The following is a 115,343-nucleotide window of genomic DNA, read 5'->3' as shown; positions in this document are numbered from 1 at the left end:
GTGTTGAATCAAGTCACTTTTGTGCCGATTAATCAGGAATCCAACGCCACCAAGCGTTATCTGGCGGGGGATATTGATATCACAGAATCATTCCCGAAAAATATGTACCAGAAGCTGCTGAAGGACATCCCGGGGCAGGTGTACACGCCGGATCAGCTCGGCACCTATTATTACGCCTTCAATACTCAGCGCGCGCCAACTAACGATCTGCGGGTGCGCAAGGCCTTGTCCTATGCCATCGACCGCAAGATCATTGCCGAAAAAGTGCTGGGTACCGGTGAAAAACCGGCTTATCACTTTACGCCGGACGTTACCGCCGGGTTTAAGCCACAGCAAAGCCTGTTGCAGCAACAGTCGCAGGATGAACTGGATGCGCAGGCCAAAGCGCTGATGCAGGCAGCGGGTTACGGTCCAGGCAAGCCGCTAACGTTGACGTTGCTGTATAACACCTCGGAAAGCCATCAGAAGATTGCCATCGCGGTGGCCTCGATGTGGAAGAAGAAGCTCGGCGTAGAGGTGAAATTGCAAAACCAGGAGTGGAAAACCTATATCGACAGCCGCAATACCGGCAACTTCGACGTGGTGCGCGCGTCCTGGGTCGGCGATTACAACGAAGCCTCGACCTTCCTTTCGCTGCTCGGTTCCAGCCATAGCGGCAACATCGCCAAATTCCGCAACGCCGATTACGATCGCGTACTGGAACAGGCCAGCCGCCAGACTCAACCGTCTGCGCTGAATGCCGATTACAACAAGGCAGAGCAGATCATTGCCGACCAGGCGCCGATTGCGCCGATATATCAATACACCAATGGTCGGCTGATCAAACCCTGGGTGAAAGGCTACCCGATCACCAACCCGGAAGACGTGGCTTACAGCCAAACGATGTATATCATCAAACATTGATTGACCACGCGCCAATGCGCAGCTTAACGCGAGTAGAAGACGACGAGAGGACATGCAATGGATGTCATTGCCGGCAATGCGCTGCAAGTTTCTGACGCGGTCTATGCTTTTCAGCTGGACGGCAAAGGCGGTGTAACGCCGATTGAACCCGACGATAATATTACCTGTACCGCGCCGAGCTGGCTGCATCTGGATTATGCGCATCCTGCCAGTGCGCAGTGGTTGGCCACCACGCCGCTGCTACCGGATAGCGTACGCGAAGCGCTGTCTGGGGACAGCACACGACCGCGGGTAACGCGGCAGGGGGACGGCACCATGATAACTTTGCGCGGTATCAACTTTAACGCCAATTCGCGACCCGATCAGTTGGTGACGTTTCGGGTATACATTACCGACAAAATGATTATCTCGACGCGTCATCGCAAGGTGTATTCGATTGATGAAGTGGTCAATGATTTACAGTCCGGCGTAGGGCCGACCAACAGCGGCAGTTGGCTGGTGGAGATTTCCGACGGGCTGACCGACCACGCCAGTGAATTTATTGAAGATCTGCACGACAAGATTATCGATCTGGAAGACGCGTTGCTGGAGCAGCAAATCCCCGAACGCGGCCAACTGGCGTTGATTCGCAAACAATTGATTGTGCTGCGGCGTTATATGGCACCCCAGCGGGATGTGTTTTCGCGCCTGGCCAGCGAGCGTTTGCCGTGGATGAGCGACGACGACCGGCGGCGGATGCAGGACATTGCCGACCGTCTTGGCCGTGGGCTTGACGATCTGGATGGCAGCATTGCACGCACCGCGATCCTGTCGGATGAAATCACTACCGTTATGGCGGATGCCATGAACCGGCGCACCTATACCATGTCATTGCTGGCGATGGTGTTTCTGCCGACAACCTTCCTCACCGGCCTGTTCGGCGTCAACCTTGGCGGCATTCCAGGCGGTAGCGATCCGCTGGGTTTTGCGGCATTTTGCCTGATGCTGGTGGCGCTGGTGCTTGGCGTGGCCTGGTGGCTCAGGCGCAGTCGTTGGCTGTAGCACCAGGTCGTCTGGACAGTTTGTCTGGCAAAAAGCGAGGTAAACCCTGACAACATTGAGCGATATCAACATTTGCCGGGACAAAGTGCGGCATGATCTCTCTCGCAGGTGAATGCAACGTCAAGCGATGGGCGTTGCGCTCCATAATTGTCTTACTTTCTTATTTTAGAATTACTGCATAGCATATTTGATTCATACCATGCCGGTTTAAACACCGGCATTTTTTTGTCTGTCGTGCGGCAAATCAGCCGGCAGATTCATCCCAGAAGCTGGCTTCTATCTTGTGTCCGTCCAGATCGCGCACGAAACAGCCGTAATATTGGGCACCATAATGCGGCCGCGAACCCGGTGCGCCGTCATCTTGTGCGCCGGCCTGCAGCGCCTGTCGATAAAACTCGTCAACCTGCTGTTTGCTGGTGGCGAAGAAACCGACGTGAATGCCGTTGCCGATGGCGGCCGGTTTACCATTGATTGGCGTTTGCAACCAGAACTCCGGGTAATCGCGACCGTAACCGATGGCACCAGGGTGTTCCAATACGCGTCGGCAGCCTAGTGCGCCAAGCACCCGATCGTAAAACTCTGCAGCCTGGTCAAAGGCGTTGGTTCCCAACGAAACGTGGGACAAGCAAGGGGTGATGTTCATCGTCAATCTCCAGTTAACTGTACAAATAAACAGTACACCCGGACGCTGACAATGTCAGATGATTTTTGCTTGAATTGTGAGCGAGCTCGAAAACAGCTCGGCAGGGGGGGAACTCCATCGACGCACCGCCGATGGAGCAGGGTAATTATTTGATTTCCAACACGTTAAGCCGTTGTGGTACCACGCTGGCGTCATCGGACTCTTCCGGCTGCCAGCCGATGGGCTGCATTGGCAGGTCTTCACGATCGAACGCCAGATCGCCGCCGTTGACCACTTCGCTGCCGTGACGAATGCCCTTGAAATCGAACAGTTCGGTATCACACAGGTGTGACGGCACCAGGTTCTGCATGGCGCTGAACATGGTTTCGATGCGGCCAGGATAACGCTTGTCCCAATCGCGCAGCATATCGCCAACCACCTGGCGTTGCAGGTTCGGCTGCGAACCACACAGGTTGCAGGGGATAATCGGATACTCTTTGGCGATGGCGAAACGCTCGATGTCTTTTTCACGGCAATAGGCCAACGGGCGGATCACCACGTGTTTACCGTCGTCGCTCATCAACTTCGGCGGCATGCCTTTCATCTTCCCGCCGTAGAACATGTTGAGGAACAGCGTTTGCAAAATGTCATCGCGGTGGTGGCCAAGCGCGATTTTTGTCGCACCAAGTTCGCTGGCGGTGCGGTACAGAATGCCGCGGCGCAGGCGCGAACACAGTGAACAGGTGGTTTTGCCTTCAGGGATTTTCTCTTTCACGATGCCGTAGGTGTTTTCTTCGACGATTTTATATTCGACGCCCAGGCCGTCCAGATAGGCTGGCAAAATGTGTTCCGGGAACCCTGGCTGTTTCTGATCGAGGTTAACCGCAATCAGCGAGAAATTGATCGGCGCGCTTTGCTGAAGGTTGCGCAGAATTTCCAACATGGTGTAGCTGTCTTTACCGCCGGACAGGCAAACCATGATGCGGTCGCCTTCTTCAATCATATTGTAATCGGCAATCGCTTCGCCGACGTTGCGGCGCAGGCGTTTTTGCAACTTGTTGAGGTTGTACTGCTCTTTTTGACTAACTGATTGTTTATCTGACATTTAAATCGTGCTCGTTCTCATGTTGGGGCTCTATTGGCGCAGCATTTTTTTCGTTGGCAAGTTTAGCATTTATCAGTAACTGGTTCATGATTCATTGCATCAATCAACACGCCATAGAGATGTGGCGTGTATGGTACGGATTGTACGGACGAATGCCAGCCGTTTTAACTGACGTGCTGCTTTATCCTTGTCAGCGATTGCCTTGAAGCGCTCGGTAGCACGCCAAGGCGGCGGTCATTCGGCGGCGGATTTTTCCGCCTTGCCGGCCAGCAGACTGAGAAAGTCGTATTTTTCCTTCAGTTGTTGTTCCGCCTGTTGGTACAACGCATCGGCGACCTCCGGCTGCTGGCTGTTCAGGCGACGGAAGCGCTGCTCCTTAAGCAGGGTAGCGCTCAATTCGCTGTTCGGCGGGCGCGAATCTAGAGCCAGCGCCGCCTTACCTGCATCTGCGCGTCGCGGATCGAACCGATACAGCGGCCAGAAACCGGTGGCGGTCAACTGCTTCATCTGATCGTGACTGAGCGCCAGGTCATAGCCGTGTTCTTCGCATGGACTGTAGGCAATGATCAATGACGGTCCGGGATAGGATTCCGCCTCCTGAATGGCTTTTACCGTTTGGTTGAGCTGCGCGCCGAGCGAGATTTGCGCCACGTAGACATGACCATACATCATCATGCTGATCCCCAGATCTTTGCGTGCCTTGCGTTTGCCGTGCTCGCCGAACTTGGTTACCGCACCGAGTGGCGTGGCTTTCGACTGCTGGCCGCCGGTGTTGGAATAGCATTGGGTATCCAGCACCAGCACATTGACGTTTTCCGTCAGGCTCAGCACGTGGTCCAGGCCACCGAAGCCGATGTCATAAGCCCAACCGTCTCCGCCGATAAGCCAGATGGATTTGTCCACCAGATAATCGGCATCGCAGGCCAACTGCCGCGCGTCTTCGCCCTCGACATCAGCCAGCAGGCTGCGCAAGGTGGCAATTTGCTGACGGCGTGGCTCTGGCGCGACGTCGGTCAGTTGCAAACCGTTGACCAGTTCAACCGGCAACTGCGGCGCCAGCGTTTCCAGCAGCCGCAGCACGCGTTGGCGATGCTGGTCGACCGTCAGGCGGAAGCCCAGACCGAATTCGGCGTTGTCTTCAAATAACGAGTTGGCCCATGCCGGCCCACGCCCTTGTGCATTGGTGGTATATGGCGTGGTCGGCAGATTGCCGCCGTAGATCGATGAGCAGCCGGTGGCGTTGGCAATCAGCAGCCGATCGCCGTACAGCTGGGTCAGCAGTTTGATATAGGGGGTTTCGCCGCAGCCGGAGCAGGCGCCGGAATATTCGAACAGCGGGGTAATCAGCTGCGATGTACGAATGTCGATACGTTCAAGCTGCGCCGGATCGATTTCCGGCAGTTGCAGGAAGAAATCATAATTGGCTTTTTCGACCGCCAGGTTGTCCAGTCGCGAGGCCATATTGATCGCTTTAATCGACGGATCCTGCCGATCCTTGGCCGGGCAGACCTCCACGCACAGGTTACAGCCGGTGCAGTCTTCCGGCGCGACTTGCAAAAGATACTTCTGGCCACGCATGTCGCGCGCCTTGACGTCCAGCGATTGCAGGCCGGCTGGCGCATCGGCGATGGCCTCGGGTGCGACCACTTTGGCGCGAATGGCGGAGTGCGGGCAGGCGGCGACGCAGTGGTTGCACTGGGTGCACAGTTCGGCTTGCCAGATCGGCACCTGTTCGGCAATGTTGCGCTTTTCCCACTGGGTGGTGCCGACCGGCCAGGTACCGTCTGGCGGGAAGGCGGAAACCGGCAGGCTGTCACCCAGCCCGGCCAGCATGGCGGCAGTGACCGTTTTGACAAAGTCTGGTGCGGTGTCGGCAACCACCGGCGGGCGCATCGCGCTGTGTGGGTCGACCGACTGCAGCGGGATTTCCTGCAGCGCCAGACGCGTTGCCGCCAGCGCCTGCCAGTTGCGTTCGACAATATCCGCCCCCTTGCTGGCGTAGCTGTGAGCAATAGCATCCTGCAGTTGCTGCAGCGCGACGTCGTTCGGCAGAATTTGTGTCAGTTGGAAGAACGCCATTTGCATCACGGTATTGATACGGGCGCCGAGTCGGCATTCTCGCGCCAGCCTGGCAGCATTGACAATATAGAAACGCGCCTGACGCTGACACAGCAGCGCCTGTACTTCCTGGGGCAGCCGCGCCCATACCTCATCGGCATCGTAGGGCGTATTCAGCAAGAAAATGCCGCCAGGTTTGAGCCGTTCCACCATCTGGTATTTGTCGATAAATTGCGCCTGATGACAACCGATGAAATCGGCCTGCGCAACCAGATAAGCGGAATTTATTGGCCGTTCGCTGACCCGCAGATGCGACACCGTCAGACCGCCGGCCTTTTTCGAGTCATAGACGAAATAGCCCTGGGCAAACATCGGGGTCGCGTTGCCGATGATTTTGATGTTGTTTTTGGTCGCTGACACGCTACCATCGCTGCCCAGGCCGTAGAACAGCGCTTCCAGCGTGGCGTGCGAGGGCGGCAGTGGATCGCCGATGGGCAGCGACAGGCCGCTGATGTCGTCGAAAATACCGACCGTGAAGCGCGGCCGCGGATCGGTTAGCGCCAATTCGGTAAACACCGCCAGCGCGCAGTCCGGACCAAATTCTTTTGACGATAGGCCATAACGCCCGCCGATGACCCGCGGCAGCGTAGGGCGTTCACCGCGACTGAAGGCCTCGGCCAATGCGGTCATGACGTCCAGATACAGCGGTTCGGCCAGGGCGCCGGGCTCTTTGGTGCGATCCAGTACCGCAATGTTTTGCGCGCTGGCGGGCAGCGCCTCAAGCAGATCGGCGGCGTAGAACGGCCGATACAGCCGTACCTTCACCATGCCGACTTTTTCGCCGCGCGCCAGCAGGGTATCGATCGCTTCTTCGCAGGTGCCGATGGCGGAGCCCATCAACACCACCACGCGCTCGGCCTGCGGATGGCCGTAATAGTCAAACGGCTGGTAGTGGCGGCCGGTCAGTTCGGCGAACTTTTGCATGGCGTCGCCAACGTGTTCGCGAGTTTGGCTGTACCATGGATTGGTGGCTTCACGTGCCTGGAAATAGGTATCCGGGTTGGCGGAGGTGCCGCGCACCACCGGACGTTCCGGCGACAGCGCCCGATGGCGGTGGTCATCAATGGCATTCTGCGGCAGCATCTGGCGCAGCGTATCGTCACTTAACGGCACGATCTTGTTGATTTCGTGAGAGGTGCGGAAACCATCAAAGAAATGAATAAACGGAATGCGGCTATTGAGGGTCGCCGTCTGGGCGATCAGCGCAAAATCCTGCGCTTCCTGCACCGAGCTGGCGCACAACATGGCGCAGCCGGTTTGCCGAACCGCCATCACGTCGGAGTGATCGCCAAAGATCGACAGCGCGTGGGTGGCTACGGTACGGGCTGCCACGTGCAGTACAAACGGCGTGAGTTCACCCGCCAGTTTATACAGCGTGGGGATCATGAGCAGCAACCCCTGCGATGAGGTGAACGACGTCGACAATGCCCCGGTTTGCAAGGCACCGTGTACGGTGGCGATCGCTCCACCTTCGGACTGCATTTCCACCACCCGCGGTACGTCGCCCCAAATGTTTTTGCGCCGATCGCCAGACCAGGCGTCGGCCTGTTCGGCCATGGTGGAGCTGGGGGTGATAGGGTAGATTGCGATAACTTCATTGGTGCGATAAGCCACCGACGCAACGGCATTGTTGCCATCTGTAGTGATCATTTCATTGCCTATATAAATAACGTCGTAGTCATCGGCAAAGTCTAGCAGAGGCTATTTGGCTCACTTTATCACGATTGTGTGACGTGGCTTTTAGTGCTCAGCTGCAGTTGTAAATTTATATTTCTCAGCGTCAGAGGATTATTTTATCGATAAATGTCATCGCCGGTTAACGCCAATATATTTAAACACTGTCATAATAGGCAGACCGCAATTAACGCAAGAGCACAACAATGAACGGATTTATCTACTTAACCATGGCGATTATCGCCGAAGTGATTGCCACCACCATGCTCAAGGCTTCTGAGGGATTTACCCGATTGTGGCCGTCGTTGGTGGTGGTGGTCGGCTATGGCGTGGCTTTCTGGGGCTTGTCGATGGTGGTGAAAACCATGCCATTGGGTATCGTTTATGCCATCTGGTCGGGAATGGGAATTGTGCTGGTGTCGATTGCCGCGGTGTTTGTTTATAACCAGAAATTGGATTGGCCGGCAATTATTGGCATGGGGTTAATAATCGCCGGCGTTTTGGTCATTAATTTGTTATCAAAAACCAGCGCGCATTGAAGATTATTTTCTATTCCAACGGCGTTGAATTAAGTGGGGGCCGTTGGCGCACGGCGGGTTGCCCCTGAAGCTGGTCTGGTGGCGAGCCGAGCGATGCCCGACGGCGAGTGGCGGCGTCGGCCGGTAGCGGGGGGCGGTACCGGCGGTGTGCTCAATGGCCGGATACGCCGTCATGGCCGGTTGCCGTGCGGTGAAAAATTAATCTGATAATTGCCGATTTATATTCTCATTATTTAACCAACAGGCTAGATTAAATAAGTTTGTTGCAACATTTAATATACGTGTCCACCAAGAGGCTCGCAGGTTACCACAGCACAATAACGGATTCAGGAGAAAACAATGGCAATGCATAACGGGTGGCTGGCTGGCGCCGTTCTGGTATTGGCTGCATGCAGCAGCAATAATGATGAACCGCAACAGCAGGGGACTAGCGCCAAAATCAATCATTTACCTACCAGTGCGCACTGCGCGAACGTGGGCGGCACCACCACGATTGCCCATCTGCTCAATGGCGAAACGGTTAGAATGTGTCAAATGCCGGACGGCAAGCAATGCGAGGAGTGGGCACTAGGCCAGGGAGCCTGTTCGGGAGCCGGGTGAGGCTAACCCAGGCTGAATCCAGCCTGGGTGGGTGATCATTGCACCCAGTCTTTCAGGGTATACACCAGCGTATGCGTGCCGTCGCTCAGCGTCAGCTGTTGCTGTTGCAGTGTGACCTGCGCGCCATTGTGCAGCACTTGAGTAATAATGCCGTCCCATTGGTTACGCTGCGCATCGCTGCACAGCATGCGTGTCATCGCCAGGTTTTTGACCGTCAGCACGCCGTGTTGCAATTGCCCGAAGCCGGAAAAACGGTTGCACATGACGCCCGACACATGCAGCCGTTCGCCGAATTCAAGGCTCGGTCCCCGGCCCTGTGTGGCGTTGGCCGTCACACCGTCAACGCTTTGCAACACAAAGTTGTGATGTTGCAGATCGCTGGCGACCACCACCGGCTGCGCTGATTCTGTCGTTTGCATGGCACAACCGCCCAATAACACGCTGGCCAGTGCCAGAGGTAATAACCGGGTCATTCTGCTCTCCTTTCAGGCATTCAACTGGTTGGCGCAGGGTTCACCACGCGCCAGTTGATCGACATTTTTAAGCGTGGTTTCAGAAATGCTGGTCAGCGCTTCTTCTGTCAGGAACGCCTGATGGCCGGTAAACAGCACGTTATGGCAGGCAGAGAGACGGCGGAAAACGTCATCCTGAATCACGTCGTTGGATTTGTCTTCAAAGAACAGATCCCGCTCGTTCTCATACACGTCCATCCCCAGTGCACCAATTTTCTGCTGCTTCAGCGCATCGATGGCCGCCGAGGAGTCAACCAATCCACCGCGGCTGGTATTGATCACCATCACGCCGTCTTTCATCATCGAAAACGCCTCGGCGTCGAGCAAGTGATGGTTTTCCGCCGTCAACGGACAGTGCAGGGTAATGACGTCGGACTGGGCGTACAGCGTTTTCAGATCGACATACTCGGCGCCCAGCTCCAGCGCCTGGGCGCTAGGGTAGGGATCGTAGGCCAGCAGCTTCATGCCGAAGCCTTTCAGGATGCGCATGGTCGCTACGCCGATTTTGCCGGTACCGATCACGCCGGCGGTGCGGTTATGCATATTGAAACCGATCAGGCCTTCCAGCGAGAAGTTGGCGTCTCGGGTGCGCTGGTAGGCGCGATGAATACGGCGATTCAGGCACATCATCAGGCCGACGGCATGTTCGGCCACCGCTTCTGGCGAATAGGCCGGCACGCGCACCACATCGATGCCCAGCGCTTTCGCTGCGTCCAGATCGACATTGTTAAAACCGGCACAGCGCAGTGCAAGGATTTTGACGCCTTGGGCTGCCAGCTCTTCCAGCACTTCGCGGCTGCCATCGTCATTAACGAAGATGCAAACCGCTTTGCAGCCAGTGGCGGTTTTTGCGGTTTTTTTGCTGAGCAGAAAGTCAAAAAATTCCAGCTCGAAACCAAACTGCTGGTTTACCAGCTCAAGATATTTACGGTCATACTGTTTAGTGCTGTATATCGCCAGTTTCATCGTGGTTTCTCCACCGTTGATTTACGCTAAGTTTAAAGGGATTTTCCATTTTTGACAATCACTTAGCGGCATTGTCCGCTGGCGTTGAGCGGCAGCGCGCCCAATGGCGATCGCCTTGGTAATAGTAAGCGTAGCAACGGCCGCGACGGATGGCAGCGTCGGGATGAACCGGATGAAAGGCAAAAAAATCCCCACGTAACCGGTGGGGGAATAGGCTTCTTCACATATACCCGCCGCAGTGAGGTGCGCGAATATACAACTTACTTATAATAATCATTGCAAGACTATTAATCATTGTGCGTAATCACAATAATAAAAGTCTGAAACGACGGTGGCGCAAACGGATAATCTGTAAGAAAAAACCACCAAAGCAGGATAGTCATCGGTCAAATACGCCGAATTCACCGCCGGAGCGGCGGGTTGCCTTCCCGCTACCGCAAATTCATGCCATCATTATCGTCCTTTCTGGCATACACTTAACCGCGGGCGTGCCGTACTCAGGACTGAAACAATCATTTAATGACTAAGCGATTGAAAGTATTCATAGGGATTGTGGCTTGCATGGTGATCCTGCCGTTCACCCTATGGCAAACGCTGCCACACTGGTTGCCACGGGTGGTGGCTCATTGGCTGCCGTCCGGTAGCCAACTAGTAATGAAAGGGCCGTTGCAATGGCAGCAGGGCGGTTTGTCGCTGGCAGGGGCGCAGTTCAAGGCGCAGGACTGCCTGTTGGCCGACATCGGGCCGACACGCCTGCGCTATAGCGCTGGCCGATGGCAACTGGTCAGCGACCAGCTCAGCGTCGATAGCGCCTGCCTGTCCTCGCTGCCTGGCGGCGATGCCAGTGACGCCACGCTGACGCTGGATAAACTGCAGCAGCAATTGCCGCAGTTGGAGATGACCGTTGGCGAACTGAAGCTGCTGCCGTGGCAACGCTACGCTGGCAAACTGCAACTAGGCTCCAGTGCTAATGGCCAGCAGTTGCATTACACCGGCAAAAATCTTAGCGTCGACGCCGTCTTGGATCGGCAACAACGGCTCAGCGTACGTCAACTGATTGTGGTGCCCCCCAATAGCAGTGAACCATTACGCCTTAGCGGGCAAATCGCCATTCCGCTCGATCTGCACAGCATGCCACAGCAAGGGACGCTACAGGGTGAAATGCAGACCGGCTACCTGGATCAGCCGTTGTTGATGGCGGTGCACTGGCAACAGCGTCAGGGTGTGGTAACGCTAACCGAAAAGGGCGACGATCGGCCATTGGCGACGCTGCCGTGGGCGGTTGATGCTCATCAGATCAGCATTTCCAAGGGGGAATGGCGTTGGCCGTATATCGACCAACCGCTGAATGGCGGCATCAGCGTTGCGCTGCACGATTGGAGCAAGGGGTTCGATGAAACCCAGATCAGCGCGCGACTCAACGTCATCACCGCCGGTCACAACGGCAAAGGCAATGCGGTACTGACGCTCGGGCCGGGCACCATTGGTCTGACGCAGAGCGATCTCGGTTTCCAACTGACCGGCCAGGCCAATTTGGCGGATTATTCATTGACTGCATCAATCCCTGGGATCCTCAGCGGCTCGATCCTCAATCCGACGCTGGTGCTGCAACCAGGTTCGCTATTGCGTGCCTGGGGTAACGCTACGCCGGAAATGCGGCTCGAAGAGGCGCGCCTGCCGCTGGCCGGGGTGAAGGTGACCGCCGCCGGCATCACCGGTCGTTTGCAGGCGATTATCCGCGCCAGCGATGACTATTGGGGGCAGGTCAAGCTGCATCTGGACGGTAAGGCGCAGGATTTCTGGCCCGATCACGGTCACTGGCAATGGCGCTACTGGGGCCGCGGCGACATGCCACCGCTGCTGGCGGCGTGGGACGTGGCCGGTAACGGCAGTTGGCATGACAGTACGCTGACCCTTGAGCGCCTTTCTACCGGATTCGACAAGCTGAAATACGGCATGGTCACGGTCAATGCGCCACGTTTGACGCTGAATAAACCGCTACGCTGGCAGCGTGACCAGACGCAGCCGGCATTTGATGGCGATTTGAAACTGGTGGCTGACAGCGTCAGATTCACCGACGGTGGGCATTTACCGCCGTCGACCCTCAACCTGCAACTGCAGGGCAGCGATCCGAATAATTTCCAGTGGCAGGGCAAGCTGGATGCGCAGGAAATAGGGCCAATCGCGCTGCGCGGCCGTTGGGACGGCGAGCGACTGCGTGGCGAAGGCTGGTGGCCAAAGCAGCGCTTGGCGGTGTTCCAACCGCTGATTTCACCGGATCTGAATATTGCTCTGCGTGACGGCGAGTTTTATGCCCAGACGGCGTTTTCTGCTGCACGCGTGCAAGGCTTTGAGGCCGGTGGCCACTGGGTGGTCAGCAATGGCGGTATGTGGCTGAAAGACGGCGAAATGAGCGGACTGGATTTCGTCATGTCCTATCGGCTTAAAAATCATCTGTGGCAGCTTGGCGCCAAACAGCCAGTGACGTTGCGGATTAAATCGCTGAGCAACCTGTTTGAGATGCAGAACATTACCGCCGATCTGCAGGGAACATACCCTTACAGCGAACGGATGCCGCTGACGCTCAGCAACCTTGGCGTTGATATGCTCAATGGCCGTATCAGCCTGTCGGCATTGCGTTTTCCGCAGCATGACGCCGCGGTGCTGAAACTGGACAATGTCGATCTCAGCGCGCTGTTTACGGTATTGAAGCCCAAGCAGTTCGCCATGTCCGGGCGGGTCGACGGCGAACTGCCGTTGTACCTTAACCATCCCAAATGGCTGGTGCGCAACGGTTGGATCGCCAATGCCGGCACTCTGACACTGCGACTGGACAAGGATATGGCGGATGCCATCGCCGGTAACAATCTGGCGACCGGCGCGGCGATCGACTGGTTGCGCTATATGGAAATCAACCGTTCGCAGGCTCGGGTCGATCTGGATAATCTGGGCGAGCTGAGCCTGCACGCGAAAATCGACGGGGTCAATCCGCTGAAAAGTGCCAAACGAGAGGTTATTCTGAACTATAGCCATCAGGAAAACGTGTTTCAGCTGTGGCGCAGCCTGCGCTTTGGCGACAATCTACAGGAGTGGCTGGAGCAGGCACTCGCAGAACCTGGGGAACAACCATGAGAATCATCACCGGGCCAGTATTGGCTGCCGTGGTCAGCGCGTTTTTGCTTAACGGTTGCGTGCCGCGCATTGAAGTGGCGACGCCGAAAGAGCCGATTACCATCAACATGAACGTCAAGATAGAACATGAAATCCACATCAAAGTGGACAAAGACGTGGAAACCATGCTGAAAAACCGCAGCGATCTGTTCTAGGAGCCGACAGAATGAAAAAAAGAGTGTTATGGCTGATGGCTATCGGTGGGTTATTCAGCAGCATGGCGATGGCGTTAACGCTGGATGAAGCCAAAACCCAGGGGCGACTGGGCGAAACGCTGAGCGGTTATGTCGCACCGGTAAAGCAGGACGCGCAAACGCTGGAACTGGTCAGCCGTATCAATAACGGGCGTAGCGAACAGTATCAGCAAGTGGCGCAGGCCAATCACATCACCATTGACCAGGTGGCGCGCATGGCCGGGCAGAAACTGGTGGCGCGCGCGCAGCCAGGGGAATATGTCCGTGGCATCAATGGCCAGTGGCTGAAAAAGTAACCCAATCCGTGCACGCTGCTGCGTAACAGCACAGCGGCAATACCCCACCAGGTGATGCGATAGCGGGTAAAAAAAAGCCGCTCAGGCTTGGCTGAACGGCGGGGATCTGGCGGCAATCTGTGGCGCTGGCGCCCGGGCCAATATTAGGCGGTAACCACTTGCGCCAGTAACGCTTTGGCATCTTCCTGTGCTTTGGTTGCCACGTCCGGGCCGTAGGCGATGCCTTCGGCAAACACGAACTCAACCTCGGTAATGCCGATAAAGCCCAGGAACAGGCGCAGGTATGGCTCAACCAGATCGGTCGGCGTACCTTTGTGAATGCCACCGCGGCTGGTCAGGATGATGGCGCGTTTGCCTTTCACCAGGCCTTCCGGACCGTTTTCGGTGTAACGGAAGGTCACGCCGGCGCGGGCAATCAGGTCAAAATAGTTCTTCAACTGGGTCGGGATGTTGAAATTATACATCGGCGCCGCCATAACGATGGTGTCGTTGGCCTGCAGTTCGGCGATCAGTGCGTCGGACAACGCCAGCGCTTCCTGCTGACGTGGCGTCAACGGGGCATCGGAAGGGCGCAGTGCGCCAACCAGTTCGCCATCCAGCACTGGAATCGGGTTGGCAGCCAGATCACGCACGGTGATGGTGTCGCCGCCGTGGGTTTGGCTCCATTGCTCGATGAAAAAGTCGGCCAGTTGGTTAGACTGAGAGTAGGTCGCCAGGATGCTTGATTTGAGTACCAGTACGTTGCTCATCGGTAATTCCTTAATGACAGTGAAATCAGGACTCGGTGTCCCTCGCATGGATTACACTCTAGGCATCTTTTTCCAACAGGGATAGCGGAATATTTCGAGACCTTTGTTCGATTTTATTGAACAACTTTCCGCGCGCTAAGCAGAGGAATTATGGGCAGAAAACAGCGTGTGATACCCTGTACGTCTATTGCTGAAAAATAGCTAAAATCATTCTATACCGTTACCGGCAGCGCGTCCGGCAGCGTGAAACAAGGAATACCGAACGTGAAATCTTCGCTCGCGGCATTGTCATCGCAATTGGATGATCTGATGCTCCGTGATCAACAGCGTCTCCAGCGTCGGCTGCTTGGCGCACGAAAAGTCAAAAATCCCGAAGCTCTGCAGGCCGTCGCCGCCGAGATCGAACACGACATCGCCGCCGCGTTGCAGAAAGTGCAATCGCGTGCCGCCTCATGTCCAGATATCCGCTATCCGGCGAACCTGCCGGTCAGCCAGAAAAAACAGGAGATCCTCAAGGCGATCCGCGACCATCAGGTGGTGATCGTTGCCGGGGAAACCGGCTCGGGCAAAACCACCCAGTTACCGAAGATGTGCCTGGAACTCGGGCGTGGGGTCAAAGGGTTGATCGGCCATACCCAGCCGCGCCGGCTGGCGGCGCGTACCGTCGCCAACCGCATTGCCGATGAGCTGGACACACCACTCGGTGGCAGCGTCGGCTATAAAGTGCGTTTTAACGATCAGGTAGGTGAGCAGTCGCTGGTCAAACTGATGACAGACGGCATCCTGCTGGCGGAAATCCAGCAGGATCGGCTGCTGATGCAATACGACACGCTGATTATCGATGAAGCGCATGAACGCAGTCTGAATATTGATTTCATTCTTGGTTATCTGCGCGAACTGTTGCCCAATCGCCCGGATTTAAAGGTGATCATAACCTCGGCAACCATCGATCCCCAGCGTTTTTCCCGCCACTTCAACAATGCGCCGATCGTCGAGGTTTCCGGGCGTACCTATCCGGTTGAAGTGCGTTATCGACCGGTAGTTGACGACGCCGATGATGGCGAGCGCGATCAGCTGCAGGCGATTTTCGATGCGGTAGACGAACTGGGGCGCGCCGGGCCGGGAGATATCCTGATCTTTATGAGCGGTGAGCGTGAAATTCGCGACACCGCCGATGCGCTCAGCCGGCTCAATCTGCCGCACACCGAGGTGTTACCGCTGTATGCACGGCTGTCGAACAGTGAGCAGAACCGGGTATTCCAGTCGCACCACGGTCGTCGCATCGTGCTGGCGACCAACGTAGCGGAAACTTCGCTCACCGTACCGGGCATCAAATACGTGATCGATCCCGGCACTGCGCGCATCAGCCGCTACAGCTTCCGCACCAAAGTACAGCGCCTGCCGATAGAACCGATATCCCAGGCGTCGGCCAACCAGCGTAAAGGGCGTTGCGGTCGCGTTTCGGAAGGGATTTGCATTCGTCTGTATTCGGAGCAGGATTTCCTGTCGCGACCGGCGTTTACCGACCCGGAAATCCTGCGAACCAACCTGGCTTCGGTCATTTTGCAGATGACGTCGCTGGGTCTTGGCGATATTGCCGCATTCCCGTTCGTTGAAGCGCCGGATAAGCGCAACATCCAGGATGGCGTCCGGCTGCTGGAAGAGCTCGGTGCGATCAACACGCTGGAAAATGGCCATTACCAACTGACGCCGCAGGGGCGACAGCTGGCGCAGTTGCCGATCGATCCGCGTCTGGCGCGCATGGTGCTGGAGGCGCGTAACAGCGGCAGCGTACGCGAAATAATGATCATCACCGCCGCGCTGTCGATTCAGGATCCGCGTGAACGGCCGATGGACAAACAGCAGGCCTCCGACGAAAAGCACCGGCGCTTTGCCGACAAGGATTCGGATTTCATCGCCTTCGTCAACCTGTGGAACTACCTGCAAGAACAGCAGAAAGCGCTGTCATCCAGCCAGTTCCGCCGGTTGTGTCGTACGGATTATCTCAACTATTTGCGGGTGCGCGAATGGCAGGACATCTATACCCAACTTCGCCAGGTGGTGAAGGAACTGGGTTTGCCGATCAACAGCGAGCCGTCTGATTACCGCAGCGTGCATCTGGCGCTATTGACCGGTTTACTGTCGCATATCGGCCAGAAAGATGCCGACAAACAGGAATACAGCGGGGCGCGCAACGCGCGTTTTGCCATCTTCCCCGGTTCTGGACTGTTCAAGAAGCCGCCGAAATGGGTGATGGTGGCGGAACTGGTGGAAACCAGCAAATTGTGGGGGCGCATTGCCGCTCGCATCGAACCGGAATGGATCGAACCGCTGGCACAGCATCTGGTCAAGCACCACTACAGTGAGCCACACTGGTCGAAATCGCAAGGGGCGGTGATGGCCAGCGAAAAAGTGACGCTATTCGGCCTGCCGATCGTCGCCGCGCGGCAGGTCAATTACAGCAACCTCGATCCATTGCTATGCCGTGAGCTGTTTATCCGCCATGCACTGGTTGAGGGCGATTGGCAGACGCGCCACGCATTCTTCAGCGCCAACCTCAAGCTGCGCGCCGAAGTGGAAGAACTGGAACATAAATCACGCCGGCGTGACATTCTGGTGGATGATGAGACGTTATTCAGCTTCTACGACCGGCGTATTCCGTCGGACGTGGTGTCGGGACGTCACTTTGATCGCTGGTGGAAACAGACGGCACGGCAGCAGCCGGAGCTGCTGAATTTTGAAAAAGAGATGCTGATCAAGCAGGGTGCCAATCAGATCAGCGCGTTGGATTACCCGAACTTCTGGCATCAGGGCAACCTCAAGCTGCGGCTGACCTATCAGTTTGAACCGGGCACCGATGCGGATGGCGTCACGGTGCACATCCCGTTGGCGATCCTCAATCAGGTCGACGACGCGGGCTTTGAATGGCAAATCCCCGGTATTCGGCGCGAGCTGGTGATTGCGTTGATCAAATCGCTGCCCAAGCCGGTTCGCCGTAACTTTGTCCCCGCGCCAAACTATGCCGAAGCCTTCCTCGGCCGTGCCACGCCGCTGGAAATGCCGCTGCTGGACTCTCTGGAGCGTGAGCTGCGGCGCATGACTGGAGTGACGGTGTCACGTGATGATTGGCAATGGGATCAGGTCGCGGATCATTTAAAAATGACCTTCCGCGTGGTGGGTGACAAACACCAGACGCTGCGTGAAGGCAAGGATCTGGCGGCGTTGAAGCTGCAACTGAAAGAAAAAGTGCAGGAAACGCTGTCGGCGGTGGCGGATGACGGGCTGGAGCAAAGCGATCTGCATATCTGGAGCTTTGGCAAACTGCCAGAGTTTTATGAGCAGAAACGCGGCGGTTATTCGGTAAAAGCCTACCCGGCGCTGGTCGATGAAAAAGACAGCGTGGCGATCCGCCTGTTCGACAGTGAACAGGAACAACGGCAGGCCATGTGGCGCGGTACACGCCGCCTGCTGCTGCTTAACGTGCCGTCGCCCATCAAGTATCTGCACGAAAAACTGCCGAACAAGGCCAAGCTGGGGCTGTATTTTAACCCGTATGGTAAAGTGCTGGATTTGATCGACGACTGCATTTCCTGCGGTATCGACAAACTGATCGCCGAAAACGGCGGTCCGGTGTGGCAGGAGCAGGATTTTGCCCGCTTGCAGGAGCGGATCCGTGCCGATTTGAACGAGACGGTGGTTAACGTTGCCAAGCAGGTGGAGCAGATTCTGACCATGGTGTTCAACATCAACAAGCGGCTGAAAGGGCGGGTAGACATGTCGCTGGCCCTGGCGCTGTCGGATATTAAAACCCAGTTGAATGGATTGATCTATCGCGGCTTCGTCACCCAGAACGGCTGGAAGCGTTTGCCGGACACGCTGCGTTATCTGCAGGCCATCGAACGTCGATTGGAGAAGCTGGCGATCGATCCACATCGCGACCGTGCGCAGATGCTGCGGGTTGAGCAGGTACAGCAGGCCTGGCAGCAATGGCTGAACAAACTGCCGCCAAAGCGCCGTGACGATGACGAGGTGAGGGAGGTGCGCTGGATGATTGAGGAACTGCGCGTTAGTCTGTTTGCCCAGCAGCTAGGGACACCGTACCCGATTTCCGACAAGCGTATTTTGCAGACCATCGAACAGCTGTCGGGCTAGCCCGACAGGGCGAGTAGCCCGCCGCCGGGAGCAAATTACCGGCTGCGGGCTATTTTTTTGCCGCCAGGTTGCGTAACTGTTGATAAATGGCGGTGACCGCCAATGCCCGGTTATCGGCGCGGTAGCGGTCTTTCGCCGCCGGTGCCGAGCTTTGGATGGCGATCAGTCGCCAGCCGTCAGCGGTTTTCAGCAATAACGGGGAACCACTGTCGCCCGGCAGCGTGTCGCACTGGTGCGACAACACCCCTTGCTGCGCCCAGCCGGTAACCTTGCAATTCTGATGGCTGTACAAATCGTCCAGATGATCCTCCGGATAACCGGCCTGGGTAATCAGCCGCCTGGCCTGTTTCATCGCTTGCGTCAAGGCTTTGCTGTCACCTTGCCACAGCGGTAGCGGCCTGACCGGCAGCGGTGCGGGATCTTTCAGACGGATAAGAGCAAAATCATAGGCAGCCGCCGAGGGTGGCACAATCCAGCCGTCACCATCCGGTTTGAGTTTTTTGCCCAGTCGAGGGTCAACCAGCGTTTCGATATTTTCGGTTTGATAGGCCCAGCCGTTATGCCGAGCGATAAAGCGTAGCGCTATTGCCTTGTCCAGGGCTCCAGGCGGCGCCAGCACGCAGTGTCCTGCGGTCAACGCCAAATGCGCGGAAATCAGCGTCGCGGTACACAGGTTACCGCTGGCGGTTTCTAGCTGGCCAATGGCCTGCCAGGGCCAACCGTCAGTATCGCTGACTTTGATACGATCATCTTTGCCGAAAAACAGCCGGGTTTGCTCGGCCATTAAGGTATCGGAAGGGCTATCTGGCCACGCAGGCCAGGTCATCACAAGCGGAAATGAGCACAACAACATTAACACGGATCTGCGCATAGATCTTTCGCCTGATAAATACGGGTCATCCATAAACTCATTGAATGTTCACTATAGACTGAAATCATCATTCTGGGGATGGTCGGTAATTGATTTTTCGATAAATTTTTATGCGTTACGCCAGGAAAATCACAGATAAAAAATCGTGGCGATCAGCCCGCAGGCAATCAGGGCGATCAGGATGATTTCGAATAAATAACGACGCAGCATCAATGAGAACCCCCGATAAAAAACACCCGGAGAACCGGGTGTGACACAAGGTGGCTGAGGTTAGGCCGCAATCAGGCTGCCGGTGTGCTGGATGCTTTCTTATGGCTGGCTTTTTTATGCTGCTTTTTGGCCGCCTGGGCTTTCTGAGCTGGCGCTTTTTTAGCGCTGGCCTTCACCTGTTTCTTGGCGGCCTGGGCCTTCTGTTCGGTGGTTTTCTTGGCATGGTGTTTGGTGACGTGCGACGATTTAACCGGTGCGCTATGCGCGGTGGTGGCAGCGTCGGCAGCAAACGCAACCGAAGACAAACCCATTGCCGCAGCAACAACCAGAGCGAATACTTTCTTCATGATTACATCCTCAAATGATGGTTTATCTATCAACCCCACAGCGGGGCCGGTGAAAAAATCATAGAGCAATGCCTCAGTGCGTTCCGTGAGTGATTGGTTTCGGCGTGTAACCTTATGTACGTGCGCTACAATAGTGGCTCGATGACCATGATAAAGGACTGTTTATGCAGCAGATAGCGCTACGAAAAGGGCTGACGGACAACGGCGAACTGCCGATCGCCTATGAAGATTGGGGAGATCCTTCTCATCCGCCGCTACTGTTGATTATGGGGATCGGGGCGCAGATGCTGCTGTGGCCGGATGCGTTTTGCCGCGATCTGGTAGAGAAAGGGTTTCGGGTGATTCGTTTTGATAACCGCGACGTTGGACTTTCCGGTAAAACCCAGCAGCGCCGCCGCCAACCGTTGTGGTGGCTGATGATACGCGCGCAACTGGGCTGGCAAAGCGAAGTGCCTTACTGTCTGGAAGACATGGCGGCCGACGCGGTGTCGCTGCTCGATTACCTGCAGATAGCGCAGGCGCACGTGGTCGGCGGCTCAATGGGAGGGATGATAGCGCAAGTGCTGGCCGCCGAGCATCCAGATCGCATACAGACGCTGACCATTCTGTTTTCCAGCACCAACCAACCGCTGCTGCCTCCGCCGGCGCCGTCGCTGTTGCTCCATCTATTGCGGCGCCCGCCGACCAACGCCACGCCGCCGCAGCAGCATGCGTTTCTCAAGCAGCGTCTGGCGATGTTGGCCAGTAAAAGCTATCCGATGGACGCGCAGGAACTGGATGATTTGGTCACGCGCTTGCTGGAGCGGGGGGTGGATAACGAAGGCTTGCAGCGTCAGCTTTCCGCTTTACTGGGCAGTGGCGATCTGCGGCGTTATAGCCGTCGCATCCAGGCGCCTACGCTGGTGATTCATGGCAGCGCCGATCGCATGGTGCGCAAGGCCGGTGGACTGGCGGTCGCAGGTGCGATACCGGCGGCAAAATTACAGCTGATCCCCGAGATGGGACACGATCTGCCGCAGCCGTTAAGGCCGCTACTGGCAACGCTGATAGCCGAACACGCTACGCCCATCCAGCGTTGATTCACCGATGCGCCAGAGGGATTATCGGCGCTTGTCGGCTATTTTAGTTACAACATACATATGGAGAACACCCCGCCAGCCATCTGTGACTACGGCGAACAAGGTCACCGCCGTGGGTCATGAAACCCTGTCAGCCAAACAGGGGAGAAATGGCGCGGGTTTTCCGCGCCGGAGAACTTACAGGTAACGGTTTTCCAGATGCTGACGGAAATAGTGCGGATTAAGCGATTCACCGGTGGCATTGGCAATCAGCGTTTCCGTCGGGTAACGGCTGCCGTGACGCCAGATATGTTGTTGCAGCCAGTGGAACAGAGCGCTGAGGTCGCCGCGTGCAATGTCATCGCTCAAATTCGGCAACGCATTGCCAATGGTGGCGAACAGCTGTGCGGCGTACATGGCACCCAGCGTATAGGTAGGGAAATAGCCAAACGCACCGTCGGTCCAATGAATATCCTGCATGCAGCCGTTGCGGTAATCGCCAACGGTGTCCAGCCCGAGATACTGCTGCATTTTCTCATTCCACAACGCCGGAATGTCGTTGACCTCGATATCGCCCTCAATCAACGCCTTTTCGATTTCGTAGCGCAGAATCACGTGGGCCGGGTAGCTGACTTCATCCGCATCAACGCGGATCAAGCCTGGTTTTACCCGCTGGTTGAGGCGGATGAAATTGCCTTCTTCCAGCGCCGGCTGATCGCCAAACTGCGCGACAACCAACGGCCGCAGGATCTTCAGGAAGTCGCTACTGCGCGCCAGCTGCATTTCAAACAGCAGGCTCTGCGATTCATGAATCGCGGTGGAACGCGCCTGCGCTATGGGTTGTCCCAGCCAGTCGCGCGGCAGATTTTGTTCATAACGGGCGTGGCCGGTTTCATGAACGATGCCCAGCAGCGCGGTGAGGAATTCCTGGTCGTTGTAGCGGGTCGTGATACGCACGTCTTCAGGTACGCCACCGCAGAAAGGGTGCGCGCTGACGTCGACCCGGCCTGCGTCAAAGTTGAACCCCAGCAATTTCATGACGCTCAGGCTCAGTTTGCGCTGGGTGTCGACGTCGAACGGGCCTTGCGGCATCAGGCACGGTTGCTGCGCCTGTTTGGCGACCACTTTTTGCAGTAAATCCGGCAGCCAGGTTTTCAAGTCGCCAAAAATACGTTCCAGATCGCTGCTGCGCATGCCAGGTTCGAACAGATTGAGCAGCGCATCGTAACGGCTGCTGCCGGCGGCCTGAGCACGAATCTGCGCTTCTTCGCGGCTGAGTTTTACCACCTCGCGCAGATTGTCGGCAAATCCCGGCCAATCATTGGCCGGGCGCTGTGAGCGCCAGGCGTGCTCGCAACGGGCGCCGGCCAGCGACTTGGCTTCGACCAGCCACTCAGGCACCAGCACGGCGTTGTCGTAGTGACGGCGCATTTCCAGCAGGTTGGCGCGGTCGGTATCGTCCAGGGACTCCTGCTGCGCCTGCTCGAGCAACTGGCCGGTTTTTTCAGCGGTCAACAGCTGGTGTTGCAGTACGCTCAGCTCCGCCAGCGCTTGTGAACGCGCCTTGCTGCCACCGGGCGGCATCATGGTTTGCATATCCCAGCCGGCAATGGCCGAGAGATGGCCGAAACGCGACAGACGGCTGAATAGGCTACGTAACTGGTAATAGGCGGATGAAGTATGTGCAGATGTCATGTCTCAGCTCCTGAATAGCGATCCGGTCAGCTTAACTGCGGATCGGCTTTGAGTAATAACGAATATTTGACTGGCCAACAGAAACGGAAGCGGGCGCCGCCGAGCGGGCTGGCGTCTACCTGTACCTGGCCCTGGTAGGCCAACGCAATGGAATGTACAATCGCCAGCCCCAGGCCGCAGCCGCCGGTGGCGCGATCGCGGCTGGGATCGAGGCGAACAAACGGTTCGAATACCCGCAGACGCTCGTCCGGCGGGATCCCAGGGCCGTCATCCTCGACCTGCAGGCAGGCGATATCACCGTCGAACCACAAACCGATGCGTAACCGCTGCTGTGAATAGCGCAGCGCATTGTTGACCAGATTGTCCAGCACGCGCTCCATCAGGCGCAGATCGACGCCGCCAAAGTCGCCGCGATGCGGTATATCCAGCTCGATATCGCGCTGCGGGTGTATCACGCGGATATCCTCGACCTTGTCCTGCAACCAGCCGGGCAGATCCAGTGGCTCGATATTGAGGGCTACCTGCGGGCGATCGAGGCGCGCATAAGTCAGCAATTCGTCAATCAGCGACTCCAGTTGGCCGATATCACGGTTGAGCGCTTGTTGCTCGGCCTCGGCCAGGTTATCGCTCATGGCCAACCGGTAGCGTAAGCGTACCAGCGGGGTGCGCAGTTCATGGGCGATGCCGTCGATCAACTGTTTTTTGCTGGCGATCAGGGTGTTGATGTTGTCCGCCATCTGATTGAACGCCACCCCCAGTCGATTGAGGCTGGATGTAGGATCAAAATGGGTACGCTCATCCAGGTGACCGGCGCCGAGCCGCTGTGCGGCGTTCTCCAATTTGAGTAAATCCTGCCAGTGCGGGCGCATCCACAGGAATACTGGCAGCGCCAGCGACAGGCCGATAAACAGCAGCAATGCCAAATCGAGTAATCGCATCTGGTGCAGGTAGAACAGATAGGGGATCGGGCCGACGACCAAAACATAGTGGCTGCGTGGGATGCGCTGCATGAAGGTGTATTGATCGTCCAGCGCGATGATCTCGCCCAGCCGCAGCCTTTTTTGCATCTCTTCGCTGAGTTTCTGCTTGCCAAGCGGTTCGATGTGCAGTTGGAATGACAGGTTCAAATCCAGCGTATCGATGGTTTTGTTCCAGTCCTTCAGCGGGATCTCACGCAGTTCGCTACGCATCAGATACAGCGAACTTTTCATCAGGTCATCCATCGACTGGCGTCCGGCGCGTTCTGCGGTCACTTTGTATACCAGCCCGACCAGCATCGCCATCACCAGAAAGCAGACGAACAGCAACAGAAAGAACTGAACGAAGAGTTTCCTCATTGTTGCGCCGACTCCCAGGCATTGGGGGCGAACAGATAGCCTTTGTTGCGCACCGTTTTAATCCGAAACGGTTCCAGCGCGTTGTCATAAAGTTTGCGGCGCAGACGGGAGATCGCCACGTCAATGCTGCGATCCATACCGTCATAGCTTACGCCGCGCAGGCTTTTCAGCAACGCTTCGCGATCCATGATTTGCCCGGCGTGGGTTGCCAGTTCCCACAGCAAATCGAAGTCGGAGGTAGACAGGGTGACGCTTTCCTCTGCCAGCGTTACCTGGCGGTTGACCGGGTCGATGCACAGCAGGCCAAAATGCAGCGCGTTATGCTGCGTCAACGGCGGCACGCCGTCCTCTTTGCTCTGCCCGCCATGCTGGCGCAGGTGCAGACGCAAGCGCGCCAACAGCACCGCCGGCGGCGTGGTTTTCAGTATGTAATCATTGGCGCCCATCTCCAGCGATAGAATATGGTTCATGTCGCTGTCGAGCGAGGTGAGCAGCACGATGGGGCCAGGGAAGATTGGCCGCAGATCGCGGCACAGCGTCATGCCGTCTTTGCCGGGTAGCATGATGTCCAGCAGCACCAGATCCGGCTGCTCCTGTTCAATCCGCGCCTGAGCGGTGTCGCCGCGCGGCTCCACCAGCACGTCGATATCATGTTTACCCAGATAGGCGGCAATCAGTTTGCCGACCTCCTCGTCGTCTTCTACAAAAACAATTTTGTGCATTTTTTGCTTATCAACCAGACGGGTACGGCGCCACGCGCCGTGCCGGACCATAGGGATCAACGTAGTGGACGTCCGCCATCCACGCCATGGGTACGGCCGGTGACGTAGCGACTGGCCAGCAGGTAATTGACCAGTTCGACCACTTCACTTTCGCCGGGGGCAACCTTCATCAATGACTTCTGCAGCGCCTGCTGGCGATAGGCTTCATCATCGCCCGGATTGAATATGATCAGCGAGGGGGCGATGGCGTTGACCTTGACTTCAGGTGCCAACTTGCGGGCAAACGAGCGCGTCATATTATCCAGCGCTGCCTTGCTGGCAGCGTAGGCGATGTGTTTATCGCTGCCTTTTTCCACCACGTAATCCGTCAGGTGAATGATATCCGCCCCGGCCTGGCCTTGCCCTCGCAGGCAGGATTCCAGTAACTGATTGAGCAGATAGGGGGTATACACGTGTATTTGCAGCATCGCGGCCATGGTGTGTTCCGGCGGCGTTTGCGGCGATTCGGCCAGCCAGGCGCTGGCGTTGTGGATCACCGCGCGCAATTTTTCCGTGGTTTGCTTCACCCGATCGGCAAACTGATAAATGCCGTCGTGGCTGGAAAAATCGCCCTGAATGCACATCGCTCCCAGCGCCTTCAGTTCTGCCAACGCCGGATAATCGCTACGGTAGGCAATAATCACCGGCACATCGCGTTGCAAAAAGGATTTTGCCAGCGCCAGACCAATCCGGCGGGCGCCGCCCGTGATCAGTACCGGCGCCGAGTGTGTATGTTCCATCGTTTAAAGCTCCTGCACAGGCTGGCAAACAATAGGGGAATTATGCCATTATACGGCAGAAAGTCGTTATAGCTTCGCATCGATTATCCATTTCAGGATGTTATACACTGGCCAACAGAGGAATTGAGGGGATGAGCAACAGCCACCTTGCATCCGTCGCGCACAGTGAGAAAATCTGCTTTGATTACATGGATTTTCTGTCATCATCGTGCAAGAAGCACTGGCGCTTCATAGATGCAATTTATGGTGTGATGCCTATTTTTGGCATGGTATTGAAATCGCGCGTGGCCACCACGCAGACGCGCAAAGAGCATTTGAAAGAGCTGGCTTTACAGGTAGTTTCCACGCAGGTCAGCGATGAAACCAACATCATTCGTCTTATCGATCTGGCGCAACAGCAGGGGTTGGCGGTATTTGATATCCAGCTGCCGTATGCGTTAGACAAAAATCAGCTGGCGGCGATTCAGCAGGAATGCGCCGAACGGGTGGTGGTGACGCAGGTGGGTGAGCGCATTACCATTGCTGCGCAAAAAAAATGACCGGGTATTCACCCGGCCTTTTTTATCTTATTGCATCATAAACCAACCGGCGGGCACCGTGGCTATCAGCAGCAGGAAAATGCTGCTTTTCTCCAGTCTGCTTAACAGCTTGGCGCCGTCATGCCCGCGTCGGGCGTAGATAAACACCAACAGACCCGGCGCATACAGCAATACCGACATCAGCAGATGCATCAACCCCGATGCGTACAGCAACCAGATCCCATAAAGACAGGCACCGCAGGCGGCAAATATCAGTCGTTTGTCATTGCGCTTGAGCGCGACTTTAAACAGAAATGCGCCAACCAGGAAATAGGGGACCAGGATCATTTCGGAGGCGATGGTCAGCAGCGAATTATAATTACTGCCGGTCAGCCAGATCAGCACCAACGCCGCCTGTACCGCACCGTTGGTCAGCCATAATGACGCCGAAGGGGCATGGTTCTTGTTTTGCTTGCAAAAGATTTTTGGAAACGCACCGTGTTGCGCTGCCAGCAGTGGCACTTCCGCCGCCATGATGGTCCAGCTCAGGTAAGCGCCACAAACGGAAATAATCAGGCCGGCGGCGATAATCACGTCACCCCAGGGGCCGATCAGATCGACCATCAGCACTGCCATCGACGGATTGCGCATCTGCGCCAGCTCGCTGCGCGGCACCACGCCGAGCGCCAGCAAGGTTACCAGCAGGTAAACCCCCAACGCCGAAACCACCGCCAGCATGGTGGCGAGGCCAACGTCTTTTTTATGCCGCGCCCGTGCGGAAACTACCACCGCGCCCTCTACGCCAATAAACACCCACAGGGTAATCAGCATGGTGTCCTTGACCTGTTCCCATACCGGTTTACCGAGCGCGATGCCATGGAAGTCGAGGGTGAAGATATCCATTTTGAAAGCCATTGCCGCCAGTACCGCGAATAGCCCCAGCGGTAATAGCTTGGCGAGGGTTGCGGCCAGGTTGATGCTGGCTGCGGTCTGTACCCCACGCAGTACCAGGGCGTGAACCACCCACAGCAATAGCGATTCGCCAATCAGCGCCTGCCAGGTGTTGCCATCGCCGAGAATCACCTCACCGCCGCGATCGGTGAAAATGCTCAATGCGGCAAAGACGATCACCAGATAGGAAACGTTGGCGATGACCGCACACAGCCAATAACCCCAGGCGGAACAGAAGCCCACCAGTTCGCCAAAACCTTCTTTGGCATAGGTAAAAATACCGCCATCAAGATCGGGACGCAGTCGCGTCAGCAGCAGCATGGCGAAAGCCAGGAATAAAATGCCAACGCCGGTGATACCCCAACCAAGCAGCAACGCCGCCGGGCTGGCCACCTCCGCCATATTCTGTGGCAGGCTGAACACGCCGGCGCCAAGCATTGAGCTGAGCACCAGAGCGGTTAACGCGGTTAGACCTAATTTTTTTTCCAATGACGGTTCCCGAATACAGAATAAACAGCTGGCGAGCGCCTATTGAACAGCAAGAACGCAATGAGATTAATTGCGAGCAGAGACAATAGCCCTGAATTTGGCGCGAATTTTACGGATGGAAGCTGCGGGATGCAATGATTGAATATGCGTAATTGGCAAAAAATTATTCAGTCGATTCTGAAAATAGCGCAAAAAAAGCGGGCAGCGCGATGGCTGCCCGTAGTGACTCGATACCGTGCGGATTATTTGAACAAATCGGCGCTGACGGTCAGATTGCCGCCGCTCTTGTTCTGCCATTGGCGCGTGACGTGATAGTACTTGGCGCCTTTGGCCGCTGCGCGTTTGGCGACTTCGGTCGAAACGTCGGTCATGCTGTTGAAGTGGCCGGTAAAGGTCACTGAATCAAACGGCTGCATTTGCGCGGCAGTCACGTTGTTCACTTCCTGAATCTTGGTACCGTCAGGCAGCGTTACAGTGTAGCGTTGACCGGTCGACGACTGGGTTTCAAAGAAACGGCCCACGTCGCGGCTTGGCGAACCGGAAGAGGCGACGCCAGGGATTTCCACCTGCGCAGCAGCGGCACCGCCAGCGGCCAGCGCGGCCTTGCCGGCTTCAGAGTCGGCAGGAATGGCATCCGGGCTCTGTACCACGCGTTTCGGCGCGTCGGCCTTGTAGATATACGCGGTGACGTATTGGTTGCCGCCCTGGTTGGCATCAACCTGGCGTACGATAAAGAAGGACGCAGCGCCTTTTTTGCTGGCTGCTTTTGAAATGGCGTCGTTGACGTCAGGCTGGCTGCGGAAGAAACCGCTAACGCTGACGGTATCATAAGGTTCCAGCAGATAGGCCTGATCTTTCGGCAGTTCTTTAACGCCGTTGAACTCGCGATAATTGGTGTCTTTGCTCACTTCCGGCGCATCTTTATGATAGATGTCTGCGGTGACGCGCCAGTTGCCGCCATTGTTGGCGTTGTTGATGTCTTGAATATAGAAGGCGTCGGCGCCCAGTTTGTCTGCACGGCGGGATACTGCGTCGGCGGCTTCATTGATGGCAATAAAGCGCCCGGTAATCGTGATGCGATCAAACGGCTTGATTGCCGCTGCTTTTTCAGGTGTCAACTCTTGCGCCGCATGAGCAGAGAGCGCAGTGAGTGTAAACAAGGCTGACGCGATGATCGTGGTCTTCAGCTTCATAAAAAATCCTTTCGCCTAGCGCATTAACGTTTATAACGTGCTGAACTGTTGATGTGTCATTCAGCCGTTGATTATTACATGTATTCTTGGCAGGTGTCTCAGCAATTTATGTCATAGCGTGCGACAAATCTGTTTACTCCACCAGGGTCGCTTTGGCAAATAAATTCCATAAGTTTCGATAATAAAGCGTTTAGCGAGATAAGCGTTAATTATTCACAATTCCATAACTTTTATGCGTCGGTGGCGCGTGGCTACCGCAACTCTGCCAGCCGTAGCCAACAGAAATAATGTGATTTTCCACGCTTTCAAGAGCAGTCTCTGACGAAAAATTGCGGTGCGTCATGGTCTGGAGTGAATTTTTATGTAAAAACTGACGGATTGGCCCAAGCAACAATGGATCATCGATTCTATTTTCAGTAGGTTATAGATAGCGCTGTCAATTATTTGCCAACAACGGCGGCTCACGCCCTGTCGGCCGGCGCTATCGCTATGGGGTAGGACGATAAAAAAACATAATTCGGAAGGGAACATTATGCGTATTGGTGTACCAAGAGAACGGTTGGCCAATGAAGCCCGCGTTGCTGCAACGCCGAAAACGGTAGAGCAGTTGCTGAAACTGGGCTTTAGCGTCGCGATTGAACGCGATGCGGGTAAATTGGCAAGCTTTGACGACGTCGCTTATGAAGCGGCTGGGGCGACGATTACCGATAACGCCGACGTCTGGCAATCGGATCTGATTTTGAAGGTCAACGCACCGCAGGATGATGAAATCGTCCTGATGCGCGAAGGCAGCACCCTGGTAAGCTTTATCTGGCCGGCGCAAAATCCGGAGCTGATCGAAAAACTCGCGGCGCGTAACGTGACGGCGCTGGCGATGGATTCCGTGCCGCGTATTTCGCGCGCGCAATCGATGGACGCGCTGAGTTCAATGGCCAACATTGCCGGCTATCGCGCGATTGTCGAAGCGGCACACGAATTTGGCCGCTTCTTTACCGGCCAGATCACCGCCGCCGGCAAGGTACCGCCGGCCAAGGTGATGATCATTGGTGCCGGGGTGGCCGGCCTGGCGGCTATTGGTGCCGCTGGCAGCCTGGGGGCGATCGTGCGCGCCTTCGATACCCGCCCGGAAGTCAAGGAGCAGGTACAGAGCATGGGTGCCGAATTCCTCGAGCTGGATTTCGAAGAGGAAGCCGGCAGCGGCGATGGCTATGCCAAAGTGATGTCCGAGGCGTTTATCAAGGCGGAAATGGCGCTGTTCGCCGCGCAGGCGGAAGAGGTTGATATCATCGTCACCACCGCACTGATCCCTGGCAAACCGGCACCGGTGCTGATCACCAAAGAGATGGTGGCCTCCATGAAGCCCGGTAGCGTAATCGTCGACCTGGCGGCGCAAACCGGCGGCAACTGCGAACTGACCGTGGCCGATCGGGTTACCGTGACCGACAACGGCGTGAAAATCATCGGTTATACCGACTTGCCAAGCCGCTTGCCGACCCAATCCTCGCAGTTGTACGGCACCAACCTGGTTAACCTGCTTAAACTGCTGTCAAAAGAGAAAAACGGCGAAATCGACATCGATTTCGACGATACCGTCATTCGCGGCGTTACCGTGGTGCGCGAAGGCGAAGTGACCTGGCCGGCGCCGCCAATCCAGGTTTCTGCCCAGCCGAAGCAGGCACAGCCGGCGGCGCCGATGGTTAAAGAAGAGAAAAAACCGCTGTCGCCGTGGCTCAAGTACGGCCTGATCGCGCTGGCCATCATCCTGTTCGGCTGGCTGGCGGATGCTGCGCCAAAAGAGTTCCTGTCGCACTTTACGGTGTTTGCGCTGGCCTGCGTGGTTGGCTACTACGTGGTATGGAACGTCAGCCATGCATTACATACCCCTTTGATGTCGGTCACCAACGCGATTTCAGGGATTATCGTCGTCGGTGCGTTATTGCAGATTGGCCATGGCGGCTGGGTGAGCTTCTTCTCCTTTATCGCCGTGCTGATCGCCAGCATCAATATTTTCGGTGGATTCACCGTCACTCAGCGCATGCTGAAGATGTTCCGTAAAAACTAAGGGGTAACACATGTCTGGAGGATTGGTTACAGCTGCATACATTGTTGCCGCTATCCTGTTTATTTTCAGCCTTGCCGGGCTGTCTCGCCATGAAACCTCGAAGCAGGGCAACCTGTTCGGCGTTGCCGGTATGGCGATCGCGCTGATCGCGACCATTCTCGGGCCGGACTCCGGTAACGTTGGCTGGATTATCATTGCGATGATTATCGGCGGCTCGATCGGCATCTATCTGGCGAAAAAGGTAGAAATGACCGAAATGCCAGAACTGGTGGCGATGCTGCACAGCTTCGTCGGTCTGGCGGCGGTGCTGGTTGGCTTCAACAGCTATCTGGATCATGGTACCGCGATGGATCCGGTGATGGAAAATATCCATCTGACCGAGGTGTTCCTCGGTATCTTCATCGGTGCGGTCACCTTTACCGGCTCGATCGTGGCGTTTGGCAAACTGCGCGGCATTATTTCTTCCAAGCCGTTGATGCTGCCGAACCGCCATAAATTGAACCTGGCGGCGCTGGTGATTTCCTTCCTGTTGCTGGTGGTGTTCGTGCGTACCGACAGCCTTGGGCTGGAAGTCATGGCCTTGTTGCTGATGACGGTGATTGCCCTGGCCTTCGGCTGGCATCTGGTGGCGTCTATCGGCGGTGCCGATATGCCGGTGGTGGTGTCAATGCTCAACTCATACTCCGGTTGGGCGGCAGCGGCGGCCGGTTTCATGCTGAGCAACGATCTGCTGATCGTCACCGGCGCGCTGGTCGGTTCCTCCGGCGCCATCCTGTCCTATATCATGTGCAAGGCAATGAACCGTTCGTTTATCAGCGTGATAGCCGGCGGTTTCGGCACTGACGGTTCTTCAACCGGCGATGCCGAAGAAATGGGAGAATACCGTGAAACCACGGCGGAAGAGGTGGCCGAGCTGCTGCGCAATTCCTCTTCGGTGATCATCACGCCAGGGTATGGCATGGCGGTGGCGCAGGCGCAATATCCGGTGGCGGAAATTACCGAAAAACTGCGTGCGCGCGGCATCAAGGTGCGCTTTGGTATCCACCCGGTGGCCGGGCGCTTGCCGGGTCATATGAACGTATTGCTGGCAGAGGCCAAGGTGCCGTATGACGTGGTATTGGAAATGGACGAAATCAACGACGATTTCGCCGATACCGATACCGTGCTGGTGATTGGTGCCAACGACACGGTCAACCCGGCGGCGCTGGAAGATCCTCGCAGTCCGATTGCCGGCATGCCGGTGCTGGAAGTGTGGAAAGCACAGAATGTGATCGCCTTTAAACGCTCGATGAATACCGGCTATGCCGGCGTTCAGAATCCGCTGTTCTTTAAAGAAAACACCCAGATGCTGTTTGGCGATGCCAAGGCTAGCGTCGAGGCAATCAAGAACGCGTTGTAAACACCGCGCTTGCCAACGCGGGTCGCCAATGCCGTTCAGTTAACGCTGAACGGCATTTTTATTTTGCTTTTGGTTGAGTAATTTTAGCGCTGGTGCCTCAACTGCCGGGTAAATTGTGCGGAATATCACGCAAAATAGGCTATAAATTATGCAAGCCAACACATCAGATGACAATTTTGAGCCGTAATGCGGTATCTTATGTCCCGATTTCATCCATTTAACGGATCCTAGACCCACTATGATTATCAAACCTAAGGTTCGCGGTTTTATCTGCACCACCACACATCCGGTGGGCTGTGAAGCCAATGTACGTCGTCAGATTGCCTATACCAAGCAACAGGGCGCCATCGCCAATGGCCCTAAACGCGTGCTGGTTATCGGTGCTTCTACCGGTTATGGCCTGGCCTCCCGTATTGCTGCCGCTTTCGGCAGCGGCGCGGCCACCATCGGCGTATTCTTTGAAAAGGCCGGTACCGAAAGCAAACCGGCTACCGCCGGCTGGTACAATTCCGCCGCGTTTGATAAAGCAGCCAAAGAAGAAGGTCTGTACGCCAAGAGCGTCAATGGTGATGCTTTCTCCAACGAATGTCGCGCCAAGGTTATCGAACTGATCAAGCAGGATCTCGGCCAGATCGATCTGGTGGTGTATTCCCTGGCATCGCCGGTCCGTAAAATGCCGGACACTGGCGAAGTAGTGCGTTCAGCGCTGAAACCGATTGGCGAGGTGTACACCACTACGGCGATCGACACCAATAAAGACCAAATCGTTACCGCAACGGTTGAGCCTGCCAACGAAGAAGAAATTCAGAACACCATTACCGTGATGGGCGGCCAGGACTGGGAATTGTGGATGTCCGCACTGGAAGAAGCCAACGTGCTGTCTGAAGGCGCCAAGTCCGTAGCATATTCCTATATCGGCACCGATTTGACCTGGCCAATCTATTGGCACGGCACGCTGGGGCGCGCCAAAGAAGATCTGGATCGCGCCGCTACCGCCATTCGTGGCGATCTGGCAGCCAAAGGCGGCACTGCACACGTCGCGGTGTTGAAGTCAGTGGTAACTCAGGCTTCTTCTGCAATCCCGGTCATGCCGCTGTATATCTCGATGGCCTTCAAGATCATGAAGGAAAAGGGGATCCACGAAGGTTGCATGGAACAGGTCTACCGCATGATGCGCACCCGCCTGTACGGCGACGACCTGGCGCTGGACGACCACGCCCGTATCCGCATGGATGATTGGGAGCTGCGCGACGACGTGCAACAGGCCTGCAAGGATCTGTGGCCGTTAATCACCTCGGAAAACCTCAGCCAGCTGACCGACTACACCGCCTACAAACAGGAATTCCTGCGTTTGTTCGGTTTCGGCCTGGAAGAGGTGGATTACGACGCGGATGTCAATCCGGACGTGCGTTTCGACGTAGTCGAGCTGTAATTCAGCCGGTCGTAACAGCAATAAAAAAACAGGGCCTTTAACGGCCCTGTTTTTATTGTTATTGGCGAAGCGTGCTATGACTGTCCTGCGGCTCAGTCTTCATCATCGTGCTCGTCGTCTTCATCGGCCTCGATGGGGCAGTTGAAGTCCGCCGGTTTGATCACCAGTAAATCACATTTCAGATGGTCGATCACATGTTCAGCCGTATTGCCGATAAAGGCGGCGGAAATACCGGTGCGCCCAAGGGTACCCAACACCACCACGCCGGCTTGCAGATGCTCGGCCAGGTCCGGGATAACCTCTTCCGGCAGGCCTTTTTCTACGTGGGTAAATTCTTCGTTGATGCCGAATTTCTGTCTGAGGGCTTTCATGGCGATCAGATGTTGACCGCGAATGGCGTCGTTATAGACTCTGGGATCAAAGTCTGGCAGTTCGATTGCGATATTGATGGGAGTGACCGGGTAGGCGCCGACCAGATGAACCTCGGTTTGGTTGACGTTTTGCGCCAGTTCGACCGTTTCCTGTACCAATTTGAGATTAAGTGGGTCGTGGTAGGGTTCTTCACTCGACAGGTTAACCGCCACCACAGCTTTACCGCCCTCCGGCCAGGGCTGGTCTTTCACCATCCACACCGGGCACGGACATTTGCGCAGCAGATGCCAATCGGTCGGGGTAAAAATCACCGACTCCAGCCGATCGTGCTGGTGTGCCATTTTCAGCAGTAAATCATGTTGTCCGCTTAACACTTCCTGAATAATGGCTTCAAACGGCCGGTTATGCCACACCACTTTGACTTCAATAGGAATGCCTTCTTCGAGATAGAAGCGGCATTGCTCATTTATCCACGCGGCACGTTGGCTAATGACGCCTTGCCGCATCGCCGTTCGTTCATCCGGGGAAAGCAGGGTGGTCATTTCGTAAGAGAAATCATAGATTGGCAGGAAGGCTTTAATCCGCCCGCCATTCCGCTTCACCAGATACACCGCGCGGCGTAACGCCGGCTGGTCATCCTGGTTGGGGTCAATAGCCACCAGAAGATTCTGATACTTCGCCATAGGGCCTCCTTACAGCTGCAAATTAACAGTCTGTTAATTTACAGAGTAACCCAACATTGAAAAACAGAACAGCGGCAGTGATGAGCCGGATCAATAATTTCAGTTAATTGTTGATCCGGCGGAGAGATTAGGCGCTAACGCTAACGTTGATTCGTGGCGTACCGGCCAGCACTGAAAGCGCATCGACGTTTTCAATGGTGATGTATTTACCTTTCACGCTAAGGATTTCACTTTTTTGGAAACGCCCCAGCAGGCGACTGATAGTTTCAACCGTCAAACCCAGGTAATTGCCAATGTCGCCGCGCGTCATGGTCAGGCGGAACTCACGGGGGGAAAATCCACGTTCGGCAAAGCGTCGAGAAAGGTTATAGACAAATGCGGCCAGACGTTCTTCGGCGTTTTTCTTCGACAACAGCAAAATCATGTCCTGATCGCCTTTGATCTCGCCGCTCATCAAGCGCATGATTTGTTGACGCAAATTAGGCATTTTGCCTGACAGATCGTCCAGCGTCTCGAACGGGATCTCGCACACCATCGAGGTTTCCAGTGCCTGAGCAAAGCTTGGGTGCTTTAAGCCACCGATGGCATCAAAACCCACCAGATCGCCGGCCAGATGGAAACCGGTAATCTGCTCATCACCTTGCTCGGTGATGGTGTAGCTTTTTATGGTTCCGGAGCGGATGGCGTACAGGGATTTCAATTCATCACCGGCCTTGAACAGCGTTTGGCCTTTTTGAATCGGCTTTTTCCTTTCGATAATGTTGTCGAGCTGATCGAGCTCGTGTGCATTGAGAGTGAAAGGAATACACAGTTGGCTAATGCTACAGTCCTGGCAGTGGATCGCACAGCCACCAGACTGAATACGACGTATCGCGCGTTTTTCCGGGATCATAGAGTACGCTCATCCAGTAATTGATATGCGTCAATTTTAACATCTTTTGCGGCAGGTTATAAGTGTGACAATAGTAAGAATAGGGGTATTGTGTCGCTATTTTAGCGCCAAACAGCGATTTTTATTCTTAGGTAAATAAGAAAAAGCTTATTTATCCGTCATTCAGCCTATTCGCTGCGGCGTTGTGCGGTGGGCATGAATTGCCACAACCTCGACAGAGAGATAAGCGTTCTGCATCAATATCCGCCGTTGTCACGTTTACTCTGGCGACATGGCCGGAGAACTGGCGCCATACCCTCCGGCCATGAGTAAACGGCGGCGGTTTACCGATCTTGGCACCGTCGACGGGTTAGAGCAGCGTCGTCGGCAAATAGCCTTCATGTTGCAACAACCACTGTTTGCGCTGCACACCGCCGGCATAGCCGGTGAGCGCACCTTGTGAACCAATCACCCGGTGACAGGGCACCACGATGCTGATCGGGTTGGATCCATTGGCCATGCCCACGGCACGGGAGGCGGTGGGGCGGCCAATGCGTTTTGCCAGCTCGCCGTAGGTGATGATCTCGCCGCAGGGGATCTGGCGTAGCTGATGCCAGACGGTTCGCTGAAACTCGGTGCCAGCGGTCATCACCGGTACCTGATTAATCGCGTCGAGTTCGCCGTCGAAGTAGCGCTGCATGATATCGGTCAGGCCACCGGGATTGCGCTGGGTTTGCAATTGGAAACGATCGGCGCGGTAATGGGTATTCAACAGTTTCATCAGGCGCGCTTTATGCTCGGTCCAATCAACGGCGCGCAGGCGACCCTGTTCATCGGCTATCAACACCAGCTCACCGACCGGCGTCGCCATATGGTCAATTAAAAATGTTTGCATGTGATCACTCCTTCATGTTGATGCACGGATTATTGCATGAAAAGTGGCGTATGGATGGCGGATTTCGGACATCAAGCTGTCGTGGCGCGGCCGGTCAATGTGCCAACATCAGGCCGTATGCAGCACCTTTAACTATAATCATCGTGTCTTTATGCTTTTGCCCTCCGGCAAACGACGTCATGCAATGAGGTTTAATCTTTCTGTCATCTGATTGACATGTCGCAGTCACGCCGCTGGCTTAAGTTTTCTGCGAATAGGCCAAGGAGAGAACACGATGTTTAGTTTGGACACCTTGTTGCAAGACGCATTTCCACATCGCAATCCCCCCGCCTGGCAGCGTAGCCTGCTGAGAAATCTGCTTTTTGAAAAAGAATTCAAACAATTTGCCGCCGAGTACCCACACCTGAAGGGCTTTGATCTGATTGAGCAAGTGGTGGATTACTTCAAGTTGAGTTGTGAACTGGTCGACGGCGACCTGGAAAATATCCCCAGCCAGGGGCCGGTGGTGCTGGTCGCCAATCATCCGATCGGTTCGCTTGACGGCCTGGTGCTATTGCGTGCGGTGGCGGCCGTGCGCCGTGACGTCAAGGTGGTCGCCAGCCAAATCCTCAGTTATATCGAACCGCTGCGCAGCCTGTTTGTGCCGGTCGACAATGTGGAATACAAAACCAACCGTCGGCAAATCGAAGCCATGCAGGCCCAGTTGGATAATCAAGGCGTCTTGATCGTGTTTCCGGCCGGTGAAGTGTCGCGCATCAGCCCGCAGGGTATCCGCGATGGCCACTGGCATACCGGCTTTGTGCGGCTGGCGGCCAAGGCGCGAGCGCCTATCGTGCCGATTCATATCAGCGCACGTAACAGCAATCTGTTCTATTTTGCCTCACTGGTTTACCGTCCGCTGTCGACGCTGCTGTTGGTGCGCGAAATGTTTCAGCAGCAGGGGGGGCGCATCAAACTACGCATCGGTGGGCGTATTCCGTTTGCCAGTTGGCATGATGGCCATACCAGCGCCCATGAGCTGGCCGAACGTTTCCGCCGTCATGTCTATCGGCTTGGTCAGGGAAAACCGGGGCTGTTTGCCAGCGAATCGCCGATTGCCTTGCCGGAAAATCGTCTGGAGCTGCGCAAAGCGCTGTCGGCCTGTGAGCGACTGGGCAAGACGCCGGACGGTAAAATCATCTTCCTTTATCGCCGTCACGATGAAACCCGCTCGCCGATCCTGCGTGAACTGGGCCGCCTGCGTGAAATTGCCTTTCGTGCCGTGGGTGAAGGTTCTGGCCGGCGGCGCGATCTGGACAGTTATGACGATGACTATTACCACCTGGTGCTGTGGGATGAAGATGAGCTGGACATCGTTGGCGCCTACCGTTTTATTCCCACCGCCGAGCAATTGGCGAACAAGGGACTGGAAGGCATCTACAGCAACAGCCTGTTTCATTACGATCGCGATATGGCGCCGATTCTGGAACAGGGCATCGAACTGGGGCGCAGCTTCATTCAACCCGCCTACTGGGGCAAGCGCGGTCTGGATTACCTATGGCTGGGGATCGGCGCCTATCTGGCGACGTATCCGCAGTATCGCTATCTGTTCGGCCCGGTATCGATCTCTGGCGGTATGCCGGTGGCGGCACGCGATCTGCTGATTGCCTTTTATCGGTTGTATTTCTCTTCCGACAGCGCGTTGGCACAGTCGCGACAACCGTATCCGGCGTCATTGCCGCAGGTGCTGGCGCAATTTTCCGGCGATGATTACCAGGCGGATCTGGTGCGATTGAAAAGCCTGCTGAGCAATATCGGCTGTTCAATTCCGACGCTATACAAACAATATTCCGAATTATGCGAACCGGGCGGCGTGCAGTTTATCGATTTTGGCACCGATCCGGCATTCAACAACTGTATCGACGGTCTGGTATTGGTGGATCTGCTGCGCTTGAAGCCGGCGCGCTACCAGCGATATATCGCGGTGCATCAACCCGATGAATCCACGCGGGCCTGAATGGCTTGTTATATTATTTTGTTATAAGTCGAGATTTGGGGCTAACGGTGGGAAAACGCTACGCTTTATGTTTTGCCACCGTTGGAGATTTGCATGACACAACCGTGTTTTCCCAACATCTTGTCCGCCGATGAACCGCCACCGGCGGCCATCGTCAATCAACAGGGTACGTCGCCGTTTCTATTGCTGTGTGACCATGCCTGCAACTCGCTGCCGCATAGCCTGGGTGACCTGGGGCTGCCGCCCGGCGAAATCGAGCGCCATATTGGCTGGGACATTGGGGCTTTGGGGGTTTCAACCCATCTGAGCGCCGCGCTCGATGCCACACTGGTTCATCAACGTTATTCACGGCTGGTCATTGACTGCAACCGCTCGCCGGCGGTGGAAAGTTCGATTACCCAGATTTCCGAGCTGACGCCGGTACCGGGTAATATGCGTCTCGATCCGATGGCTAGCCTGGCGCGGCAGCAGGCGTTTTTCTTCCCCTATCATCAGGCGATTGAACAGGTTATCGAGAGTCGCCTGGCGCGCCAGCAACCGACGATTGTGATTGCCATGCACAGTTTTACGCCGGTGTATAAAGGCATCCCACGCAAATGGCAAATTGGCCTGCTGTATAATCGCCAGCCGGTGTTTGCCAAACTGTTGGCGGAGGTGCTGCACGACGAGGGCAACCTGCTGGTTGGGTTAAATGAGCCTTATGTCATGACCGATGAAACCGACTATACCTTGCCGGTACACGCCGAACAGCGGGGTTTACCCTATGTTGGCATTGAGATTCGCCAGGATCTGATCGGTGACGCTTACGGCCAGCAAGCATGGGCTGAACGGCTGGGTCGCCTGTTGCCAATTGCGTGCCAACGCCTGGGTATTTGACTTTAAGATTATTCCCAGTGATTATTGCCGTCAGGATATCGTTAACGCCAATGGAACAAGTCAGGAGAGACGAATGGAGCACACTGATAACGGATTGTTTATCAAGCAGGAGCGGTTTGAAGTGCTGGCGATATTGCGCGATATCTATAAACAACGGACCCCGTTGCGCGTCGCCAACCAGCAACAGTGCTTCCACAGCCAGATATTGAGCGTTGGCGCTGACAGCATCGTGTTTGATTGCGCCAATGACAGCCTGTGTGCGTCCGGTGAATATCGCGTAATCATCGAAAGCCAGGACGCAAAAATAGAATTCTTGCTCGACCAGGCGGAAATTACGCAGCACCAGCAGGCGCAGGCTATTTCCGCACGCTTACCCAAAGAGTTGGTTTATATCCAACGACGCCGACAATTCCGCATTACCACGCCTTATTGGCGCCAGTTCCTGTGTAGCGGCAGCTACCCCGATGGTTCACCGTTTCAATTACGCATTCACGATCTGTCCGCTGGGGGCGTTGGGCTGCGGCTGGACGGTCCGGTGCCGCCATGCCTTGAATCCGGCTTCGTGTTCAGTAAGGTGCAGCTGGATTTGGGCGATTACGGCAACTTCAAGGTGAATCTGGAGCTGATCGCCGCCAGTGATGAAAACGTTGAATGTGAGGAGACGGGGGACCTAAAGCACTTTACCCGTCTGTCTTGCCGCTTTGTGGGCATCAGCGTTCTCACCGCGCGCAAGATCCACAGCGCGGTGATCGCCTTTGAGCTGGATTTCAACAAAAAGAAAAAGCGCTGAGGCGCAAGGGCGCCGTTTTAACGCCCGGCTCTGCCTGTCATTACTGCAGCGCGCGCAGGCTGCCGATTTCCTCCCAGCCGTTGAGCGCCGCATCGGTCAGCACTTTGCAGACCTCGGCGCTGGCTGACAACACTGCGGAGCTGATACTCTCGCCGGCCAACAGGTGACTGGTCAATAACGCAGTGAACAGATCGCCGGTGCCTTTGACGCTGGCATTGATCTTGGGGTGGGTAAAACTGCGGGTTTCCTGTGGCGTGACCAGTAGCAAACCCACTTGGCGATCGTGTTGTGCAATGCCCGGCGCGCTGGTCACCAATACCCAGCGGGTATGCTGGTTCAGCAAACCCTGCGCGGCAGCGACGGCGTGTTCGCGGCTGTGCAGCGGCTGACCGCACAGCTGTTCCAGTTCAAAACCGTTGGGTGTAATGCCGTTAGCCAAATGCAGGAACGGCGAGCGATAACAGTCTACCAGTGGTTTATCGACATACACCCCTTCACCATAATCGCCCATCACCGGGTCGATAATCAGCATGATAGCCGGATTAAGTTCGCGGACACGCAGCAGCCAGTTTTCCAGCACCTGGCACTGCATGGCGCTACCCAAATAGCCGACGATCACCGCTCTGGCGCGTTGAGCGACGCCGCGAGCAAGCAAATCGTCCAGAAAGCCGCTGAACCAATCGATGGGGATCGCACCGCCGCTCGGTGCACCGTAATAAGGTGGGCAACCGAAGAGCACGCTGGGCACCTGCAACGCCTCCAGACCTTTTTTCAACAAGGCGCGATAGGCAATCCCGTTGCCGACGCTGCCATAGATCACCTGCGACTGAATGGTGATGACATCAATCAGCGGCGGACGCAGTTTGGAGACGTGTTGCATGCGTTATTTCCTTTTTTCTATGATATCCAACCAACGGGTAAATACCTGTTGGGCGCGCCGTTCGAGTTCGACACCGTATTGTGTGGCCTGATCGCGAATATGCTGCGGCGCGATACCGGCAAGATCCAGTTCACAGGCGTGGCCGATCAGCCAGCGCTCCAGATCGTGGCGGTCAGCTTCCAGATGGAATTGTAAACCAAGCGCGAAATCCTGATAGCTGAATGCCTGGTGGCGACACGCCGCGGTGCTTGCCAGGCATTGCGCCCCCTCAGGGATCATAAACATATCGCCGTGCCAATGCAGCACCGGCGTGTCAGCCAGCGGTGCCAGCAGGTTATCTTCGCCGCTGGCCAGCGACAGTGGGGCATAGCCAATTTCTTTAATACCCAACGACACCACCTCTGCGCCCAGCGCCTTGGCCATGACCTGAGCGCCAAGGCATACGCCCAGCGTCGGCCGCCGTTGTTGCAAACGTTGGCTGGCCAGCGTCAGTTCATGATTAAGAAAATCATGATCGTGCTGGCCGGCAAAGTGGCTGGCGCCGCTAACGGGCCCGCCGAGGATCACCAGCAGATCGGTGGTTTCATTGTCGATGGCCTGCAGATTGTCGCGCCCGGCGTCGTAATAGTCGATCTGATACCCACGCAGCGAAAGCAGATTGCCAAGGATACCGAGATTTTCAAAATGGACATGGCGAATAGCAACGGCTTTTTTCATCAGGGTTGTACCTTACTGGTGGCAACACAGGGTTGCAGGATTAATGATTCGCCAAGCAGAGTGATACCCTGATTACCGCTTTGATACAGCATCCGGCGTTCCTTAACCTGATTGATCTGAACCTGATAGCCTTGCTCTGCGGGGAATAGCGCGCAGGCCTGTTGTAACTGACTGGCGGCCCACGGCGTCATCAGGTGTAACTGGGCGAACGCCTTTCCGGCGTGCTGAATATCGAGAACGAAATGTTTTTCCATTGATGCCCCTTACCCTCATGATCGGAAACTGCTATCCTGATTTGAACTAATACAAAAAGGTATTATGTATGAGCTTATTGTATGCAAAAGGCAGCAACGCTGTCCAGATAGCCGAGCAGATTGCCGGGTACATCAAATCCGGGGCGTTGCAAGCGGGGGATTTGCTGCCGCCGGTACGCCAACTGGCGCAACAGCTGGGCGTAAACCCCAATACCGTCGCCAGCGGCTATGGCAAACTGCGTGATGCCGGGCTGGTAGCCACCCGCGGACGTGCCGGAACGGTGGTGCTGGAACAGCCGTTGCAGGCAGTGCGTCAGGCGATGGCGGTGCCGCCGGGCATGCAGGATCTGGCCAGCGGCAATCTGGACCCCGCCTTGCTGCCGACGCTGACGCTGTCAACGCAAGAGGTTTTCCCACAGCGGCAGGGATATGACATGCAGGGAGACTCTCCGGCGTTGCTGCAAATAGCCGGGGAATGGATTGAACGGCAAGGAATGAAGGCCGACGATTTGGCGGTGTTTTCCGGCGCGCTGGATGCAATCGAAAAAGCGTTGCGCTGTCATGCTCCACCCGGTGCGTCGGTATGGATCGAGGATCCGTGTTGGCCACCGTTACTGACGCTGTTGCGTCATCTGCGTTTGAAACCCTTGCCACTGCCGCTCGACGAACAGGGCTGTTGCCTGCCGGGATCCGCAGCGGAACGCGGTTGCGCGGTGATCTTGACGCCGCGGGCGCAAAATCCCACCGGCATTGCATTCAGTGCGGCACGAGCCGCCGAATGGCGGGCGTTTCTGGCGCGGCAACCGGATTGCCTGGCGATCGTCGACGACTTCTGGGGCCCATTGTCGCAACAGCCGCTCCACCTGCCGTTTGACGGCCAGGACGGACTGTATATTCACTCGGTGAGCAAGTATCTCGGCCCGGATCTGCGCATTGCACTGGCCTGTGGCAATGTGACGCTGTTGCAGGCGATGCGTGCCGATCAGTACATTCGCGAGCGTTGGGTGAGTCATATCTTGCAGCAAATCGCCGCCAAATTGTGGCGGCAGGTGCAGGTGCAGGGCGTACTGGCGCGCGCCCAGGGTGAATACCAACGGCGGCGCGACCGGCTGACGTCCCTGTTGCAGCAACGCTGTGGCCTACGCCTGCCGCAGGGAGAAGGGCTGCACCTGTGGCTGCCGGTGCGTTCCGAGGCTATCGCCAGCCAGATCATGGCACAGCGTGGCTGGCTGGTACAAAGCGGCGAGCCGTTCCGCTTGAAAAGCAGCCCGGCTATCCGCGTTAGCCTGGCTAACGTGACAGAGCAGCAACTGGATACGCTGGCGCAGGATCTGTGCGCTGCCGTCAATGCCCAGGCTCAGGTCAATTGAGCGCGGCCGCCATCCCTGCGCTGCGTGAGCGGTTGGCTCAAGATGCCAGCCACTGTTTCAGACGAATGGCGTCACTATAGTGACCGTAGCGCTGTTGCGAACCGAGCAGGATCATGATCACCGGCTGGCCTTTGATCACCGTTCTCATTATCAGACAATGGCCGGCTTCATTGGTAAAGCCGGTTTTTTGCAACTGGATTTTCCAGCTTGGGTTATTGATCAAACCGTTGGAACTGCGGTAAACCAACTGCCCGCGGCCGGGACGTACGATCTGCTGTTTGTCGGTGCTGAAGTGTCGAATGCTCTGATAGCGGTAGGCATTGTTGACCATTTTCAGCAGATCGCGCGCGGTCGAAACATTGCGCGGTGTTAAACCGGTCGGATCGTAAAAGCGGGTGTGCGCCATGCCGAGGGCGCGGGCTTTCTGATTCATCTTGGCGACAAACGCCCTGCGGCCACCGGGGTAATAACGGCTCAGCGCCGCGGCGGCGCGGTTTTCCGACGACATCAGGGCGATGTGCAGCATATCACGGCGGCTGAGCGTGGAACCCACCGTTAGCCGCGAATGGGTGTTCTTCAATAAATCGCGGTCTGCGGCGGTGACTTTCACTCGGTTGCCCATCGGGCGTTTGTTGTCCAGCACCACCATTGCGGTCATCAGTTTGCTTAACGAGGCGATCGGCATACGACGGTTGGCCTGCTTCTGGTATAGCGTTTTGCCATTGTTGGCATTAACCACCAAAACGGCACGTGAATGCAGTGCCTGTGGGGCAGAGGCGTGGGCAGCGCCAATCAGCCACAGCTGGCTGAAGAGGGCGAAGAGAACCAATGGGCGACGAAAAAGGGCGTTCAACAATGACATGGCAACCGTAATATCAACTGTAAGTGGTTAAAAACTATCGCCAAGAGTCTGAACAGCAAATGTGGAGAAAATACGGCGGCCATGGCAGATTCTGTGTCAAATCATGTCTGTCGCCAGCCAGTGGCGGAGTGGCCTGCGTCACTGGCTGGCTTTGCACTGCCGCTCCCGGTGGTCCTACTGCGCTGCCAGCCGCTGCTCCTCGCCGAGCGCCTCGGTAACCAGATCGCGGAAACGGCTGACGATCGGTGATTGCTGGTTATGGCGCAGCGCAAGATACAGCGGGGCGCAAAGTTCATCTGCGTCGCTGATGGCGCGATATACGATGCCATCGCCGCCCAGACGGCGCATCGACGCCGGCACAATTGACAATCCAAGCCCGGCGGCCACCAGGCTGAGGGTAGCCGGTAGGCGCGGGGCTTCCTGTACGATATGCGGGCTGAATCCGGCGCGATGGCAGGCGGCGAGGATCGCATCATACAAACCCTGGCCTGCCGGGCGTCGATAGAGAATAAACGCTTCATTGGCCAGCGCCGTCAACGGCAACGGCGAGGGATCAGCTAGCGCCAGAGGGTGCCCGGGCGGTAATGCCACCAGCATGTTTTCCTGCAGCACCGGCTCAATACTCAGGCCGGGAATATCGCGCAGCGGTGAACGTACGAATGCGGCATCAAGCCGCTGGTCAATCAGCGCATCCATCAATTCGCCACTGCCCGCTTCCTCCAGTACGGTAGCAATGCCCGGCAAAATTTCCCGATAGCGGCGCAGCAGATTGGGGACAAACGGGTGCAGCGCCGCCGAACTGGTGAAGCCGACGGCGATATGCCCCTGCTCGCCACGCGCCGCGCGGCGTACCGCCTCGCTGAGTTTTTCCGCCCGCGCCAGCAGCGTCCGGGCTTCATCGAACAGCACATTACCGGCTTCGGTGGGGCGCACGCCGCGCGGCAAACGCTGCAATAGCTGCACGCCCAGTTGTTGCTCCAAACCTTGCAATAACCGGGTCAGTGGCGGCTGCTGGATAAACAGTCGCTCTGCGGCGCGGGTAATATTGCCTTCCTCAATCACGGTAACAAACGCTTTCAGCCGGCGCAGTTCGATCATATTCATACTCACAGGGTATCGTTATAGTGTTTGAAATGCATTAGACATCATGTCATGTGCGCGCGCATCATACCAGTCAGCAAAAAATAGCGATGTGAGAATGACAATGTCCCAATCAAACCTGTTAAAAAACAGTCAAGTAACTGCAGTACCGAGCAATCTTGAACTTTTCTACGGATTTTTAACCCTTGGGCTGATCGGCTTTGGCGGCGTCTTGCCGCTGGCGCACCGGATGCTGGTAGACGATCGCCGCTGGCTGAGCGGTGAGCAGTTCACTGAACTACTGGGACTGTGTCAGTTTTTGCCTGGCGGTAACGTCATTAATCTCTCGGTGGCGGTCGGTATGGAGTTTCGCGGCCTGCGTGGCGCCTGCTGTGCGCTGTTGGGGCTGATTTGCGCTCCCACTGCGATAGTGGTTGGGCTGGGAGTGGTTTATAGCCGCTTTCAGCATAATGCCGAGGTACAACACGTGTTCGCCGGGCTGGCGGCGGCGGCTGCCGGTCTGTTGCTGTCTACCGCGCTGAAAATGCTGATACCGCTGCGCGGGCGCTGGCTGGCATTGGCGGTGGTGGCGCTTTGTCTGATGGCCATTGCCTGGCTGAGATTGCCGCTGTTGCCGACCATGCTGGTAGTGGCGCCGCTCAGCATCCTGTTGGCGTGGAGAAAATGGCTATGATTCCACTATTGATTTCTTTGGCGTTGCTCTTTACCGAGCTCTCGCTGATGGCGTTCGGCGGCGGTTTTACCATCTTGCCGGAAATGCAGCGTCAGGTGGTCGAAGTGCATCAGTGGATGGATGCGCAGGAGTTTAACACCCTGTTTGCCATGGCGCAGGCCGCGCCCGGGCCCAATATGATGATTGTACCGCTGATCGGCTGGCACGTTGCCGGCTGGGCCGGTCTGCTGGTGTCGTCGATTGCCAAGTTCGGCCCGTCGTCGATCGTCACGCTGCTGGTGATGGGGGTTTGGAAACGCTTTAAGGATCGACCATGGCGGCGCAACGTACAGGCTGGGCTGGTGCCGGTGACCGTCGGACTGGTGGCAGCCAGCGGCGTATTGATTGCCGAGTCGTCCGCCACTGATTGGCACCTGGCGCTGCTGATCGTTATCGCCACCGCCGCCGGCATCAACAAACGCATTCATCCGTTGTGGGTGCTGGCCGGCGGGGCGGTGTTGGGCTTGCTGTTCGCCTGAACCAGGCGCTTTTGTCAGCGGGCGCTCAGCGCCTTCAGCAGTGCCTGGTTGAATTTCTCCGGTTCTTCCATCTGCGGCGCATGCCCCATGCCGGGGAACTCGACCAGGGTGGCATGGGGAATGAGCTGCGCTACCTGTTTGCCCAGCACGTTGTAATGGCCGAGCTGCGCCTTGACCTCCGGTGGTGCGATATCGCTGCCGATGGCAGTGGTATCGGCGGTGCCAATCATCAGCGTGGTCGGCGTCTGCAGGTTCTTGAATTCATAATAGACCGGTTGGGTAAAGATCATGTCGTAGATCAGCGCCGAGTTCCACGCCACCCGCTGTTTGCCCGGACCGTTGTTCAGACCGGCGAGCATATCCACCCAGCGATCGTACTGCGGCTTCCAGCGGCCAACGTAGTAGGTTTTCAATTCGTACTGCTTGATGCCTTCGGCCGAGGTTTTCAGTTCACGCTGGTACCACTGGTCAATGCTACGCCACGGCACGCCTTTGGCTTTCCAGTCTTCCAGCCCAATCGGATTGATCATCACCAGTCGCTGGGTGGCTTGCGGGTACATCAGTGCGTAACGGGTCGCCAGCATGCCGCCCGTTGAATGACCAATCACCGTCACCTTGTCGATTTTCAGTTTTTCCAGTAGCGCGTGGGTATTTTGCGCCAGTTGCTGGAAGCTGTACTGATAATACGCAGGCTTGGTGGAGGTGCAAAAACCGATCTGATCCGGCGCGATCACCCGGTAGCCAGCACGGCTTAGCCCCTTGATGGTGTCTTCCCAGGTTGCGCCGCAGAAATTCTTGCCGTGCATCAGTACTACCGTCTGACCGTTCGCTTCCCCGCTGGGGGCCACGTCCATATAACCCATGCTCAACGATTGGTTTTGCGAACTGAAGGTGAATTTTTGCAACGGATAAGGGTAGTGGAAGCCTTCCAGCTCCTGACCGTATTTTGCGGCGTCATCGGCGGCGGCGCCAAAGGAAATCAACGCGCCCAACAGCAGGGCGCAACGGGAAATTCTCAGCATTCTGAAGTCCTTATAAAAAAGCCAACGAGACCCTGAGTATAATGCCTCACGGCGGATTGTCTGCCGGTATAGGGCTTATCAGGCATTTTTTCGCCGCAATAGCGCAAAGTGGCGCGGTTTTGAAAACATCACCAGGTTACCCAGCAGGATCAGACACAGTCCAAACACCGCGTTCGGACGCCATTGATAACCTTCGTACAGGGTGGAAATAGTCAATGCCACCAGTGGGAACAGCAGGGTGCTGTAGGCCGCGGCACCGGAGCCGATACGACCCAGCAGGCTGAAATAGGCGGCGAAGGCGATTACCGAGCCAAAGATGGCCAGATAGAATAACGAAGCCAGGTAGCGGATATCCCAGCTAATCTGTAGCGATGATCCTTGTGCGACGGCGACCGCGCCCATCAATAGCGCACCGTAAGTCATGGCATACGTATTGGTTGACAGTATATCCAGACCGCGCCGTTGGTGCCGGCTGCTGATCATATTGCCCAGCGAAAATCCGTAGGTGCCCAACGCGCTCAGACCGATGCCCTTCAGCAGTTCCGGCGCCATTTGATTGGCCGCCAGATCGTGCCAGAACAGGGCAATGATGCCGGTCAGACCCAGCAGTGCGGCAGGCAGCAGCGTCGCACTGGGGCGTTGGCGAAAGAAGATCATGCTGTTGAGTGCGTTGAACAGCACCGCCATGGAAAAGATCACCGACGCCAAGCCGCTGCTAATGTAGCCGGCGGCCTGATAGAAGCAGTAAAAGTTGAAGCCGAATACACAACCCCCCTGCAGCAGGCAAAACAGGTGGTCGCGTACGCTGATGCTACGCAGCCGGCGCAGCAGCAACAGCGCTGCCCACATCGTCAACGCGGCCAGCAGGAAACGGTAGCTGATGGATAGCGCAATGGCGACCGATCCCTCCTGCTGAAGGGTAATGGCAATCCAGGTGGTGCCCCAGATCAGCACCACGGCAAGGTAAAGCAACGCGTTCATGTTTCACACTCCAGGATAAAGAGTGCTGATTATCCACCGTGCCCGGGGCCGCGGCTTTCAACGGGTTGCGCCACTTGCATATTCTTGCGCATTTTTGGCTCCGTCGACTGGTGCGCCTGAGCGGCAGGCTTTAAACTGACACGGTTTTCACTGCGTGCGGGGCTGATTATGTCGAAATACCAGGCGTTTGAAACGCTAAGGCAACACAAGGCCCGGCTGCATCAGCATCTGCTGCTGGGGTCAGGGGTAGAACTGGCGGCCTGGTCGAATTGCGACGATCGCATCACGCAGGAGAGCGCCGATCACCATACGTTGAGCCTGTACGTGGCCGACGGTTATGAATGCTACCAAAAAGTGCCCGGCGGTTGGCGCAATGGCGGCGGGCCGGACCGCTTCTGTATTATGCCGCGCCAGTATGAATCGACCTGGGACGTGCGCAGCGATCTGTCATTCGTGCACCTCTATTGCACCGATCGTCATCTGCGCCAACTGGTTGAACAAACCTGGGATCGCAGCCCGTCCTCAATCAACGTCGAACAAAAAGCCTTTGGCGAAGATGCGCAAATTACGCTGCTGTACCGCCAGTTTCTGCTCAATGTGGATTGGCAGGACCGAGCCAATCATCTGGCGTTGAGTAGCGCCAGCAGTATGCTGATGGCGCATGTGATCCAGCATTACACCCACCTGCAATGGCGGTTGCCCACGGTGCGCGGCGGGTTGGCGCCGGCGGTGCTCAAGCGGGTGACCGATTTTATCGCCAGCCATCTGGAGCAACCGTTGCTGTTAATCGATCTGGCGGCGCTGGCGGGCTTGAGCGAATTCCATTTCGCCCGGATGTTCAAGCACGATACCGGTCTGGCTCCGCATCAATATGTGATGCGGGCGCGGCTGCAGCAGGCAGAAAAGCTGCTGCGTCACAGCCCGTTGCCGTTAACACAGATCGCGCTGGAATGCGGCTTCAGCTCCGCCAGTCATTTCAGCAACCGCTTCAAGCAGGCCTACGGCCATACGCCGCAATCGCTGCGCCGAGCACGCGATTAGCGTTACGCATTATCCTCTTCCACCGCCGCGTACAGCCGCTGCAGAATATCAGGAAACGCCGATTGTACCCGGTTCCAGCTCGGGACAAACGGTTTGTTCTCGCCGGGATTCTCGGTAAATGCCTGACCGGCATGGGAAATGACGTTCGAAAACAACTCGACCGCCGACTCTTCGCTATGGCGGTCGAAGGTAAGTCCGTTCATTTTGGCATCGTGTTCAAAGGCGTCGATCATATCCAGTGCGGTGCGGTAATAGGTGGCGCGCAGCACGCGGAATGAATCTGCAGTTACGTTGACGCCTTGAATGGCCAATTTGCGATACAGCGCCTTGGTGATATCCGCCGCCATGCGTTGCAGACCGCCGCTCGGATCGTTTTCCGACACGGGTTGATGCTTATGGTCATAATTGTCGGCGATATCCACCTGACAGATGCGGTTGGTCGCAGTATTACGGTGTATTTCCGACAGTACGCCGATCTCCAGCCCCCAGTCGCTGGGAATACGCAGATTATTGAGGATATGACTACGCATGGCGAATTCGCCGGAAAGCGGGTAGCGATAGCTGCGTAGATAATCGAGGAAATCGGAGTTGCCATACACTTTTTGCAATGACTTCAACAGCGGGAAGACCAGCAAGCGACCGACCCGGCCATTCAGTCTGCCATTGGCGACGCGCGCATAATAGCCTTTGCAGAAGTCGTAGTGAAAATGGGGATTGGCTACCGGATACAGCAGGCGAGCCAGCATCTGACGATCGTAAGTGACGATGTCACAATCATGCAGCGCTATGCAACTGCTGCGACGCGACGCCAGCGTATAGCCGACGCAGAACCAGACGTTTCGGCCTTTACCCGGTTCACTGGGGGCCAGCCCCTCGCTGCCCAGCTGTTTGGCGATGGCCTGCAAGCGCGGGCCATCGTTCCACAGAATACGGTGTCGTTGCGGCAGGCGTGAAAAGAACGATTTGGCATGTTCAAACTGCTGGCGGTCGGCGCGATCCAGGCCGATGACGATTTCCTCCAGGTAGGGCACCTGTGCCAGCGTGTTGATAATGTTGTCCAGCGCCGGTCCTTCCAGTTCCGAATAAAGCGAAGGCAATATCAAACCCATGGTATTGCGGCCGGAAAACACCTGCAGCTCATACTCCAGCTCCGCCAAATCGCGGCGAGTGAGATTATGGAAATTGGTAATGATGCCATCCTGATAAAAGTCACTCATGTTCAGTTCTCCCGTCTTCACTGCCCATCAGAAAATGATCCAATCCTTCACGCCAACCTGCCGGTCCCGGCTGGCGCGTGCGGTATAGCTGGCCGGGAAAATCTCCGGGTAGCGCCAGCGGCCTGGTTTGCTGACCACGGATCAGCACCGCGTAATCGGTAGCGTGCAATAAGGAAATGTCGTTTGGCCCATCGCCGAGACTGAGCGTGGTGAACGGTTGGCACTGTTGCCGTTGGTAGTATTTGGTCAGCCAGCGAGCGGCATTGCCTTTGCTGACCTCGCGGCCCATCACGTGGTAAAAGCGACCGCCGCGCGTCAAGGTCAGACCGCGCAGCGCCAGCAGCGTCTGGAAAGTCTCCAGCTGCTGGTCGCTGCCAGACCAGCGGATCGGTTCGGAGCCGGCGCGCTGGCGCGCCAGATGCGCTTCCGACAAGGTCAGTCCGGTCCACTCGGCCACCGTCGCGTCGTCGACGTCGGCAAAGCCGCTGAAGGCAAAGCCGGTTTGCTGGCGCAGTTGATCCAGCGCCGCCAGCAGGCTGGGGTAATCCGCGCCGAACAGTTGGGTATCCTGTTGCCAGAAGGCAGGAAACACGATTTGCGCACCGTTTTCGGCAATGAACGGCAGTGCGCTCAAGCCGAGTTGCTGTTGCAGTTGCTGCACCTCTGCCGCCGTTTTGCTGGTGGCGACGATCAGCGGCACCTTGGCCTGCGCCAGTCGATCCAACCACGGCTTGGCGGCATCCCAACGGTAGCTGTGATGATCCAGCAGCGATCCGTCCAGGTCGGTAAAAATAAGCAGGTCGGCAAGTGATTTACGCATTTCATCTCCATTCTATTGCGAGGTGGTCGCGAATAAATAGGCGGATTACTTTGTGGTGACGTCAGGCAGGGGGCAAAACCGCGGGTAAACGTAACGCAAGAACGAAGATGATATGGTGCCTCCTTACCCTGATATTTGTGAATGACGTCACAATTAACCCTAACGGCTAATCCACAAATGCGCAAGTTAGCCACGTTGGCAGGCTGTGACAGCACGCCAGGCGAATAACGTGATCGGTTGCCCAATTATGCAGTTGCGCGCCGTTACGGTGCAGGTTGCCCCTCGCATTGTTCGATTGTTGTGCAATAGTTATCAATTAATGGCAATTGTGTTAACTCCTGGTTCCGCCGCCGTGCGCCCGGTACACCGTTTGGCGCGTTAATTCCTTACGCACTTGGTTATTGGCATAGGCCGTGCATGGTGTACATCACGGTCTGTTAGACAACTAACAGTCAGTCGTTACCTGACAACCAGACAACAGCGGGCGGACTCTGATGAAACACCCGGACGTAATGGCACAGATCGAAGCGTCATTTGCGCTGCAAACCCCGACCGGCAAGCGCATTGCCGGTTATTTGCTGGCGAATCTGGCGCAAATACCGTTTGAAACCGCCGACAGTATTGCGCGCAGCACAGCCACCAGCGGTATTTCGGTGGGGCGCTATTTGCGCAGTCTGGGCTACCGCAATCTTGACGATTTGAAACGCACGCTACGCGAACAGAGCAGCGCATTGCCGCAGCCGTGGGGCGTAACCGACCGGCTGGGAGCCTATCGCCAGCGTAGGGCCTTGCCCGAGCAGCAAAAGTTGCGCCAGGCATTGACGCTTGAGCTTGAGGCGATCGAATACGTCTATCAGTTGGCGGGCAGCGAGGTCTTTGCCAGCGTCAGCCGCCAACTGGCACAGGCGGAGGCGGTATTTGTGGTTGGTATTCAATCGACGCGGGGCATTGCCAACGCGTTTTATAGCCACCTGGAGTATCTGCGGCCACGGGTCTATTACGCCGATGGCCAATCCGGTACCTACGTCGAATCGCTGAACTCGGCGTTTTCTGCACCCTACCTGGTGCTCACCGATACCCGAGCCTATTCGACCATGGCGCAAAAATACTGTCAGGCGGCCAGCGCCCGCGGGCTACGACTGGCCCTGATTACCGACATCTACTGCCCGTGGGCACGAGATTATCCGGTGGATTTACTGCAGGTGAAAACCGATACCGGCCAGTTCTGGGATTCGCTGGCGCCGCTGGACTGCCTGTTCAATCTGTTGCTGTCGGCGGTGGTCGAGCTTGGCGGGAGCGCGGTAGAGCAACGTTTGGCGCAAAACCGCCGGTTGCAGAAAGAGTTGGGGCAATTTGAATCTTAACCGAGATGGAAGGCTTAAATGAGTGACAATGTAACTTTAATCGATCTGGCGCATCAGTTTCCGAGTTTGAACATCGACCTCAGGTACGCCAGCGCCGACAACCTGACCGGCAAACCGATTTATCGCCAGGCACGCTGCCTGCTGCACCCGGCAGCGGTGCCTGGCCTGGAACGCAGTATCAACGTTGCGCGTCTGGCCGGTTTTACCCTGCAGGTACTGGATGCCTATCGACCGCAGCAGGCGCAGGCGCTGCTGTGGCAAGCATGCCCAGACACGCGTTACGTCACCGATACCCACACCGGTTCGCACCACAGCCGTGGCGTGGCACTAGACGTCACCCTGCTGGATCACGCCGGCCTCGCGCTGGATATGGGCACCGCGTTTGATGAAATGAACCCGCGTTCCCATCCGTTTTATCCCGATCTGCCGCCGCAGCTGCAGCGTAACCGATTGCTGCTGAATGCGGTGATGGCCGCCGGGGGATTTATCGGTATCGCCAGCGAGTGGTGGCACTTTGAACTGCCCAACGCCATGGCATTTCCGTTGCTCAATGACCGCTTCGCCTGTTACGGCGATTGACGGTTTTTATCATTAAAACAACGATATATCAATTCATCAGGAGCGTTTTATGAACACCATCAATTACGCCGCTCTGGCTACCGGCATTATGCTGAGCCTGACGACGCTCGGTACGGTACAGGCGGCAGTGCCCAAAGACATGCTGGCGATCGGCAAGGCGGCGGATCCACAAACGCTTGACCCGGCGGTCACCATCGACAACAACGACTGGACGGTAACCTATCCGGCCTATCAACGACTGGTGCAGTACAAAACCGAGAACGGCAAAGGGTCGACACAGGTCGAAGGGGAGCTGGCGGCCAGTTGGAGCGCCTCGGACGATCGGCGTGAATGGACCTTCAAACTGAAACCCGGCAACCGATTTGATGACGGCAGCGAAGTCACCGCCGACGCGGTGAAGTGGTCGTTTGAGCGGCTGATGAGCATCGGCCAGGGCCCCTCAGAAGCTTTTCCCAAGGATATGCAGGTGACGGCAGTGGATCCGCTGACGGTCAAGTTTACGCTGAAAACGCCGTTCGCGCCGTTCCTCTACACGCTGGCCAATGACGGTGCCGGCATCGTCAATCCGGCAATCGCCAAGGCCAACCCGGCAGATCAAGGCAAGGCCTGGTTGGCAAACCATACCGCCGGTTCCGGCGCATATCGCCTCGATCGCTGGCAGAAAGGTCAGCAACTGATCCTGGTGCCGAACCCGCATTACGCCGGCCCGAAACCGGCCTTTAAACGGGTGGCGGTAAAAATCATCGGCGAGAGCGCGACCCGCCGCCTGCAACTGACGCGTGGCGACCTGGACATTGCCGAATCGCTGCCGATCGACCAGTTGGCGGCATTAAAAAGCGAAAATCGAGTGACGGTGGCCGATTATCCTTCGCTGCGCGTGACTTATCTGTATCTGAATAACGGCAAGGCACCGCTCAACCAGGTGGACTTGCGACGGGCGATTTCCTATGCGGTGGATTACCAGGGCATGGTGAAGGGCATTCTCGGCGGCAACGGCAAACAGATGCGCGGCCCGATCCCGGAAGGCATGTGGGGGTATGACGCCAATGCGCAGCAATATTCGCTGGATGTCGACAAGGCTAAAACGCTGCTGAGTCATCTGCCGGAAAAACCGGCGTCGCTCAGTTTGCTGTATTCGGTCAATGACCCGAACTGGGAGGCGATCGCACTGTCGGTGCAGGCCAATCTGGCGGCGATTGGTTTAAACGTCAAACTGGAAAAGCTGGCGAACGCCACCATGCGCGATCGCATTGGCCAGGGGAATTACGACATCGCCATCGGCAACTGGAGCCCGGATTTTGCCGATCCGTACATGTTTATGAATTACTGGTTCGAGTCGGACAAGAAGGGGCTGCCGGGCAACCGCGCGTTCTACAGCAATCCGCAGGTTGACGCCCTGTTGCGCAAGGCGGTGTCGGTATCCGATCAGACCGTTCGTACCGGCGATTATCAGGCTGCGCAGAAAATCGTCATCGACCAGGCGGCATACGTTTACCTGTTCCAGAAGAACTATCAGGTAGCGCTTAACAAGCAGGTCCAGGGATTCGTCTTCAATCCGATGCTGGAGCAGGTCTTCAACGTGGCCACCATGAGCAAGCAGTAATGCGCGTCGAGTGAATAGCAGGGCCGGGACTCCCGGCCCTGGCCTGTGAAAGCCGGAGGAGAATGAGCATGAACGTTTGGAGCCTTATCCGACAGCGCTGCTGGGGACTGGTGCTGGTGATGTTTGGCGTTTGCGTGATCACGTTTGTCATTTCGCACCTGATCCCCGGCGATCCGGCACGCTTGCTGGCCGGAGACCGCGCCAGCGACGAAATCGTACAGCATATACGTCAGCAATTGGGGCTGGATCGGCCGCTATATATCCAGTTTGGCCGCTATCTGTGGGATTTGCTGCACGGCGATCTGGGTAGCTCAATCCGTACCGGGCGGCCGGTACTGGATGATTTACGTACCTTTTTCCCCGCCACGCTGGAACTGGCGTTCTGTGCTTTGCTGCTGGCGATAGTGGTTGGCGTACCGCTTGGCGTGCTGTCGGCGGTGTATCGCAACAAATGGCCGGATCATCTGGTGCGACTGCTGTCGGTAACCGGGATTTCGACCCCGGCGTTCTGGCTGGGGTTAGGGGTGATCGTGGTGTTTTACGGCCAGCTTAACCTGCTGCCCGGTGGCGGTCGACTGGATGACTGGCTGGAGCCGCCGCGGCATATCAGCGGATTTTATCTGCTTGATTCGCTGCTGACCGGCAATAGCGAGGTTTTCTGGAACAGCCTGCAACATCTGATCCTGCCGGCGGTCACACTGGCGTTTGTCCACCTTGGCGTGGTCGCACGGCAGATCCGTTCGGCGATGCTGGAACAATTGGGTGAAGACTATATCCGTACCGCGCGTGCCAATGGTCTGTCGCGCTGGCGGGTGATCCTGTGCCACGCGTTGCCCAATGCGCTGATCCCGTCGGTGACGGTGCTGGGGTTGGCGTTGGGCGATTTGCTGTACGGCGCGGTATTGACCGAAACGGTGTTCTCCTGGCCGGGCATGGGCGCCTACGTGGTCGATTCTATCCAGGCGTTGGACTTTCCGGCGGTAATGGGCTTTGCCGTAGTGGTGTCGTTCGCCTATGTGGTGGTGAATTTAATCGTCGATCTACTGTATTTGTGGATCGACCCGAGAATGGGGCGCGAGGAATAATGACCATGACTCAATTTGGGCAGCCAATGACTGCCGATGCCACACCTCGCTTTGTCGGCCTGCGGCGAGGCTGGTACCGGGTGCGGCGCAGTCCGTTGACGTTGCTCGGCGCTGCGATCATGTTGACGGTGATGCTGCTGATGGTGTTTTCACCCTGGATGACGCCGTATGATCCGGATGCGGTCAACCTGACCGCACGGCTGCTGCCGCCGTCGGGCCAGCATTGGTTCGGTACCGACGAGGTCGGCCGCGATTTATTCAGTCGCGTGCTGGTTGGCAGTCAGCAGTCGGTGGCGGCCGGACTGGCGGTGGTGGTGCTGGCGGGCAGCATTGGTTCGCTACTGGGCTGTTTTTCCGGTGTAATCGGTGGCCGCGTCGATGCCTTGATCATGCGTGGGATGGATATCATGCTGTCGGTGCCGTCGCTGGTACTGACCATGGCGCTGGCGGCAGCGCTGGGGCCGAGCCTGTTCAACGCCATGCTGGCAATCGCGATAGTCAGAATTCCTTTCTACGTGCGGCTGGCACGTGGCCAGACGCTGACCCTGCGTCACCAGGCCTATATGCAGGCAGCACGCACCTTTGGTGCCTCGCGCTGGCATCTGATCGGCTGGCATGTGCTGCGTAACGCACTGCCGCCGCTGGTGGTGCAGGCCTCACTGGATATCGGCACCGCGATCCTGATGGCTGCCACGCTGGGCTTTATTGGCCTCGGCGCACAACAACCCACGGCGGAATGGGGGGCCATGGTCGCCAACGGCCGCAACTTCGTGCTTGATCAATGGTGGTATTGCGCCTTTCCCGGTACGGCAATCCTGATTACCGCTACCGGTTTCAATCTGTTCGGCGACGGTCTGCGTGACCTGCTGGATCCTAAATCTCGGGGGCGTTGATGAACGAAACCACGGTATTAACCATCGACCAGTTACAACTGGAATTTCCGGTGTACGGCGGCAGCGTCAATGCCTTGAACCGCGTGTCATTAACGGTCAATGCCGGTGAAATCGTTGGCGTGGTCGGCGAGTCAGGTTCGGGCAAGTCGGTCACGGCGATGATGATTATGCGGCTGCTGGCAGATGAAAGTTACCACGTCACTGGTGGCCGACTCAGCGTGCTTGGCACCGATGTGCTGAACGCCAGCGAGCGTGAAATGCGTCGGTTGCGCGGGGCTCGAGTGTCGATGATCTTCCAGGAACCCATGAGCGCGCTGAACCCGACACGCACCATTGGCCGGCAAATGTGCGAAGTTATCCGTTTGCACCAACGCCTGTCGGCAGATCAAGCTCGACATAAGGCGCTGGCGCTGCTGGCTGAAATGCAGATTGCCGATGCCGAGCGGGTCATGGCGCGTTATCCGTTTGAACTTTCTGGTGGGATGCGGCAACGGGTTTTAATCGCCATGGCGTTCTCCTGCGAACCGCAGCTGATTATCGCCGACGAACCGACCACCGCATTGGACGTTACCGTGCAGCGTCAGGTTTTACGGCTATTGCAGCAGAAAGCGCGTGCCAGCGGCACCGCAGTGTTGTTTATCACTCATGATATGGCGGTGGTTTCGCAGCTGTGTGACCGGGTGTATGTGATGTACGCCGGTCATGTGATTGAAAGCGGCGCTACCGATGCGGTGATTAATCATCCCGGACATCCTTATTCCATCGGCCTGCTGCTGGCGGCGCCGGAACGCGGCCAGCCGCGCAGCCTGTTGCAGGCGATCCCCGGAACGGTGCCGAACCTCAGCGCCTTACCGCCAGGTTGCGCCTTCAGCAACCGCTGTGCCTATGCCAGCGCGCAATGCCACCAACCACCGCGTCTGGCTCCGTTGCCCGGCAAACCGGGTCAGCAGGCGGCCTGCTGGCATCCGCAAAACGTCAATCTGGAGGTTCATGATGAACGCTGAGGCCTTGTTGCAACTGCGTGATATTCGCCTGCGTTTTCCGGCAGCCTATAACTGGCGTGGTAAACCCACCGAATTCGTCCATGCGCTGAACGGCCTCGATCTGCAGATCGTGCGTGGCGAAACGCTGGGCATCGTCGGTGAGTCTGGCTGTGGCAAGAGCACCCTGGCACAGCTGCTGATGGGGCTGCTGAAACCCAGCAGCGGCGAGTTGCACCGCCAGCAGGCCACCGGCGCGCCGTCGGCTGGCGGTATGCAGATGGTATTTCAGGATCCGCAGTCATCGCTCGATCCGCGACTGCCGGTATGGCGCATTATTACCGAGCCGGTGTATGTGCAGCACCGCACCGCTGTCGCCCAGCGCCGTGCGCTGGCGGCGGATCTGGCGCAGCAGGTAGGCATTCGGCCGGAATATCTCGACCGGTTGCCCCATGAATTTTCCGGCGGCCAGCGTCAGCGCATCTCGATTGCTCGCGCACTGTCGTCACAGCCTGATGTACTGGTTCTGGATGAACCGACTTCGGCATTGGATATCTCGGTACAGGCGCAAATCCTCAATCTGCTGGTCGAACTGCAACGTCGGCGCAATTTGACCTACGTGCTGATCTCGCACAACGTATCGGTAATACAGCACATGAGCGATCGGGTGGCGGTGATGTACCTGGGGCAGATTGTCGAACTGGGGGCGGCCGAAAAGGTATTGCAGCAGCCACGGCATCCCTACACCCGGCTGTTGCTGGATTCGGTGCCGCGCGCCGGACGTGCTCTGGCCGACAGCGCCATCGAAGACCGCAAGGGGGAATTACCGGGCAATCGATGCCTGCCGTCGGGCTGTTATTTTCGCGAACGTTGCCCGTTCGCCGGGGACGGCTGTGAGCAGGCGCAGGTGCTGCAAATGCATCAGGCTGGCTCGGCGGTTCGCTGCCATAAGGCAGTCTGACCGCCGCTCGGCAGTGCCCATTGGCAAATAAAGCGTGGGGTAATCCGGGGCGTTGGCGAGTGGGGTGCCGCTATGCCTGCGGGCCGTACCTGGCACCCGACAGTGCCTTGCCATCGTCGCTGGATGTGTCGATGGCGAAGCAATTGCCTGCGGTTTAAGGCATCGGATAATCGGTCGGCGTCTTGCTCATCACCTCGATAAACACATCCTTGGTGACTGACCAAAAATGCGACAAGCCTTCCAGGGTGATGGTTATGCCCATCAACCCCATGACAAACCAGATGGCGGTAAACAGACCCAGGCTACTGAACATGAACGCCATACCGTTGCGGCTGGCTTTACGACAAACAACGTTTAACTGGCTGGCGAAAAACATCATCACGGCGCTCAGCAACTCCCAGCGCATCATAATGAAACCTGTAGCTATGGCACTCATCGAACTTCTTCCTTTGCTGCAAAAGCCGCGTCTGGCCGTCTTGCTCCTGCAGGGGGATAAGGCAGGGCAGCGGACAGCGTGGTGGCGTAATTGAACTCATTAGTGTGATCTGTGTCACATTCTAGCATCGAATTTGGCTGGTGCTCAACGGTTGAACAACTGCAATCCACGCTGATGGGAATATGCAAACATGCTGAAACATTTCTGCCACATCATTAGCAACCTTTTCATGGGGTCAATCAGTCAATAACGTTATCCTTGGTCGCTTTTCAATCCCTTGTTTTTACTCAGGGAAACGGAAGTCAGACAGGTAACGTTCCACGCATGGCCCTATTAAAAGAAAAAATTCGCGACCATTCCGCCGAGGAAATGCTGTTCATTCGCCGCGCTGCGGTGGCGCTGCTGTTGGTCGTCACGTGTTTCGGCGTGCTGATCTTCAATCTGTACCGTTTGCAGGTGAAGCAGCATGATTTTTACCAGACGCGTTCGAACCAGAACGACATTAAAACGCTGCCGATTGCGCCAAGCCGCGGGTTGATTTTCGACCGCAACGGTATCCCGTTGGTACGCAACATTACCCTGTACCAGATCCAGGTGGTGCCAAGTAAAATCGCCAATATGACGGCGTTGCTCCAGGCGTTGACGCCGATCGTCGATCTGACGCCGCAAGACATCGAGGCCTTTCGCGATGAGATGCGCCACAACAGCCGCTACAAACCGGTAACGCTGAAGACTGAACTCAACGATAGCGAAGTGGCACGCTTTGCGGTAAACCAATACCGCTTTAACGGCGTCAGCGTCGAAAGTTACCAACAGCGGCAATATCCATATGGCGCGCAGCTGGCACACGTGGTCGGCTATGTATCGAAAATCAACGACCGCGACGTGAAACGGCTGGAAAAAGCCGGCGAGGCCGAAAACTATGCCGCCGATCACAACATCGGCAAACAGGGCATAGAGGGCTACTATGAGTCGCAGCTGCACGGCACCACCGGCTATCAGGAAGTGGAGGTGGATAACCACGGTCGCATCGTACGACTGTTGAAGGAACAGCCACCGCAGGCCGGCAAAAATATCTACCTGACGCTGGATCTGCCCCTGCAGCAATACATCGAATCATTGCTGAAAGGCCAACGGGCGGCGGTGGTGGTGGAAGACCCGCGCGACGGTGGCATATTGGCGATGGTATCCAGCCCAAGCTACGATCCCAACCCGTTCGTCAAAGGCATCAGTTATCCGGCCTACAAGTCGCTGTTGGAGAACCCGGACCTGCCGTTGATCAACCGGGTGACGCAAGGATTATATCCGCCGGCCTCCACGGTGAAACCGTATATGGCGCTGTCTGCGCTGTTCAGCGGCGTGATCACGCCGTCCACCACTTATTTCGGTGCGCCAACCTGGACGTTGCCGGGAACCAAGCGTCGTTACCGCGACTGGCTGAAAAGCGGCCACGGTATGTTAAACGTCACCAAAGCGATAGAGGAATCCGCCGACACCTTCTTTTATCAGGTAGCCTACGATCTGGGTATTGACCGCATTCATTTTTGGCTCAGCCAATTCGGCTACGGCAAATCCACCGGTATCGATCTCAACGAGGAATACGGCGGATTACTGCCCAGCCGCGCCTGGAAGCAGCGGGTGCATAAAAAGGTCTGGTACCAGGGTGACACCATTTCGGTGGGGATTGGGCAGGGCTACTGGGTGGCGACGCCAATCCAGATGGTCAAGGCGCTGACCACGCTACTGAACAACGGCAAAGTGAAAAAACCGCACCTGCTGTACGCCATGCGACGCGGCAATCTGGTGAGCCGCTATCAGCCCGAAGCACATACGACGCAGGTTGGTGATGCCAATTCGCCGTACTGGGGCATCGTGCGCAACGGCATGTACGGCATGGCGAACCTGCCTAACGGTACCGGTTATAAGCTGTTCCATACCGCGCCGTATCAGATTGCGGCCAAATCCGGTACCTCGCAGGTGTTTGGCCTGAAGGAAAACCAAACCTATAACGCCAAGATGATCCCGGTACGACTGCGTGACCACATTTTCTACACCCTGTTTGCCCCCTACAAAAATCCACGGGTCGCCATGGCGCTGATCCTGGAAAACGGCGGCGGCGACGGTGTGGTGGCCGGACCGACGGCGCGCGCCATCCTTGACCATATTTTTGACCCGGCCAATGCGCCACCGGCCGGCGAGCCGGAAAAAGCCAAGGTACCGTTGAGTGACAGTGTCGATGTGCAACAATAAACGCGTTTGCTGGCACTTTCTTACAAACTGACATTATCCGCCAGATTTTGTACGGTTAGACTGCATCGATAAATAATCCGAATAAAAACGCAGGGTTAACAGTGGTAGCATCGACAAAAAAACGGAGCAAGAACTATTCTTCAGCGCGCTTTGGCTGGATTTGTGCGGGTATTCTGGTGTGTTTCTTCCTGCTGATGTTTCGGGTGGGCTATCTGCAATTGATGGAGCACCAGCAGCTGACCAATCAGGCGGATCAGCGATCGGTACGTACACAGGTGATCCCGACCAATCGCGCCATCATTACCGATCGTAATAATGAAGCGCTGGCGGTCAGCGTATCGTCAAAGGACATCGTGCTGGATCCGAAGCACATCATCGACAGCCAGACCAATACCGACGATGCGCGCTGGCAGAGTATGGCTAACGTGTTGAAAATGCCGTTGGCCGACATCCAGGCGCTGATCCGCCACAACGCACGCAAGCGCTTTGTCTACCTGGCTCGCAAGGTAGAGGACGAAAATGCTGCCTACATCCAAAAGCTCCATCTGACCGGCGTCAGCAGCGAACAGGACTTCAGCCGTTTTTATCCCATGGGGCAGGACGCGGCGGGGTTGATCGGCATCGTTGGTCAGGATAATCAGGGACTGGAAGGGATTGAATTGGGCTTCAACCACTTGTTGCAAGGCAAAAGCGGCCTGCGGGTCTACCAGAAAGACGGCAGCGGCGCGGTGATCAACGTGCTGAAAAACGTCGATCCGGTGCCACCGCCGAACGTAACGCTGAGTATCGACAAGTTTATTCAATACGTGCTGTTTGCCCAGATCCGTGATGGCGTGATCGCCAACCAGGCCGATTCCGGCTGTGCGGTGCTGGTCAGGGTCAATACCGGCGAAGTGCTCGGCATGGCCAGCTACCCGTCCTTTAACCCTAACAACTACGCTAATACGCCATCAAAAGATATTCGCAATGTCTGTAGCAGCGACAGCTTTGAACCGGGATCGACCGTGAAGCCGGTGGTGGTGATGGTGGGGCTCGATCGCCATCTGATCCAGCCGGATACCGTGCTGGATACCACGCCGTATCGGGTTAACGGCCACCTGATCCGCGACGTCGGTCATTGGTCAAAACTGACCATTACCGGCGTGTTGCAAAAATCCAGCGATATCGCGGTGTCGCACATTGCGTTGGCAATGCCGGCCACGGTGCTGCCCGCGGTGTATCAAAGCTTTGGCCTGGGCAAACCGACCGAACTGGGTATCGGCAATGAAAGCAGCGGCTACCTGCCGCGGCACCGCACCCGCTGGGCCGATATTGAACGTGCAACCTTTTCCTTCGGTTACGGGCTGCGGGTAACGCCACTGCAAATGGCGCGCGAATATGCGGCGATTGGCGCATTTGGCGTGTATCGACCGCTGTCGATCACCAAGATCACACCGCCGGTGGTGGGGCAGCGCGTGATGCCGGAATCGGTAGTCAGATCGGTGGTTCACATGATGGAAAGCGACGCCTTGCCCGGCGGCAGCGGCGTCAGTGCCGCGGTACCCGGTTATCGTCTGGCGATTAAAACCGGTACTGCCGAAAAAATGGGTGACAACGGCAAATACGACGGCGGCTACATCAACTATACCGCCGGTGTGGCGCCGGCCAGCGATCCGCAGGTAGCGCTGGTGGTCATGGTCAACAACCCGAAGGCCGGCAAGCACTTTGGCGGCTCGGTAGCCGGCCCGGTGTTTGGCAAAATCATGGCTCAGGTGCTTGAACATATGAACATTCTGCCCGACGCCCAGCCGCTGAATGTGGTCTCGCACATCAAAGGATAGCTGTGCTGATGCCGGTTGATCAACAACGGCGATCGCCAGGGGTATTTCAGCTACCGCCGTCGGAGAATAAACGTTCAATCAGAATAAGCTGATAAGTAGAGTGTTGTCAGGCGATAAACGGCAGAATAAACAAGCGGGAAATATTTATCCTCGGACCGGCTATTCTGGTATGAATAATAGCCGACCCGAGGTGATTAATTAACGCCAGTGGCGTATTGATAGCGTGATTAACGGCTGGTCTGGTGGCCAATAATGCCGCCCAGAGCGGCGCCACCCAGCGTACCCAGCGTGCTGCCGTCGGTGAGGACTGCACCACCCAGAGCGCCGATACCGGCACCGACTGCGGTATTACGATCGCGGTGAGACATATTGCCACACGCGGTTACGGACAGCGTTGACAGAATTAATACAGCTACGCCAGCGGCACGTTTAATGTTCATATTATTTCCTGGTAAAAGTGATGCATTAATAAACAAACTGCATCAGATTATTGCTCTGGTAAAAGTTGAGATGAATGTATTCCGCCGCATAAAAATAAAATAGGGAAATAATCTTAATTTTTTTGCTTTCGCCGTCTGATGACCGCAAGTCGGCAAAAATTGCCAACTATCGCACGAAAAGCTAACGCAATGCCGGCAGTTGATTGACTTTCCCGTAGCCGCTATTCACTATGTGGTTTACTCTGTCACATATATGTCATTCTTATCTGGTCATAAGAACAACTTTTAGCAGGTGCTGGCGTGTCTACATCAACCCGTTTTGCCGTTGCGATCCACATTCTTACCAATATTACGCTGTTTCGCGGCCAGGCGGTGCGTTCGGAAGATATTGCTCGCAGCGTGAATACCAATCCGACGGTGGTGCGGCGCATTCTCGGTGCGCTGGCAGACGCCGGTTTGACACATTCGCAAATGGGGCAAGGCGGCGGGGCGCTGCTGGCCAAGCCGGCCAGTGAGATCACCTTGCGCGACATCTATCACGCGGTAGAAGATCAACCCTATTTCCCATTGCACCGTTCAAAACCCAACGACGAGTGCTACATTGGCCATGCCATCATCCCGGTGCTCGAAGGGGAGTTCGCCCGCATCAGCCGACACATGGAAGCCTCGCTGGCGCAAACCTCGCTGGCGGATATCGTTGGCAAGGTCGAAGCCTGTGCAGGTTATCCGTTCGAGCCCTGCGAATGCATCAATCAACCTGATACCCACCACTAAACTTTCTCGTCTCCACACGCCAGAGAGCACTTTTTTGCATTGTTTTAATGTAACTGTGTAAGTTACATTGATCCACGTCAAAGTGTGACCATTTTCGTCACAGAAAGACATTCCCTATTTAGCGCTAAAAAACCTCAGGGAAATCCTTCTCTGTGGGAGAGGTTTTTTGGTACATGACCAGGAGACGACGATGATTGAGATGTTAGAAAGCCTGGCGATGGTAGTTATTCTGGTGCCGGTGATGGTAGCGGTGTTGCTGGGCGCAATTTATGGCCTGGGCGAGCTGTTCAACCTGATCTCACATGCCGGCAAGAAAAAAGAAGATCGCGCCCCCGCGGTTGCGGCACAAGCCAAACCCGCGGCCGCGGCGCAGGCCAAGCCGATCGAACTGGCCACCAACGCCGAAGCATAACCGGCAATGCGGTGCTATCAACGCCGCAGTGCCGCATACCATGCTAAAAGGGCTGAACCAAGGTTCAGCCCTTTTTTATTGTCTCAACCGGCCGCCGATCAAAACCTGATTACGTTGTACAAGGTGGTGTTCCCGACGCAGCGTCTGTGGCGACGGGGCAGGATAGTTTTTCTGCGTTACTATTTTCATCAGCGTCTAAAATTGTAGGGGGGCGTTGGCGCCGTGCCGACGCCATAACCCGATCGTCGTTGACGACCGAGGAGCCAGTCAATGAACTATGTAGACGGTTTTGTGGTGGCGGTACCGGCAGCGAATCAGGAGGCCTATCGCCAGATGGCCGCAGAAGCAGCCCCGCTGTTCAAAGAGTTTGGTGCGTTGCGGGTGGTGGAGTGCTGGGGTGATGACGTTCCGGAAGGTGAAGTTACCGATTTTCGCGGTGCGGTGAAGGCCACGGCAGATGAAGTGGTGGTGTTCAGCTGGATCGAATACCCGTCAAAGGAGGTGCGCGACGCCGCCAACCAGAAAATGATGTCCGATCCGCGCATGCAGGCGTTTGCTGACCGCATGCCGTTTGATGGTCAGCGTATGATTTTTGGCGGTTTCACCACGCTGTTGGATGAATAGCAGGGGGTTACATGAACAAAATCACGCAACAGCTGTGGTTTGAAAAAGACATGGAAGCTGCGCTGCGCTGTTATACCACGCTGATCCCCGGTTCGGCGGTGCAATGGCGCACCACCTTGCTGGCGGATTCGCCCTCCGGCCCGGCGGGGCACGTGACGATTGCCGGCTTTACCCTGGGTGACCAGCGTTATCTGGCGTTCGAAGCCGGCAAGCTGGACAGCTTCAACCACAGTTTTTCCATCAGCGTCGAGTGTGCCGACCAGGCGGAAATCGACCGTTTGTGGCACGGGCTGGGCGACGGCGGGGTGATTGAGCAATGCGGCTGGTTGCGCGATCGCTGGGGGCTAAGCTGGCAAATCGTGCCCAAATGCCTTGGCGAATGGGTTTATGGCGCAGACCGCGAAAAAGCCAGACGGGTGGCTGAAGCGATGCTTGGCATGGTTAAACTGGAGATCGCCGGGCTGGAAGCCGCCGCACGTGGCGACTAACCACCGCTGACCGGCCGCTTGCGCCATGGTGTGCTTTACGCCATGCTGATTTCCCGTGTTATGCAAGCAGGAAGCCCCGATGAAACAGTCCGAGATCAATGCGCTGATTGCCGAGTATCCGCTGGTTGCCCAACTGATGGCGCTACAGCCGGTCAGCTGGTTTAACCCACGTTCAACCACGCTGGCCGCAGGGCTGCCGTTTGTCGGCCTCGGCGCTGAGGACGTTGCGCAGGCATCCCGGCGGTTGGCGCGTTTTGCCCCCTACATCAGCCGGGCATTTCCGCAGACCCGCGCGGACGGCGGTATCATTGAGTCGCCATTGACTGCCATTAGCGCCATGCAGCAGGCGCTGAATGTGCATTACGGGCTGACCTTGCCCGGTCGATTGTTATTGAAGCAAGACAGCCATCTGCCGATTTCCGGTTCGATCAAGGCGCGCGGCGGTATTTATGAAGTGTTGACCCACGCGGAAATGCTGGCGGTCGGTGCCGGCCTGCTGAAACCGGATGACGACTACGCCAGGCTGTTTTCTGACGATTTCCGCCATTTCTTCAGCCAATACCGTATTGCCGTTGGCTCTACCGGCAATCTGGGGCTGTCGATCGGTATTATCAGCGCCAAACTGGGCTTTGGCGTTAGTGTACATATGTCGGCCGACGCCCGCGCGTGGAAGAAGCAAAAACTGCGCGAACATGGCGTCGAGGTGATCGAGTATGCGCAGGACTATGGCGTGGCGGTGGAACAGGGGCGTAAGCAGGCGGCCGACGATCCGCACTGTTTCTTTATCGACGACGAAAATTCGCAAACCCTGTTTCTCGGCTACGCGGTAGCCGGCGAGCGGCTGAAACAGCAGTTTATCCAGCAGGGGATTACGGTGGATGAACAACACCCGCTGTTCGTCTACCTGCCGTGTGGCGTCGGCGGTGGGCCTGGCGGGGTGGCGTTTGGCCTGAAGCTGGCGTTCGGCGATCACGTGCACTGCTTCTTTGCCGAGCCGACTCATTCCCCCTGCATGTTATTGGGCATCTATACCGGGTTGCACGACGGCATCGCGGTGCAGGATCTGGGCATCGACAACGTCACGGCTGCCGATGGCCTGGCGGTCGGCCGCGCTTCCGGCTTTGTCGGGCGCGCGATGGAGCGCCTGCTGGACGGTTGTTATACCCTGAGCGACAGCGAGATGTATCGCCTGCTGGGGCTATTGGATCGCCAGCAGCAGATCCGCCTGGAACCGTCGGCGCTGGCGGGTATGCCGGGGCCGTGGCGGGTTGCTGCCGAACACCCATGGCTGGCGCAGCGCGGTCTGGATGCCGCCAGGATGAGTCAGGCAACTCACCTGGTCTGGGCGACCGGCGGCGGTATGGTGCCAGACAGCGAAATGGCCAGCTATCTGGCGCAGGCGGCCGAGCAGTTGGGCTGACGAAAACGTACCGTCTAGCCCTTTAGAGCTGGACAGACGCGGCCAACGGAAGAAAATACTCACCAGACATAAGACATAAGACACCAGACATAAGGAAAATCATGAATACGCTTGATGCCATTGCCCAACGCCGGGCAACCAAACAGTTTGATCGCCAGCATCAGATGACGCTGGCAGAGAAAAAAGCGCTGTTGAACATTGCGCTGCAAAATGCGCCCAGTGCGTTCAACTTGCAGCATTGGCGGCCGCTGCTGGTTGAAGATGCGGCGCAGCGCGCAGCGATCCGCGAAGTTGCCTGGAATCAGGCCCAGGTGACCGATGCGTCGATGCTGGTGGTGCTATGCGGTGATTTATCCAGTTGGCAATCGCAGGTAAAAACCGTTTGGGGTGAAGCGGCAGAGCCGGTGCAACAGTTTATGTACCCGGCCATCGACCAGTATTACCGCGACAAACCGCAGGTGCAGCGTGATGAAATCATGCGCAGCAGCGGTATTTTCGCCCAGACGCTGATGCTGGCCGCCAAGGCGCAGGGTTATGACTCCTGCCCGATGGACGGTTTTGACTTTGAGGCGGTCGGCGCGCTGATCAACAAACCGGATCATTATCAGATCGCGCTAATGGTAGCGATCGGCAAAGGCGTCAGCGAACCGTACCCACGCATCGGCAAACTGCCTCTCGATCAACTGGTCGGCATCGATCGTTTCTGATCGTCTATCTAAGGGTATCGGGTTGCTGCCCGATACCGCTTTGCATTACGCCAACGCCTCGCTCAGCGCCGTCAGGCGCGCTCGCAGTTGGTTATCCAGTGAGCTGGCGGCATCATGACCGTCATTTTGCTCGATCAGGGCATCTAACCCCACCAGCCAGTCATAGATATAAAACGCCGCGCCGTTGACCGGCGTTGCCGCCAATTGCGTTAAACGCGCTGGACGGGCAGTATCCAGCTGGGCTACAGAGACAAAGATCGGCTGTCCGTGATGGATACGACTGGCCGGACGCTGCGATGCCGGCAGATGTTGGAACCCCAGCCAGGCGACAAAATCACCCAGTACGCTTAACGCCTGAGATATTTGCCGATCGGCAGCGCTGCCTGCCGTCGCCAGACTGTGCCGCAGCTGAGCCGCCAGTTCCAGACGAAAGGCGGCATTAACCAGTTCATCCACCAGGAGATTCAGCGTGGTTTGATCCACCGCCAGCAGCTTGCGCACTGCGTCATGGTACGGCAAGGCGCGTAAATGGCCGATCCAGTCAGCGAACAGCGCATCGGCAAAGGCGTGATTGTCTGGCGTAACGTTTTGGCTGTGTGAGGCGTTGGTCAACAGATCCAACTCCACGCCAATACTGAACGGATCATCGACCGATGATCCGACGCTGCACGTTTGCCGCTGCAAACGGCGTAGCCGATCGCGCTCTGGCAACAGACGCTCCAGCAGTTCGCCGTGTACGCCGGTTCTGGCCTGCAGGGCCTTGAGCAGGTGCTGGGCGGTTTGTCGTCTCTGCCGCCCCTGACTCTCGGCCGATTGATGCCAACTGCCCAGCAACGTTTCACGTACCTCGCGTCTCAGCGCCTGCAATAACCCGCCAATGCGCTGACGCTGCGTGGTTGCCTTGGCCGCCGCGGCCAGGTAGGCCAGCATCCGTCGAATGTCGCTGGCATCCAGTGCCAATAGCGATCCCCATTGCGCGCCGCTGGCGCTGACATAACGCTGTACCGCGTCGTCCAGCTTTTTTTGCCCGGCCGAGGCGCGGTGATGGCTAAAGACCCACATCAGATCCGGTTTGCCATCGCCACACAGCGGCGGTTGCTCAGCCTGCTGGCGCTGTTGCCAATCGGTCAGCGCTTTACCGACCTCGGCAACGTCCTGATGCCGGGTGGTAGTGGAGCCGACCAGCAACAACTGCGGTTGGCGACGATCGGTGCAATATGCCAGTTGGCAGGCCCGCCTGCATCAACCGCTGTATCGGCGTCGAAGTGTCGCCGTCAACGCCGGCAGGAATGTCCAGAATATCCACCGGCTCGCTGAACGGATCGTTTTCAACCGGTTGGCTGAGGCACAGTTCAACGCTCAACAAGGCCAGTTCGGCCAATGAAAACGCCCGCCGATTGGCCTCATCGCCAGCCAACGTCGCGATCTGCACGCTGCTGTCCAGTGGGCTATTGAGGTGCGTTGCCAGGCTACCGTCAATGATGCCATCGAGGTACGGCAGTTCGCCTTTCATTAGCTGAATATGCCGGCTGCCGAGGCCGTGTAACGAGTGAGCCAGTTGGCGATATAGCCCGGTCAGCTGCGGCTGGCTGTTCCACAACGGCGAAAACAGCTGAGCACGGTGATCAATGCCCAGATAGGGCGCCAGGTTGCTCGCAGCCATCCAGAAAGCATTGGCCGGGGGCATTTGCGGCCGATGGCGCAACAGCGCATCTCGCAGCGACGCTACGCAACGTGACGACATTCCCGCCACGGCCACCGTCTGACGCCGCTGGCTTAACGCGGCCAGTTGCTGATTGAGCTGCTGCTCGTCCAGCGGCGGCGCGCCGGCGGTAATGAACAGCAGGGTGATCAGATCGGCCTCGGTCAACAGCGTGAGGCGTGGCGCGGCGATTGTCGCACTGTGACGGTAACGGAGCGTCAACGTCGGCTGCGCAACCTGCATCGTTTGACGTCCCAAAATGACAGCGAGTGACGCATTTTCTGCCTGAACGCGACCATAAATGCCAATGCTGAAAACATCGCTGGCCGCCTGCGCCAGCCGTTCGGCGTCGTGTTGGCAGCGTTGCAGCGCCAGTTGCAGGCGGTCGGCCTCGATAGCCAACCGCGCTGAGCGCTGCCGGGCGTGGTTCAACCAGTCGGCAAGGTTGCCAATCGTCAGTGCGGTTTGCCGTGCCTGCTGCACCAGGGTATTGACGGTTAGTGGATTCATGTGTTGAAGACGCTCCCGCTGTCGATCCAATAGTGCGTCGCGCCGGCACCGCCGGCGGCCAGGGTATTAAGCCTGAGCTGCAACTGTTGCAAGGGAACCGGCGTGCCATCCGCCAGTACGGCATCCGCCAGTTCAAAACGCTCACCGTCCACCACCCGCAGCCGCAGATGCAAAACGTCGTTGCTGGCCAGGCGACGTGCCAGCTGCGCATCGACGATGCTCAGGTTATACAGTGGCGTTGCCGGCCAGCGATCGTTGTCCAGCTGCCGAAAACCCAGTTGTAGCGGGCCACGCAGCGGAAAGCGCGCTGCGTCGAGCATAAACTCGGCCGCATCCAGATCGATATCACGGTAATACACGTTGTCGGCGGTGAGCGCCTGCTGTGCATCCAGCATGCCGAGATAGCGAATGGTGCTATAAGGCTGAAAATCACCGGCCTTGAAATAGAAACTACCCAGACGCAGATCAAGCGCCAGCAGGCAGAGCATCGCGCCAACCGCCGCGGTGGATTTTGGATTTTCAATCTTTCCCTGGTGGTGGAACGGATACCAACTACTGGTGTGGTAACCGTCCAGTGAGACGATGCGGTTGGCCGGTAGCGGCTGCAAATGACGCAGCAACGCCTGCACGCCCGGCAGGCGGCATGGGCGTCCGCTGAGCAGCAATACATCACAACCGTAATGTGCGACCACTTCTGCCAGCGCGCGCAGACAGGCGGCGATGCGCATCTTGCCGTTCAGGAATGCCACGTGCAGTTGATGCAGCGGCAGCAACAGCGGCGTTTGCAGAATATCGAATGTGGCGGCATCAGCCGGTAGCTGACGTTGCGTTTCACCGTTGATGAACGTCAGTACGCCGGTGGTGGGTAACTGGGGCAACAGTTCGCCAAAGGTTGCCGCCAGTTCCGTATGCCGGTCGAGCGGATCGTATTGTTCATAAGCCTGTAAAATGGCGTGACCGAGCGGTATAAACAGCTGCAAAGCCGTTTGCTGCCGACGGGCGGAAAATCCGTCCAGACGGCCTTGGCTGCCGAACAGTTTGTCCATCAGCGCGGCGGGTTGCGCGACGCCAGCCTGTTGCAGTGCCCGTTGTACCGCCGGCAGCAGGTATTGCTGGATCACATCGAGCAGAATATCGTCGCCGGCCATTTTAAAGCCCTCGCGAAACAGCAGGTTTGGCACGATTTTCACGTTATGCCCCACACCGTCATCGAGAGAAAACTGGGTGATGGACAAATCGCTGGTGCCGCCACCAATGTCAATCGAGGCGATACGCAGCGCTTTACCGTGCTGCGCTGCAGGGCGGTCTGGCCGCGCCATGCTGGCAAAAAACGCCGCGCTGTGGCCGGCAAAATTCAACTGTGTCTCATTGTAGAGATACACCAGTTGGCCACAGGTGGCCTCATCCCACGCCATCTGCACCTGTGGCACCGGCAGTTTACCGGCGTTTTGTTGCGCCAGGCTGGTGAAGGGCGCATCCACCGGGTGCCAGCCCTGTGCTTTCCACACCAGGCCAATGGCATCGTGCATGCGGCGGCGGAACAGTTCACGCTCCGGTTTTGGCATCGCACAGGGCAGCGTGAGAATGATATTACGTAATTGCCGTGGCGCGTTGCCGTGCGGCATTTTCAACCGTTGACCAACGCTGTTGATTTGCATCAGCACCTGTGCCAGCAGTTCGCTGAGCATCAGCGTCATGATCGCGCTACGGCTGTAGCTGGCGCTGAATACCGGCAACCGCTCCTCGGCCGCCAGATTAAACAGTGGCTGCCCCTGGTCATTGAGCAGATGCGCCAGCGGTGCGGCAGCGGCCATCGGTTCCTGCGGCATATTGAAGCGCCAGCCATGGGGATAGCGCTCCTCGTCCCACAGATAGCGGCGTGGACTGGAAAGACCGGTTGCGCCTTCGGTGCCCTGGCGCCGGGCCGCCAGTCGGCTGGCTTCACTGCCGACACGCATCATCGAGGGCCAGCAAAATGCTTGTTCACGGCCACTCTGGAATGAAAACTGCGCTTTGCCAAACTCGGCCGGCGCAAACTCGGCACGACTGTCAAACTGCGCCTGGTACAGGTACTGCGGCTGCGCCAGGTCGCGCAGTTGCAGTTCGTAGGTATGTTTCAGCCCGTCACTTTCCTCTGGATGATCCTCAACCATAATGCCGCAGGTATGCGAGTTGCCGACATCAAGGATCAGATCGACTGCCACCGCCGGCGCCTGCGCTGACGGGGCGATCAGTCTGATTTGCGGCAATTGCAGGCGGTCGCCGAACATCGCCAGCAGGTTAAGGTAATGTGCCTGATATTCAAACAGCTTCAGCGCGTTGCGTAGCGCCGCTTCACTGCGTTGCTCGAGGGCAACGGCCTGCTGAACAAAGGTTTCCCGCAGCCAGCCGTCAACCCAGGTCAAATCGAGAAACGGATCCAGATCGCGGCTATGGTGCGCCAGGGCGAAACTCAGCCCGGCGCTGACGTCATGGTCGGTGGGTGCCAGCGGCGCTTCGGCGGCATCCAGCACCTGGGTGTCAAATGCCAGGGTGATACGCCAGCGGTTACCGTCACTATCGCTATCTTCCAGCCGGGTAATGCGCAGCCGCGCCCAATTATCCGGTCCGGCCAGCAAGCCGCTTGCTGGGTTGAAGCGCAAGAACGGCAGCGGCAACCATTGGTTGTTCAGCAGGTGGAGTGAATACTCCAGCGGAAAACGCAATTCCGGCCGCACCATTTCCGGCGGCTCTCCTGGCACATTGGCCAGCAGATACCTGCCGTGCACTGTGTCGAACGCCAGTCGCAACAGCGGGCCGTTAGCGGTTTTGCGCACAAACGCGCCGGGCAATTCCGGCAGGACGGTGGCGGCAGGCAACCCAAAATCGAGGAACTGTATGCCGCTGTCTTGAATCAGCGTGATTCGTGCGGGGTAGTCGGTCAAAGTCGCCAGCATTATTTTTTCTCGCGCGTCATCATCATGGGATAGTCGGTTTGGTTGCCGTAGCGGCCGATACATTGCGCGGCGGCGTCGTCGCCCATCGGCGTACAGATCAGCTCCGGCAGTTGATAGCGTGAACCGTCGCTGCAGCGTGCCCGAGTACGGCTGTTGATCACCAGATTGCCGGATTGCATCAACCCGGCCTCAACGTTGACGCTGCAACGCACACCGTCGGCCTGCGTCAGGTTGGCCGTCCCTTTGCCGTGATACAACCGATAGCGCAGAGTGGGCAGTTTACCGGTCAGCGGGCTGTCGACCGCCGGCCGCGCGCGCCATTTACCGTCAAGAAAACGGTTGGATCCGGCCCTGACCGCCGCGGTAGGCATCACCAGCGCATGTTTATCGTGCGGCGTGGCGATCTGGACCTGGGGCACAGGTGGCATCACCGTGGCGGCTGCCAGCGGTAGCTGGAGCGGCGGCAACGCAACGGATGTTTTGTCTGGTATCGCTGGCGCCGCGCGTGCCGCCACCGTGACGGGTGCGGGTGTAGACGGCCAACTGCGCAGCGCCAGCGTTATCACCAGCGCCAACATGACGGCCAACGCCAAAAGCCAACGCCACCGGCGCTTAGCGCTCCCCATTACGGGCGCGACAACCGCCGCCGGCGTGGCTGGGATCATCTCGGATGGCGGAGGAACCGCGGATACTGACGGCGGTAATGGCGGCGGCAGGTCGGTAGGCGCCAGGGACCTCTCTTCGGGCGCAGGGCGCAGACAGGCAAACATGTTATTGCACGGCACACCCTGGTGGCGGATGAAGCCCCAAAAGGTCAGTACCGGTTTGCCATCCACCAGAAAAACGTGCTGGGCATCAGGAATCTGCAATGCATGGTCGAGCAGGGCGGCGAACAGCCTGTGCGCCGGGTTGGCAGAAGCCAACGCCCGCTGGCTCAGCGTGGCGACCGCGCTGCGGCCGGCGTCGAGAACCTGCAATGCCGCCTGACGCTGCGCCAGGCTGGCGGCTTGCCAACCGATCGCCGTCCCGGCGAAAGGGGCATACCAGTCGATGCGATCGCCGGTTTGATTAACTTGAGGAATGGCCAGCATCTGCGCTACCGCAGGCTGATTTTGCAGGCGCAGCGCTTCGCGCAACGGCTGCGCCAGGGTATAAACCGGTTGCCCATTTTCCCCCAGGGCCACCACGTCGTGCAAACTGCCACTGCGTAAAAAGGGTTTTGTCACGCCACCAGAACCTTGGATAAACATAAACGGCGAGTATAAATACCGGCGCTGAAATCAAAGCCGGGAGCAAAGGCTAAAAGCGCCATCTATTTTATCCATCAGCGTGATGGCATTAGGTGTGACGCTGCGATTAGAGAGTGCTGGATACCGCGCTGGAAGAACGTTTTGATCGTATCACCCGCATGGCGCGACGTTTGTTTCGAGTACCGATTGGGCTGGTCACGCTGGTTGATGAGAACCGGCAGTGGTTCAAGGCCTACTGCCGGTTGGCCACGCAGGAAACGTCGCGCGCACCGTGCGATACCGACTGGGCTTTTCCTACGGCATCGTCGAGTTTGATCCACCACAGCCGCAGGGGCTTGATCGGTGACTGGCTGCCGGTGATGCCCTGATGTACCAACGGAAAAAACCACGGCGCATCGCTGAAGCCTGGCCGTCACTGCGCCAGTAATTGTGCCAGACTGCTACGTAACCATTGCAGCGCCGGCTCCTGCTCGCGACGGCGATGCCACAGCATGGCGACCTCAAACTTTGCGATTTCCAGCGGCAATTCACTGGCGCACAGGCCAAAATGTTGGCGCCAACTGGGTTCCAGCCCATCCGGCACGGTAGCGAAGGTTGGCGTACGTTGCAGCATTAGCGGTAACGTCGCAAAGTGCGGCGTGGTGTAACGGACCCGTCGCCGATGCCCCAACAACGCCAGTTGGCGGTCAATAATGCTGCTGTTGGCGCCGCGATAGGACACCAACAGATGCTCGCCGCGGGTATAGGCCTCCAACGTCAATGGCAGCCTGGGCTGCCATTGCGCCGGATGCCAAAAGGTTTTGTAGCCCATTACCGCCAATACCTGTCGCCGTAGACCCTGTGCGGCGCCGTCCGCCACCGAAATGGCCAGATCGATGCGATCCTGCTCCAGCGCGTCGCCATCCTGAAACGGATCGGTTGCCACCACGTTGAGCGTGATGCCAGGGGCGTGCTGATGCAGCAGTTCGAACAGCGGTGGCATCAGCCAGCTTTCCACCCAGTCGGTGATACCGAGACGAAAGCTGTGCTGCGAACTGGCGGGGGAGAATTGTGGCTGCCGAAACAGCACCTGCTGCATGTTTTCCATCAGCGGCGTCAGTTCGCGCACCAGGGCGTGGGCGCGCGGCGTCGGATCCATGCCGTTGGCCGAACGTACGAACAGTGGATCGTCGAACATGACACGCAGCCGTGCCAAAGCGCCGCTGACCGCCGGTTGACCAAGAAACAGTTTCTGAGCGGCGCGGGAGACACTGCCTTCACGATACAGCACCAGCAGAACCGTCAATAGATTCAGATCGATACGACTAAAATCATTTTCTCTGATATTCACAATCAATCCAATCGATTTGAATGATGTGATTGGACAATACGATAATCTCTGCCAACGTTAAAGCGATGTTTTTCCACCAACAGGATAGCTATGAAATCATATTTAGTGCTGCCCGCCAGTCTACTGCTGGCAACCTCGCTGACCCACGCTGCCGATACGCATCAGCAGGCGCCGGGATATTACCGTATGGCATTGGGCAAGCTGACGGTGACCGCGGTGTCCGACGGCACCATCACGCTGCCGCTGGAGAAATTGCTGCTGCCGATCGATCCGCAACGCTTAAAACAGCGAATGGCAGAGGACGCGATGACGCCACAAGCGGAAACCTCAATCAATACCTTCGTGATCGACGACGGCAAACAGCGGGTTCTGGTCGATACCGGCGCGGGGCAGTTGTTCGGCAATAACGGCGGCCATCTGTTAGCCAACCTGAAAGCGGCCGGTTACCCGGCGGAAAGCATCAATGCGGTGCTGGTGACCCACGTGCACGGCGATCATTCCGGTGGCCTGACGCTCAATGGCAAACCGGCATTCCCCAATGCCGAGGTCTATGTCGACAAACACGATCCTGATTTTTGGCTGGATAGTGCCAACCAGAGCAAAGTGGAAGCGGGGCAGCGCCATACCTTTAAACAATCTGCCGAGGTGTTAAAGCCGATTATCGCCGCCGGCAAACTGAAAACCTTTACCGCGCCGGCCACCTTGCCTCTGGGCATACAGGCGCAGGCGGCCTATGGGCATACTCCGGGCAGCGTGACCTATCGGGTGGAAAGCGCGGGGCAAACGCTGGTGCTGTGGGGGGATATCATCCATGCCAAGGCGGTACAGATGCCTGAGCCGCAGGTGGCGATTCATTTCGACGTCGATCGTCAGCAGGCCATCGCGACCCGCGAGCGTATTTTGGCGCAGGCTGCCAAACAGGGCTATTGGGTGGCGGCGGCGCATATTGCCTTCCCCGGTCTGGGGCATGTGCAAGCGCAAGGTCAGGGTTACCGTTGGGTACCGGTCAATTACAGCACCCAGTTAAATCCGTAATCCATCTATCGGGGGCAGAGCGCCCGCCGCAACACCCACGGGGCCGTCCAACGGTCCCGCTTTTCCTTCATTCGCTGCATCTTTCAGGCGCCGATCGCCACGTTACCGCTGTGCACACCGCTGGTCAGCAGCGCCATCATGGTCTGGATGATGCAGCTTTCGCTGTAACCCGCCTGCGCCATGCCGCGAATACGATCGGCATCGTTTTCGCCGTGCATGACATATTGTTTCAGGTAATCCAGGACCTCGATGTCACGACCGCTGGCGTAGTGATACAGGCGTTGCAGGGTAAACAGCAGATGACGTGACAATTCGGTTTTCTCTGCTGACTGACAGTCGATGTAAGGCGCGCTGAAGCCGTAGCGCTGGGCGCAGAAGGTGTTGCAGGTGACGGCAGAATGGTAGGCCTGTTGCAGCGGCCGGCGTTCATCGAGCAGATATTTCACCAACAGCTGCGCGTAACCGCTGAGCATGCAGGCATGATAAATCGACAACGGCGTATCGCAAACGCGGATCTCGACCGTACCGAAGTTGGGCTTCGGCCGGATTTCCCAATAAATATCCTTCAGGCATTGTATGATCCCCAGCCGCGTCGCGGTGTCGACATACTGGTTAAACTGCTGCCAATTGTGGATATTCTCAATGTAGCCGAAGGTATGGAACGAGTTCAGCGCGCTGAAACGTGAACTGGCAAAGCGTGTATCAACCGACTGGTAATAAGGCGACGAGGCACTCAGGGCGATAAAGTGCGGCAGGTAGGGGATCAGCGCGTGGCACAGATAAATGGCATCATCGCCGCTTTCAACACCGACGTGAATATGTTGGCCAAAAACGCAGGACAGTTTTGCCAAAAAACCCAGGTGTTCGTACACCTCCTGATAACGTTCGGTGGGGGTAATGCACTGTTCTTTCCAATCGCTGGTAAGATGGCGACCGCCGCCGCATAGCCCGCAGTGATAACCGGCGGCCACGTCCGACAGCTGGCTGGCAATGGTGCTCAATTCATCGTACAGGGTAAAGGGATTCTTATGCACCGCCGAATTAATTTCTATGGTTGATAGCGTCAGCTCTTCCTTTATATTCTTTTCATTATTCATGGCTTTTATAATTTCCAGGCCTTTTTGCGAAAGCTCGCAGCTATTTAAATCAATGAGCTGTAATTCTAATTCGGCGCCTAAGGTGTAACCTGGCGAGGGATTAAAAGGAATAAACGGCATGATTTACCTCTTTCGCAACGTGCGAACAAATTCTTCGATGTAGGGAATAATAACCAGCAGCAATATTGCCGCGAACAGCGTCAGCCTATAACCGGTCGGCAACGGGGGTGTTTTCCAACGCAGCGAGAAGTCGGCAGATTGGTCGGCCATGCCGAACAGCGCGGTGAAATCCTGCCAGTTTAACGAGATCACCATCAGCATCGCCATTAACGGGATCATCTCCAGAAAGCTGTGAATATGCTGTTCGATCGGCGTAACTTCACGTTGGTCCACGGCGTAGCTGACATCCCACAGCGCCGTGGCTTCATGAACAAAAAAAGCGACTATCATCAACAAGATAATCAGGCTGTTGATCTCAAGGAAAATGGCGGCCAACAACGGAATACCCACTTCGACAAACATCATCAAATGCAGCAGTGACTCCTTGGTACCGCTGGTTTTCTCTATTTCAGTCGCGCGATGACATGCCCAGTCGGCGATGCCGGCCAATAACCATAATGGCATAACGAAATACAGCAGCATGGCCAGCGTTGGGTCGCCCGTAGTCATTATTTCACCTGCTTGTCACCGGACTCTGGCGCGTGGTGATAATCATCCTTTTCCCGCTTTGGCGAAGCGGCTGGCGGGGTGTTTTTTTCCGGCTTTTTCTGCCGATTGCTTTGATGGTGCATCATTAACCTCCGACTAATCGATATATTAATTAGTCTTATAAGATTAGCCCAATACGCAAAATAATCTTTTCAAGACACAAAAAAATACAGATAAGCGGGGCGATGTTAATGACGATGCATACATGTTAATTATAAATTAAATAATAATGTCTAAATATTTCATCAGCAGCGCCGGGTATTGCTGCTCCCCGACGCAATTGGCCAGCACACTAGCGTTCGATCACCTGTCCAGTACCCCGACCACGCGGGTCGGAAGCGGTTTCTGGCATCCTGCCATTGACGCGGATCGCCTGGATATCCCCCATGTTCCAACCCTGATCCTCCAGGGTATAACCCAGCGCGGTTAACTCTGCCGCCACCTGACCGGTCAACGGCGCGTAACTGTCGTAGTAGAGGGTGTCTTTGGGCAGCAACTGGTGGTGTACGCGCTGCGCCGCTACCGCCTGTTGCAGTGACAGGTGATAATCGTAAATGTTGTTCAGCACCTGAAAGATTGACGTAAAAATGCGTGAACCCCCCGGCGTGCCGAGCACCAGCGTCACCTTGCCGTCGCGGGTAACGATGGTCGGACTCATGGACGACAGCATGCGCTTGCCGGGCTCAATGGCATTGGCGTCGCTGCCCACCACGCCAAAGGCGTTTGCCACGCCGGGTTTGGCACTGAAATCATCCATTTCGTCGTTCAGCAAGAAGCCGGCGCCATTGACCACCACGCCGCTGCCAAAGTCCCAATTTAGCGTATAGGTATTACTGACCGCATTGCCTTGCGCATCGATAACCGAAAAGTGGGTGGTTTGGTGCGTTTCCAGGCCGGGACGTACTTTTTCGCTGGCGGAGATGGCCTGCGGATTCACTTCTGCCGCGCGTTTTTGCAGATAATCGGCGGCGGTCAGCTTGGCCACCGGCACATCGGTAAAGTCAGGATCGCCCAAATAGTCGGCACGATCGGCAAACACCCGCTTTTCAATTTCCGACAACAAATGGATGTAGCGTGCCGAGTTGAGCGTGACCCCCTTAAAATCGGCGGCGCGATACTCCTTGATTGCCAACAACTGCGCCAGAGCGATGCCGCCGGAGCTAGGCAGCGGGGCGGTATAGATGGTATTGCCACGCCAGGCGATCTGCATCGGCTCACGCCATTTCACGCGGTAATCCTTCAGATCGTCCGCGCTGATCAAACCGCCATCCTGCTGCATCTGCTTTACCAACAGGTTGGCGGTTTCGCCGCGGTAAAAGTCGCTAGCCCCCCGATCGGCGATCCGTTCGAGGGTTTTTGCCAGTTCTGGTTGTTTAAACAGGCTGCCTGGCTTCATGCTGCCAAAGTAGTCGCCGAAGTTGGTTTTGCCGGCAAACAGTTTATTGGCGTCTTCACGATACTGGTACTGCTGGTTGGCGACGGTAAAGCCCTGCCGCGCGTAGCCAATCGCCGGCGTTAACAGTTCCGCCCAGGGCAGTTTGCCGAACTTCTGGTGCGCTTCCCATAATCCCATCACCGTACCCGGAACCCCGGCGGCTTTGCTGCCAACCAGACTGAGGTTGTCGATAACCTGGCCTTTTTCATCCAGATACATGCCTTTGCTGGCGGCGTTGGGTGCGGTTTCACGATAATCCAGGAAGTAGGGCTTACCGTCGATATACAGCGTCATAAAGCCGCCGCCACCAATGTTGCCGGCTTCGGGATAGGTAACCGCCAGGGTAAAGGCGGTCGCTACGGCGGCATCCACCGCGTTGCCACCGGCCTTGAGGATCTGCGCCGCGACTTTAGCACCGTATTCGTCCGGCGCGGCCACCGCACCGGCGTCGAGTTGGGCGGCAAACAGCGGAGAACTGGCCGTCATGATGGCGGCGCTCAGCGCCATTATTTTAAACAGGCGAATCTGCATAAGGGTTCCTTTCCGGTTAGTGTTGATGCGGCGGCCAAGTGGCTAATACCTTGTTGCGTAATCACTTTCAGCCGTTTTTTTTGGCTCGGCCGCCATAAACAAAATAGCAGCAGTCGCCGTTGGCCGCCTGATGCAAGTCGGCAATTTGCCCACCATGAGGCATCGCTCACAAAGGCACACAGCCAACGGTAGCCTGCCGAGGTGTTTTACCTGTTTACCAGAAGCGGTTATAAAGGAAGCTAATGGTTTTACACAAAAGGAGGGGCTATGGCGTCAGACTTCGAGCAACAGCTACAGCAATTGCTGCGCAGTTTGTATCCTGCCGAACGACGGCCGGCGTTGATTGCCGACATTCTGGCGTTGATAGAAAAGTGGCACTTACCCCGAGAACAGCGGTCGCAATCGGTCGACGAGAAAACCATTTATCTGATCGCTTATGGCGACGGTCTGTATCAGGACGATGAAAAACCGCTGCGGGTACTGAAACAGTTCGCCGATCGCTGGCTGCAAGGCTTAATCAGCGATATTCATCTGTTACCGATGTTTCCCTGGACCTCGGATGACGGTTTCAGCGTGGTGGATTATCGGCGTATCAATCCTGAACTGGGCGACTGGACAGATATTCACGCATTGCATCAGCATTATGATTTGATGTTTGACTGCGTGATTAACCACGTTTCCAGCGCCAGCCTGTGGTTTCAGGCTTATCTGCGCGGCGAGGAAAAATACCAGCACTATTTTATCGAGGCCGACCCACAGGCCGATTACCATTCGGTGATGCGCCCACGCGCGCTGCCACTGCTGACGCCGTATGTCAAAGCCAACCATCAGCGCGTCTATTTGTGGACCACCTTCAGCGAAGACCAGATAGACCTTAATTTTCGCGAACCGGCAGTGTTACTGGAAAGCATCGACATCCTGCTGCAATACGCCGCGTCCGGCGGACGGTCGATTCGCCTGGATGCAATTGGTTTTATCTGGAAAGCGGCAGGGACCGCGTGTATACACCTGCCGGAAGTGCATCAGATCATCAAGCTGTGGCGGCTGGTGCTCGACCGCGCCAATACCCATTGCCGCCTGATCACCGAAACCAACGTGCCGCACAGCGAAAATATTCGCTATTTCGGCAACGGCGACGAAGCGCACATGGTGTACCAGTTTCCGTTACCACCGCTGACGCTGCACGCATTTTTACGCCAGAATACGCGCTGGCTCAATGCCTGGGCGACCCGACTCAGTGCCGAAACGCAGCCGATCAACACCACTTTTTTCAACTTTCTGGCCAGCCACGACGGCATCGGCCTGCGGCCGACTGAAAATCTGCTGGACGATGCCGAGCGGGCGTTTCTGGTGGCCGAAGTGGAGCGTAAGGACGGGCGAATTTCCTGGCGTAACAACCCCGACGGCAGTAAGTCGCCGTATGAGTTGAACATCAACTATCTGGATGCCCTGTGCGAGCCGGATGACGGCGTCAACACCAAAGCCGACAAGTTCGTGGCGGCACAGTCAATCCTGTTGGCATTCCGCGGCGTACCGGCGCTGTATTATCATAGCCTGCTCGGTAGCCGCAGCGATCTGGCGGGGGTAGCGCGCTCCGGCATCAACCGACGCATCAACCGCGAAAAACTGCAGTTGAAAAGCCTGGAACAACAGCTGGTTGAGCCAGGCACGCTACGGGCGGAAGTGTTCCATCGTCTGCGTCACCTGATTTATTGTCGCCGTACCCAGCCGGCGTTTGCCCCCCAGGCGGCGCAGCGGGTGCTGAAACTTGGCGACGCGCTGTTCGGCATCGAACGGGCCGAACAGCGCGGGCAGGAACGCATCAGCTGCGTGGTGAACGTCAGTGCCGCTCCGCAAACGCTGCACTTGCCGCTGCCGGGCACCGATCTGATCGCCATGACGGCGTTTGACGGCAGCATGACGTTGCGGCCGTGGCAGGCGGTATGGATCAAACACTCTGCGCCTGACGGCCCGCGTTGCGCCACGCTGTAACGGTGGATGGCTAAAGTTGTAAATAGGCAACCTGGGTCTGCAGGTATTCCTCCAGCCCGTGGCGGCCATCGGCGCCGCCGATGCCGGACTTGCGCCAGCCGGCATGGAACCCCTGCATCGCTTCAAAGTTTTCACGATTGATGTAGGTTTCGCCGAACTTCAACTGCTTGAGCGCGCGCATCGCCACATTGAGATCGCGAGTAAAAATGGAGGAGGTGAGGCCGTATTCGCTGTCATTGGCCATGGCGATGGCCTCATCCAGCGTGTTGAAGGTTGCTACCGGCAATACCGGACCAAACACCTCTTCTTGCATGATTTCCATATCCTGACGCACCTCCGTCAGTAAGGTAGGGGGGAAAAAATAACCGCTGCGCGCGGCACGTTGCCCGCCAAATCGCAGCGTCGCCCCCTGTTCGACGGCCCGTGCTACCTTGTCCTCCACCCGTTTTACCGCCTCTGCGCTGATCAGCGGTCCCATATCCAGCCCGGTTTGGGTATTGGGATCGCCATAGGTTACCTGTTGTAATGCCGTACTGAGCCGCTCGATGAACTGAGGATAAATTGCCTGTTGCACATAAACACGTTCGGCGCAGTTGCACACCTGCCCGGTGTTGATCACCCGCGAACTGACGATGGCTTTCACCGCCAAATCCAGATCGGCGTCGGCCATGACAATCGCCGGGGCTTTACCGCCCAGTTCCAGCGACACTTTGGTGACGTTGTCGGCTGCTGCACGCATGGTGGCGATACCCGCGCCGACGCTGCCGGTCAGGCTGACCATACCGACCTTGGCATTGGCCGCCAGTTCCTGTCCAACTTCGGGACCATAGCCCGTCACCAGATTGAATACCCCGCGTGGCAATCCGACCTGGTGCACAATCTCGGCAAATATCACCGCGTTGCCCGGCGTCAATTCGCTGGGCTTGATCACCATGGTATTGCCGGTCAGCAGGGCCGGCGCCGCCTTGCGTGCAATCAGGAAGAACGGGAAGTTCCACGGTAAAATGCCGGTGGTGACACCGATGGCCTTCTTGAACAGGAAAATCGTCTCGTTGGGCCGATCGCTCTGGATAATTTCGCCTTCATAACGGCGCGCCCATTCAGCCATATAATCAAGGTAATCGGCGGTGAACAGCACTTCCACCTTGGCCAGTTCCTGAGTTTTACCGCCTTCGGCGACGATGGTGGCGGTCAGTTCCTCCGCACGCTGGCGGATGCCGTTGGCGATGGCTCGCAGCCACTGCCCACGCTCGACGGCAGGTAACGCTTCCCAATCGGCCTGTGCGGCGGCGGCGGCATCAATCGCCTGTTTCGCGTGCTCGGCGCTGCCTTGGGGGATCTGCATAATGATCTGTTCGGTCGACGGATTGACCACGTCAATCCAGCGATCGTCAGGGTTGGCGATAAATTCGCCATTAATGTACATGCGTTTTTGATTCAGGGTCATGGCAGCGCTCCGTAGGGTCTTGTTAATTTATTGTTATTTTAACGGAGTTGCTGCGTTAATAACCTTTCTATCACTGCCATCCGAAGCCGGCGAGTGGCAAAAATCACGGTAAACGAAAGCGTGCCAATCGCCGATTAGCCACCGCAGCGGCGCACGGCAACCTCAACGCGGCGTAACGTGCCGGCAGAGGTCGATGGCTCTGCCAATCAGGGAGGGGAGCTCGCGCGGACATGCGAGTTTTTCTACTTCTGCCATGGTGAACCATTTAAAGCCGCTGTGGGCAGCAACGCAGGCCGCCGGAGAACGGCATAAGTAGATCAAGTCAATATGCCAGTGATAGCCGCCGTTTTTATCACCGATCCTTTCACAAAGAATGGTCAACGGGCTAGGCAGTTCTACAACATCCTGTTGATCGTTCACCAGCGCTATCGCGCTGTGGCGAGCACAATCAATGATGCGGGTCTCAATCCCGACCTCTTCCTTGACCTCACGCTGCAGGGCTTCCTGCGGTTCTTCATTCGGTTCAACATGTCCGCCGGGGTATAACCAGCATTGCAGCTTATGGTGAAAATGCATCAATACGCGGTGGTCTTCATCCAGAATAATGGCCGAAGCCGTAAAATGTTTTTCGCCCAGACGTGGTATCACGTTAGATCCTGTTCAATTTGCCAACTCAAAATATTGGCTATTTCTAACGCCAGCAGGTGACATAAAAATGACAATCGGCACTCGATACTGTGGTCGAACATCACGACAAAGCCGTAACAGAAGGTAAGAAGCTGGCAGAGGGCAATTGCCAGACCCGTTTTTAGGATGACAGCATTTTATGTGGTTGCAGCAGATTGACCACGCGTGCGGAGAGCATCGCCAACGAAGCCAGCCGGCGTTTGGACAGGAAACGGGTAGGGAAGGCGACAGGGGGGAACCGGGTCAGTCGCAAGAAATCGCGGTTTAGCCGTAACAGATCGTCGCTGATGGCTTTTCCTACCCGCACGCTCTGTGCCAAACCGTGGCCGTTCCAGCCATAGGCGCTGTATACCGGCACCGGCGCGGCAGACTTGCGAAACACCGGCATGCCGGAGCGGGTAATGTCGAAAGGTTCGGCCCAGAAAAATTCGGGGGACAGATTCGGCTGCTGCGGGAACACCGCGGTCAATCGCTGTTGTAGACGTTTGACAATCGACGCCCTCGGCAGCAACTGACTGGTGCCCAGCGCGCCGAACAACAACCGGTCGTTGTCATAGGGACGAAAATAATCGATCTGCAACTGAGTGTCGTACACCGGCATAGCGGTCGGTAACAGGGTATGAATCCCGCCGCTGACCGGTGCGGTGGCTGCGACGTAGGTATAGAGCGGTAATGTCATCGACTCTTCTTGCGGTTGCAACGTCCCGGAGTCTGCATGCATCGCCAGCACAATCGCCTTACGCGCCACCATGCCGCCAGCGGCGGTGAGCGCCAGCGTGCCACGTGCACCCGGCCTTAACGCCACAACCGCACTGTCTTCATACGCTTGTCCACCTGCGCGCAGAAAGGCGCCCAGCAGGCCGTGCACCAGCTTTAGCGGATGAATGTGCCCGCCTGAATGATCGATTGCCGCGCCATGATAGTTGGCTGAATTCAGGTGAGTGCGCAATTGATCGCGATCCAGCATAGCGGCGCAGCGATCGCCCAACGTCTGACGTGCCGCCAACTCCTCGGCCAAGGGCGCCATATGCGCCGGATGCACGGCGGCGGTAAGATGACCATGGTGGCGATCGGCATTGATACCGTGGGTTTCCAATAAACTGTCCAGTAACTGCATCGCTTCCGATGATGCGAACTGCCACAGCCACCGTGCGGTTTCAAACGGCAGCATTTGCAGCATTTGCCGCGCCTTCCAGCGCGCCATGCCTGGCGTCAGCTGGCCGCCGTTGCGCCCTGAAGCGCGGCCGCCAACCTGCGCCTTTTCCAATAAAACCGTATCGACACCGGCGGCGGCAAGATGCAGAGCGGCAGACAGGCCCAGCAATCCGCCACCGATCACCACCACATCGGCTTCCTGTACCTTGTCCAGCCGGGGCATCACGGCGAGGTTGTCCACTTGCTGGGGATAAATACATGCCTCTGTCGCATTGGCGAGCCAGTGAGTTATCACGTGTTCCTCGGTCAAGCAAATTATTAAGCATTGCTACTGTAAATGTACATTTAGCGTAGGCTACTCAGCGCGGCAAGAGATCCGATGAGTCAGTCATTATCTGGCTATCTATCGGTACGCTATTGTTTTCTAGCAGGTTGTTATGATGATAAAAAATGATCGTCACCCAGGAAATTAATAAATTTTCGTGACGTTTTCGTGATTAGATGCTTACCACCGGGAGGCAGCAGATACCGGGGATCATCGGGCGGGCGACGCCATAAAGCGATAAAAAACCGGCCAGTAATTACTGGCCGGTTGTGACCGTCATGTTACCAACCGGGCTTGATTAGCGACCGGCGACGGTAACGAAACGTGTTTCGAGATAGGACTCGATCGCTTCGCTACCGCCCTCGGTGCCGTGACCAGAGTCTTTCACGCCGCCAAATGGCGTTTCCGGCAGACCAAAACCGATATGGTTGATGGTCAGCATACCGCTTTCGACATCACGCCCCAGGGCGTTGACGGTGGCAATATTGCGACTGTAGGCATAGGCGGCCAGGCCATAGGGCAGACGATTGGCTTCGGCGATGGCTTCATGGTAATCGTTGAACGGCCGCAACAACGCAACCGGGCCAAAGGGTTCTTCCGACATGGCGCGCGCATTCAACGGCACATCACGCAATACCGTCGGCGCAAAGAAATTGCCTTTGTCCGTCAGGCGTTTGCCGCCGGTGGTGACTTTTGCCCCTTGGGCAATCGCGTCTTGTACGAATGCCTCAATGGCATCGACGCTGCGACCGAGTACCATTGGCCCCATGGTCACGCCGTCGTCCAGGCCGTTGCCGACGTTGATTTCACGCACCGCAGCGGTGAACTTTTCGACAAACTCATCATACACGCCCTGTTGGATCAGGAAACGGGTCGGCGCAATGCACACCTGGCCGGCATTACGGAACTTGGCGGCGGCCAGTTCTTTCGCCGCCGCATCAAGATCGGCATCGTCAAAGATCAATACCGGCGCGTGTCCGCCCAGTTCCATGGTGGCTTTTTTCATGTGCTGACCAGCCAGTGCCGCCAGGTGTTTGCCGACGCGGGTAGAGCCGGTGAACGAAATCTTGCGGATGGTCGGGTGAGGGATCAGATACTCCGATACCTCCGCCGGCGTACCGTAAACCAGCGCAATCACCCCGGCCGGAATACCGGCATCGGCGAAGGCCTGGATCAGCGCAGCCGGCGAGGCCGGGGTTTCTTCCGGCCCCTTGATGATGATCGAACAACCGGCGGCCAGCGCGGCCGACAGTTTGCGCACGATCTGGTTGATCGGGAAGTTCCACGGCGTAAAGGCCGCCACCGGACCAACCGGCAGCTTCAGCGTTTGCTGCTGTACGTCCTGCTGGCGTGCCGGTATGATTTGTCCGTAAGTACGGCTGGCTTCGCCGGCGAACCAGTCGATCACATCGGCAGCGCCCAGAACTTCCACTTTGGCCTGCGCCAGCGGTTTACCCTGTTCCTGTGTCATCAGCGTGGCGATCTGCGCCGCACGTTCGCGCAGCAGGGCGGCGGCCTGGCGCATCATGTTGGCGCGCTGATAGGCCGAGGTTTGACGCCAGATGTTAAAACCGCGCTCGGTAGCGGCCAGCGCCAGATCGAGATCTGCCTGTCCGGCATGGGCGACGTGACCGATGGTTTCGTCGGTAGCCGGGTTGGTGACCGCCAGCGTTTTACCGGATTGGGCATCACGCCATTCACCATCAATATAAAGTTGTGTATTTGAGTACATTGTTACCTCTTTACTGCGAGTTCACTAGCGCGAGCAGGGCGCGCGCCGCTTCGGCGGATGACGCCGGATTTTGTCCGGTGACCAGCAGGCCATCGCTGACGACATAGGAAGCCCAGTCCGCACCTTTGCTGTAATTGCCACCCTGTTGCTTGAGCACGTCTTCGACCAGGAACGGAACGATCTCGGTCAGGCCAACGGCGTCTTCTTCGCTGTTGCTAAAGCCGGTCACCGCTTTGCCCCGCACCAGTGGTTGGCCGTCCGCCCCCTTGACATGGCGCAGCACACCTGGCGCATGGCACACTGCCGCCAACGGTTTGTTGGCCGCCAGGGTGGTTTCAATCAGCGCGATGGACAACGGATCTTCTGCCAGATCCCATAAAGGCCCGTGGCCGCCCGGATAAAATACTGCATCAAACTCGCTCGCAACAATCTGCGAGAGTTTGCGGGTTGAGGACAGCGCCGCTACCGCCGGGGCATCATTGACAAAACGGCGAGTGTCGTCGGTCTGCGAATCCTCTTCATTGCTTTTCGGATCCAGCGGCGGCTGGCCACCGGCGGGTGAGGCCAGCACCAGCTGGGCGCCGGCATCTTTGAAGATGTAATAGGGGGCGGCAAATTCTTCCAGCCAGAAACCGGTTTTCTTACCGGTGTTACCCAGTTGGTCGTGAGATGTCAGCACCATGAGAATTTTCATCATCGGGTTCCTTCAGTATGAATTAGACCAGTCGTCTAGAGTGACACGTTCGCCACGCTAATTCTAGCCTAGCGGCTTTTTGGCCATGTGAACTGCTCACAACGTGAACGCGCTACGCAAATTGTGGCCGATTAACTATCATAGTGGCTGTTTATTTCACTTGGCCGCTCGTGACAACGCAGGATGACCCACGCAATGCAAGGTGTTCCACAACAGTTTCCGTTCGAAAAAGACTGTGCGCAGTTTCGGCATCTGCCGCAGTTGCCGGGCGTTGAGCTTTATCATGCCCATATCGATCGCTATGCGTTTGAACCGCACACCCATGCCGCCTTTGGCATCGGCACGGTGGTGCAGGGCGCCGAACGTTTTCGCTATCGAGGTGCGCAGCACGTCGCTGCCCCCGGTTCACTGGTGTTAATGAACCCCGATGAATTGCATACCGGCGAATCCGCCAGCGAAGGCGGCTGGAACTACCGGATGATTTACCTTGAACCGGCAACGCTGGCGCGGCTGAGCGGCGAGCAGGGCCTCTGGTTTACCGACGCGGTGCGCGACGATGCGCCGGCGGCACGGCGTATTGCTGAGACTCTGGCCGCGCTGTGGCAGGCTCAGGATCCATTGGCTATCGACGGCCTGCTGCTGGAGGCGATCGCGGCGTTTCGTCCGCATGCAAAGGTGGCGCAGCCACAGCCACGGGAGGGCGCGATCCGTCTGGATATCGTGCGAGAATATCTCTGGGAACACTATGCCCAACCAATTACGCTAGACGGCCTGGCAGCATTGGTCGCGCTCAGTCCGTATCATTTTCAGCGCAAGTTCAAGGCACAGTTTCATGTATCGCCTCATCAAATGCTGATGGCCATTCGACTTTACCAGGCAAAACGACGGCTAACGCAGGGCATGCCGGCCGCACAGGTGGCTGCCGCGGTCGGCTTGACCGACCAGGCGCATTTGACGCGGGCTTTCGCCAATCGTTACGGCGTCACTCCAGCCCGTTATCAAAAACAAGTTTTCTCAGGTTAATAAGTGCGATGGCAATACTCATCAGATGAAATAATTACATTCTCAACGAGATAACGAACTGTCATAAATATTTTTTCTTTTTAAAACTGGCAAAGTTTGCAAATTTCAACTTGCCTAACTATAAATTTATACTCATTATCCGATTCGGAGTGAAAATGGAAATCGCTAACAGTCAGAGTCAATTTGATTCTTTGGCCATTTTTTACGAGCAGATGTTTGAATGGCCATTTCGCAAGCAAATTGAAACACCTTCCGTAATAGAACAGTTGGGGGGTGTCTCTTCCCTGAACATTCTCGATTTCGGTTGCGGCACCGGTCATTATGCCCGATTGTTAAAATCTTCCGGGGCGCATCACGTCGTCGGATTTGATGTGGCAGGGGGAATGCTGGAGTATGCAAAAAAACGCGAGATGGAAAAACCATTAGGTATTGAATATATATCAAAAATAACGCCTGAGATGGCGCATACGTTTGATTTGGTATTGGCGGTGTACGTTTTACCCTATGCCACCAATTATGATTTTCTTAAAGAAATGGTGGCGACCATGGCGCGGATGCTTAAACCGGGCGGACGCTTACTGACATTACCGCTAAATCCGGAATATAAGGTTGACCAAGAATATTATCTTCCCTACGGCTTCCAACTGAGTGGTACGCAACCACAGCAGGATGGCAGCACGGTACAGCTGTCGTTTCCCCAGCAATCCGGGGCGCCTATCTGTGCCAACTACTGGTCGCGCGGCGCGATTGACAGCGCACTGGCGCATAATGGCTTCACGGTAACCTGCTGGCGCAATCCCGAGGCGGCGTGCGCCGCGGATGAAATACCGGAACATTTGCATGCCTATCTGGCGCACCCACACACCGTGTTGGTCGACTGCAAACTCGGCTAAAGGTCATCAAGGAATTCAAAGACCGACCGCCATATAAATTTAACACCGGGGTTGTCATCACTTATTAAAGCGAGGCACTCACGTGGAATACATTACCGACACGCTACATACCCTCAAGCAATTAGACGAGGAGGAATACCGCTGCTTTCATGCTCAATGCGGTTCGCCGTTATTTTATGACTGGCGCTTTTTACAAGCGGCGGAACTCTCTCCGTTACTGTCTGTAAAACAATTCTTTTACCTGACGGTGAGGATAGAGGGTAAGTTGGTTGCATTTATACCGGCTTATTTACAACGCCTGGATGTTGTTGATCCATTTCGCGTATTGGAACAAAAGGCAGATATACGAAATGAAGGTGATGATTATGGTTTGTTTAGCCATATCATGCACTGTTTTAATAGCACCGTATTAAGCTTTTCATCTTTAAATCATATTTATGACAGCCTTTTCATGCGGCTAAAGCTGACCGCAAAACAGGTTGGCGCACGCTATTCCGGCTTGTTGAACGTCGCCGAATCCCCACTATTGCCGTTAGCGGCGCAAGCCGACTTGAACATCAACTATATGTTCGACCGCTATTATGCTGATTTGACGCACTTTCGCGATTTTGAACATTTTGTGGAAAGTCTGCCTTATGATGGACGCGGTGAAATGCGCAGGCAAATGCGAAAATTCAATGACAGCGGGGCGGTTGCCTCGATAATTGCGCCGCCGTTCGATCAACGCCTTGAACAGCTCACTGAGCTCTGTTTTCAGACCACCTCACGCCACGGTACGCCCCAGTATTTCCCGGCGGCGCCTCTGGCGCGTTTCAGTCGGCTTTGTGGTGACCTTATTCGCTTGAATCTTATCGAGAAAGAGGGCGAATTGCTCGCTGGTATGGTGTGTTTTGAGGAGCAGGACACGCTGCACTTATGGTCAGCCGGCATGAAGTATGAAGGCCTGGCGTTCAGCCCTTATACCCTGTGTTTTGCCAATGCCTATCAGTACGCCTTTCAGCGGCGACTGAAGCGCCTCGAAGCAGGACGTTTAAACGCCAAAATCAAAACCCGTCTGGGTTTGCAGCCATTGCCCCTGTATGCCGTAACCCACCGTCCGCATCAGTAATCAGACGATAAAGCAGCCACTTTTATAACGCAAAAAAGGTTATCACTATGACAGAGCTTTCTTTAACCTGTGCAGCAGATGACTATCGTGTATTTTGCTGCCAACTGAGCGGAAAGGTTCGCTCCCGTTACCATGCCGAATATGCCGGCTGGTATCGCCAGGCAAGCTGGAATCAGCGGGATTTTAAGCGCTTTCCTGAACTGATTGTGCGAGCGGAATGCCAGCAGGACATCGTTGCTACCGTCAATCTGGCCCGCAAATATGGCAAAGCGCTGTGTGTCCGCGCCGGGGGACACAGCTATGCCGGCATTTTCCTGCAAAATGACAGCATTCTGCTGGATATTTCGGCTCTGAATGAAATACAGGTCGATACCACTACCGGCATCGCCCGGGTCGAGCCCGGCGCCACCGGGCGACAGTTAATGCATCAGTTAGCACCTTTGGGGCTGGCGTTTCCCACCGGACACGGCGGCGATGTGGCGCTGAGCGGATTTTTACTCGGCGGCGGGCTGGGGATAAATTCTACCGCCTGGGGCGGCATGAGCGTATTTAACGTCACGGCGGTTGACGTTATTACCGCCGACGGCGAGTGCAGGCATGCCAGCGCCAGCGAAAATCCCGAATTGTGGTGGGCGGCGCGCGGCGCCGGGCCCAATGCCTTTTTTGTCATCACCGCGTTTTATCTCCAGTGCTGGCCTCATCCGGCGGCGATCACCAGCCATCTCTATAGCTTGCCGGGTAAAGCATTGCCGTTACTGTTCGAAATGCTCGACAGTCACCAGTGGGACAAACAGTTGCAAATCATGATCGTACTGGCCGGCAACGACCAGCAACAGGTGGTGGTCAATACGTTGGCCTTTGCCGACAGCGTCCGCCAGGCGGATGCACTACAGGCTTTGTTCACCCACCGGATCCAGCGCTTCAAGCTGGATATTCAATGCTTGGCAACGGAAAAGATGGCGGATTTTGAAGCGATATACCGGCAAAGCGAGCAGGCGCTGGTGTGTTCCCGCTTGCGTACCGATAACCTGTTCACCAATAGGATCCTGGAGGTGAGCGCCATTCTGCGTGAACAACTGCCGTCTCAACCCTCGCCTCAGGGCATGACGATGATTATCTGGCGCGGCGACCAAACGTTTCCCGACGCCGCCTATTCGGCAACCGGTCGTTATTTTGTCTCCAGCTATATGCAGTGGGATGATCCGCAACAGGATGACGCCAACCGGCAATGGTTGAATCATTGTTACGATCGTTTGGCTCCCTATGCCTGCGGGCATTATATCAACGAGTTCGATCTGGAAGGGCGCAGCCATACGGTGCAGCGTTGCTACGCGACATCGCATTGGCAACGACTGGTGGCACTGAGGGAACGCTATGATCCAGAAGCGGTATTCCCGCGCTTTGACACCGAGTAAAACAGCAACCTGCTACAATAGATTGCTGCCTGACGCTGTTACACTGGCTCCATCAACCGCAAGATCAGCTTGTTACAGGGCGTGAGTTTCGTTACGCCCTGATTGTTTCGATGGAGTCGTCATGTTTATTGGAGTGTTATTTGCGTTATCTGCCGGCCTGATGTGGGGGCTTATCTTCGTTGGGCCGCTGCTGGTGCCGGATTATCCTGCGGCGTTGCAGTCCACCGGACGCTATCTGGCGTTTGGACTGATTGCCTTGCCGCTGGCCTGGCTGGATAGACGGCGTTTGCAACGCTTGTTACGCCAGGACTGGTTAGAAGCGTTGAAGCTAACGGCGATCGGCAACCTGTTGTACTACCTGTGCCTGGCCAGCGCTATTCAGCGCACCGGTGCACCGGTGTCCACCATGATCATCGGCACCTTGCCGGTGGTGATTTCCGTGACCGCCAATCTGTTTTATGGCCAACACGATGGGCGTCTTGCCTGGCACAAGCTGATGCCGGCGTTGTTGCTGATTGCCCTTGGGTTGGTGCTGGTCAACATTGCCGAACTGCAAGGCAACGATGTGCCGGTGGATAAATGGCGCTATGGCAGTGGATTGGCGCTGGCGTTGTTGGCGGTGGCGTGCTGGACCTGGTTCCCACTGCGTAACGCTCGCTGGTTACGTGAACACCCGGATCAGCGGCCAACCACCTGGGCGACGGCACAAGGCGTGGTGACGTTACCGCTGGCGCTGCTGGGATATCTGCTGGTGTGTGGCCAACTGGCGCTGACACAGCCCGAGTTTGCCTTGCCGTTCGGCCCGCGGCCGGCGGTATTCGTTGGCTTGATGCTCGCTCTCGGCATCTTCTGCTCATGGATCGGTGCGTTATGTTGGAACGAAGCCAGTCAGCGACTGCCTACGGTACTGGTGGGGCCGTTGATTGTGTTCGAAATTCTGGCCGGGCTGGCGTATACCTTCATGCTGCGGCAGGCGTGGCCGCCGCTGTTGACGGTCTGCGGCATTGGCTGCCTGATCGGCGGGGTGGTCTATGCCATGCGCATTCGGCCAGAACCGATAGTGGTATCGTTGAGCGTAGAAAAATAACGCCTGCCGCACACGGCGGCAGGCTGCGGATCACCGCTTGTGGTGATTGATGATCTCTTCGGCCACGTTGCGCGGCGCTTCGGCGTAATGGCTGAACTCCATGGTATAGGTAGCCCGCCCCTGTGACATCGAACGCAGAGTGGTGGAATAGCCAAACATTTCGGACAGCGGCACTTTGGCATGGATTGCCTTGCCGCCACCGCCCGGAATATCCTCCATGCCCTGCAGTTGGCCGCGCCGTGACGAGAGATCGCCCATCACGCCACCGGCGTACTCTTCCGGCGTCTCGATTTCAACCTTCATGATCGGCTCCAGAATCGCCGGATCCGCTTGACGACAGGCGTCTTTGAAGCCGAAGATCGCCGCCATGCGAAACGCCTGCTCGGACGAATCGACATCATGATACGAGCCAAAGGTGAGATGTACCTTGACATCCACCACCGGATAACCGGCCAGCACGCCGTTACCTAACGCTTCCTGAATGCCTTTCTTCACCGCCGGAATATATTCGCCGGGAATCACCCCTCCTTTGATCTCGTCAAAGAACTCGAACCCCTTGCCGGCGTCGTTCGGTTCCACCGTCAGCACGACGTGGCCGTATTGGCCCTTGCCGCCGGATTGGCGGACGAATTTTCCTTCTACATCGCTGACCTTGCGACGAATGGTTTCACGATAGGAAACCTGCGGTTTGCCGGTGGTGGTTTCCACGCCGAACTCGCGCCGCATCCGGTCAACGATGATTTCCAGATGCAGCTCTCCCATGCCGTAAATAAGGGTCTGGCCGGACTCTTCGTCGCTACGCACCCGGAACGACGGATCCTCGGAGGACAGGCGTTGCAGCGCAATACCCATTTTCTCCTGATCGCTCTTGGTCTTTGGCTCAATCGCCTGCGCGATCACCGGTTCCGGAAACACCATGCGTTCCAGCGTGATAATGGCGCTCGGATCGCACAACGTATCGCCAGTCGTCACGTCTTTCAGTCCGACACAGGCAGCAATGTCGCCGGCGTGCAGTTCGTCCACGTCCTTACGATCGTTGGCGTGCATTTGCACAATGCGGCCAATGCGCTCTTTCTTGCCTTTCACCGGGTTGTATACGCTGCTGCCCTTGGCCAGCACGCCAGAGTAAACGCGCACAAAGGTCAGTTGGCCGACGAACGGATCGGTCATCAATTTAAACGCCAGCGCCGAGAATTTCTCGTTGTCGTCTGCGCGGCGGCTGACGATATGGTCGTCTTCATCGTGGCCTTCCATCGGCGGCACGTCGAGCGGCGAGGGCATCAGTTCGATCACCGCATCCAGCATGCGCTGTACGCCCTTGTTACGGAACGCCGAACCGCACAGCATCGGCTGGATCTCACCGGCAATGGTGCGCGCGCGCAGGCCGGCGGTGATCTCCGCGTCGCTGAGCGTTTCGCCGCCAAGGTATTTTTCCATCAGTTGTTCAGAACCTTCGGCGGCGGCTTCGACCATTTTTTCGCGCCACTCGTTGGCAGAAGCAACCAGTTCGGCCGGAACGTCTTCAAAGCGGAAGGTCATGCCCTGTGACGCCTCGTCCCATAAAATGGCCTTCATACGCAGCAGATCCACCACGCCGCTAAAATGGTCTTCTGCGCCAATCGGAATGACGATCGGCACGGGATTGGCCTTCAGTCGGTCAATCATCATTTGCCGCACGCGGAAGAAGTTGGCGCCAACGCGATCCATCTTGTTAACGAAAGCCAGGCGTGGCACCCGGTATTTATTCGCCTGCCGCCACACGGTTTCCGACTGTGGCTGTACGCCGCCCACCGAGTCATACACCATCACCGCGCCATCCAGCACGCGCATCGAACGTTCCACCTCAATGGTGAAATCGACGTGCCCGGGGGTGTCGATAATGTTGATGCGGTGCTGCGGATAATCATGTTCCATGCCGTTCCAAAAACAGGTAGTGGCCGCCGAGGTAATGGTGATCCCGCGTTCCTGTTCCTGAGCCATCCAGTCCATCGTTGCGGCGCCGTCATGAACTTCGCCCAGCTTGTGACTGACCCCGGTGTAAAACAGAATCCGCTCGGTCGTGGTAGTTTTGCCGGCATCAATGTGCGCCGAGATGCCGATGTTGCGGTAACGTTCAATAGGGGTAGTGCGTGCCATAATTAACCTTGCTTAGCCGTTTTGGCGTGAGACTCGGCCACGCGCGGGCAATACCGCGAAGCGACCGTGGCAGTGTTGACAATAACGATAATCCTCAATGGGTTATCTGCCATGTCCGGCGGTGTTGTTGCCAGACATTCACTAATCGTAGTTTACCGGGGTGATTTTATTAAGCGATGGCTGCAATAGGCGTGGCCTGCCTGTCGATGTCAGAAGCGTGGGCAGGGCAGCGAAAAGCGCTATTTTCAGATATACAGCAAAAGAATGGACAGCATTTTTTAATTACGTCTGCGCTGAACCATTGCCTCAATAACGTCTAAACAAGTTAGCTATTCCCCAGCCAAATATAAACTGTTGTGCTTATAATGCCGGCGCGGAATATTTACCGCGAAGATAAGGAGGCTAGACCCCGTATGCGACGCCGAGAGGTATTTATCGAAACAATCAACTGAGGAAATAACAATGGGAAACATGAGCGTATTTATCGGGTTCCTGGGCATCATCAGCACCCTCGGGCTGCTGGCGGCGTACCTAAGCACCAAATGGGATGACTAAATGAATCTTAACGATCCACCCAGACCTATCCTCCCCGTTATCACTGATTTTATATCGGGGAGGATGCCATAATCCCTCACATACTGCGGTTGCGCAGCCTGACATTATGTTTATCTCACTTCTTTTTCTGCTGTACGCAATTCTGATGGTCTCGGTCGGCCTCAATGAAATCTATTGCCGCACCACTGGCAACAGCGCATTCTTGCTATTATTCCTGTTTATTCTCGCTGGCTGTTTGACGTTACTGGCCTTGCTCTGGCGCCTGACTGAGCGGCAGAACCGCAAACCCCGCCGATAAGCCGTTTATAAAAATTTTCCGCCTGCTGGTCACAGCCCCGCTGCGACGATCGTCATAGCTGTAAGAGTCAATCAATCCACGAGGACAGTATGATGAGCAATGACAAGGCGGTACGTTACGAACAGGAAATCCCGGCGGTACTGGCGGCGATGATGGCAGTGCATGACACCCTGACCAATCCGGGACTGGAACCGCGCCTGCATCACCTGGTGCAACTGCGTGCTTCGCAAATCAACCGCTGCGCTTTCTGCGTAAAAATGCATACTAAAGAAGCGCGCGACGACGGTGAGAGCAACGATCGGTTGGATCGACTGGTGGTGTGGGATCAGGTCAGTGATTTCAGCGCGCGCGAAAAAGCGGCGCTGGCCTGGACCGAGGCGCTGACGACGCTGTCAGCGCCCACGCGGTTAGGTCAGTTGCGGGCGCAGTTGCGCGAGCATTTTTCCGAACAGGAAATCGCCTTGCTGACGGCGTCGATAGCCATGATCAACCTGTGGAACCGGCTCCAGATATCAAGGCACTAAGCGATGCAAACAGGCACTTCCTATATAGCAATCTTTGAACAGGTGCGCCCCAGGTTACTGGGGCTGGCATACCGCATTCTTGGCTCGCGTGCCGATGCCGAAGATGCCGTGCAGGACACCTTCATCAAATGGCAGCAGCAGAACGCTGACCAGATCGCCAACCCGGCGGCGTGGCTGACCTCGGCCTGTAGCCGTCGCTGTATCGATCTGTTGCGCGCGGCCTACCGCAAACGCGTTGACTACGTGGGAGCCTGGCTGCCGGAGCCGATCCAGCAAGGCGCAACGCTGGAGGCGGAAAACGCCGCGCTGGCGTCATCACTGAGCACCGCGTTTCTATTGATGCTGGAACGATTGTCACCCAAGGAAAGGGCGGCCTATCTGTTGCACGATATTTTCGACATGCCATATCCCGAAGTGGCCGCGGCGCTCGACATCACCGAGGTTGCCTGCCGCAAACTGGTGTCACGCGCCAAACGCAACGTGGAACTGTCACAGGCTCGCCATGTCACACCAGACAGGCGGCAACGGCAGCTGCTGGCGGCTTTTGAGAGCGCCATCACCAGCGGCAGCGCCGCCGGGTTAATGCCGTTGTTGGCCGATGACATACGCCTGACCGCTGACGGTGGCGGCAAAGTGTCGGCGCTGTTGCATGTATTGCATGGCATGCAACCGGTCAGCGAGTTTCTGGTGGCCAAGCTCGGCCTATGGTGGCGCGACTGCCAGTGGCAGCAGGTGGTGATCAACGGCGGGCACGGGTTTATCATCAGCCAGAACGGGGCGATATCCGCGGCGATCAGCTTTGCTTACGATCGCCAATACCGCCTGAGCGACGTCTTTATCATGCGCAATCCGCAAAAGCTGGCGCTGCTGACCCAGGTGGCGATCCGCTAAGCGTGCTGTTAGTGATGTTTTGTCAAGCCTGAAGCAGTTATCATAATCTCGGTTTATTGTTAATGGGCGAGGTGGCGCAAGCCGTCTCGTCTATTTTGTTTGTCTACCATTCCTATTTGAGCATTGAGACTTATGATTAGGCCGTTACAGATTTTCCTGTTGCTGTTTATGTTGATCGGTTTACCGTTAACCGCCTTCAGCAGCGTTGCCGCCGAGGCTGAAAAAACCGAGCTGAGTCAGCAGGACATTGCCAGTGCGCTGAAAAACTTCCAGAAAACGCTGGACGGTATCAAACAGCAGGTCTCGAAGGCCACCACCGATAACCAGCTCAGCAAACTGTACGAAAGCACGCAACAACTGGCAGCGGGTACCGAGCAGTTGGCGACCGATCTGCAACCGGTGCAAGAAAAGCTGCAAGGGCAGTTGGAGGTGCTGGGGCCGCCGCCGGCGCCTGGCGGGCTAGCGGAAACCGCCGCGGTGGCACAGCAGCGCAATTCGCTGAACAACAGCAAGAAGGCGCTGGATGATGCGGTTACCCGTTTGCAGGCGTTCCGCACCGGCGCACAGGATCTGATGCAACAGATCGGCGATTTGCGCCGCGTGGCCTTCAAGACGCAGCTTGCACTCAACTCCGGCAGTATCTTAAGCACTAAATTCTGGTCGCCGGTGGTAGCGCCGCAAGCGCAGGATCAACAACGGCTGGCGGAGTTCAGTGCGGAAATCACCAGCGCCTGGGACGCCAGTTGGCAACCGGAATGGCGCTACGGCACCATCGCGCTGCTGCTGCTGGCCTTTGCCATCGGGTCCTTGGGGCGTTATTTTTCGGAGCAACTGCTCGCCTGGTTCAGCATTCGCTACTTGCCGGACGGCCGTTTGCGACGCAGCTTTACCGCCCTCGGCACGGCGTTTATTACGCTGTTTGCTACCGCGCTGGCGCTCAACCTGCTATATCAGGCTTTTGCTCGCGTACAGCCATTGCCCACCATGATGCAGGATTTTGCCGACGGTTTTACCCGCCTGGCGATTTTCAGTGCGCTGATTGCCGGCTTGGGGCGAGCATTCCTGTCAATACGCCGGCCGTCATGGCGGTTGGCGGTGCTGGATAACCACGTAGCGCAGGGGTTACGCTATTTTTCACCGCTGCTGGCGATCCTGGCGCTGGCCTTCGGCACGGTGGAATTAATCAATAACGTGATTGGTGCCAGCCTGGGCACGGCGATCTTCAGCAACGGCCTGGTAGCGGCATTAATGGCGTTGGTCGTATTGGCAATGCCACTGCGGGCACACCGCATTCGCCAACGCAGCGAATTGCGCGGCGAACACCTCGCCGAACGCACGATGCTCGGTGGGCTGGTGCAAATCGCCACGGTGATCGCCTCGCTGATTGTGCTGTTCTCGTTGTTGATCGGTTATATCTCGTTCGCCCGGTTCCTGACCTATCAAATTATCTGGATTGCCCTGGTATTGATGGCATTCTATTTTCTGGTGCTGTTTTCCACCGACGCCTGGAGCGCCATTTTTTCGCCCAATACCGCCAGCGGACGTGCGCTAAAGCGATCGTTTAATTTCAGCGATCGGCATTTGGAACAGTTGAGCATCGTTTTCACCGCCACGTTTAAATGCGCATTGTTGCTGTTAATGATCGTTTCCCTGCTGAACGGCACCTTCGGCACCACCACGCCGAACAGTCTGGTGGAAAAAATCGTCGCCATCATGACTGGCGAAGGGCTGCAACGGCTGCATATCGTGCCCGGTAATCTGATCAATTCCCTGATCTGCCTGATTATCGGCATCTATATCCTGCGCGCTACCCGCCGCTGGCTGAACAACGAGCTGCTGCCGAAGACCATCAACGACGTCGGCATTCGCGCGTCACTGGTCACGCTGTTCAGTAACGTCGGCTACGTATTGGTGATTCTGATCACCCTGGCGGCACTCGGTATTCAGTGGAACAAACTGGCATGGATCGTCAGCGCGCTGTCGGTGGGTATCGGTTTTGGTCTGCAGGAAATCGTCAAAAACTTTATTTCCGGGCTGATCCTGTTAACCGAACGGCCGGTCAAGGTCGGCGATATGATTGGCATTGGCGGCGTAGAAGGGGACGTGCGGCGGATTAACGTGCGCGCCACGGAAATTCAGCTCAGCGACCGCTCGACGATGATTGTGCCGAACTCTCAGTTGATATCGCAAAACGTGCGCAATGCCACCATGGGCAATGCGCAAGGGGTGGTGACCATCGCGCTGACCTTCCCAACCGACATCGATCCGGAGCAGGTGCGTAATATTCTGCTCAGCGCCTACCACGACTACGAAGCGGTACTGGATTCGCCCGCGCCGTACGTGCGCTTTAGCCAACTGGGGCCGGAGGGCATCATTCTCAGCGTTACCGGCTACGTTTCCAGCCCGCGAATTGTCGGCTCAACCAAAAGTGACCTGCTGTTTAACATTCTTAAACTGCTGCGCCAACAGCAGGTGCATCTGTCCAGCCCGCAGGAAGTGGTGTTTATGAAGCAACAGGCGAAGAGCCTGGTCGACGAGGAGCAACGGTCATCGTGACCGCATTGGCGTCAGGCGGTGGGCAGCGCGTCAGGCAAGGCGGGCTGGCGCGATACGTGCTCGGCCGCCACCTGATTGGCCTGCGCCACCGCCTGGGCCAGGGTTTGCCCTTGCAGCAAAGCGGTGCACAGCACGCCCATAAAGCAATCACCGGCACCGTGAGTGCTGACCAGCTGCACCTGGACCGCCGGCAGGCTGTGACTCTGCTGGCCCGACTGGCAGAAGGCCACACCGTGTTCGCCGGCGGTAACCACCACCGCCGGGAAACGGTGACTCAGCGCCTGCGCGGCGGCGCAAGCGGCCGCCAGATTATCAACCGGCATGCCGCTCAACTCCCTGGCTTCAACGGCGTTAACCACCAGTAGATCAATGGCAGCCTGCAGATCGGTGGATAGCGTGCGGGCAGGGGCAGCGTTGAGGCAGACCCGCACCCCGCGTTTTTTCGCCTGATGCGCAGCCTGGAGATTAATCGCCGCCGGCACTTCGTTTTGCAGCAGCAGCATGCTGACCTGCTGCCAAACGACATCTTCGCTCAACTGCGCCGTATCAATATGGTTATTGGCGTTCGACACCACGACGGCACCGTAATCATTGTCTGCATCCATAATGGCGACGCTGATGCCGGAAGGCACCTGAGGTAGCGCCTTGATATGCTGAATGTCGACGCCGCGACTCGCCAGCACCGACAGCAAGAAACGTCCCTGTTGGTCGGCGCCAACCGCACCGACAAAGCGTACAGCCGCACCGGCGTTGGCGGCAGACACCGCCTGATTACCGCCTTTGCCGCCAAATTTGTATGAGCAGCCGCTGCCTATCACCGTTTCACCCTTTTCCGGACGGTGGTGCGCATGCAGCATGGTGTCATGATGAAGGCTGCCGACAACTAATATTTTACTCATGCTAATACTCTCTTAAGTTCTGGATCGCCTGCTGGGTTTTCGTCAGACTTTTTTCGGCCTTATCGAGATCTTTTTTGGCGATCGCCACAAATAGCGCATCGAGGATATTGAGCTGAGCGATGCGCGACGCGGCGTTTTCCCCAAGCAAATGCGAACCTTGAGATGTTGAATTGAGCACCACGTGCGCATCAAGCGCTACGGGCGACTCGGCATAGTTGGTGATGGCAATCACTTTGGCGCCATTTTTTGCCGCCAGTTTTATCGGATCGTTTACCGTGCGGGTGGCGCCGGAATGACTGATAACGATGACCGCATCATCATCCGATAAAATCGCCGCCGACATCAGCATCATATGCGCATCGTCATAAGCGGTGGTCTTGATGCCGATTTTCAATAACTTATGAGACAGATCGCGAGCCACGGCGGCAGAACCGCCGACGGCATACAAATCGATATGTCGTGCCTTATATAAAATATCGGCAGCGCGGTTAAACGCCGAAACATCCAATATCGATAATGTTTCTTCGATTGCCTGTATCGATGTTCTAAATACTTTAGAAAGCAATTGTTCCGATGAGTCACTGGGCTCTATTTCTGCATGCAAACTCGCCACTTCAGAATAATTATAAAAAACCAGGCTACTTCTGAAATCGCGAAAGCCGGAGAAGTTGAGTTTTTTTGCCAGTTTTACCACCATGGCATCGGAAACCTTATTTTCCTGAGCAATTTCTTTTAACGATGTTTGCTCGGACAAGTCTGCCTTTGAGGTAATCGCATCGACCACTTTTCTTTCCAATGGCGTGAGCTGGGGTAATCTCATGCGAATTTGCGCACCAATTGCTTTCGGATCCTGCTTCATTACTTGCCTCGAGTCGCTCTGTCAATCAACATCGCTATAATAATTATAACGCCAGTGGCAAGCAATTGATAAAAAGCCTGAATATTGAGCAGGGTGAGACCGTTACGCAAGGCGCCTAAAATAATCGCGCCGACGATAGTACCAATAATGCTGCCTTTACCGCCCATTAACGACGCACCGCCAATCGCCGCGGCGGCAATCGCATCCAGTTCCCACAGGTTGCCCATGGTCGGTTCGGCAGCCCCCAGGCGGCCAATCAGGATCAGTGAGGCCAGCGAAGCCAGCACGCCGGAGATGATGAAAACCGTTACTTTGGTTTTCCTGACCGGTACGCCAGCGACCCGAGCGGCTTCTTCGTTGCCACCGACCGCCAGGATATACTCACCCAACGGGGTCTTGTTCATCAGCACCCAAAGCAGCGTTGCAATCACCAACACAATGATGATCGGCGTTGGGATACCCAGCAGCGAACTGTTAATCAGCATACGGAACTCCAGCGGAATACCGAAAATCGGATTGCCGCCGGTGAAGATCAACGCCAGCGCGCGGAACAGCGACAGGCCGCCGAGCGTGACGATAAACGGCTGCAGGCCGGCATACGCCACCAGCGTACCGCTGAACACGCCGCACAGGGCGCCAACGCCGAGGGTGGCCATGATAGCCAGTGGCACCGGCACCCCCGATACCATCAGCGTGGCCCCCAGCACCGCAGACAGCGCGGCGGTGGGGCCGACGGACAGATCAATCCCCCCGGAGATAATGACCAGCGTCATGCCCAGGGCAATAATGGCATTAATCGACGACTGTTGCAGAATATTCAACAGATTCGGTACGGTAAAAAATACCGGTGACAGGAAAGAGAAGGTGGCCACAATAATCAGCAGGCCAATCACCGTGCCGGCATCACGCAAATTAAATTTGAGCAATGTCGCAGCAGGTGCGATAGGCTGAGTATTATCTTGTGTCATCATAATAAGTGCCTTAAGAATATAATAAGAGACAGAGTGTTAAGGGCAATCATTTATTGCATGGCGAGCCATGTTTTCTTCGGTAATTTGGTTTCCGAGCAGTTCTTTGGTGACTTTACCTTCGCGCATAACCAATACGCGATCCGCGATGCGTATTATTTCCGGCATTTCAGATGACACCACCACAATGGCTTTTCCTTGCCGGGCTAATTTTTCGATGAGATTATAGATCTCTGACTTGGCGCCAATATCGATCCCCCTGGTTGGTTCATCAAATAAAAATACTTTGGCATCCGCCGCCACCCAGCGACCAATAATGACCTTCTGCTGATTGCCGCCGCTCAAGGTGCCAATCGGCTTGTCAATGTTAAGCGGTCGCAGACGCAAATCGGTCATCACCTGTAAAGCCAGCCGGTTCAATAGCGTTTTGTTCAGCACGCCCCGACGCGTAAAGCTCATCATCGAGGGCAGGGCCATATTCATTTTCACCGCGCGCTGTTTAATGATGCCTTCTTTTTTACGATCCTCTGGCACCAGGCCGATGCCGGCCTGAATTGCCGCGCGAACGCCAGGCTTTGTTATCGCTACCCCGTCAACCAGCACCTGGCCTGCCGTTTTGCCGTCGATACCGGCAATCAGTTTCAATAGCTCGCTACGCCCAGCGCCAACCAGACCGGCAATACCCAACACCTCGCCGGCTTTCACGATGAAACTGGTTGGCTTTACCGCACTGCCGCGCGCCAGCTGTTCCACCCGCAGAACTTCTTTTTCACTGGCGTAGGATTGATGCTGCACTTTCTCAATCTTGCGACCCACCATTTTGGCGACAATCGACTCTTCGGTTTCGTCGCAAATATTCACTACGCCAACCTGTTTGCCGTCGCGCAGTATGGTCGCACGATCGCATACCGCGAAAATCTCGTTCATTTTATGTGAAACGTAAATCAGCGCGACCTGCATCGATTTCAAATCGGCAATCAGCTCCGCCAGGCGATCGAATTCGCGGGGCGTCAGGCTTGAAGTGGGTTCATCCATCGCAATAATCTTGGCGTGGTCCAACAACGCGCGTGCAATTTCGACAATCTGCTGTTGCGACACTTTCAGGTTCTTGATCGGCTCGTCGGGATCGATCGACGGATCCAGCCGGCGAAGAATAGCCACCGCTCGCCGATATTGCGCTTTCTTATCGACCAGCAAACCGCCGCAACGGGTCAATGGCCGGCCGAGGAACATGTTCTGCGCCACTGAAAGCTCGGGAACATGCTGCAATTCCTGATGGATCATCGCAATACCGGCTCGGCGCGCGGCAAGCGGGCCTTTCAGCTGTACCGGCTGTCCATCCACGCCGATTTCACCGCTATCAGCCGCGCGAACGCCAGAGAGAATGTTCAGCAAAGTGGACTTCCCGGCACCGTTTTCACCAATCAATGCATGCACTTCGCCCGGTTTTATCGAGAAATCCACGTTGTGTAACGCCAGCGCGCTACCGTAGGCTTTGCTGATGCCGCGCATCGTCAAACAATCGTCTTCCATACCGCCTCCGTCGCTTTTTATTGTTGCGCGAGCAATTGGCGCAGTTTTTCATTGTCTTTGGTGGAGAACGCGTCGGCATTTTCTTTGGTGATCAGCGCCTGGGGCGTCGAGATCACGCGTGACAATTTTTGGCCATTAATCAGCCGCAGCACCACTTCCATCGCCACTTCTCCCGTCAGCACCGGGAAACTGTCAACGGTACCGGTGAGTTCACCACGCTTGATCGACGCGTAGGCGTCGGAAATGCCATCGGTGCCGAACACCGCAACCTGTTTGCTTTTGCCCAACGCATTCACCGCTTCCACGACGCCCAGCGCCATACCGTCGTTATTGGCATAAAAGCCAATCAGGTCAGGGTGCTGCTGCAAGATGGTGGCGGCGGCATTGTAGGCATTCTCGCGACTCCAGTTGGCGGGAACGCTGGCGACCAGCGGATAGTTGCCATTGGCGGCCAGCGTTTCCTTAAACCCTTTGGTTCGTTGTGCCGCCGCGTAAACCCCTGGCTGACCTTCGATAACCGCAACCTTGCCCCCTTGTGGCCGGTGAGTGATAAACCAGTTGGCAACGCGCACGCCATTGTCCTTTTGCACATTACCGACGTAATACGCGGCATTGGGCATCACCGCATCATTGACGTTGACCAGCGGAATGTTTTTATTTTTGGCCGCCTCGTACGCCGGTTGCAGGTTGGCATCGGTTTGTGGCGACACCAGCAGGCCATTGAAACCCTGGGCGATAAGCGTTTCGGCGATCGACAGTTGTCCCAACTGGTCGTCTTCATTGGCCGCCGCCTGATAAGCCAGGGTGAAGCCATGTTTGTCGGCAAGGTTTTTATAACCGTCGCCCAGCGAACGCCAATATTCGTTGGTCAGGGTTTTCGATACGCCACCGATCTTCAGGTTGCTGGCTACCGCTGGCATCGGGCCATATTTCGCCGTCAGTTCGGTCCAGTCGGTACGGTCCGGTTCGGTATCGGATTGCAGCGGGGGCAGCTCGGCGGCATAGGCTGCGGAACAAAACAAAATAGAGGTGAGTACAGAAAGTAACGAGGTGTTCATTTTCCATCCTTCTTGATCATATTGTTATTATTGCCAACGGCGCCATGGCGGTGAGGGTTAACTGGCCAGCATGATATCGTTGACGATCTGCTGAGAAGCCACCGCATCCTGACGGCCGATTGCCTGCAGCAGCGCGGGGTTGTCATTGAGCTTTTCACACAGTGTCAATAAGCGCGTCACCGTGGCGATGTTGGTTTCGGCTTCGCGCACCGGATCCAGGCCGCTGGCGTCAGGGAAGGTGTCGAAGTAATAGGCACCCTGATAGCCATCGCGCTGCATCTGCCAGAGGAACTCGAGCGTGGCGCGTGGGTTGACCGACGCCGCCATCAGGCCATCGTCGCGTTTGCCCCAGCCGTCGTTAAGATCCAGTCCCAGCAGGCGGGAGCGGCGGGCGACCATCGCTGCGGCATAGGCAGGAATTTCATTGGCGTACAGCACATGGGCAAAATCCAGCGTAATGCCGAGGTTGGGGCAGTTGGCTTCCTCAACGGCAATCAGGCAGGTGGTAACATTGGGGAAGATACTGAAAGCACGGGGCTCGTTCGGTTTATATTCAATACTGATATCAATATCTGGGGCATATTCGGCAACTTCACGCACGGCGCTGACCGCATCTTCCCAGATTTTTTTATAATCGGCCTGGAAGCAGTAGTCGAACCCGTCCTGACCCATCCACAGCGTCATCAGATTGGCACCGAACTCGCGGCCGGCATCGATACCCCGTTTGGTCAGTTCAATCGCCTGACGGCGGATCGCCGGATCGGGATTGGTGAACGCGCCGATTTTAAACTCAGGGGCATCCCAACGCATTTGCATGCCATTAACCGCCAGGCCGACGTCGGCAATTTTTTGCCGCATGGTACTGATGTTGTCAGACATGTGCTGTGGATAATTCAAATCCAGGTGGGTAAGGCCGTTCACCGTGCCGGCACGCTCGATCATCTGTAATACAGAGGGTTTACCTGTTAATTCAGGCCAATAGCGCCAGGCGCCTGAGGCGAATGAATTTAACCGGGTGGCGAATTTCAGTTCTGACATGAGAGGTCCTTCGATAGTGTTGTAATGTACTTTCCAACTTTACATATATTAGTAAAGTTGTTTACTAGTATCATTGCACATCGACTGCCGCAATAGCGGCGGCCGATTTATTCACCAATATGCGAAGTCATTCACGAATTTGATCAAGGAAGGGGGACCAGGTTGGCGTCAGCGCGCACGGGGAGAGCAGGCGGGCCATCAGTGCAGCAGCCAATGCCCCCTCGCGAGAAAGAGGGGGCGATAGCGCGATCGAAACGGCGTTAAAATAGCCCGAGTGGTTTCACATCGTAACTCACCAGCAGATTCTTCACTTGCTGGTAATGCGACAGCGCTGCCTTATGCGTTTCGCGGCCGATGCCGGAATTTTTATAACCGCCAAAGGCGGCATGGGCAGGGTACAGATGGTAGCAGTTGGTCCAGACGCGTCCGGCCTTGATGGCACGCCCCATCCGGTAAGCGAGGTTGACGTCACGCGTCCATAGGCCGGCACCCAGCCCGAATTCGGTGTCGTTGGCCAGTGCCAGCGCTTCGGCTTCATCCTCAAAGGTGGTAACGCCGATCACCGGGCCAAAAATCTCTTCGCGGAAGAAACGCATGCTGTTGTTGCCGGTGATTAATGTCGGCTGCAAATAGAATCCCTGTTGCAGATCTGCTGGCTGGCTGGCGCGTTGGCCCCCGGCGATAATCTTGCCGCCTTCGTCTTTGGCAATGTCGATATAGGACAGGATTTTATCGAACTGCTCCTTCGATGCCTGCGCGCCGATCATGGTGTCGGTATCAAACGGGTCACCATGGCGAATGGTTTTCATGCGCGCCAGCACGCGCTCAATAAATTCTGGATAGATCGCCCGCTGAATTAGTGCACGAGACGGACAGGTGCAAACTTCGCCCTGGTTGAAGAAGCCGAGGATCAGCCCTTCAACCGCTTTATCGATGAATTCCGGCTCCGCCTGCATGATATCGGCAAAGTAGATGTTTGGCGATTTTCCACCCAGCTCTACCGTGCTCGGAATAATATTTTCTGCCGCACACGACAGGATATGGCGGCCGACCGGCGTTGAGCCGGTAAAGGCAATTTTTGCTATGCGCTTGCTGCGTGCCAGCGCTTCACCGGCCTCTGCGCCAAAGCCGTGTACCACGTTCAGCACGCCGGCTGGCAACAGATCGCCAATCTGCTCAAGCAGCACGCAGATCCCAAGCGGAGTTTGCTCGGCAGGCTTGAGCACAATGCAGTTACCGGCCGCCAATGCCGGAGCCAGCTTCCAGGCGGCCATCAGCAGTGGAAAGTTCCATGGAATGATCTGCCCAACCACCCCCAACGGTTCATACAGATGATAAGCCACGGTGGTGCTGTCGATTTCTGCCATGCTGCCTTCCTGCGCGCGCAAACAGCCGGCAAAGTAACGGAAATGATCGATTGCCAGTGGAATATCGGCGTTTAACGTTTCGCGGATCGGCTTGCCGTTATCCCAGGTTTCAGTCAGCGCCAGCAACTCGAGCTGTGACTCCATGCGGTCGGCAATCGCCAATAACGTATTGGCGCGCGTCTGAACGCTACTGTTGCCCCAATCGGCTGCGGCAGCGTGTGCCGCATCGAGCGCCAATTCGATATCCTGCCCAGTCGAACGGGGGAATTCGCCGATCGTCTGCCCGCTGACCGGTGACGTATTGGTAAAATAACGACCGTCTACCGGCTCAACAAATTTGCCACCGATATAATTGCCATACCGCTGTTTGTAACAAACGGACGAGCCCGCCAGGCCGGGGTGAACATATTTCATCATCAATACCTCGCTGCAAAAGTAGGGTTGGCGCTTGAGCGCACGACACCAGGTCGCAGCAGAGATAAGCATTGCCTATGCCAAATAGCTCAATCATGGCGAGGAACGGTTGAGATATTTTGAATATCAATCAGTTGGATTTATAAATACTTTCGAAACGGTAAAAATAGCGGGCTTATCATTGCTTAAACTGATTTTTTGTGTCACGCATCGCAACACATGGGACACAGTCATGATACAAAAATGCAACACACCGTCTGACGGAGAACCGCATGTTGCCAAAGCTACCGCCGGTCGATGCAGGCTTAGTCGCCGATCGTGATAATCGTTCCCTCACCAGACCGCTGTCAGATTCATGGCGGCGCAGCCAGCTGTACGGTTTGGCACGCAGTGACGAGCGCATCCCATTTGTTCGTCCGCGCGCGCTCAATGAGATCCGCGATCGCAACGGTTGGGTGTCGCAACTGGCCCAGCCACTATTGGCGCGCTTTGCCGATGCCATTAATCAGCAACCGTCGGTGATGGTGATTTCCGACGCCAGTGGCCTGGTGCTGGAAACCTGTGGTAACGGCGGTTTTTTGCATCAGGCATCGCAGTTGTCGCTGTCTCCCGGCAATCTGTGGGGCGAACGTGAACGCGGCACCAATGCCATTGGCACGGCGCTGGCGCTGGGTGGGCTGTGTGAAGTCAACGGCGGCGAACACTACCTGCAATCCAACGCGGCACTGCGCTGCTCCGCCGTACCGATCTTTCAACCTGATGGCCAGATTGCCGGCGTGCTGGACATTTCGACCCCGGCGCAAGCACCTTACGGCAAGGCCGGTAGCATCCTTCTTCAGGCGGCACGTCACATTGAACATCAATGGCTAAAAAGCACCATTACCGCCGCTCATTGGGTGCTGCGATTGCATAAGGATGCGCGTATTCTCGGCAGCGAACACGAACTGGTGCTGGTATTTTGCGACGATCTGCTCAGCGGCGCCAATCGACTGGCGATGCAGGAATTTCGGCTAACGCCGGCGGCAGTCGGCCATTGCCGCTTCGCCGACCTGTTCCCGGCGCTGGCCTGCCAGGCGCTGGATATCCCGCGTCAGACTCTGGCAGTCAATAACCGACGCTACTACGCGTTGCTGGACGCGCCGACCCGGCAAGCATGGGCGGTGCGCTCACTGCCGCCATCACCGGATCCACAGGCGGCTGACCGCCAAAAGGCGCTGCGCATCCTGAACGCCGGTCTTGCGCTGTGCGTTACCGGAGAAACCGGCTGCGGCAAAGAGCACTTCAGCCGCCAGCTGTATCAAGACAGCAAGTGGCGAAGTGGGCGTTTTGTCGCCATCAACTGCGCAGCGTTACCCGAGCCGTTGATTGAATCCGAACTGTTTGGCTATGCACCGGGCGCCTTTACTGGCGCAAGCGCCAAGGGTTACATGGGTAAGATTCGAGAAGCCGATGGCGGCGTGCTGTTTCTGGATGAAATTGGTGATATGCCTCTCAGCGTTCAGACTCGACTGCTGCGGGTTCTCCAGGAGAAAACCGTCACGCCGTTGGGCAGCCGTCAGATGCATAAAGTGGATTTTGCGCTGATTTGCGCCACACATCGGTCGCTGGAACAGCGGGTTGCGACAGGGGCATTTCGTGACGATTTGCTCTACCGCATTCAGGAGTTCAGCGTGCGCGTGCCACCGCTGAGGGAACGTCCGCAGCGCAAGGCTTTTATTCAGCAGTTGTGGCACCGGTTGGGGGCCGAACAACGTGGTATCACCTTGACGCAGGAGGTGGTGACCACGCTGGCTGACCATCCGTGGCCGGGTAACGTGCGTCAATTACTCAGTACGTTGAAGGTATTACTGGCTCTGGCGGACGACAACCAGGCCGTTATGCTTCATCACCTGCCGGAGCAGTTTCATCCAACGCACCGCAACGCTGAGCTGCCAGTCGCGCAGACACCGACCACACCAGACCTGTATGACGCCGTCAAACAGGCCAACGGCAACATCAGCCTGGCGGCCAGGCGTTTGGGCATTGCGCGCAGCACGCTGTACCGGCAACTGCAGCGGAAACGCAGTGGGGCGGCAGGTTGAGCCGGCGATCCTGTCAACGATTAAACAGTTCCCTGATCCAATCAATAAAATAACGCACTTTTGATGCCAGATGGCGGTTCTCCGGCCAGGCGATATGTACCGCCGCCGGTTCGCATTGCCAGTCGGGCAAGATCGGCACCAGCTCGCCACGGCGTAATGCCTCCTCGGCCAAAAAGTGGTAGGTCGTCACCACCCCCAGACCGGCGCGTGCGGCATGCAATGCCGCATTGGCGTCGTTGACGGCAAACCGCCAATCGCCGTCAAGCGTAACGCGCTCATCCTGCCGCAGCAGTTGGTGAATGAACGGTTTACCGCTCTGCGGTGACACCACGTGGATCATCTGGTGATCGCGGCGCAGCGCATTGGGATGCGTGGGCGTGCCATGACGTTGCAAATAGTCTGGTGAGGCGCAGGTGATACGCTCCAGCGTACCTAACGAACGGGCAATCAGCGTATCGTTCATCAGCGCGCCAATCCGCACCACGCAATCTACCTGGGCCTCGATGGGATCGATGGCATGATTGGCCAGATTCAGCGTTAACTGAATATCCGGGTAGCGCCGGTAAAAATCGGTTAAGTGGGGGATCACTTTATGGTAGGCGAGGGTGTGCGGCATGCTGACATGGATTACGCCGCTCGGCGCTTGCCCGGCACCGATCACGCCGCCTTCAAACTGGCGTAGCTGTTCAAGCCATTGTACCGCGCCCTGATAATAGGCGCGGCCTTGTTCGGTCAGCGTCAAACGGCGCGAGGTGCGGTGCAGCAAGGTAATGTTCAACTGCTGTTCCAATGCCTGGATCTGCCGGGTAACGGTAGATTTAGGTAAATCCAGCAGCGTTGCCGCACGGCTGAACGCGCCGCTTTCGACCACGCGAATAAATGTCTGCATTGCCGCCAGCTTGTCCATTTCGCATCCTCTTAATGGGTCAATCATTGCAATTATAGCAATCATAGTTTGCAGATTAGCGGCTTGTTCATTCGCCGACAGGGTAACAATATGGTGCCATTGTTATCGACAAACAACCACGGAGTTACTATGTCATCCTCCACGAGCTGGAATCTGGGTCGTACTCGCATCACGCGCTTAACCGAGCTGACGATTGACGATCGCCCAGCTTCATTGCTTTTTCCGCAATGGCAGCAAGACGCGGTCAACCAGACCGATACCGTCTTCAGCCAGGCACACCTCAGCCACGACAGGCAACGGCTGACCGTCAGCTGCCACAGCTGGCTGGTGCAAACGCCAGAGCATACCGTTTTGATAGATACCGCCTGCGGCAACGACAAACTCCGCCCCGACAACCCGCTGTTTGACCGCTTGCAGACCCATTGGCTACAGCAGTTGCGCCAGGCCGGCGTTGAACCGCATCAGGTGGATTATGTTCTGTTGACGCATTTGCATGTCGATCATGTGGGTTGGAATACCCAACTGGTAGAGGGGCAGTGGCGGCCGACGTTCCCCAATGCACGTTACGTATTTTCTGCTGCGGAATACGATTGGTATGCCCATCCGGACAATGTGACCGCCCCCAACCGCGGCTTATTTGACGACAGCGTGCAGCCGCTGGTCAACGCCGGGCAGGATTGGCGCTGGCAGCATGGTGACCAACAACCGATCGCCGGATTCCACTTTCACCGCACGCCGGGGCACAGCTACGACCATCTGTCCTTTTCGCTGCAAACCGACCAGGGCATGGCGCTGTTTGCCGGCGATGTGATGCACCATCCGATGCAGGTTTATTTCCCGCAGTGGAATTCGGTGTACTGCGAATTTCCCGAGCAGGCTTTGGCCTCACGCCGCTGGGCGTTGGAGTTTGCCGCTGACCATAACGCCTATTACTTCAGCAGCCATTTCGCCGGAGCCTCGGTCGGACGTATTGCACGTCAACACCACGGCTTCAGCTGGCAAGAATGTTAATCTCGGGAGAAATCATGACCACTGATTCGATGCTGTTTAGCGAACAGCGCACCATTCCCAGCGCCAATCCGGCGGTGACCTTGCATCTGCGACACAAACGCCTGGCATCGCAGACGCGTTTTGATGCGGCCCATACCGTGGTGCTGATGCATGGTGCCACTTACTCATCAGGCAGCCTGTTTGATACGCCAGTCGACGGTGAATCCTTCCTGGATTATCTGGCGCGGGCGGGGTTTGACGTCTGGGCAGTGGATGTCAGCGGCAGCGGTGGTTCAACGCGGCCGCCGGCAATGCAGCAACCCGCCGCATTGAACCCGCCGCAGGTCACCACCGAACAGGGGGTGCGTGACTTTAGTGACGCTGTCACCTACGTTTTGCAGCATAACCAGCTGACGCAGGTCAATATCATCGGCATGTCATGGGGCGGCAGCGTGACCGGCAGTTTTACTACCCGTAACGCCGACAAGGTCCGGCGTCTGGGGCTGATAGCACCGCAGTGGCTAAACAACGGCCCCAGCCGGCTGGACAGTGGCGGCGAGTTGGGCGCCTGGCGGCTGGTGACCTTGGCGCAAGTTCAACAGCGCTGGCTGGCCGGCGTGCCGCAACACAAGCGTGACGACATTATTCCTGACGGCGTGTTCGACGCCTGGGTAGCCAATACCCTGAGTGAAGAGCCTGACGAGGCGTTACGTGCCAGCGGCACCATACGCGTTGCCAACGGGCCGGTGCAGGACATCCGCGACTACTGGCGTGCCGACAGGCCTTTCTATCAGCCGGCGGACATTAGCGTACCGTTGCTGCTGGTGCATGGCGAGTGGGATGTGGATGTGCCGTTGTCGGTAGCGCAGGACTGGTTTTTACATGCTACCGGCGCGCCGTGGAAGCGCTGGCTGGAAATCGGCGAGGCGACGCACATGATGGTGCTGGAAAAAAACCGCCGTCAGGTTTTTGCCGCCTTGGCCGGTTTTTTACTGGAAACGCATGATTGAGCGACCACGCTAACCGGCGCAAAAAAGCCCGCTGGTTGGCAGCGGGCTTTGGCCGTGTTGAACGCCAGGGCTTACTGGTCTAGCGCATAGGCAATCACGTAATCACCACGATCGGGTGACTGTCGCGCGCCGCCGGCGGAAATCAGGATGTACTGCTTGCCGGTGGTTGGCGAAATATAACTCATCGGGCTGCCGCCGCTGCCAACCGGCAGGCGCGCTTTCCACAGCTCCTTACCGGTGGAGGAGTCAAAGGCACGCAGATAGTAATCCTGGGTGCCGGCAATGAACACCAGGCCCCCCTGGGTTGCCAGCGTACCGCCCAGCGTCGGCATGCCGACCGGCATTTGCGCGCGCATCTTGATACCGAATGGTCCGGTATCCTGCACCGTACCCGCCGGTACCTGCCACACCACTTTCTGCGTTTTCAGATCGATGGCCGACAGGGTGCCAAACGGCGGCTTCTGGCATGGAATGCCCAGCGGTGACATAAAGCGGTTTTTATTGACGCCGTACGGCGTACCTTTCAACGGCACCGCGCCCATACCGGCATTGACCGACTCGCCACCGTTGCTGGCTGGGGTATCGGCGTCAATCTTCTGCGGGATCATCTGCACCCACAGGCCCAGACGCATATCATTGACAAAGATGTAATGATTGTTCGGATCGGTAGACAAGCCCCCCCAGTTC

The 115,343-nt window shown here is 56.6% G+C and carries 103 protein-coding genes and 1 pseudogene (2 of these 104 cut by a window edge); 51 read left to right on the top strand and 53 right to left on the bottom strand.

The genetic code is table 11. The annotated features are described in order from the left end of the window. Positions 1–903, top strand: the 3' portion of a protein-coding gene (locus ACCC84_RS05445; protein WP_039992716.1) for a peptide ABC transporter substrate-binding protein. 729 nt of this gene lie to the left of the window's left edge; 903 of the gene's 1,632 nt are visible here — the last part of the coding sequence; its start codon lies off the left edge, out of view; its stop codon occupies positions 901–903. Between the two features lie 57 nt (positions 904–960). After that, positions 961–1,944, top strand: a complete 984-nt coding sequence (zntB, locus tag ACCC84_RS05440; protein WP_004962642.1) for a zinc transporter ZntB — start codon at positions 961–963, stop codon at positions 1,942–1,944. A gap of 244 nt (positions 1,945–2,188) precedes the next feature. On the opposite strand, the gene ACCC84_RS05435 is transcribed toward zntB, so the two are convergent. The 3 genes from ACCC84_RS05435 to nifJ all read right to left on the bottom strand — a co-directional run bounded on the left by ACCC84_RS05435 (position 2,189) and on the right by nifJ (position 7,439). Further along, on the bottom strand, positions 2,189–2,587 hold the full coding sequence (locus ACCC84_RS05435; RefSeq protein ID WP_004962647.1) for a VOC family protein: 399 nt from the start codon (positions 2,585–2,587) through the stop codon (positions 2,189–2,191). Between the two features lie 145 nt (positions 2,588–2,732). Then, positions 2,733–3,671 carry a tRNA 2-thiocytidine(32) synthetase TtcA gene (gene ttcA, locus ACCC84_RS05430; RefSeq protein WP_004962649.1) on the bottom strand — a complete coding sequence of 313 codons (939 nt, stop codon included), beginning with the start codon at positions 3,669–3,671 and terminating at the stop codon, positions 2,733–2,735. A gap of 234 nt (positions 3,672–3,905) precedes the next feature. Continuing rightward, positions 3,906–7,439 (bottom strand): pyruvate:ferredoxin (flavodoxin) oxidoreductase, encoded by a 3,534-nt coding sequence (nifJ, locus tag ACCC84_RS05425; protein ID WP_371901631.1) that lies wholly within the window; start codon positions 7,437–7,439, stop codon positions 3,906–3,908. A 230-nt stretch (positions 7,440–7,669) separates the two neighbouring features. On the opposite strand from nifJ, the gene ACCC84_RS05420 reads away from it, so the two are divergent. Next, a complete protein-coding gene (locus ACCC84_RS05420; RefSeq protein WP_004962655.1) occupies positions 7,670–8,002 on the top strand; it encodes an SMR family transporter in 333 nt (110 codons plus the stop codon). Between the two features lie 339 nt (positions 8,003–8,341). After that, complete coding sequence (locus ACCC84_RS05415) at positions 8,342–8,602, top strand: putative hemolysin (protein ID WP_004962659.1); 261 nt, start codon at positions 8,342–8,344, stop codon at positions 8,600–8,602. Between the two features lie 35 nt (positions 8,603–8,637). Here ACCC84_RS05415 and hslJ read toward each other — a convergent pair whose 3' ends face one another. Continuing rightward, a complete protein-coding gene (gene hslJ, locus ACCC84_RS05410; protein WP_004962662.1) occupies positions 8,638–9,075 on the bottom strand; it encodes a heat shock protein HslJ in 438 nt (145 codons plus the stop codon). Positions 9,076–9,087: 12 nt separating this feature from the next. Next, entirely contained in the window at positions 9,088–10,080 is a 993-nt protein-coding gene (locus ACCC84_RS05405) for a 2-hydroxyacid dehydrogenase (protein ID WP_004962665.1), read from the bottom strand. Positions 10,081–10,599: 519 nt separating this feature from the next. Between ACCC84_RS05405 and ACCC84_RS05400 the strand changes: the two genes are divergently transcribed. From ACCC84_RS05400 to ACCC84_RS05390, 3 genes are read left to right on the top strand one after another with little or no spacing between them, the layout of a single operon-like run. After that, positions 10,600–13,212, top strand: coding sequence for a YdbH family protein (locus ACCC84_RS05400; protein WP_371901630.1), 2,613 nt, complete (start codon positions 10,600–10,602; stop codon positions 13,210–13,212). After that, entirely contained in the window at positions 13,209–13,406 is a 198-nt protein-coding gene (locus ACCC84_RS05395) for a YnbE family lipoprotein (protein WP_004962669.1), read from the top strand. The genes ACCC84_RS05400 and ACCC84_RS05395 overlap by 4 nt, the downstream gene beginning before the upstream one ends. Positions 13,407–13,417: 11 nt before the next feature. Further along, entirely contained in the window at positions 13,418–13,741 is a 324-nt protein-coding gene (locus tag ACCC84_RS05390; RefSeq protein WP_004962673.1) for a YdbL family probable chaperone protein, read from the top strand. 143 nt (positions 13,742–13,884) lie between these two features. On the opposite strand, the gene ACCC84_RS05385 is transcribed toward ACCC84_RS05390, so the two are convergent. Then, complete coding sequence (locus tag ACCC84_RS05385; protein WP_039992084.1) at positions 13,885–14,490, bottom strand: FMN-dependent NADH-azoreductase; 606 nt, start codon at positions 14,488–14,490, stop codon at positions 13,885–13,887. Positions 14,491–14,754: 264 nt separating this feature from the next. On the opposite strand from ACCC84_RS05385, the gene hrpA reads away from it, so the two are divergent. Continuing rightward, a complete protein-coding gene (gene hrpA / locus ACCC84_RS05380; protein WP_371901629.1) occupies positions 14,755–18,642 on the top strand; it encodes an ATP-dependent RNA helicase HrpA in 3,888 nt (1,295 codons plus the stop codon). Positions 18,643–18,691: 49 nt separating this feature from the next. Here hrpA and ACCC84_RS05375 read toward each other — a convergent pair whose 3' ends face one another. The 3 genes from ACCC84_RS05375 to asr all read right to left on the bottom strand — a co-directional run bounded on the left by ACCC84_RS05375 (position 18,692) and on the right by asr (position 20,070). Continuing rightward, positions 18,692–19,513, bottom strand: coding sequence for a trypsin-like serine peptidase (locus ACCC84_RS05375; protein WP_039992085.1), 822 nt, complete (start codon positions 19,511–19,513; stop codon positions 18,692–18,694). A gap of 129 nt (positions 19,514–19,642) precedes the next feature. Next, positions 19,643–19,723, bottom strand: a complete 81-nt coding sequence (ydgU, locus tag ACCC84_RS23780) for a small membrane protein YdgU (protein WP_458575476.1) — start codon at positions 19,721–19,723, stop codon at positions 19,643–19,645. A 71-nt stretch (positions 19,724–19,794) separates the two neighbouring features. After that, a complete protein-coding gene (asr, locus tag ACCC84_RS05370) occupies positions 19,795–20,070 on the bottom strand; it encodes an acid resistance repetitive basic protein Asr (protein WP_088499701.1) in 276 nt (91 codons plus the stop codon). 164 nt (positions 20,071–20,234) lie between these two features. On the opposite strand from asr, the gene ACCC84_RS05365 reads away from it, so the two are divergent. Further along, complete coding sequence (locus ACCC84_RS05365) at positions 20,235–21,149, top strand: alpha/beta fold hydrolase (protein ID WP_198773050.1); 915 nt, start codon at positions 20,235–20,237, stop codon at positions 21,147–21,149. Between the two features lie 177 nt (positions 21,150–21,326). Here ACCC84_RS05365 and ACCC84_RS05360 read toward each other — a convergent pair whose 3' ends face one another. From ACCC84_RS05360 to folM, 4 genes are read right to left on the bottom strand one after another with little or no spacing between them, the layout of a single operon-like run. Continuing rightward, positions 21,327–22,823: a carboxypeptidase M32 gene (locus tag ACCC84_RS05360; RefSeq protein WP_371901628.1), complete on the bottom strand. Its 1,497-nt coding sequence runs from the start codon at positions 22,821–22,823 to the stop codon at positions 21,327–21,329. Between the two features lie 26 nt (positions 22,824–22,849). Then, a complete protein-coding gene (gene rstB, locus ACCC84_RS05355; protein ID WP_004962689.1) occupies positions 22,850–24,160 on the bottom strand; it encodes a two-component system sensor histidine kinase RstB in 1,311 nt (436 codons plus the stop codon). Then, positions 24,157–24,882 (bottom strand): two-component system response regulator RstA, encoded by a 726-nt coding sequence (rstA, locus tag ACCC84_RS05350; RefSeq protein WP_039992717.1) that lies wholly within the window; start codon positions 24,880–24,882, stop codon positions 24,157–24,159. The genes rstB and rstA overlap by 4 nt, the downstream gene beginning before the upstream one ends. 56 nt (positions 24,883–24,938) lie before the next feature. Beyond that, the gene (folM, locus tag ACCC84_RS05345) at positions 24,939–25,661 is read right to left on the bottom strand and encodes a dihydromonapterin reductase (protein ID WP_004962696.1); all 723 of its coding nucleotides are present in this window, start codon (positions 25,659–25,661) and stop codon (positions 24,939–24,941) included. Positions 25,662–25,792: 131 nt separating this feature from the next. Here folM and ACCC84_RS05340 point away from each other — a divergent pair, with 131 nt between their 5' ends. Next, positions 25,793–26,200, top strand: a complete 408-nt coding sequence (locus ACCC84_RS05340; protein ID WP_004962699.1) for a hypothetical protein — start codon at positions 25,793–25,795, stop codon at positions 26,198–26,200. Between the two features lie 27 nt (positions 26,201–26,227). Here ACCC84_RS05340 and ACCC84_RS05335 read toward each other — a convergent pair whose 3' ends face one another. Together ACCC84_RS05335 and ydgH are read right to left on the bottom strand one after the other, a co-directional pair. After that, a complete protein-coding gene (locus tag ACCC84_RS05335) occupies positions 26,228–27,619 on the bottom strand; it encodes an amino acid permease (protein WP_088499700.1) in 1,392 nt (463 codons plus the stop codon). A 242-nt stretch (positions 27,620–27,861) separates the two neighbouring features. Further along, positions 27,862–28,812 (bottom strand): DUF1471 family protein YdgH, encoded by a 951-nt coding sequence (gene ydgH / locus ACCC84_RS05330; RefSeq protein ID WP_004962706.1) that lies wholly within the window; start codon positions 28,810–28,812, stop codon positions 27,862–27,864. Between the two features lie 532 nt (positions 28,813–29,344). On the opposite strand from ydgH, the gene pntA reads away from it, so the two are divergent. The 3 genes from pntA (at position 29,345) to fabV (ending at position 33,705) form a co-directional block, all read left to right on the top strand. Continuing rightward, positions 29,345–30,874 carry a Re/Si-specific NAD(P)(+) transhydrogenase subunit alpha gene (gene pntA, locus ACCC84_RS05325; protein WP_198773051.1) on the top strand — a complete coding sequence of 510 codons (1,530 nt, stop codon included), beginning with the start codon at positions 29,345–29,347 and terminating at the stop codon, positions 30,872–30,874. Between the two features lie 10 nt (positions 30,875–30,884). Further along, a complete protein-coding gene (gene pntB, locus ACCC84_RS05320; protein ID WP_004962716.1) occupies positions 30,885–32,273 on the top strand; it encodes a Re/Si-specific NAD(P)(+) transhydrogenase subunit beta in 1,389 nt (462 codons plus the stop codon). A gap of 238 nt (positions 32,274–32,511) precedes the next feature. Next, on the top strand, positions 32,512–33,705 hold the full coding sequence (gene fabV / locus ACCC84_RS05315; protein WP_004962719.1) for an enoyl-ACP reductase FabV: 1,194 nt from the start codon (positions 32,512–32,514) through the stop codon (positions 33,703–33,705). 92 nt (positions 33,706–33,797) lie between these two features. Here the strand turns inward: fabV and uspE are convergent, their stop codons facing one another. The 3 genes from uspE to ogt all read right to left on the bottom strand — a co-directional run bounded on the left by uspE (position 33,798) and on the right by ogt (position 36,526). Then, complete coding sequence (gene uspE, locus ACCC84_RS05310; protein WP_371901627.1) at positions 33,798–34,760, bottom strand: universal stress protein UspE; 963 nt, start codon at positions 34,758–34,760, stop codon at positions 33,798–33,800. Positions 34,761–34,887: 127 nt separating this feature from the next. Beyond that, positions 34,888–35,652, bottom strand: coding sequence for a fumarate/nitrate reduction transcriptional regulator Fnr (gene fnr / locus ACCC84_RS05305; RefSeq protein WP_004962724.1), 765 nt, complete (start codon positions 35,650–35,652; stop codon positions 34,888–34,890). A gap of 349 nt (positions 35,653–36,001) precedes the next feature. After that, complete coding sequence (ogt, locus tag ACCC84_RS05300; protein WP_004962727.1) at positions 36,002–36,526, bottom strand: methylated-DNA--[protein]-cysteine S-methyltransferase; 525 nt, start codon at positions 36,524–36,526, stop codon at positions 36,002–36,004. Positions 36,527–36,800: 274 nt separating this feature from the next. Between ogt and olsF the strand changes: the two genes are divergently transcribed. From olsF to ACCC84_RS05285, 3 genes are all read left to right on the top strand, one after another. Then, positions 36,801–38,522, top strand: coding sequence for a bifunctional ornithine lipid synthase OlsF (olsF, locus tag ACCC84_RS05295; RefSeq protein WP_198773052.1), 1,722 nt, complete (start codon positions 36,801–36,803; stop codon positions 38,520–38,522). 93 nt (positions 38,523–38,615) lie between these two features. After that, positions 38,616–39,398: an N-formylglutamate amidohydrolase gene (locus tag ACCC84_RS05290; protein WP_371901626.1), complete on the top strand. Its 783-nt coding sequence runs from the start codon at positions 38,616–38,618 to the stop codon at positions 39,396–39,398. 73 nt (positions 39,399–39,471) lie between these two features. Further along, on the top strand, positions 39,472–40,188 hold the full coding sequence (locus ACCC84_RS05285; RefSeq protein WP_198773053.1) for a flagellar brake protein: 717 nt from the start codon (positions 39,472–39,474) through the stop codon (positions 40,186–40,188). Between the two features lie 40 nt (positions 40,189–40,228). On the opposite strand, the gene ACCC84_RS05280 is transcribed toward ACCC84_RS05285, so the two are convergent. The 3 genes from ACCC84_RS05280 to ACCC84_RS05270 are packed head-to-tail and all read right to left on the bottom strand — an operon-like array spanning position 40,229 to position 42,039. Beyond that, complete coding sequence (locus ACCC84_RS05280) at positions 40,229–41,068, bottom strand: PfkB family carbohydrate kinase (RefSeq protein WP_198773054.1); 840 nt, start codon at positions 41,066–41,068, stop codon at positions 40,229–40,231. A gap of 3 nt (positions 41,069–41,071) precedes the next feature. Further along, the gene (locus tag ACCC84_RS05275; protein ID WP_088499699.1) at positions 41,072–41,785 is read right to left on the bottom strand and encodes a glutamine amidotransferase; all 714 of its coding nucleotides are present in this window, start codon (positions 41,783–41,785) and stop codon (positions 41,072–41,074) included. Next, positions 41,785–42,039 (bottom strand): hypothetical protein, encoded by a 255-nt coding sequence (locus tag ACCC84_RS05270; protein WP_004962744.1) that lies wholly within the window; start codon positions 42,037–42,039, stop codon positions 41,785–41,787. Before ACCC84_RS05270 ends, ACCC84_RS05275 begins: the two co-directional genes overlap by 1 nt. Positions 42,040–42,107: 68 nt before the next feature. On the opposite strand from ACCC84_RS05270, the gene ACCC84_RS05265 reads away from it, so the two are divergent. Beyond that, positions 42,108–43,409: an aminotransferase class I/II-fold pyridoxal phosphate-dependent enzyme gene (locus tag ACCC84_RS05265; RefSeq protein WP_371901625.1), complete on the top strand. Its 1,302-nt coding sequence runs from the start codon at positions 42,108–42,110 to the stop codon at positions 43,407–43,409. A gap of 37 nt (positions 43,410–43,446) precedes the next feature. On the opposite strand, the gene pbpG is transcribed toward ACCC84_RS05265, so the two are convergent. Continuing rightward, positions 43,447–44,271, bottom strand: coding sequence for a D-alanyl-D-alanine endopeptidase (pbpG, locus tag ACCC84_RS05260; RefSeq protein WP_004962749.1), 825 nt, complete (start codon positions 44,269–44,271; stop codon positions 43,447–43,449). A gap of 174 nt (positions 44,272–44,445) precedes the next feature. Further along, positions 44,446–45,375 (bottom strand): LysR family transcriptional regulator, encoded by a 930-nt coding sequence (locus ACCC84_RS05255; protein WP_004962752.1) that lies wholly within the window; start codon positions 45,373–45,375, stop codon positions 44,446–44,448. Between the two features lie 100 nt (positions 45,376–45,475). Here ACCC84_RS05255 and ACCC84_RS05250 point away from each other — a divergent pair, with 100 nt between their 5' ends. Beyond that, on the top strand, positions 45,476–46,045 hold the full coding sequence (locus ACCC84_RS05250; protein WP_198773057.1) for a chromate transporter: 570 nt from the start codon (positions 45,476–45,478) through the stop codon (positions 46,043–46,045). After that, positions 46,042–46,563 carry a chromate transporter gene (locus tag ACCC84_RS05245; RefSeq protein ID WP_039992090.1) on the top strand — a complete coding sequence of 174 codons (522 nt, stop codon included), beginning with the start codon at positions 46,042–46,044 and terminating at the stop codon, positions 46,561–46,563. The genes ACCC84_RS05250 and ACCC84_RS05245 overlap by 4 nt, the downstream gene beginning before the upstream one ends. A 14-nt stretch (positions 46,564–46,577) precedes the next feature. Here the strand turns inward: ACCC84_RS05245 and ACCC84_RS05240 are convergent, their stop codons facing one another. Together ACCC84_RS05240 and ACCC84_RS05235 are read right to left on the bottom strand one after the other, a co-directional pair. Beyond that, positions 46,578–47,585, bottom strand: a complete 1,008-nt coding sequence (locus tag ACCC84_RS05240) for an alpha/beta fold hydrolase (protein ID WP_198773059.1) — start codon at positions 47,583–47,585, stop codon at positions 46,578–46,580. A gap of 78 nt (positions 47,586–47,663) precedes the next feature. Further along, positions 47,664–48,566, bottom strand: coding sequence for a DMT family transporter (locus ACCC84_RS05235; protein WP_371901623.1), 903 nt, complete (start codon positions 48,564–48,566; stop codon positions 47,664–47,666). 168 nt (positions 48,567–48,734) lie between these two features. Here ACCC84_RS05235 and ACCC84_RS05230 point away from each other — a divergent pair, with 168 nt between their 5' ends. Then, positions 48,735–49,607 carry a helix-turn-helix domain-containing protein gene (locus ACCC84_RS05230; RefSeq protein WP_004962763.1) on the top strand — a complete coding sequence of 291 codons (873 nt, stop codon included), beginning with the start codon at positions 48,735–48,737 and terminating at the stop codon, positions 49,605–49,607. A gap of 2 nt (positions 49,608–49,609) precedes the next feature. Here the strand turns inward: ACCC84_RS05230 and ACCC84_RS05225 are convergent, their stop codons facing one another. Both ACCC84_RS05225 and ACCC84_RS05220 read right to left on the bottom strand, forming a co-directional pair. Then, positions 49,610–50,824, bottom strand: coding sequence for a glycosyltransferase family protein (locus ACCC84_RS05225; protein WP_004962766.1), 1,215 nt, complete (start codon positions 50,822–50,824; stop codon positions 49,610–49,612). Then, a complete protein-coding gene (locus ACCC84_RS05220) occupies positions 50,817–51,644 on the bottom strand; it encodes a mannosyl-3-phosphoglycerate phosphatase-related protein (RefSeq protein WP_004962767.1) in 828 nt (275 codons plus the stop codon). Before ACCC84_RS05220 ends, ACCC84_RS05225 begins: the two co-directional genes overlap by 8 nt. Before the next feature lie 491 nt (positions 51,645–52,135). Between ACCC84_RS05220 and ACCC84_RS05215 the strand changes: the two genes are divergently transcribed. The 8 genes from ACCC84_RS05215 to ACCC84_RS05180 all read left to right on the top strand — a co-directional run bounded on the left by ACCC84_RS05215 (position 52,136) and on the right by ACCC84_RS05180 (position 59,267). Then, a complete protein-coding gene (locus ACCC84_RS05215) occupies positions 52,136–53,008 on the top strand; it encodes a MurR/RpiR family transcriptional regulator (RefSeq protein WP_088499698.1) in 873 nt (290 codons plus the stop codon). 18 nt (positions 53,009–53,026) lie between these two features. After that, positions 53,027–53,587, top strand: a complete 561-nt coding sequence (gene ddpX / locus ACCC84_RS05210; protein WP_004962776.1) for a D-alanyl-D-alanine dipeptidase — start codon at positions 53,027–53,029, stop codon at positions 53,585–53,587. Between the two features lie 49 nt (positions 53,588–53,636). Further along, positions 53,637–55,190 (top strand): ABC transporter substrate-binding protein, encoded by a 1,554-nt coding sequence (locus ACCC84_RS05205; protein ID WP_004962778.1) that lies wholly within the window; start codon positions 53,637–53,639, stop codon positions 55,188–55,190. A gap of 68 nt (positions 55,191–55,258) precedes the next feature. Next, positions 55,259–56,275 carry an ABC transporter permease gene (locus ACCC84_RS05200; protein ID WP_039992092.1) on the top strand — a complete coding sequence of 339 codons (1,017 nt, stop codon included), beginning with the start codon at positions 55,259–55,261 and terminating at the stop codon, positions 56,273–56,275. A gap of 5 nt (positions 56,276–56,280) precedes the next feature. Continuing rightward, a complete protein-coding gene (ddpC, locus tag ACCC84_RS05195; protein WP_088499924.1) occupies positions 56,281–57,168 on the top strand; it encodes a D,D-dipeptide ABC transporter permease in 888 nt (295 codons plus the stop codon). Beyond that, the gene (locus ACCC84_RS05190; RefSeq protein ID WP_004962790.1) at positions 57,168–58,172 is read left to right on the top strand and encodes an ABC transporter ATP-binding protein; all 1,005 of its coding nucleotides are present in this window, start codon (positions 57,168–57,170) and stop codon (positions 58,170–58,172) included. The genes ddpC and ACCC84_RS05190 overlap by 1 nt, the downstream gene beginning before the upstream one ends. Continuing rightward, a complete protein-coding gene (locus ACCC84_RS05185; protein ID WP_198773176.1) occupies positions 58,162–59,109 on the top strand; it encodes an oligopeptide/dipeptide ABC transporter ATP-binding protein in 948 nt (315 codons plus the stop codon). The genes ACCC84_RS05190 and ACCC84_RS05185 overlap by 11 nt, the downstream gene beginning before the upstream one ends. Before the next feature lie 20 nt (positions 59,110–59,129). Beyond that, positions 59,130–59,267, top strand: coding sequence for a hypothetical protein (locus ACCC84_RS05180; RefSeq protein ID WP_156000361.1), 138 nt, complete (start codon positions 59,130–59,132; stop codon positions 59,265–59,267). On the opposite strand, the gene ACCC84_RS05175 is transcribed toward ACCC84_RS05180, so the two are convergent. After that, entirely contained in the window at positions 59,264–59,545 is a 282-nt protein-coding gene (locus ACCC84_RS05175) for a YjcB family protein (RefSeq protein ID WP_004962795.1), read from the bottom strand. The two genes, ACCC84_RS05180 and ACCC84_RS05175, sit on opposite strands and share 4 nt — an antisense overlap. 324 nt (positions 59,546–59,869) lie before the next feature. On the opposite strand from ACCC84_RS05175, the gene mrdA2 reads away from it, so the two are divergent. Together mrdA2 and ACCC84_RS05165 are read left to right on the top strand one after the other, a co-directional pair. Continuing rightward, on the top strand, positions 59,870–61,795 hold the full coding sequence (gene mrdA2, locus ACCC84_RS05170) for a peptidoglycan DD-transpeptidase MrdA2 (protein ID WP_273868301.1): 1,926 nt from the start codon (positions 59,870–59,872) through the stop codon (positions 61,793–61,795). A 101-nt stretch (positions 61,796–61,896) separates the two neighbouring features. Further along, positions 61,897–63,615 (top strand): penicillin-binding transpeptidase domain-containing protein, encoded by a 1,719-nt coding sequence (locus tag ACCC84_RS05165; RefSeq protein ID WP_371901622.1) that lies wholly within the window; start codon positions 61,897–61,899, stop codon positions 63,613–63,615. A 227-nt stretch (positions 63,616–63,842) separates the two neighbouring features. On the opposite strand, the gene osmB is transcribed toward ACCC84_RS05165, so the two are convergent. Next, positions 63,843–64,055 carry an osmotically-inducible lipoprotein OsmB gene (gene osmB / locus ACCC84_RS05160; RefSeq protein WP_004962802.1) on the bottom strand — a complete coding sequence of 71 codons (213 nt, stop codon included), beginning with the start codon at positions 64,053–64,055 and terminating at the stop codon, positions 63,843–63,845. A 300-nt stretch (positions 64,056–64,355) separates the two neighbouring features. On the opposite strand from osmB, the gene ACCC84_RS05155 reads away from it, so the two are divergent. The 6 genes and pseudogenes from ACCC84_RS05155 (at position 64,356) to ACCC84_RS05130 (ending at position 68,480) form a co-directional block, all read left to right on the top strand. Next, a complete protein-coding gene (locus ACCC84_RS05155; RefSeq protein ID WP_004962809.1) occupies positions 64,356–64,829 on the top strand; it encodes an Rrf2 family transcriptional regulator in 474 nt (157 codons plus the stop codon). A 190-nt stretch (positions 64,830–65,019) separates the two neighbouring features. Beyond that, a pseudogene (locus tag ACCC84_RS05150) lies at positions 65,020–65,151 on the top strand (AcrZ family multidrug efflux pump-associated protein); the annotation flags it as partial. Positions 65,152–65,511: 360 nt separating this feature from the next. Beyond that, the gene (locus ACCC84_RS05145) at positions 65,512–65,865 is read left to right on the top strand and encodes a DUF1428 domain-containing protein (protein WP_004962820.1); all 354 of its coding nucleotides are present in this window, start codon (positions 65,512–65,514) and stop codon (positions 65,863–65,865) included. 11 nt (positions 65,866–65,876) lie between these two features. Next, positions 65,877–66,353 (top strand): VOC family protein, encoded by a 477-nt coding sequence (locus tag ACCC84_RS05140; protein ID WP_371901621.1) that lies wholly within the window; start codon positions 65,877–65,879, stop codon positions 66,351–66,353. Positions 66,354–66,432: 79 nt separating this feature from the next. After that, the gene (gene dsdA, locus ACCC84_RS05135; RefSeq protein ID WP_004962824.1) at positions 66,433–67,773 is read left to right on the top strand and encodes a D-serine ammonia-lyase; all 1,341 of its coding nucleotides are present in this window, start codon (positions 66,433–66,435) and stop codon (positions 67,771–67,773) included. Between the two features lie 101 nt (positions 67,774–67,874). Beyond that, positions 67,875–68,480, top strand: coding sequence for a nitroreductase family protein (locus tag ACCC84_RS05130; RefSeq protein WP_004962830.1), 606 nt, complete (start codon positions 67,875–67,877; stop codon positions 68,478–68,480). Positions 68,481–68,525: 45 nt separating this feature from the next. On the opposite strand, the gene ACCC84_RS05125 is transcribed toward ACCC84_RS05130, so the two are convergent. Genes ACCC84_RS05125 through ACCC84_RS05110 form a run of 4 tightly spaced genes read right to left on the bottom strand, consistent with a single transcriptional unit; the run spans position 68,526 to position 74,854 of the window. Beyond that, positions 68,526–69,671: a virulence factor SrfC family protein gene (locus tag ACCC84_RS05125; RefSeq protein WP_371901620.1), complete on the bottom strand. Its 1,146-nt coding sequence runs from the start codon at positions 69,669–69,671 to the stop codon at positions 68,526–68,528. Beyond that, entirely contained in the window at positions 69,616–70,692 is a 1,077-nt protein-coding gene (locus tag ACCC84_RS05120) for a virulence factor SrfC family protein (protein WP_371901619.1), read from the bottom strand. Before ACCC84_RS05120 ends, ACCC84_RS05125 begins: the two co-directional genes overlap by 56 nt. Further along, positions 70,689–73,628, bottom strand: a complete 2,940-nt coding sequence (locus ACCC84_RS05115; RefSeq protein ID WP_004962834.1) for a virulence factor SrfB — start codon at positions 73,626–73,628, stop codon at positions 70,689–70,691. The genes ACCC84_RS05120 and ACCC84_RS05115 overlap by 4 nt, the downstream gene beginning before the upstream one ends. Then, entirely contained in the window at positions 73,628–74,854 is a 1,227-nt protein-coding gene (locus ACCC84_RS05110; protein WP_371901618.1) for an SrfA family protein, read from the bottom strand. The genes ACCC84_RS05115 and ACCC84_RS05110 overlap by 1 nt, the downstream gene beginning before the upstream one ends. A 137-nt stretch (positions 74,855–74,991) precedes the next feature. Here ACCC84_RS05110 and ACCC84_RS05105 point away from each other — a divergent pair, with 137 nt between their 5' ends. Then, the gene (locus tag ACCC84_RS05105; RefSeq protein WP_004962842.1) at positions 74,992–75,246 is read left to right on the top strand and encodes a hypothetical protein; all 255 of its coding nucleotides are present in this window, start codon (positions 74,992–74,994) and stop codon (positions 75,244–75,246) included. Between the two features lie 44 nt (positions 75,247–75,290). Here ACCC84_RS05105 and ACCC84_RS05100 read toward each other — a convergent pair whose 3' ends face one another. Next, positions 75,291–76,208: a LysR family transcriptional regulator gene (locus tag ACCC84_RS05100; RefSeq protein ID WP_416153053.1), complete on the bottom strand. Its 918-nt coding sequence runs from the start codon at positions 76,206–76,208 to the stop codon at positions 75,291–75,293. Positions 76,209–76,298: 90 nt separating this feature from the next. Between ACCC84_RS05100 and ACCC84_RS05095 the strand changes: the two genes are divergently transcribed. Next, the gene (locus tag ACCC84_RS05095) at positions 76,299–77,243 is read left to right on the top strand and encodes an MBL fold metallo-hydrolase (RefSeq protein ID WP_273868282.1); all 945 of its coding nucleotides are present in this window, start codon (positions 76,299–76,301) and stop codon (positions 77,241–77,243) included. An 83-nt stretch (positions 77,244–77,326) separates the two neighbouring features. Here ACCC84_RS05095 and ACCC84_RS05090 read toward each other — a convergent pair whose 3' ends face one another. The 4 genes from ACCC84_RS05090 to ggt form a co-directional block, all read right to left on the bottom strand. Next, positions 77,327–78,460: a YbdK family carboxylate-amine ligase gene (locus ACCC84_RS05090; RefSeq protein WP_371901617.1), complete on the bottom strand. Its 1,134-nt coding sequence runs from the start codon at positions 78,458–78,460 to the stop codon at positions 77,327–77,329. 3 nt (positions 78,461–78,463) lie between these two features. Next, positions 78,464–79,009 carry a hypothetical protein gene (locus ACCC84_RS05085; protein ID WP_004962851.1) on the bottom strand — a complete coding sequence of 182 codons (546 nt, stop codon included), beginning with the start codon at positions 79,007–79,009 and terminating at the stop codon, positions 78,464–78,466. Then, positions 79,009–79,134 (bottom strand): hypothetical protein, encoded by a 126-nt coding sequence (locus ACCC84_RS05080; protein ID WP_371901616.1) that lies wholly within the window; start codon positions 79,132–79,134, stop codon positions 79,009–79,011. Before ACCC84_RS05080 ends, ACCC84_RS05085 begins: the two co-directional genes overlap by 1 nt. A 206-nt stretch (positions 79,135–79,340) precedes the next feature. Next, a complete protein-coding gene (gene ggt, locus ACCC84_RS05075; protein WP_004962857.1) occupies positions 79,341–81,014 on the bottom strand; it encodes a gamma-glutamyltransferase in 1,674 nt (557 codons plus the stop codon). Positions 81,015–81,281: 267 nt separating this feature from the next. Here ggt and ACCC84_RS05070 point away from each other — a divergent pair, with 267 nt between their 5' ends. Beyond that, complete coding sequence (locus ACCC84_RS05070; protein WP_371901615.1) at positions 81,282–83,006, top strand: sugar phosphorylase; 1,725 nt, start codon at positions 81,282–81,284, stop codon at positions 83,004–83,006. A 10-nt stretch (positions 83,007–83,016) separates the two neighbouring features. Here ACCC84_RS05070 and aldA read toward each other — a convergent pair whose 3' ends face one another. From aldA to ACCC84_RS05045, 5 genes are all read right to left on the bottom strand, one after another. Beyond that, on the bottom strand, positions 83,017–84,453 hold the full coding sequence (gene aldA / locus ACCC84_RS05065) for an aldehyde dehydrogenase (protein WP_004962863.1): 1,437 nt from the start codon (positions 84,451–84,453) through the stop codon (positions 83,017–83,019). A 162-nt stretch (positions 84,454–84,615) separates the two neighbouring features. Next, positions 84,616–85,101, bottom strand: a complete 486-nt coding sequence (locus ACCC84_RS05060) for an NUDIX hydrolase (RefSeq protein WP_004962865.1) — start codon at positions 85,099–85,101, stop codon at positions 84,616–84,618. 160 nt (positions 85,102–85,261) lie between these two features. Further along, on the bottom strand, positions 85,262–86,590 hold the full coding sequence (locus ACCC84_RS05055; RefSeq protein WP_371901614.1) for an NAD(P)/FAD-dependent oxidoreductase: 1,329 nt from the start codon (positions 86,588–86,590) through the stop codon (positions 85,262–85,264). Positions 86,591–86,918: 328 nt separating this feature from the next. Continuing rightward, complete coding sequence (locus tag ACCC84_RS05050) at positions 86,919–88,352, bottom strand: NAD-dependent succinate-semialdehyde dehydrogenase (protein WP_004962869.1); 1,434 nt, start codon at positions 88,350–88,352, stop codon at positions 86,919–86,921. A 10-nt stretch (positions 88,353–88,362) separates the two neighbouring features. After that, positions 88,363–89,046 carry a type 1 glutamine amidotransferase domain-containing protein gene (locus ACCC84_RS05045; RefSeq protein WP_273868390.1) on the bottom strand — a complete coding sequence of 228 codons (684 nt, stop codon included), beginning with the start codon at positions 89,044–89,046 and terminating at the stop codon, positions 88,363–88,365. Between the two features lie 195 nt (positions 89,047–89,241). Between ACCC84_RS05045 and ACCC84_RS05040 the strand changes: the two genes are divergently transcribed. The 5 genes from ACCC84_RS05040 to ACCC84_RS05020 all read left to right on the top strand — a co-directional run bounded on the left by ACCC84_RS05040 (position 89,242) and on the right by ACCC84_RS05020 (position 94,572). Continuing rightward, a complete protein-coding gene (locus ACCC84_RS05040; RefSeq protein ID WP_039992100.1) occupies positions 89,242–90,069 on the top strand; it encodes an AraC family transcriptional regulator in 828 nt (275 codons plus the stop codon). 155 nt (positions 90,070–90,224) lie between these two features. Further along, a complete protein-coding gene (locus ACCC84_RS05035) occupies positions 90,225–90,962 on the top strand; it encodes a class I SAM-dependent methyltransferase (protein ID WP_371901613.1) in 738 nt (245 codons plus the stop codon). A gap of 82 nt (positions 90,963–91,044) precedes the next feature. Then, positions 91,045–92,070, top strand: a complete 1,026-nt coding sequence (locus ACCC84_RS05030; protein ID WP_004962879.1) for a GNAT family N-acetyltransferase — start codon at positions 91,045–91,047, stop codon at positions 92,068–92,070. A gap of 47 nt (positions 92,071–92,117) precedes the next feature. Further along, positions 92,118–93,485, top strand: a complete 1,368-nt coding sequence (locus tag ACCC84_RS05025) for an FAD-binding oxidoreductase (protein ID WP_004962882.1) — start codon at positions 92,118–92,120, stop codon at positions 93,483–93,485. A 121-nt stretch (positions 93,486–93,606) separates the two neighbouring features. Next, positions 93,607–94,572: a DMT family transporter gene (locus tag ACCC84_RS05020; RefSeq protein ID WP_004962885.1), complete on the top strand. Its 966-nt coding sequence runs from the start codon at positions 93,607–93,609 to the stop codon at positions 94,570–94,572. Positions 94,573–94,602: 30 nt separating this feature from the next. Here the strand turns inward: ACCC84_RS05020 and fusA are convergent, their stop codons facing one another. Continuing rightward, positions 94,603–96,708 (bottom strand): elongation factor G, encoded by a 2,106-nt coding sequence (gene fusA / locus ACCC84_RS05015; protein ID WP_004962887.1) that lies wholly within the window; start codon positions 96,706–96,708, stop codon positions 94,603–94,605. A 462-nt stretch (positions 96,709–97,170) separates the two neighbouring features. On the opposite strand from fusA, the gene mgtS reads away from it, so the two are divergent. The 4 genes from mgtS to ACCC84_RS04995 all read left to right on the top strand — a co-directional run bounded on the left by mgtS (position 97,171) and on the right by ACCC84_RS04995 (position 101,532). Further along, positions 97,171–97,263, top strand: a complete 93-nt coding sequence (gene mgtS, locus ACCC84_RS05010; RefSeq protein ID WP_147415647.1) for a protein MgtS — start codon at positions 97,171–97,173, stop codon at positions 97,261–97,263. A 387-nt stretch (positions 97,264–97,650) separates the two neighbouring features. Next, the gene (locus ACCC84_RS05005) at positions 97,651–98,085 is read left to right on the top strand and encodes a carboxymuconolactone decarboxylase family protein (protein WP_004962898.1); all 435 of its coding nucleotides are present in this window, start codon (positions 97,651–97,653) and stop codon (positions 98,083–98,085) included. A gap of 3 nt (positions 98,086–98,088) precedes the next feature. Then, positions 98,089–98,976: an RNA polymerase sigma factor SigJ gene (sigJ, locus tag ACCC84_RS05000; RefSeq protein ID WP_273868259.1), complete on the top strand. Its 888-nt coding sequence runs from the start codon at positions 98,089–98,091 to the stop codon at positions 98,974–98,976. A 132-nt stretch (positions 98,977–99,108) separates the two neighbouring features. After that, a complete protein-coding gene (locus tag ACCC84_RS04995; RefSeq protein ID WP_004962902.1) occupies positions 99,109–101,532 on the top strand; it encodes a DUF3772 domain-containing protein in 2,424 nt (807 codons plus the stop codon). A gap of 11 nt (positions 101,533–101,543) precedes the next feature. On the opposite strand, the gene ACCC84_RS04990 is transcribed toward ACCC84_RS04995, so the two are convergent. The 7 genes from ACCC84_RS04990 to ACCC84_RS04960 form a co-directional block, all read right to left on the bottom strand. Then, positions 101,544–102,431: a PfkB family carbohydrate kinase gene (locus ACCC84_RS04990; RefSeq protein WP_198773076.1), complete on the bottom strand. Its 888-nt coding sequence runs from the start codon at positions 102,429–102,431 to the stop codon at positions 101,544–101,546. Between the two features lies 1 nt (position 102,432). Further along, a complete protein-coding gene (locus tag ACCC84_RS04985; RefSeq protein ID WP_004962906.1) occupies positions 102,433–103,290 on the bottom strand; it encodes a MurR/RpiR family transcriptional regulator in 858 nt (285 codons plus the stop codon). After that, positions 103,290–104,261: an ABC transporter permease gene (locus ACCC84_RS04980; protein WP_371901612.1), complete on the bottom strand. Its 972-nt coding sequence runs from the start codon at positions 104,259–104,261 to the stop codon at positions 103,290–103,292. Before ACCC84_RS04980 ends, ACCC84_RS04985 begins: the two co-directional genes overlap by 1 nt. A 36-nt stretch (positions 104,262–104,297) precedes the next feature. Beyond that, positions 104,298–105,791 carry a sugar ABC transporter ATP-binding protein gene (locus ACCC84_RS04975; RefSeq protein WP_371901611.1) on the bottom strand — a complete coding sequence of 498 codons (1,494 nt, stop codon included), beginning with the start codon at positions 105,789–105,791 and terminating at the stop codon, positions 104,298–104,300. Positions 105,792–105,808: 17 nt separating this feature from the next. Then, a complete protein-coding gene (locus tag ACCC84_RS04970) occupies positions 105,809–106,849 on the bottom strand; it encodes a sugar ABC transporter substrate-binding protein (RefSeq protein WP_198773077.1) in 1,041 nt (346 codons plus the stop codon). Positions 106,850–106,906: 57 nt separating this feature from the next. After that, a complete protein-coding gene (locus ACCC84_RS04965; RefSeq protein WP_198773078.1) occupies positions 106,907–107,887 on the bottom strand; it encodes a TIM barrel protein in 981 nt (326 codons plus the stop codon). A gap of 260 nt (positions 107,888–108,147) precedes the next feature. Continuing rightward, positions 108,148–109,668, bottom strand: a complete 1,521-nt coding sequence (locus ACCC84_RS04960; RefSeq protein WP_371901665.1) for an aldehyde dehydrogenase family protein — start codon at positions 109,666–109,668, stop codon at positions 108,148–108,150. A gap of 272 nt (positions 109,669–109,940) precedes the next feature. Between ACCC84_RS04960 and ACCC84_RS04955 the strand changes: the two genes are divergently transcribed. Beyond that, a complete protein-coding gene (locus ACCC84_RS04955; RefSeq protein WP_371901610.1) occupies positions 109,941–111,749 on the top strand; it encodes a sigma-54-dependent Fis family transcriptional regulator in 1,809 nt (602 codons plus the stop codon). A 13-nt stretch (positions 111,750–111,762) separates the two neighbouring features. On the opposite strand, the gene ACCC84_RS04950 is transcribed toward ACCC84_RS04955, so the two are convergent. Beyond that, positions 111,763–112,656, bottom strand: a complete 894-nt coding sequence (locus tag ACCC84_RS04950) for a LysR family transcriptional regulator (protein ID WP_039992104.1) — start codon at positions 112,654–112,656, stop codon at positions 111,763–111,765. Between the two features lie 129 nt (positions 112,657–112,785). Between ACCC84_RS04950 and ACCC84_RS04945 the strand changes: the two genes are divergently transcribed. Together ACCC84_RS04945 and ACCC84_RS04940 are read left to right on the top strand one after the other, a co-directional pair. Next, the gene (locus ACCC84_RS04945) at positions 112,786–113,667 is read left to right on the top strand and encodes an MBL fold metallo-hydrolase (protein ID WP_371901609.1); all 882 of its coding nucleotides are present in this window, start codon (positions 112,786–112,788) and stop codon (positions 113,665–113,667) included. A 14-nt stretch (positions 113,668–113,681) separates the two neighbouring features. After that, complete coding sequence (locus tag ACCC84_RS04940; protein WP_039992105.1) at positions 113,682–114,656, top strand: alpha/beta hydrolase; 975 nt, start codon at positions 113,682–113,684, stop codon at positions 114,654–114,656. A gap of 71 nt (positions 114,657–114,727) precedes the next feature. On the opposite strand, the gene ACCC84_RS04935 is transcribed toward ACCC84_RS04940, so the two are convergent. Further along, positions 114,728–115,343: the 3' end of a glucose/quinate/shikimate family membrane-bound PQQ-dependent dehydrogenase gene (locus tag ACCC84_RS04935; protein ID WP_198773082.1), read on the bottom strand. 1,820 nt of this gene lie beyond the right edge of the window; 616 of the gene's 2,436 nt are visible here — the last part of the coding sequence; its start codon lies off the right edge, out of view; the stop codon is at positions 114,728–114,730.

It is taken from the genome of Serratia odorifera (assembly GCF_041448735.1).
Classification (GTDB): Bacteria; Pseudomonadota; Gammaproteobacteria; order Enterobacterales; family Enterobacteriaceae; genus Serratia_F; species Serratia_F odorifera.
Note: the sequence above shows the minus strand (reverse complement) of the source record. Positions and strands in the feature narration are given on the sequence as shown.

What these genes read in the sequence shown, in the direction of transcription:
- ACCC84_RS05085 (WP_004962851.1), bottom strand. Translation starts at nt 79,009, where the DNA reads ATGACTACGGGCGACCCAACGCTGGCCATGCTGCTGTATTTCGTTATG.
- ACCC84_RS05145 (WP_004962820.1), top strand. Translation starts at nt 65,512, where the DNA reads ATGAACTATGTAGACGGTTTTGTGGTGGCGGTACCGGCAGCGAATCAG.
- rstB (WP_004962689.1), bottom strand. Translation starts at nt 24,160, where the DNA reads ATGAGGAAACTCTTCGTTCAGTTCTTTCTGTTGCTGTTCGTCTGCTTT.
- ACCC84_RS05040 (WP_039992100.1), top strand. Translation starts at nt 89,242, where the DNA reads ATGCAAGGTGTTCCACAACAGTTTCCGTTCGAAAAAGACTGTGCGCAG.
- ACCC84_RS05200 (WP_039992092.1), top strand. Translation starts at nt 55,259, where the DNA reads ATGAACGTTTGGAGCCTTATCCGACAGCGCTGCTGGGGACTGGTGCTG.
- zntB (WP_004962642.1), top strand. Translation starts at nt 961, where the DNA reads ATGGATGTCATTGCCGGCAATGCGCTGCAAGTTTCTGACGCGGTCTAT.
- ACCC84_RS04985 (WP_004962906.1), bottom strand. Translation starts at nt 103,290, where the DNA reads ATGAAGCAGGATCCGAAAGCAATTGGTGCGCAAATTCGCATGAGATTA.
- fabV (WP_004962719.1), top strand. Translation starts at nt 32,512, where the DNA reads ATGATTATCAAACCTAAGGTTCGCGGTTTTATCTGCACCACCACACAT.
- ACCC84_RS05290 (WP_371901626.1), top strand. Translation starts at nt 38,616, where the DNA reads ATGACACAACCGTGTTTTCCCAACATCTTGTCCGCCGATGAACCGCCA.
- ACCC84_RS05435 (WP_004962647.1), bottom strand. Translation starts at nt 2,587, where the DNA reads ATGAACATCACCCCTTGCTTGTCCCACGTTTCGTTGGGAACCAACGCC.
- ddpC (WP_088499924.1), top strand. Translation starts at nt 56,281, where the DNA reads ATGACTCAATTTGGGCAGCCAATGACTGCCGATGCCACACCTCGCTTT.
- ACCC84_RS05375 (WP_039992085.1), bottom strand. Translation starts at nt 19,513, where the DNA reads ATGCGCAGATCCGTGTTAATGTTGTTGTGCTCATTTCCGCTTGTGATG.
- nifJ (WP_371901631.1), bottom strand. Translation starts at nt 7,439, where the DNA reads ATGATCACTACAGATGGCAACAATGCCGTTGCGTCGGTGGCTTATCGC.
- ACCC84_RS05080 (WP_371901616.1), bottom strand. Translation starts at nt 79,134, where the DNA reads ATGATGCACCATCAAAGCAATCGGCAGAAAAAGCCGGAAAAAAACACC.
- ACCC84_RS04950 (WP_039992104.1), bottom strand. Translation starts at nt 112,656, where the DNA reads ATGGACAAGCTGGCGGCAATGCAGACATTTATTCGCGTGGTCGAAAGC.
- pntA (WP_198773051.1), top strand. Translation starts at nt 29,345, where the DNA reads ATGCGTATTGGTGTACCAAGAGAACGGTTGGCCAATGAAGCCCGCGTT.
- ACCC84_RS05095 (WP_273868282.1), top strand. Translation starts at nt 76,299, where the DNA reads ATGAAATCATATTTAGTGCTGCCCGCCAGTCTACTGCTGGCAACCTCG.
- ACCC84_RS05265 (WP_371901625.1), top strand. Translation starts at nt 42,108, where the DNA reads ATGAGCTTATTGTATGCAAAAGGCAGCAACGCTGTCCAGATAGCCGAG.
- rstA (WP_039992717.1), bottom strand. Translation starts at nt 24,882, where the DNA reads ATGCACAAAATTGTTTTTGTAGAAGACGACGAGGAGGTCGGCAAACTG.
- ACCC84_RS05270 (WP_004962744.1), bottom strand. Translation starts at nt 42,039, where the DNA reads ATGGAAAAACATTTCGTTCTCGATATTCAGCACGCCGGAAAGGCGTTC.
- ogt (WP_004962727.1), bottom strand. Translation starts at nt 36,526, where the DNA reads ATGCAAACATTTTTAATTGACCATATGGCGACGCCGGTCGGTGAGCTG.
- ACCC84_RS05050 (WP_004962869.1), bottom strand. Translation starts at nt 88,352, where the DNA reads ATGTACTCAAATACACAACTTTATATTGATGGTGAATGGCGTGATGCC.
- mrdA2 (WP_273868301.1), top strand. Translation starts at nt 59,870, where the DNA reads ATGGCCCTATTAAAAGAAAAAATTCGCGACCATTCCGCCGAGGAAATG.
- ACCC84_RS05140 (WP_371901621.1), top strand. Translation starts at nt 65,877, where the DNA reads ATGAACAAAATCACGCAACAGCTGTGGTTTGAAAAAGACATGGAAGCT.
- ACCC84_RS04955 (WP_371901610.1), top strand. Translation starts at nt 109,941, where the DNA reads ATGTTGCCAAAGCTACCGCCGGTCGATGCAGGCTTAGTCGCCGATCGT.
- ACCC84_RS05220 (WP_004962767.1), bottom strand. Translation starts at nt 51,644, where the DNA reads ATGCGTAAATCACTTGCCGACCTGCTTATTTTTACCGACCTGGACGGA.
- ddpX (WP_004962776.1), top strand. Translation starts at nt 53,027, where the DNA reads ATGAGTGACAATGTAACTTTAATCGATCTGGCGCATCAGTTTCCGAGT.
- hslJ (WP_004962662.1), bottom strand. Translation starts at nt 9,075, where the DNA reads ATGACCCGGTTATTACCTCTGGCACTGGCCAGCGTGTTATTGGGCGGT.
- ACCC84_RS05395 (WP_004962669.1), top strand. Translation starts at nt 13,209, where the DNA reads ATGAGAATCATCACCGGGCCAGTATTGGCTGCCGTGGTCAGCGCGTTT.
- ACCC84_RS05405 (WP_004962665.1), bottom strand. Translation starts at nt 10,080, where the DNA reads ATGAAACTGGCGATATACAGCACTAAACAGTATGACCGTAAATATCTT.
- asr (WP_088499701.1), bottom strand. Translation starts at nt 20,070, where the DNA reads ATGAAGAAAGTATTCGCTCTGGTTGTTGCTGCGGCAATGGGTTTGTCT.
- ACCC84_RS05230 (WP_004962763.1), top strand. Translation starts at nt 48,735, where the DNA reads ATGTCGAAATACCAGGCGTTTGAAACGCTAAGGCAACACAAGGCCCGG.
- ACCC84_RS05005 (WP_004962898.1), top strand. Translation starts at nt 97,651, where the DNA reads ATGATGAGCAATGACAAGGCGGTACGTTACGAACAGGAAATCCCGGCG.
- pbpG (WP_004962749.1), bottom strand. Translation starts at nt 44,271, where the DNA reads ATGTCATTGTTGAACGCCCTTTTTCGTCGCCCATTGGTTCTCTTCGCC.
- ydgU (WP_458575476.1), bottom strand. Translation starts at nt 19,723, where the DNA reads ATGCTGCGTCGTTATTTATTCGAAATCATCCTGATCGCCCTGATTGCC.
- ACCC84_RS05025 (WP_004962882.1), top strand. Translation starts at nt 92,118, where the DNA reads ATGACAGAGCTTTCTTTAACCTGTGCAGCAGATGACTATCGTGTATTT.
- ACCC84_RS05205 (WP_004962778.1), top strand. Translation starts at nt 53,637, where the DNA reads ATGAACACCATCAATTACGCCGCTCTGGCTACCGGCATTATGCTGAGC.
- ACCC84_RS04970 (WP_198773077.1), bottom strand. Translation starts at nt 106,849, where the DNA reads ATGAACACCTCGTTACTTTCTGTACTCACCTCTATTTTGTTTTGTTCC.
- osmB (WP_004962802.1), bottom strand. Translation starts at nt 64,055, where the DNA reads ATGAACATTAAACGTGCCGCTGGCGTAGCTGTATTAATTCTGTCAACG.
- ACCC84_RS05400 (WP_371901630.1), top strand. Translation starts at nt 10,600, where the DNA reads ATGACTAAGCGATTGAAAGTATTCATAGGGATTGTGGCTTGCATGGTG.
- ACCC84_RS05365 (WP_198773050.1), top strand. Translation starts at nt 20,235, where the DNA reads ATGCAGCAGATAGCGCTACGAAAAGGGCTGACGGACAACGGCGAACTG.
- olsF (WP_198773052.1), top strand. Translation starts at nt 36,801, where the DNA reads ATGTTTAGTTTGGACACCTTGTTGCAAGACGCATTTCCACATCGCAAT.
- ACCC84_RS04940 (WP_039992105.1), top strand. Translation starts at nt 113,682, where the DNA reads ATGACCACTGATTCGATGCTGTTTAGCGAACAGCGCACCATTCCCAGC.
- ggt (WP_004962857.1), bottom strand. Translation starts at nt 81,014, where the DNA reads ATGCAGATTCGCCTGTTTAAAATAATGGCGCTGAGCGCCGCCATCATG.
- mgtS (WP_147415647.1), top strand. Translation starts at nt 97,171, where the DNA reads ATGGGAAACATGAGCGTATTTATCGGGTTCCTGGGCATCATCAGCACC.
- sigJ (WP_273868259.1), top strand. Translation starts at nt 98,089, where the DNA reads ATGCAAACAGGCACTTCCTATATAGCAATCTTTGAACAGGTGCGCCCC.
- ACCC84_RS05225 (WP_004962766.1), bottom strand. Translation starts at nt 50,824, where the DNA reads ATGAGTGACTTTTATCAGGATGGCATCATTACCAATTTCCATAATCTC.
- ACCC84_RS05035 (WP_371901613.1), top strand. Translation starts at nt 90,225, where the DNA reads ATGGAAATCGCTAACAGTCAGAGTCAATTTGATTCTTTGGCCATTTTT.
- ACCC84_RS05340 (WP_004962699.1), top strand. Translation starts at nt 25,793, where the DNA reads ATGAGCAACAGCCACCTTGCATCCGTCGCGCACAGTGAGAAAATCTGC.
- ACCC84_RS05240 (WP_198773059.1), bottom strand. Translation starts at nt 47,585, where the DNA reads ATGCTGAGAATTTCCCGTTGCGCCCTGCTGTTGGGCGCGTTGATTTCC.
- fnr (WP_004962724.1), bottom strand. Translation starts at nt 35,652, where the DNA reads ATGATCCCGGAAAAACGCGCGATACGTCGTATTCAGTCTGGTGGCTGT.
- ACCC84_RS05045 (WP_273868390.1), bottom strand. Translation starts at nt 89,046, where the DNA reads ATGAAAATTCTCATGGTGCTGACATCTCACGACCAACTGGGTAACACC.
- ACCC84_RS05385 (WP_039992084.1), bottom strand. Translation starts at nt 14,490, where the DNA reads ATGAGCAACGTACTGGTACTCAAATCAAGCATCCTGGCGACCTACTCT.
- ttcA (WP_004962649.1), bottom strand. Translation starts at nt 3,671, where the DNA reads ATGTCAGATAAACAATCAGTTAGTCAAAAAGAGCAGTACAACCTCAAC.
- ACCC84_RS04975 (WP_371901611.1), bottom strand. Translation starts at nt 105,791, where the DNA reads ATGGAAGACGATTGTTTGACGATGCGCGGCATCAGCAAAGCCTACGGT.
- ACCC84_RS04960 (WP_371901665.1), bottom strand. Translation starts at nt 109,668, where the DNA reads ATGAAATATGTTCACCCCGGCCTGGCGGGCTCGTCCGTTTGTTACAAA.
- ACCC84_RS05115 (WP_004962834.1), bottom strand. Translation starts at nt 73,628, where the DNA reads ATGCTGGCGACTTTGACCGACTACCCCGCACGAATCACGCTGATTCAA.
- ACCC84_RS05090 (WP_371901617.1), bottom strand. Translation starts at nt 78,460, where the DNA reads ATGCCGTTTATTCCTTTTAATCCCTCGCCAGGTTACACCTTAGGCGCC.
- ACCC84_RS05130 (WP_004962830.1), top strand. Translation starts at nt 67,875, where the DNA reads ATGAATACGCTTGATGCCATTGCCCAACGCCGGGCAACCAAACAGTTT.
- uspE (WP_371901627.1), bottom strand. Translation starts at nt 34,760, where the DNA reads ATGGCGAAGTATCAGAATCTTCTGGTGGCTATTGACCCCAACCAGGAT.
- ACCC84_RS05120 (WP_371901619.1), bottom strand. Translation starts at nt 70,692, where the DNA reads ATGAATCCACTAACCGTCAATACCCTGGTGCAGCAGGCACGGCAAACC.
- ACCC84_RS04965 (WP_198773078.1), bottom strand. Translation starts at nt 107,887, where the DNA reads ATGTCAGAACTGAAATTCGCCACCCGGTTAAATTCATTCGCCTCAGGC.
- ACCC84_RS04980 (WP_371901612.1), bottom strand. Translation starts at nt 104,261, where the DNA reads ATGATGACACAAGATAATACTCAGCCTATCGCACCTGCTGCGACATTG.
- ACCC84_RS05280 (WP_198773054.1), bottom strand. Translation starts at nt 41,068, where the DNA reads ATGCAACACGTCTCCAAACTGCGTCCGCCGCTGATTGATGTCATCACC.
- ACCC84_RS05420 (WP_004962655.1), top strand. Translation starts at nt 7,670, where the DNA reads ATGAACGGATTTATCTACTTAACCATGGCGATTATCGCCGAAGTGATT.
- aldA (WP_004962863.1), bottom strand. Translation starts at nt 84,453, where the DNA reads ATGACCCTGAATCAAAAACGCATGTACATTAATGGCGAATTTATCGCC.
- ACCC84_RS04945 (WP_371901609.1), top strand. Translation starts at nt 112,786, where the DNA reads ATGTCATCCTCCACGAGCTGGAATCTGGGTCGTACTCGCATCACGCGC.
- ACCC84_RS05275 (WP_088499699.1), bottom strand. Translation starts at nt 41,785, where the DNA reads ATGAAAAAAGCCGTTGCTATTCGCCATGTCCATTTTGAAAATCTCGGT.
- ACCC84_RS05185 (WP_198773176.1), top strand. Translation starts at nt 58,162, where the DNA reads ATGAACGCTGAGGCCTTGTTGCAACTGCGTGATATTCGCCTGCGTTTT.
- ACCC84_RS05415 (WP_004962659.1), top strand. Translation starts at nt 8,342, where the DNA reads ATGGCAATGCATAACGGGTGGCTGGCTGGCGCCGTTCTGGTATTGGCT.
- ACCC84_RS05285 (WP_198773053.1), top strand. Translation starts at nt 39,472, where the DNA reads ATGGAGCACACTGATAACGGATTGTTTATCAAGCAGGAGCGGTTTGAA.
- fusA (WP_004962887.1), bottom strand. Translation starts at nt 96,708, where the DNA reads ATGGCACGCACTACCCCTATTGAACGTTACCGCAACATCGGCATCTCG.
- ACCC84_RS05235 (WP_371901623.1), bottom strand. Translation starts at nt 48,566, where the DNA reads ATGAACGCGTTGCTTTACCTTGCCGTGGTGCTGATCTGGGGCACCACC.
- ACCC84_RS05245 (WP_039992090.1), top strand. Translation starts at nt 46,042, where the DNA reads ATGATTCCACTATTGATTTCTTTGGCGTTGCTCTTTACCGAGCTCTCG.
- ACCC84_RS04995 (WP_004962902.1), top strand. Translation starts at nt 99,109, where the DNA reads ATGATTAGGCCGTTACAGATTTTCCTGTTGCTGTTTATGTTGATCGGT.
- ACCC84_RS04990 (WP_198773076.1), bottom strand. Translation starts at nt 102,431, where the DNA reads ATGAGTAAAATATTAGTTGTCGGCAGCCTTCATCATGACACCATGCTG.
- ACCC84_RS05360 (WP_371901628.1), bottom strand. Translation starts at nt 22,823, where the DNA reads ATGACATCTGCACATACTTCATCCGCCTATTACCAGTTACGTAGCCTA.
- dsdA (WP_004962824.1), top strand. Translation starts at nt 66,433, where the DNA reads ATGAAACAGTCCGAGATCAATGCGCTGATTGCCGAGTATCCGCTGGTT.
- ACCC84_RS05390 (WP_004962673.1), top strand. Translation starts at nt 13,418, where the DNA reads ATGAAAAAAAGAGTGTTATGGCTGATGGCTATCGGTGGGTTATTCAGC.
- ydgH (WP_004962706.1), bottom strand. Translation starts at nt 28,812, where the DNA reads ATGAAGCTGAAGACCACGATCATCGCGTCAGCCTTGTTTACACTCACT.
- ACCC84_RS05255 (WP_004962752.1), bottom strand. Translation starts at nt 45,375, where the DNA reads ATGAATATGATCGAACTGCGCCGGCTGAAAGCGTTTGTTACCGTGATT.
- ACCC84_RS05190 (WP_004962790.1), top strand. Translation starts at nt 57,168, where the DNA reads ATGAACGAAACCACGGTATTAACCATCGACCAGTTACAACTGGAATTT.
- pntB (WP_004962716.1), top strand. Translation starts at nt 30,885, where the DNA reads ATGTCTGGAGGATTGGTTACAGCTGCATACATTGTTGCCGCTATCCTG.
- ACCC84_RS05175 (WP_004962795.1), bottom strand. Translation starts at nt 59,545, where the DNA reads ATGAGTGCCATAGCTACAGGTTTCATTATGATGCGCTGGGAGTTGCTG.
- ACCC84_RS05020 (WP_004962885.1), top strand. Translation starts at nt 93,607, where the DNA reads ATGTTTATTGGAGTGTTATTTGCGTTATCTGCCGGCCTGATGTGGGGG.
- ACCC84_RS05250 (WP_198773057.1), top strand. Translation starts at nt 45,476, where the DNA reads ATGTCCCAATCAAACCTGTTAAAAAACAGTCAAGTAACTGCAGTACCG.
- folM (WP_004962696.1), bottom strand. Translation starts at nt 25,661, where the DNA reads ATGGAACATACACACTCGGCGCCGGTACTGATCACGGGCGGCGCCCGC.
- ACCC84_RS05070 (WP_371901615.1), top strand. Translation starts at nt 81,282, where the DNA reads ATGGCGTCAGACTTCGAGCAACAGCTACAGCAATTGCTGCGCAGTTTG.